A 111807-nucleotide genomic window follows, 5' to 3' on the forward strand; every position below is an offset into this window, starting at 1 on the left:
CATATGAGATTTTTCCGATGCCGCCTTTAAGGGAAACGCCGCCCAGAACACATGCTGAAATGACAATTAGCTCATAACCGATGGAGGTCATCGGCTGTCCGCTGGTCATGCGTGAGGCGAGGATAATCCCGGCGGCCGCAGAGACCAGACCAGAGAGCACAAAAATAATGATCTTGGTGCGCACCACCGGCACCCCTGCCAGACGCGCCGCTTCTTCGTTACCGCCAATCGCCAGCGTGTTGCGCCCGAAGGTCGTTTTGTTTAACAGCAAGCCAAAAATGATCAGGCAGCCCACTGTCAGCCAAATTGGCGCCGGCAAACCGAGCCAGTTCGCGTAGCCGAGGGTGAAAAAGCGCTCGTCTTCAATCCCCACCGCTTTACCGTCAGAAATGATATAGGCCAGGCCACGGACGATTTGCATCGTTGCCAGCGTGGTAATCAGGGCGTTGATTTTGAGCCGTGCAATCACGAAGCCGTTGACCAGCCCGCACAGAATCCCCAACAGCAGGCCTGCGCCTACGCCCATCCACAGGCTTTCGGTCATATTGATGACCACCGCCGTGGTTACCCCGGCACAGGCGATCACCGACGCGACGGAGAGGTCGAAATCCCCTGACGCCAGACAGAACAACATGCCGCAGGCCACCATCCCCGACATGGAGATGGCCAGCCCCAGCCCCTTCATATTGATAAAGGTAGCGAAGTTAGGCACAAATATCGCACAGGCCAGAAACAGGACGGCGAATACCACCAGCATGCCATACTGGTCCCAGATACGTCCGAGACTAAATGGCGATGGCGACTTCGGCGCGCCCGATCCAGAAGTAGTTACGGAAGACATCATTCTCTCCTTTCTCAGGCGACAGCCTGGCTGACTTTAGGCATAGCGAGGCTCAGCGCCTGGCGCTCATCCGCCTGCTCGTGAAGTAATTCCCCGGCAATCTCGCCTTCCCGCATGACCACAATGCGGTCAGCCACACCGAGGACTTCCGGCAGGTCACTGGAGGCGAACAGCACGGCAACACCGCGCGCGGCCAGGGCATAAATAACGTTATAAATCTCGTGCTTCGCGCCAACGTCAATGCCGCGCGTCGGTTCGTCGAGCAGAATCACCTTCATCTCTTCCGACAGCCAGCGACCGAGAATGGCTTTTTGCTGGTTTCCCCCGGAAAGATTCATGATCAACTGTTCGGCACCGGGTGTTTTGATGTTCAGGGAACGAATATGATGGTCGGCATTGCTCTCCTCCCATTCGTTGTTGATCACGCATCCACCCAACACATGCTTACGACGCGCGCTGATGTTGATGTTGTCGCGTACTGAATGCACCGGAATGATCCCCTCCGCTTTTCGGTCTTCCGGGCACAGCATCATTCCCGCCGCAATGGCGTTCGCCGGCTTGCGGATATCGATCGGCTTTTCGTCGATATACACCTGCCCTTCGCTGATACGGGTGCCACCAAATAAGCCTTTCATTAACTCACTGCGGCCCGCACCGACCAGGCCAAACAGCCCGACAATTTCACCGCTACGTACCGTGAGGCTAATCGGCGTGCGCACGCCCTGCGCTTTAACCTCATGCAAACGCAGGCGCTCTGCACCATAGGGGCGTGGCTGCCAGCCGTAGATATCCCCCAGATCGCGCCCCACCATCGCTTGTACCAGCGCATCGTGGTTGACCTGCTGCATATCGGTAAAGGTTTTCACGTAGCGACCATCTTTAAACACAGTAATCGCATCGCTAAGGGCGAAGATCTCCTCCATGCGGTGCGAGACATACAGAATGACGCGCCCCTCTTTACGCAGTTCGCGGATCACCCGAAACAGGTTCTCTATCTCCCGTGCGGAGAGCGAACTGGTGGGTTCGTCGAAGGCGATAATTTTGGCGTTGCGGGCCAGCGCTTTGGCAATTTCTACCATCTGCCACTGACCGATTGAGAGATACTTCAGGGGGGTCGCAGGGTCGATATCCATCCCCAGGTGTTTGAGTTGCAGACCCGCCTCATAATTGAGTAAAGAGCGGTTCACAATACCGCCTTTATGGGGAAGCTGACCGAGATAGATATTCTCGGCGACGGTCATCTCGGGCACGAGATGCAATTCCTGGTAAATAATGGCCACACCAGCGTTCAGCGCGGCGGTGGTATCCGCGAAGCTCATTTCCTGCTCGCGAATCGCCAAAGAGCCCGTGGTTGGCGCATAGTTACCGCTGAGAATTTTTAAGAGTGTTGATTTCCCGGCGCCATTTTCACCCATCAGCGCATGCACCTGACCGGCGTAACAGTCAAAACTGATATCCGTAAGCGCTTTAACGCCGGGGAAGGTTTTACCAATGCCGCGAAATGAGAGATACGGGGTAGACTGTTGCATAACGTCTCCGTGATTCAGTATCGTTCTAACCGGTTGCCGGATGGCAACATGAGCGATGCCATCCGGCCTTTCACTTGCTGTCGTACTACTTGCCGCCTAACCCTTTTTTCGCCAGCTCTTCTTTAAAGTTGTCACGGGTAATCAGTACCACATCGGTCACTTCGGTGAAGGCCGGTGGCTCAGCGCCTTTGGTCACCCAGTTGTAGAGCATTTCGCTCGATTTATAGCCATGAACATCCGGGCTTGGCAGCAGAGAGCCGTAGAAGCCGGTTGCCTGCGCTTTGGACAGTTCGCTCACCGCATCTACACCGTTAATGCCGATGCCGATCACGTCCGCGGCTTTGAAGCCCTGACCTTCAGTGGCACGTACGCCGCCCAGGACGGTGTTATCGTTCATACCGACAATCAGCCAGTGTTTCACTTCAGGATGTTGAACCAGCATAGAGTTGGCGGCATCAAATGCGCCGGGAATGTCATTAGATTTGGTGGGGACCTGGTAGATCTGTTTTTCCGGGAAGCCTGCGGCTTTCAGTGCATCCATCGAACCGCCGGTACGACGACGTGCGGTATCCAGTTCGTTGGCGGTAATCGCCATCACTGCGCTCTCTTTGACATCCCAGCCACGTTTCTGCATCTCTTTATACAGTTCCTGGCCCTGACGTTCGCCGATTTTAGTGGCCGCCATCATGACCAGTGGGACGGTATCCATCGGTTTACCTTTGGCATTGACGAACTGATCGTCCACCGCGATCACTTTCATGTCGTAGCCGCGCGCCTTAGCGACAATGGCGGAACCCAGTTTCGGATCCGGTGTACAAATCACAAACCCTTTCGCCCCGCTTGCTGCCAGGCTGTCGATCGCATTCAGCGTCTTCTCGCCATCCGGCACGGCGATTTTAATCACTTCAAAGCCCAGGTCTTTCCCGGCTTTATCGGCAAATTTCCACTCAGTCTGGAACCAGGGTTCTTCCGGCTGTTTCACCAGAAAACCTAACTTCATGGTTTCTGCGATAGCGGATTGTGACATAACGGCAGCCAGACCGATGGCTGCCAGCGCTTTAGTGAATTTGTGCATGGTTAACTCCAGCTTTAGCGTCATTTTATGTAGGGTAATATTCAACGACTTTATGTAATTCGGACAAAAAACAAGGCATTACCAAAAGAGCTCAAGATAAGTGCCAGTTCTGGAATAGTTGTAGCGGGAAATTGATTCTCCATAGGAGAGCGGCATCACACCGCAGAATTACAGTAATTGCGTACATAAATTCAGCGGAAAATGACATAAGAAATGGGTTAATTGTCCGACAAATGAAAAGTGGAGTAGCACATTAATCCATAAGGTCAGCTCACAAATCCTTGTTCCCGAATATGCCTGTATTCGGGAACAAACGAATTACCACGGATAATAGATATGCGCGGCGTGATCGCGCACCGGTTTGTCATCCCCTAATAAACGGGCTGACAGCGCCAGGGCAAAATCAAAAATATGGCCTAATCCTTTACCACTCAGGAGATTGCCATCCTCAACGACAGGCGCATCGACATACACCCCGTCGGTCACCGTTTCATAGAGATCGCCTGAGCAGACATAGCGACGCCCCTTCAGTAAGCCGCTACCGCCTAATACGCGTGCGGCGGCAGAGCAAATGGGGCAAATTAATTTCCCGGCGGCATCATGGCGCGTGATGAACGCGATAACCTGTGGATTCACCGCAAGATTCATGCTTCCCTGCGGTCCTCCCGGCAGCACCACCGCGTCATACAGACTCTCCTGTTGCCCTGTCAGGGTGTAATCAGTCACCATCGGGAGATTGTGGTAACTCACCACTGCACGAGACTCTGCACAGGCCAGCGTGTCAACGTCGATGTCCAGCCGACGCAAGATATCAATAGTGACGATGGCTTCCGCTTCCTCGAAACCCGATGCCAACAAAACTGCCACTCTTTTCATTCAACTTTCCTCATTTATTACAGGCTGATAACACTGAAAATAACGAAATAATCATTCGGTTATAATTGATAAGACGTCGCTGCCTGGTTTTCCGCAGGAGATAAAACGGCGTTATTTCCGCCCATACGGTTTCACTGGATTATTATCGCAACAGGGACAGGAAAATTATCAATAATCTGATATTACCCTATGAAACCATTCAAACCTGTGACTTGAAACAGCATTTCAAAAGAAAATAAATCATTCATCAGCCATTAAAATCAATAAGATATATAATTTCACATTATGTTTACCAAATACGACTTGATGTATTACCTTCAGTAATATGTAAAAAAACATAAACAATCGCACTTAAGGATTTTCTTATTTCATTTATGAAGGTATGCTTATTTTAGATAAGCAACGAAATTGACTCTTCGATCACATAATGGACTGGCAGAATGGACTTATTCTGCTAACAGTAAGTTGTGCGGATGCGTTCTGCACATCCCTTCTATCAGGAAATAAGGATATTGATATGGCTGCAGTTGGAATGGTAAACAAACTCAATAATCAAATGAATCTTGAGTTTTATGCTTCCAATCTCTACCTCCATCTGAGTGAGTGGTGTTCCGAGCACCGTCTGATGGGTACAGCGACTTTCTTACGTGCTCAGGCTCAGAGTAACGTCACCCAAATGATGCGCGTTTTTAACTTCATGAAAAATGCCGGGGCGAATCCGGTCGTTAAGGCCATTGATGTACCCGGCGAAGACTTACATTCGCTGGAAGAACTGTTTCAGAAAACAATGGAAGATTATGAGCAGCGCGCCAGCACGCTTTCACAGCTGACCAACGAAGCAGAAGCGCTGAATGATGCACCAACCCTCAATTTTCTCCACGATCTGGAAAAAGAACAGCAGCAAGATGGACTGCTGTTACAAACGATTCTTGATGAAGTGCGTAGCGCCAGGCGTGCAGGCCTTTGCCCGGAACAGACCGATCAGCATGTACTCAATGTGGTGAATTACCAACAGCATTAAGTGACCCCGTCATTGGCCTGCATTTCACTCCCCCGACAGGCCAATTCGCAAAGCCCTTTCTGTCCGATGCCTCCCACTTTGGGGAGGTATCGTAAAAAGCATTTCTAAAATTTAAAACAACGGTTTATTTTAGTGAGCTTCGCCCTGCGGTGTGAATTTCAGTTCAATCAGCGCGATCGCTTTCTGGATAGCGCGCCGAGTGATGGGGTCAGCAGCAGCGGGATGCGTTGAAAAATCAATATTTTTCAGCTGGCTGGTCATTTTTTCGCGAACCTCAACGGGAGCAATCACGTCGAGAACATCGAGAATTTGTTTGATGACGAGCTGACAGGCGACAACGTCAGAGACCAGTTCCTGATCGGCATTCAGCGGTTGGGACATAGTATGCGCTCCTGATTGTGATGAAGGCCGACATAGTACCGATTCACACGCCGAAACGATAGCCGCACCTGACGCAGTGAACGACGGGTATAAAAAAACCTGCCGGAGCAGGTTTTTTTATCAGCGGAACATATCGCCCGGCGGTACGTCTTTAAACGTTTTGCAATAGTTCTCAAACATGCTTTTCAGGATTTTGCGCAGTTTCATGGCATGACTCCGTCTATGTTGTTATGCAGGTGTTATCATCTACGCCCTTATAATATGATCACCGTCACAAAAATCAACATACATGTGATTTACATCACGATTTAAAATTAACAAATTCTTTGCATTTTATGTTATTCGGCTGATAAATCAATCAACTACAGAATTATCAGTTCCGGTAAAATTTTATAATTTTTTTTAACGGCAAGTCCAACATGCAAGAAGACCGGATTACAGAAAGCAAACGAGGCATCTCCCCTGCCGCTCTCCTCGTCGCCGGGGCGTTTTTCATGGAGTTTATTGACGGTACGGTGATCGCGACCGCCCTGCCCGATATGGCCAAAAGTTTCGGTGTGCAGGCGGTTGATTTGAACATTGGCATCAGCGCCTATCTGATTACTCTGGCGGTACTCATCCCGGCCAGCGGTTGGATAGCCGACCGCTTTGGCGCACGCAAAATCTTTATGCTTGCCCTTGCCATTTTCACTCTCGCCTCAGTGCTGTGCGGTCTTTCCACGACGCTGGAGTGTTTTCTGACAATGCGTATCCTGCAGGGTGTGGGTGGCGCGCTGATGGTTCCCGTGGGACGCTTAGCCGTATTGCGTACCACACCAAAGCATCAGTTAATTACGGCCATCGCCACCCTAACCTGGCCGGCACTGGTGGCGCCGATTATTGGTCCACCGCTCGGCGGCTTTATTACCAGCTACGCTAACTGGCGGTGGATATTCTTTATTAACGTGCCGCTGGGCCTGCTGGCGATCGCGCTGGCGCTGCGATGTATTCCCAATATCCGTGATAACGATCGGCGTCCTTTTGATCTTCCGGGCTTCGTCGCGACTGCTGTTGCGATGGTCAGCCTGGTCTATGCGATGGAGTTGCTGGGAGCTCAACATCCCGAAAGCGGATTGACGATAGCTCTGTTAGGGCTTGGCGTGGGGGCGTTTGCCTTCTCTTTGCGACATTTCCGGCGAACCGCCTGGCCGATGATTCGTCTCGACGCGATGCAAGTGCCAACATTTCGCGTCACCATGTACGGAGGGTCACTGTTTCGTGCCTCTATTAGCGCCGTGCCTTTTCTCCTGCCGCTCATGTTTCAGGTAGGGTTTGGTATGAATGCCTTTCAGGCCGGTTCGCTGGTACTGGCAGTATTTGTCGGTAATCTGACCATTAAGCCCGCAACCACGCCACTTATCCGCTGGCTCGGCTTTAAAAAGCTGCTGCTGATTAACGGGACGCTCAATGTGCTGGCGCTGCTCGCCTGCGCGCTGATCACCCCCGGCACGCCTGTCTGGATTATTTTGCTGGTGCTGTACCTCGGCGGCGTGTTTCGGTCGATTCAGTTTACCGGCATCAGCACCCTGGCTTTCGCCGACGTTCCTTCCGCCCAGATGAGTTACGCCAATACCTTGTTCAGCACGGCCACGCAGCTGGCCGTTGGACTGGGGATTTCACTGGGGGCGATCGGTATTCGCATTGGCGCGAACGTCAGTGAATGGCTGGGGTTGAGTGCAATACCAGGCATCAGTTTTCGCCTGGCGTTTGTGGCTATCGCGCTTATCTGCCTGATGGGTATGGTGGATACGTTGCGACTGACGAAAGATGCGGGAAGTGCGGTATCGACAAGGAAGTAATACCTGACGCCGGATGCGCATTGCCACATCCGGCTTTTGAGCAAAATTAGCTGAGGATTTCGCGAACAAACGCTTCGATCTCTTCGCTCTGGCTGTTTTCAAAGAAGCACTGCTGGAAACGCTGACCGGACACTGCCGTCTTCACCAGTTCTGGATCGATCGCACGCAGCGTATCAAGATAGTTTTCTTTAACGACTGCCGCTTTGACCTGGTTGAGAATACCGGCATTGCGTACCTGCGGTTCTTTACGCTCTGGCGGATAACCTTCGCCGTTACGACCTGTAAAGGCCTTTTCAAAGATAAAGCGCACGTTCAGTTCTGCTCCCCAGCCAAATCCTTTCGCAAATGGCAGAGACAGCGCATTTCCGTTATTAATTTGCGCAAACAGGAACGCATCCGCCGGATCAATGCAGTAACCGCACACAACACCTGGATGAATATTCAGCGACATCAGCGCGCCCTGACCCGTACCGCAGCCAGTCACGACAAAATCAACTGCTTTTGAATTCAGCAGAATGCTCGCCATGATACCAAGATGGATATAGGTCAGGTGGTGGTCATTCTCGTCGCTCATACCAACGTTGAATACCGGAAACCCCTTTTCATCCGCAACCGCTTTGAGTTCGCGGTGAATGATGGCGTTTTTGCCTGCCTGGCTGTTTTCCATCATCAGTGCAATTTTCATTCTGTTTTCTCCTGAATGCGATGCGGGAAAGCCCGCCTTGAGTCAATCACGATACCGCACAGTACTACTTCGCAAACTCACTTTCAAATTTTATGAAAGATGGTTTTAAAAATGATGAGTGGTTTCACAATTTCACCTGCGAACCGCAAAATGCCTTTCGTCGTGTGGATTAGTCGTGGCTGATCTATAAGTTATTCAGGCCATTGAAACGCCGATGCGTGAATTAGGATAGCGCATCACCGAACATTCAGAGCGATACCATGAAGACTCTTTTAATTGCCTTCTCACTCTTACTTTTGGCGGGGTGTACGATCAACAGACAGGCGCAGGTGAGTGATGTCAGTGCGACGACCGGTGTGGTGAGATTGAGTTACGATCAGGCTATGCTGCAAAACGCCCATACCGATAACTATATCGCCCAGGGCACCGCCACTCGTGCGTGTCAGCAATTAGGCTATGCCAGCGCCGTGTCGTTTGGTCAACCCGTCAGCACCTGTAGTGTTTACGCCGGCTCGCTGTGCCTGAACACAAAAATCACCCTTTCATGGCAGTGTCAGGGCGTCGCCATTTCACCCGCGATTCCTCATTATTATTAATTTACGGGCCAGTATTGACTGGCCCGAATTATCACACGCTAATTATCTTATAGCGGAAATGCGTTTTATTCCCATTCGTATTTTTAATAATTAAATTTATTATTTTACCTTTTGCAAATAATTAAATAACAAATTATAGTGACGCCACATCAACATATTTATGAATTTTGTGGAGCGAAATCATGCTGAAAACAGAAATGATCGACAAACTGAACGAGCAAATGAACCTGGAATTATATTCCTCCCTGCTCTATCAGCAGATGAGTGCCTGGTGCAGCTACCACAGCTTCGAAGGGGCCGCCGCGTTCCTGCGCCGCCACGCGCAGGAGGAGATGACTCACATGCAGCGTCTGTTCGACTATCTGACCGATACCGGCAGCCTGCCACGTATTAATACCGTCTCATCGCCTTTTGCAGAATATGCTTCGCTGGACGAATTATTCCGTGTCACCTATGAACATGAACAGTTGATTACCCAGAAAATTAACGAACTGGCGCATGCTGCAATGACCAGTCAGGATTACCCGACCTTTAATTTCCTGCAATGGTATGTTGCCGAACAGCATGAAGAAGAGAAATTATTCAAATCGGTAATTGATAAATTGACGCTGGCAGGGAAAAGCGGCGAAGGTTTGTATTTTATTGATAAAGAACTCTCTACGCTCGATACCGCAAATTAAGCATAAACGGTGAGGAAATTCCTCACCGGTTTCTTAATGACGGCAGATCTTGCTTTCGTGCGTAGAAAAACCGTCATCCTGAGCAATAAACTTCCCTTTCGCCGCCAGAAACGCCACCAGCTCTCCCGCCGTCATGTCCGACGCGGAACAGGTATGAAAACGTGTCGCTTCGCCAAATCGCGCTTTGATCGCGGCTTCCAGACTCGCAGTAGAATATTGCTTGCCTGACTCAATCATCATATTTAACACTTCGTGACCGTGAACAGAATCCATCATTCCTCCTCAATAAAATGCGTAGCCTACGCCGATACGACATCCACTGTTTTGCGTTAACGCAGGTTGGTCTCATTCAAGAGTGTAAATATTTTTATACATCCAATGTAACGGTCATTTGACGAAAATAGCGTTATGCCTTACCCTGCGCCGCAGATCTAACCGTTGTTTATCTCTGGGACAGTGTAAAGCGTGAAGAATAGAACTCTGGGAAGTGTTTTCATCGTGGCGGGCACCACGATTGGCGCAGGGATGCTGGCGATGCCGCTGGCTGCTGCCGGGGTCGGTTTTGGCGTCACTTTTGCGTTACTCATTGGGCTTTGGGCATTGATGTGCTACACCGCGCTGTTGCTGCTTGAGGTCTATCAACATGTCCCGGCCGATACCGGGCTAGGCACGCTGGCAAAACGCTACCTGGGACGCTATGGTCAGTGGGTCACAGGCTTCAGTATGATGTTCCTGATGTATGCGCTGACCGCAGCCTATATCAGCGGTGCAGGCGAGTTACTCGCCTCCAGTATCAGCGACTGGACCGGAAGCGAAATGTCTCCCAGCGCTGGAGTATTACTGTTCACCTTTGTTGCCGGCGGCGTCGTCTGCGTGGGTACCTCGCTGGTCGATTTGTTTAACCGCTTTCTGTTTAGCGCCAAGATTATTTTCCTGGTGGTGATGTTGGCGCTGCTGATGCCGCACATTCATAAAGTCAATCTCCTGACCCTGCCGCTAGAACAGGGGCTGGCGCTTTCGGCTATCCCGGTCATTTTTACCTCTTTCGGCTTTCATGGCAGCGTTCCCAGCATCGTGAGCTACATGGAAGGCAATATCCGCAAACTGCGGTGGGTGTTTATTACCGGCAGCGCGATTCCGTTAGTGGCCTATATTTTCTGGCAACTGGCGACGCTCGGTAGCATCAACTCCACAACGTTTATGGGATTGCTGGCAAATCATGCCGGGTTGAATGGTTTATTGCAGGCGTTACGGGAGGTCGTTGCCTCACCGCACGTTGAGCTGGCGGTACATTTGTTTGCTGACCTGGCGCTGGCGACTTCCTTCCTCGGCGTCGCACTGGGCCTGTTCGATTATCTGGCCGATCTGTTTCAGCGCCGCAATACAGCCTCTGGCCGGTTGCAAACGGGCGCGATTACCTTTCTGCCGCCGCTGGCCTTCGCCCTCTTCTATCCACGTGGTTTTGTCATGGCGCTGGGCTATGCCGGCGTCGCGCTGGCTGTACTGGCGCTGATCATCCCTTCGCTGCTGGCATGGCAGAGCCGCAAACAGAATTCGCAGGCGAGTTACCGCGTGCGGGGCGGGCTTCCCGCCCTGGCGTTGGTGTTTACCTGTGGCATTGTGGTGATTGGCGTACAATTTCTGATTGCCGCCGGGTTGCTGCCTGAAGTGGGATAAAGAAAAAGGGGCGTCAGCCCCTTTCTGATCAGTGCAGACAGCACTGCTTGTATTTTTTTCCGCTTCCGCACGGGCATGGATCGTTGCGGCCGACTTTCACTTCCGCTTTCACCGGCACCTGTACCGGTGCTTCCTGCGGGTGCGCCATCCAGTATGCATGGAGATCCAGCGCCGCAAGGCGAATTGCTTCAACGCTTTCTTCAAACGCTTCCGGGGTCAGTTTCTCAACGACCTCGAAATTCTCTTCCGTACCGTGCAGCGCAATGGCGTCCAGAGCGGGTTTAAGGGTATCGGGTAACGCAGACCAGTCGGAAAGCGCGACGCCGCGCATGTAGCCGAAGCACCACTCTTCTACAATGGTAATCTCACTCCCTTCAATTTCACGCAGACCAAACAGCGGCTCGAACTGCTCCGGGAAATTATTCAACCGCTCAGCGGTATCCTCCATATGCTGGAAAGCGAGATTCATGAAACGCGTCATCTCTTTTTCAGAGGACCAGCGCGGCACATATTGCGCCCCACCCCATACGGCAACCAACCACTGCTCTGGCTCAATTTCACGTGGTGAACTGAGTACAGCCGTCAGCAGCCCATCCAGTTCTGCTACGTCCAGAATGGCATGCTCGGTGTTGTACTTGGTTAATACATCATCCAGCCACTCCAGTTCACTTTCGTTTAACGGTCCCGTTTTCATCATACTTGTCCTCGGTAAACACTCTCGCCAGCGGCTATCTTACATGGCGAGCGAGGAAACGGATACTGATTGCCGCGTGGGAAACCGCATCTCTGGTACTCAGACTCCTTATCCTTTTTTTCTACAATACAGATAGGGCACATTGGCTTCTGAAAAAATATACGCTGAGTGATATTCATCCACAGTCAGCGTTAACTCACCTCCCTTCTTCAGATAAAATTGGGAGAGTATCGCTTCGAGTTTTTCATCATCAATGGTATCGGAAAAGGTTTTAACAATGCGTATCGTATGTAAAATTCGCGTTCTGAACTGCTGGGTATAGTTAAAATAGACCAGCCGATTCACATTCGTCTCTGTTTCTCCATCGACTTTCCCCGTAATCACAGCCAACCCCTCTTTCTTATGCATCTGGAAGGAAACCGTGCCGACGAAGCGCGCATCGTCAATATTCCAGTCGGCATCACCAATGCAATCCAGGTATGACGGCTTAAAAATCAGGTAAAACAAAAAAACGCTGGAAAAAAGCGTCGTACTGAAAAACGCGATCAGAAGCGATGCTGCCGTATTTTTACTCATTGGCTTAGATTCCAGAAAAAATGAGAAGAGCAGAATGCATCTGTGTCAGACCGGACATCTTTATTACAGACAAATGCCGCAACACGCCCCATTTTTGCGTAGCCAGAAAGAAAGAGATAATTACTGTCCTGACAAAAATTCGGATGCTTTTTAATTAATGAAGTATAATTATCTGTGTTCGGCTGCGTCACTTCGTAATAAACATGACAGTTCATGTCTGTCTTATTATTAATGGGTAGTGCCACAAAGTCCTGGAATGGCATTTTCAATCGATTTTGATACATGAAAATGCAGTTGATTAACGTCACAGCACAGAAAAAGACGCTCCCAATACCGAGCCAACGGGAGTTTTTCATTGGCGTATTTTCGGATAATTCTTTTTCGATGCTCACCGTTTTGATTGCTGCACTTTCAGATCCAGCCATATTCTGAAGAGGAATCGGCTCGACCACGATGGTTGATGACAGTGTTAATCCCTGACGGGAAATAGTTTTTACCATGTCTCTTGGTAAACCTATCTCTTCCAGTGCCTTACGCAATGTTAAAATGGTCTGATAAAACGTATTTGGCAGGGTCACAACATCACGCGCTTTCCAGCCTTCACCTACCAATTCTTTTTGCGCGACAACCCTCCCCTGATTCACAATAAGATAAAGGAAACATGCTGTAGCGGGTTGCTGTAAATAAACAACACCCCCAGTTAATTGATTTTTCAGGCTTCGGGTCTGCGGATTGAACTCTACTGTTCCATTAATTAAGTACAATATCATCGCCATGTCCTTTGGATAAATCCTGTTATCCCCCTAAAATAGTCCTTCATCACCGGTATCGTACACGCTATTACTGCGTCGTTTTTCAAGGCACGATTAGATTTGAGATATCAATGATGTTTTTCGCTTTTAAAGTGGCTTTTATTGCTGCCATCTTCAAGGGCTACCTGATTGATGACATAACATCACGCCTTTGTCACTTCTTTTCACTGGACAAAAGACGCTGTCATCGACGTATCGTCTCCGGGGTATTTTTCCTGATGGGTATCTGGCTATCAATGCAGGATAAGCAAACCTATGGCAGAAATGTGATACTGCGTTCACAGGAATATTTGGCCCTGAAAACGCACCAGTTGCGCATAACCTGCAGAAACAATGCAATATTTTTCATGTTCATTTTTCGCAACGCTCTTAACTGACTATTGCTGATAGCGCCCTCGCTGAGCAACATGTTTCGTGCAATGGCACGCTTTCCGAGTCCCGCCAGATAATATTCAATGATTATCCGTTCCCTGTTCGACAATGACCGGGTATGCATAGGAATGCGCTTATTCTGTTTTAGCTGATCAATTACGTAAAAGTACTCCGTTAAGGGCGCATTTCTGGTCAATGAATAGCATCGTAGTTGTGTAAAATGCGTAAGCGTATCCATTGTATCCGCACGAAGACATTCCATACTGTTTGTAATATAAACATTACCCCCTCCCGGATCAAAAACGACAATATCATGCGATTTAGCAAGATCAGTAAAGAACAGGATTTGCCGCAGACCAGAAGTAAAGTACTGATCATGTGAGAATATATACATTATTCATTAGCTCCACTCATAACAGCGATATTTCCAGGATTTAAAAGTGCATAGTAAATTCATCTATTACAACATTATTTTTTATCGTTTCCACAGCCATTGCCGATTCCTTTCGCCTGGTGATATTTTTCTGAAAATTAATTGAAAAAATCAAATAACCATACAATAAAGACAGCTACGTCTTTGTGATATTGATTATTGCTGTAAATATCTTAAATTGTCATTTTAAATAGCCTTAAACGACCTTAAATGAAATATATCAGTCATCTCAGGTGAAAGTGAGGCTTATAACCATATGATTTATATGGAGATATGGCAAAATATTAAGTTATCAGCACACAATGAAATGATATTAAGGGAATATTGATGCGTGATACAGTCCTGAGCTAGCCTGTCTCCGGCAATGACGCCGGGATAAGGATCCAACGTTTCTCACTAAGGATAAGAAGTTTAAATGCTTTGCTAATTCTTAACACAGAATGTTACTTGCTAAAAATAATATTAATCTATTAACAGAATCAAGAAGTACCCCCTCTGGCGAAAGGCAATGGCCACGACGGCGTATTTTGAAGACATAATAAAAATGTCTTTAAGGACATTTGACCTTTTTTATTTCTCATCCCTGAAATATCCCTTTATTACGTGAATGTCTGAAGCTAGTATGGTGACAGAAACGAATCCATGTACACTAAAGGATAATGACATACATTATGACGACGATAACAAGGTATGAAATAAATGAAGACTGGGCGCTTGCCGGAATGGTTGAGGCTGGCGATTTTGTCTTTGTGAGTTACTGTGTTGGAAACATCGGGCAACCCATTGAAGCACAAATTAATGGCGCGTTTGATGTTCTGAGTGAAAGGCTAAGCACTATCGGCCTGACACTGGAGTCAGTCGTGAAAATTGATGCGCTGTTCCGGGACGTATGGGATATTCCGGTGATGGAAAACGTCATGAAGCAGCGCTTCAAGGGTAAATTTCCGGCCAGAAAATCCATTCAGACTGAATTTGCTCATCGCGGCGGAGCAACAGGAATGCTATTTCAACTTGACGCTATTGCTTACCGATGATATCCCCATCATATTACAGAGCGTTCTTGCGGCGTTATGAATAAGCACACCGCAAGAACACTCTCAGGAATAAGCGGCATACAGAAATAGCAAGCCGTTGACATTACCCGGTATTACCCGCGCTGTGTTAAAAATAAATTCACTGCCAGACTTACAAAGCCACATGAAAACAGGAACCGTAATCCTGACAAAATCATCGGGTGGTTTAATACCTTCGTGCGCATGAAGGATGAAAACACGCCATAAAAGATGAACACAAGTAGCGTCATTATCATGAATATCGAACTCAATATCAGCATGTCGGTTGCGGGTGCGGTTGATGAGATTTGAATGAACTGAGGAAGGAAGGCCAAAAAGAACAATGACAACTTGGGATTTAACAAATTGATAAATATCGCGTGCAGGATCACTTTTACTCCTGACTGAGTAATGTCGCAATCATCCGGTTGTAATATCGATTTCTCTTTCATGATATTCCACGCCATATATAACAGCCACACGACACCCGCATATTTGATGAGAGTGAACGCAATTTCACTGGAGTAGAAAATGGCAGCCAATCCCGTTATAGTGGCTAACATGTGCGGAACAATCCCCAACGTACATCCCACGGCGGCCAGCAAACTCATCGCTGTACCCCGCGATAGCCCCATCGCGATGGTGTAGATAGCGCCGGTGCCCGGCGAAATAATCACTATTAAAGAGGTTAATAAGAACTCGATGTTGATTAGCATGGCATTATCTCTGGTAAATACATAACAGGAGAGTCAGTGTTTATCAGGAGAAGCCTGCAGATCTTGTAGAAAATTGCAGACGGTTACTCAACCACAGCGGTGCGATATTGCCCCGGTGTGATGCCCGTCTGCTTCTGAAACGCATGAGTGAGATGGCTCTGATCGGTAAAACCGGCCATTATTGCAACATCAACCGTTTTCTTGCCCTGCGATAACAGTTTTTTTGCCAGTCGGACCCGGGACTGTAGAAGATAGGCATGCGGCGTCATCCCCACCTCCCTGGAAAAACGGCGAATGAGCTGAAATCGGGAGATATCACACAGAGTCGCTAACCCTGTCAATGTCATGTTCTCCTCTGGAGCATCATCAATGAACTCTTTTACCCGCCGTACCGTCGACGAGTATGGGATACCCCGTGTGGCAGTCAGAGTGTGATGCTTTCCGGCCTGCATCAGACAGCGCAGGATCCTCTCTTCAAGCGCCATCGTATCCGACTCGTTGTTCGTCAACTGGCGAAAAAACTGCCGAATCATCAAACCGAGTACAGGATCATGAACCACCGGTTTCAGGATTAACGCATCTGTGGGTAAGTCGCTATTCCATTCATTTATAAAGACATCAGGATTGATATACAGCATATGCCAACCTCGCGGACCCGCTGGGATCCCGTCGTGAATTTCACCGGGATTGACCATGATGATATCCCCTGTCACCGCATTCACATTGCCGATATTGCTCCATGAGCGTTGACTGCCCTGAGCGAAAACCCCGATACCGAATTGATCATGCGAATGGCGCGGGAATGCGCGCGCTGAATATAGCGACAGTATTTCCACATCAGGCACCACACGTCGGTACAGCTTCACCTGATGAACGTCTTTTTTCATGGTCGTTTTCTCATGGTAACGATGGAGGTAAACATCGACTCTCTCAAGATACCCTCTGAAACGAAGACGGACGACCGATTTTTTGTGATTAGCTGGAACAGTCCCCATTCAGGCCCGAATGAAAAAGGAGCAGGTTTCCCCTGCTCCTCTCCCTTCTCATAAAATAACGGGCCCTTGTTTACCAGTTGTATTTCACGCCTACCATGCCCTGAGCATGACGATAATTGTCGTTCCCCACCTGCCCGGAGACATTTCCCCAGACGGTCAATCGAGGGGTGATTTGCCCTTCCACACCCACTTTCAATTCAGCCAGGTCTTTCACGCCATGAACATTATTTTGCAATTCGCCCATTGTCACTCGTGGACTGTGTGAGTTGTGGATCCAGTTCGCTTCAACAAATGGCTGGATGTCTGCCATTTTGTTCCCTTCGCCAGTGGGTTTACGGTTGATGTACGCTCTGGCGCCCAGACTGGTCATCAGATTGCCGGTGGTGTCCGCTTTCACTTGCGTACCATTGCGTTCCCGATGATCGTCCGCCTGCACATCCATCCAGACTGCCTGTGCTTTCGGTTGGATCCAGTAGGTTAATTTCTGGCTCTCGCCAACCTTCAGGCTGTAACCCGCCTCAATCGCGGCCGTAATCCCTTTGGATTTATACTCTTCACTTGCCTGATACTGACCATTGACGGCGTTATCAAACCAGTTATAGAGCATCCAGGTGTCCACATAGCTTCCGGATTTATCAGGTGCGTTGGCATACCAGGTGCCATATAGACCCACACTGTAACCGTCGACCGTACCACGGGAATGATGGTTGTTTAACGTTGACGTGGTGCGGCTACGGCTGTTGGCATAGCCCGCCATCAACCCAAGATGCCAGCGGTCAAGACCATCCGAACTCCACTGCGCCAGATCGCCGCCAAGTTGCAACACATAGCTATTGCTCTGGGTTTTCAACTGTTCGCTATCGTCGTTAAAGCGCGTATGACTCCCTATGTTACGTAACCACATGCTGGTGGTTTTACTCTCACCGGTTAGCGCATCGGTATACTGCGTTTCGCCCAGACGATCGTGCAAACGCGAGATGAACAGGGTATTGGCAGCCAGGTTATTCGCCAGATAACTGCCAAATTCCGGGCGAACCTGTGAAGGACCACCAGGGTGAACCGGTGCCTGCGGGATTTCTGGCGAAGCTGGCACCCCCGGATCAATGGGGTCAATCGGGTCGCTCAGATCAACAGTGCTGCTTAAAACCCAGTTGTTGCCGCGGCGGATCACATTGTAATCATATGCCCCGGCAACAATGCGGCTTTCTTTCTCAAAAGTCCCACTGGAGTTTCCTGCCACATTGACGATTTCAATCCCTTCGACCGTCTGCGCGCCCATGCCACCAATATTATTGATTGCTACCAGCGTGTGGCCGGAAGTATTTCCCTCTACGATGAGTTTGTCCGTCGCGGAGTTATCGCCAGCGAGTACCGTGTTCATCATCAGGGTGCCACCGCCGGTATAATCGCCTTCCACAGTCAAAGACTTAAACGCGCCAGTATTGCCCGGCGCCAGCATATTCACGCGCCCGCCCGACAGCGACAGGTTAGTGACATGCGAATTGCCGGTCATGTTCCATACCGCACCGTTAGTGATATTCATGTCTACGACGCCAGGGCTGGTCGACGTTGTTGTTGCGGTATAACTGGCCGCGGTTAACCAGGAGTTGGCATTATTGAGTGTCAGATTCAGCGTGCCGCCGTTTGTCGCACCAATATCGCCGTCAACCTGAACGGTTCCGGTTTCTGAGGTGTTCACATCAATCTGGCTGCCAGTGCCTGATGAGAATAGCGACCAGGTTATCGCCGGATTATCATTGATAAATAACCCTTTCTGAATGTCTGCTTTACCTCCGGCAAGAACTTCAATCCCGGAAATATACTCCGCCTGAGAACCTGAAGTGGAAACCGTCAGGTCGTCCTGAAATTCAGCGTAAGTCGTTTCTTCAGGACTGCCATAAAGATAGACACCCCGGGTTGTGTCCACGCCGTTCAATACGGAAACAGACGTTCTCCCTTTGAAGAGGGCCTGACTTTCCCACACGTAGAGTCCCGTGTTGTAATATCCCCCGTTGCTCTGGAGGCTGAAATCCGCATTGGCGATTAATGATGAGGTATCCATCAGCGCGACGCCTATAAGCCAGTGCCCATCTACCCATCCAAGATATTCGTGTTCATATCCGGCACTCGTGCCAAGTGGCGTCAGGTTTTCACCAATCAGGGTCGTGTCGCTGTTAAAGACAAAATCTGTCGAGTTAGCAGAAAGAATGTCCCCCCCAACATTGTCACCAAAAAGATTGTCTATACCTCCATGGACAATGGCCTCAATGAGCGTAGTGCCGGTGAAGGTGAAACGCGAGCGGGTGAGGGAATCGCTACCCACTCTGGATAAAATACCCTGGCTGCTTTTCAGATGGATGAAATTTGCTTCCAGATTTGCGCTGTTGACGACATTATTGGCCTGCGGATAATCACTCGATCCTGCTTTTCTCCCGACCATGATTGCAGATTCATTTGTATCAATCAGAATGTTATCCGCCCTGACGTTCAATGAACTGCCTCCGGATATCAGTATCCCGATGCGTCTGTCAATCGAGTAACTCCCCGGATCGCCATCAACATTGATGTAAAACTGCCCTCCGTCAAAATTGAGTTCCCCCTCATAAAGACCAATACCATGGCGGTGCGTAGAAACCTCATCTACAAGAGGCACGAGCACAGAGAGATTGATTTTATTTTCACCGTCGCTCTCAAAATTTAGTACCCCTCCAGGCCCGGCAAAGAGTCCATAGATATTGGAATAGCTGCCTGTAACCACATTGCTGACAACAACATTGCCTCCGGTGAAGGTCATCGTTCCGCTAAGTGCCCCTCTTTTCCAGGCATAAACCGCCGAACTGTTATCAACAGGGTTATCATTAAATCCTATAATGCTCAAAGTCTTGCCCTGAGCAATATCAATATTCATCCTCCCATTAGTTGTATTGAGTATAGAACGCTGGTAATAATACAGCCCGCTATATCCGCTGGCATCCAGCAACACATCACCCGCCGTTACGGTATGATCACCCGCAGAAATCTGGCTTATACCGGTGGTGTAATTCCGGCTGACTAATTCTTCCGTGTAGACAGGAAAAGCGACTATAACGGTACAACCTGAAGCTGCTAATAATATCTTTTTCAATATCCCTTGAATCATTTGTCTGTCCTCCTAATCCAGCGCATTCATTCCCGGCGCCACAGCAAAAATTTTCGCTAGCCAGAAAGAACATTTCCCCGCTAATGATTTTAAATCAAACAATAACATTACCTTTTCACCAGGATATATTTCATCATTACAGGTTCTTAATAACAGAGTGTCACTTTGCTAATTAAGATAATCAGCATCCAATTCCCATTATTCCGATTTATTAAAATCCCATTACTCCTGACAACAATCCTCTTTGTTTTTAAAAGAAATATTGTTTTTCGGGTGTCATGTAGAAACCGGTAGAATATAAAATTAGATGCACAGAAAGCCACCAAAACTGTACGTTTCAGAATAATGGCTTCATTTTGAATGATAAAATACTCTCGTGACATCAGATGATTTCATCTACTTAAAGTAGAAAAATAGAAATCACCCGTGTCAAATATAGTCAGAAAAATACCAAATGTATAGGATTATTTATTTGTAAAGATGTCATGTTATTTTTATCATTTACTTGTTAAATAGAGACTGGATTATTCCTGGTTTTCGCAGCCCCGATTATATCTCTGTTGCGCATTATATTAACGCGCCTTGTCAGGTATCTCATCTACACTGTTTCAAGCGGCTGAGAATGAATAAAAGAAGCAATTCGACGTATTGCGCTATTTGCTTCCGGTATCTTACCTGCGGATGACTGGAATACGTGCCATAAGCCGTTCCAGACTTCTATTTGAACGTTAACACCGACCTCTGTGGCTTGTTTTGCCAGGCGAACCGAGTCATCAAGAAGTAATTCCTCGCTTCCGGTTTGGATCAGAAGGGAGGGAAGCCCAGTCAGATCGCCATAAAGGGGTGATACCAGGGGATTCGCTATTTCCGCTTCAGAACAGTAATAAGCAACGGTTTGTCGCAGATCCTCAATACAAATCACCGGGTCCTTCGCTGCACAAGAGGAAATACTGGCACCCGATAAGGTGTAATCAAGCATAGGAGATAGCAAAAAACCTGCCCGCGGCAATGGAGAATTTTCGCTTTTGAGTAGCAGGAGCAGAGATAAAACCAATCCACCGCCGCTTGAGTCACCACCAGGAATGATCTCATCAGGGCGATACCCCTGCGCTAATAGCCATTGCCAGGCATATTTGGCATCCATCAAACCGGCGGGAAAGGGATTTTCAGGCGCTAATGAGTAGTTGAGCGTGAGAGCATTTACTTTTGCACAATGGACAATATGTGCAACCAGTTTCCGGTGTGTGATGCTTGATCCCTGACTGTTACCGCCGCCATGAAGATACAGGATGACTTTACGGCTTTCGGCCTGCGAATGTCGCACCCACTCCGCTGAAATTCCCTCTTCATCGATTATTTCTGTGCTGATATTTTCGGGTAACGGCGCATTCATTGCCCCTTCTTCCCATATTCGTCTTTGCTCATGAAGCGGCGTGTTAAGCACAAAATCTATATTGCTCGCATAATTCCTGATGAGTTCTTCCCTTTTACACAGAGCTTCGTTGCTTAACATGATTTCGCCTCACTGCGAATCGGCAGACAGGAGATCAGTATACGGAAAAATCAAAATTGTTCCGGTTGTTTGCGGTCAAGATAACGTTTTCTGTCAGGAAGGATTTCAGGAAATGGAATTTCAGACACAAAAAAACCACCCGTAGGTGGTTTCACGACACTGCTTATTGCTTTGATTATTCTGCTTTTTCCCATGGTACCCGGAGCGGGACTTGAACCCGCACAGCGCGAACGCCGAGGGATTTTAAATCCCTTGTGTCTACCGATTCCACCATCCGGGCTCGGGAAGAAAGTGGAGGCGCGTTCCGGAGTCGAACCGGACTAGACGGATTTGCAATCCGCTACATAACCGCTTTGCTAACGCGCCTTAAATCTTTGTCTTGCGACGGACACCCGCAAATGCCGATGTCTTAAACTGGAGCGGGAAACGAGACTCGAACTCGCGACCCCGACCTTGGCAAGGTCGTGCTCTACCAACTGAGCTATTCCCGCATCATCAAGTAAATCGTTAATCACTTGATTTTACTGTCGTCTGGCAATCTGAGCTGCCGTTCGATGCGTTGCATTCTACTTACCTGACGCAATGAGTCAACGATATTTTTCGCCACTGACGCTCGTTTGCTGAAATTTACGGCGAAACGATCACTGATCAAGCAAATCTCCGCGTGCGGCGTTCAGATACTGAAACATCGACCATAGCGTCAGCACGGCAGCGACGAAGAACAGCGCTATACCCGCGTACTCTACCCAGATGTTTGGACGCCACAGCAGCCAGGCCAGCGCCGCCATTTGCGAGGTGGTTTTGACTTTGCCTATCCAGGAGACCGCTACACTGCTACGCTTGCCCAGTTCCGCCATCCATTCACGCAAAGCAGAGATGATGATTTCCCGTGCGATCATCGTGGCCGCAGGCAGTGTCACCCACCAACTGTGATAGTGCTCGGTCACCAGCACCATCGCAATCGCCACCAGAACTTTATCTGCAACCGGGTCGAGAAACGCGCCAAAACGCGTACTCTGATTCCAGCGACGCGCCAGAAAGCCGTCAAACCAGTCGGTCACCGCAGCGATACAGAAGATCAGCGCGGCAACGAATGGTGCCCAGGTGAATGGCAGATAAAACACCACGACAAAGAATGGGATAAGTATGACGCGAAACAGCGTAAGCAACGTTGGAATATTAAATTGCATAGTGACGGGTAACTATCTGTTGTCAGAGAATTTACCCCTATGTTGCTACAGCAGACTCAATGTTTCAACGACCAGAAGATCTTTTCTGCCAGACCTTGCGAAATACCCGGCACTTTTGCAATTTCTTCAACGCTGGCGTTACGTAATCCTTGCAAACCCCCCATATATTTCAACAACATTTGGCGACGTTTCGGCCCTACGCCTTCAATAGTCTCCAGCGTACTGGTGTTTTTCACCTTCGCCCTTTTTTTACGGTGACCGCCAATAGCATGATCGTGTGACTCATCGCGGATATGTTGGATGACATGCAGCGCCGGCGAATCCGGCGGGAGACTGAACCCCTCGCCTTCGGGTTCAAAGAACAGCGTTTCCAGACCAGCTTTACGGTCAGCGCCTTTCGCAACGCCCAGCAGCAGAGGGTGATTTTTATCCCAGGGCACATCCAGCTCAGCAAAAACGGCCTTTGCCTGCCCCAGTTGCCCCTTTCCGCCATCGATCAGGATCACATCCGGAATCTTACTTTCTTCAATGGCCTTGCCATAACGACGACGCAGAACCTGGTTCATTGCCGCATAGTCGTCACCCGGCGTGATGCCGGTGATATTGTAGCGCCGGTATTCCGCTCGCAGCGGCCCGTTCGCATCAAAGACTACGCAGGATGCCACCGTCTGCTCGCCCATCGTGTGGCTGATATCGAAACATTCCATCCGTTTGACCGCTGGCAATTTCAGCACGGACGCCAGCGCCGTCAGACGTTGGGTAATCGTCGACTGTTGCAACAGTTTCGTCGTCAGTGCCGTGGCGGCATTGGTCCGCGCCAGCTTGAGGTAACGTGCGCGATCGCCGCGGGGTTTTGTCTGCACATTGATTCGGCGCCCGGCCAGTTCAGAAAGTGAATCTGCCAGTAGCGTTTTGTCATCCAGAGTGAAATCCAGCAGGATCTCACCAGGCAATGTGCGCATCTGGCTGCCCTGGAGGTAGAATTGCCCGACGAAGGTTTCCACCACTTCGCCCAGTTCAGTCCCTCCCGGCACTTTCGGGAAATAACTGCGGCTTCCCAGCACTTTCCCCTGGCGGATAAAGAGCACGTGTACACAGGCCATACCGGCATCGAACGCCACGCCGATCACGTCCAGGTCGTCACCCGCATTGGAAACAAACTGTTTCTCCGTCACCCGACGCACGGCCTGGATCTGATCGCGTATCCGCGCGGCCTCTTCGAACGCCAGATTTTGACTGGCCTTCTCCATCCGCGCGATCAGTTGGGTCAGGACCTGGTCGTCTTTACCGGATAAAAACAGCCGGACGTAGTCTACCTGCTGCGTATACTCTTCTTCACTTACCAGTCCCTCGACGCAGGGCCCCAGGCAACGGCCAATCTGATACTGCAGACACGGTCGTGAGCGATTGCGATAAACGCTGTTTTCACACTGGCGGATCGGGAAAATCTTCTGTAACAGCGCCAGCGTTTCACGCACGGCATAGCCGTTGGGAAACGGCCCAAAGTATTCGCCACGAGTATGTTTCGCCCCACGGTGCATCGCCAGTCGGGGATGCGTGTCCGCGCTGAGAAAGATAAAGGGGTAAGATTTGTCGTCGCGCAGCAGCACGTTGTAGCGAGGTTGATAAAGCTTGATGTAGTTGTGCTCAAGCAGCAACGCTTCTGTTTCGGTGTGCGTCACCGTCACATCGATTTGCTGAATGAGCGCCACCAGCGCTTCGGTCTTACGCGAAGCCAGGTTGCTGCGGAAATAACTGGAAAGCCGTTTTTTCAGGTCTTTCGCTTTACCCACATAGATGACCGTACCACCGGCATCATACATACGATAAACGCCGGGTTGACTGGTTACGGTTTTTAGAAACGCTTTCGCGTCAAACTGATTACTCACTGGCTTGTTAACGTCTCCGCATTACACAGGCCATGGCGAATTGCCAGGTGAGTCAGCTCAACATCACCATGAATGTTTAGTTTACTGAACATACGATAGCGATAGCTGTTCACCGTTTTAGGACTGAGATTCAACTGCTCCGAAATCTCATTAACCTTCTGACCTTTGGTGATCATCAGCATAATCTGCAATTCACGCTCAGACAAACTAGCAAACGGGGTTTCCGTTTTTTCGGGTTCAATCTGGCTTAATGCCATTTGCTGGGCGATGTCAGAAGCAATGTATCTCTGCCCGGAATAAACCAGGCGGATGGCATTTACCACGTCCTGGGGCGCAGCGCCCTTACTCAGGTAACCTGCAGCTCCGGCCTGCATCACTTTTGCAGGCAGTGGGTTTTCCGTGTGGACGGTTAACATAATCACTTTAATATCGGCAGTTGAACGCGCAATTTTGCGCGTGGCCTCAAGGCCACCGATACCGGGCATGTTCATGTCCATCAACACAACGTCGACGGTGTTGGCGCGACACCATTTTACGGCATCCTCACCGCAACCGACTTCACCGACAACTTTTATACCCTTTATATCTTCAAGAATGCGTCGTATCCCTGCGCGCACCAGTTCGTGGTCATCAACAAGAAGAACGTTGATCAAAGGAATATCTCCAGAATAGGGATAACGCTACTGATAGTGGATCGCCACTATATTAGCGGGTTTTATCTCAACTTTAAAACGTAAAAAACGTCCGGTAACCGATTTTGCTCTCGTTTTCGGAAATTAGTCTGTACGCTTTGTGGAAACTTACGCTAAGAACAGCCAGTTACACGCGCTATTTCAGAAACAAGGTTTCACAATAGTGACAAAAACTCGCTTTCTCTCGCTTAAATGCTAAATAGACAGGTAAGTTTGTAACAATAATTAACGAGTAAAATACTCGGAATAAACAATAAATGAGGAAAATATAGACTTCTTATGTTGTTGTTTAATTTAACTCCGCTGGTGTGATTTCCGATCGAAAAACAACCACTGCTATTTTTCCCTCAGCTTATGGTATACTCCGCGGCCTTAACATTTACCATCGCACATTTTTACTGAAACATTACGAGGAAAATAAATGAGTACGCCTGATTTTTCCACTGCCGAGAATAATCAAGAACTGGCTAATGAAGTCACCTGCCTGAAGGCGCTGTTAACGCTGATGCTACAAGCTATGGGCCAGGCCGATGCAGGCCGCGTGATTCTTAAAATGGAAAAACAGATAGCGCTGGTCGAAGACGACGCGCAGGCTGCAGTATTTTCCAGCACTGTTAAGCAAATTAAACAAGCTTATCGTCAGTAAAGAAAAACCGGCTGAGAGCAGTGCTTTCAGCCGGTTTATTGTCTGCCACGCAGAACGTTTATTGTTTCAGATAAGACCGGTCGCCGCGGCATAGCATGCAATCTGTGTCTTATTCGGTGCGTTGAATTTCTTCTGCATATTCTTCTGATGAAAGTTAACGGTGTTTTCTGATATCGACAGAATCATCGCAATTTCAGAAGAAGTCTTTCCTTCCGCCGTCCATTTCAGAATCTCTTTTTCCCGTTTGCTAAACCGCATTTCCGGCGCCATCACCATCTCATCTTCGAGTCGGGAGAGCACGGTTAAGCTTTCGCGAACCAGCAGTTGCAGTTTCAATTCCACTTCATCACCTGCAAAAGGCGTATTACGCAGACTCGACCGCGAGACCGAGAGAAAGCCCAATGCACGGTTCGGCAACATAAGACACTGCGTGACCCCTTTGCGTAATCCGTGCGAACGGGCAGCATCCCACATCGTCTGCGCATCACTGAATAATGCGTCATTCCAGGGAAGATGTCCCTGAATGAAGTTTTCTGGCTTTAACACCGGATCGATGGCGAAATAATTTTCCGCCTGATATTGCGAAACCCACGCATCGGGATAGGTGGTATGAAGGGAAATTTTAGGGCGGGTAAACGGAACCGGATGTCTGACACACAGCGCGTAATAATCAAATTCCAGCAATTGTGTCTGCTGCTGTAATTCGCTGTAGACGTCCTCTGCGCTGGTCATTTCGTGAAAGCGTAGCAACATCGTCCGTCGCCAGGTAAAGAAATCTAAATCCTGCATACTCAGTATTCGCGCCTTGAGAGTGATAATCATTTTTAATGTAAGAAATAACCTATCACATAAACCTACGATAGATATATAAAATATCGGTCAGGGATCCAATTACTTGAGTCTTGTTTCAACAGGCGTATTTCGCCCGCAGAAATGTGTTCATAGTCATGCGTTTGATATTACTATTTATGCATCTCCACTCGCCCGAAATGTGATAATCCCGGGCGAGTGGAGAAAAACCGATTATTGAAGCAGAAACTTCTCAAGGAACTGACGCGTTCTCGGTTGCTGTGGATTGGCAAATAGCGCTTTGGCCGGGCCCTGTTCCACAATTCGCCCCTGGTCCATAAATATCGCCCGATCCGCAACATCGCGGGCAAAGCTCATTTCATGCGTCACAATCACCATGGTGCGTTTTTCCTGCGCCAGTTGGCGGATAGTGCTCAGCACCTCCCCCACCAGCTCAGGGTCAAGCGCCGAGGTCGGTTCATCGAACAAAATCACCTCCGGGCGCATCGCCAGCGCGCGGGCGATCGCCACACGCTGCTGCTGCCCGCCGGATAATCGCCGGGGGTAACTGGTCTCTTTCCCGGCCAGCCCGACTTTCGCCAACAGTTCGCGCGCCCGAGCCATGGCCTCTTCTTTCCCCTCCCCCTTAACGATAACCGGACCTTCAATGATGTTCTCCAGCACCGTTCTGTGGGGAAAGAGATTAAAGCTCTGGAATACAAAGCCGACATGCTGACGCAACTGGCGAATAAGCGTTCGTTGCTGACTCAGCGATCGCGCCGTATCAATGGTGATATCACCGACGGTGATCGTACCCGCTTCCGGCTGTTCCAGCAGATTAATACTGCGCAGTAGCGTCGTTTTTCCTGACCCGCTGGGGCCGATAATCGCGACCACCTCGCCCGTCTGCACTTGCAGATCGATGCCGTGCAGCACCGTCTGACCATGGAATTTTTTTACCAGGTTTTTTACGTCGATCGCACTCATTTCGGCTCTCTCTCCTGGCGGTTCAGTTGATTTTCAAAATAGTTCTGCAACGAAGACAAGACGGTTGCCATGATCCAGTAGATCAGTGAGGCCGCCAGATACATGGTGAAGACCTCCAGCGTGCGCGAGGTGATCAACTGCGCCTGACGGAACAGTTCTGGCACCTGAATGGTGGCCGCCAGCGACGTGTCTTTCACCAGGCTGATAAAACTGTTGCTCAGCGGCGGCAGCGCTACTCTGGCGGCCTGCGGTAAAATGGCGCGACGCATCGTCTGCCACGGCGTCATCCCGATACTCGCAGCCGCTTCCCACTGCCCTTTGTCAATCGATGAAATCGCCGCGCGCAGCGTCTCTGCGGCATAGGCTGCCGTATTGAGCGACAGGCCAATCATTGCGGACGGCACCGGATCCAGCTCAATACCAAACTGCGGCAGACCGTAGTAGATCATAAACAGTTGTGCGATAAGCGGCGTACCGCGAAAAATAGAGATATAGAAACGCGCCAGCCAGCGCAGAGGCAGCAGCGGCGACAGGCGCATCAGCGCGAGGATAAACCCCAGCAGCAGGCCGAAGAACATTCCGCCAATACTTAACTGCAACGTAAATACCGCCCCTTTGAGCAGATACGGCAGGGAATCAATGACCAGTTGGATACTTTCTTGCATGAGCTTATCCGAAATTACACGTGAGGATGGTAGGCAAACAGCGCAGGCGCTCCACCGGTATGGATGAAGAGAACCGGGCCCTCGTCTTTAAAGCGTTTCTGACTGATTCCGTCAATCAGTCCGGCCATCGCTTTTCCGGTGTATACCGGGTCGAGAAGGATCCCTTCCAGACGCGCCAACAGCTTCACGGCTTCCATCCCCTCTTCATTTGGCGTGCCGTAACCGGGCGCATAGTAGTCATCCCACAGCAAAATCTCCGCCGACGCCGTCAGTTCCAGTTCGCGGGCGATAGCCTGCTGTAGCGCCACCACTTTTGGCTTTTGTTCGGCGACCTTACGAGAGACCGTTACGCCAATCAGCTCGACATCTGGCATCAGTTGTTCAAGGCCAATCGCCAGCCCGGCGTGCGTTCCTGCACTGCCAGATGCTACCACCACCGAAGAGAGCTGCACCGCGCCTTCGCACTGTTGCGCAATCTCCAGCGCGCTTTCGACATAACCTAACGCCCCCAGGACATTTGAACCGCCGACCGGAATAATGTAAGGACGAAAGCCCTGCGCTTCGATTCGGGTGGCCAGTTCTTGCAATTGGGGATCCGGTTCATTTAGCGCATCGCACATCTCAATCTGTACGTTGAACAGATCCAGCAGCAGTCGGTTGCCGTTGGTGAGATAGTTTTCCTCCGTGGTGCCAATGGGGTTTTCCAGCAGCGCCACGCAATGCAGACCCAGCTTCGCCGCGACCGCCGCCGTCTGACGCACGTGGTTAGACTGAATCGCGCCTGCCGTGATCAGCGTATCAGCGCCTTCGCGCAGCGCCTCTGCGGCCAGGAACTCAAGCTTGCGCAGCTTATTGCCGCCCATCGCCATCGGTGTCACATCATCGCGTTTGATGAAAATATCCCGTCCCAGGTAGTCCGAAAAACGCGGCAGGTATTCCAGCGGCGTCGGCGCGCCGATAAATTCCAGACGCGGAAAGCGTGTCAGGTTGTGCAGTGGCATAAAGCCTCCGGTTATTCGTTGTTGTGATGTTCTTTTTTATTATGCACGTTCAAACGCATGAAATAAAAAAGGCGCTGATGAAAGCGCCTTTTTTTCTCACTGTTCGGACTATTTAGTGACATCCGCGCCAAACCACTTCTCAGAAAGCGCCTTCAGCGAACCGTCTTTCTGCATTTCGGCAATCGCTGCATCCACGGCTTTGAGCAGATCGTCGTTGCCTTTACGCAGCGCAACGCCGGACTCCTGACGGGAGAAAGCTTCACCAGTCACCGCCAGCGTATCTTTGGTCTTTTTAACCAGATCCAGCGCTGCCAGACGATCCACCAGAATGGCGTCGATACGGCCTACGCGCAGATCCTGATATTTGGTCGGATCATCGTCATAAGTGCGAATGTCAACGCCCTGTACGTTCTGGCGCAACCACTCTTCATAGTTGGTACCCAGACCCACGCCCACTTTCTTATCTTTCAGATCGGCGGCGGTTTTAATTGCGCCTTCATTGCCTTTTTTCACCAGTGCCTGGATACCGGAAACGGTATAAGGGGTAGAGAAATCATATTTCTTTTTGCGCTCATCGGAGATAGTCACCTGGTTGATCACCACATCGATGCGTTTAGAGTCCAGTGAGGCCAGCATCCCGTCCCATTTGGTCGGTTTCAGCGTCGCTTTCACGCCCAGATGCTTTGCCAGTTCTTCGGCAAACTCCACTTCGAAACCGGTCAATTTACCGTCATCCCCCTGGAAACTGAATGGCGGATAAGTGCCTTCCAGTCCCACCAGCAGCGTGCCGCGATCTTTAACCTTCTTCAGCAGACCTTCATCTGCAAACGTTTTTGCGCTCATTCCTGCGACAAGCGCCACAGCCATCACGCCCATCAGCGCCTGACGCCCCAGAAGTGCTAATTTCATATTTACCCCGAATGTTGTTATGAATGCCCGTAGTGTAAAGCGTTTATGGGTAACGACATAAACCACTCCGCTACATCTTATTCATTTTTAATATATATCAGAAGTCATCCGGAGGGAGGAATTCTGTTGCGGATCGGGGCGGATATGCGCTTTATATTGCGCGTATTTGCGCAGCGCGATGCGATAGTTGTTGGTGCTGGTCTCCGGCAGCCACGGCGCCAGGTTTTCATCAAGGTAACCGTCCTGGAGCAGATCGTGAGAAATTTTCTGCTCGCTGAGATGATTACCGAGACGACGCAAACGGACGACATACTCGCGTACGGTCCCGTGGCTCATTTCGGTCTGTTCAAACAGGAATTGTTTAAAACCAATGATATCGAAGAAGTCACTCTGGGTTTTGCAGTGTAAATCGCCGCAGAAACGGCAGAGTGCGACCCACTCTTTCTGCTCCTGCTGCCAGGCCGCTTCATCCATGAGGGTATCCAGTCGGGAAATGGCGATTTTGTTGACGATCTGCCCTTTGCGCACCAGCGTGATCCGATCCAGTAACTTGTGGCAATGGGCGCAATGCGTCTGGCTGTGTTTAAAGTCTTTGAGGTAGCGGCTTAGAGGCCGTCTTTTTGATTGCTGCACCGTCATGAGAACTCCTGGTAGTCAATACGTTGTGCGGCATTTTTCAGCATCGACAACGTCGTTCGCTATAACTTACCCAGCTTCGTGCGTAACCGTTTTATGGCCTGACTGTGCAACTGGCTGACCCGTGACTCCCCGACTTCCAGAACCGCGCCAATCTCTTTGAGATTGAGTTCTTCCTGGTAATAGAGCGTGAGCACCAGTTGTTCACGTTCCGGAAGTGCTTCAATGGCATCCATCACGCGCTGGCGCAAATTGCTCTCAAGGAGCTGTTGTAACGGGTTTTCCTGCTGGTGTTCTTCTGTCACCAGCTCGATACTATCGCCATGCTCTTCCCGCCACTCGTCATAGGAGAAGAGTTGGCTGTTGTTGGTATCAAGCAACATCTGACGATATTCTTCTACAGGAATCGCCAGCCGCTCCGCCACCTCAGTTTCCGTCGCGTTGCGCCCTAATTCCTGTTCCAGTTGCCCCATCGCCTGTGCCACTTCGCGGGCATTACGCCGGACACTACGCGGCACCCAGTCGCGGCTGCGTAGTTCATCCAGCATCGCCCCACGAATACGCTGCACTGCGTAAGTGGTAAATGCCGTTCCTTGCAGAGCGTCATATCGGTCAACTGCATTCAATAACCCGATACCGCCCGCCTGTAGCAGATCGTCCAGTTCTACGCTCGCGGGCAAACGCACCTGCAGGCGCAATGCTTCGTGACGCACCAGCGGTACATAACGCTGCCACAGCGAGTGTTTATCCATTACACCTTCAGCGGTATACAGTGAATTCACGATAAACAGCCCTGCGTTAAATGAGTTATCGGCATGATTATCCGTTTCTGCAGGGGTTTTAATCGGGTGAATAGTGGGTGAAATGAGGGGTTATTTAGGGGTTACCGGTAAAGCCAGAACGAAAAAACCCCGCCGGAGCGGGGTTTGCGCAAGAAGCGTAAATTAACGCAGCAGAGACAGGACGTTCTGCGGAACCTGGTTGGCCTGTGCCAGTACAGAGGTACCCGCTTGTTGCAGGATCTGTGCTTTGGACATGTTGGACACTTCGGTCGCGTAGTCAGCATCTTCGATACGGCTACGTGCAGAAGTCAGGTTGTTAACGGTGTTGCCCAGGTTAGTGATGGTAGAATCGAAACGGTTCTGTACCGCACCCAGGTCAGAACGCAGGGCGTCAACCTGTGCCAGCGCAGCGTCGATCACAGCCAGCGGGTCTTCAGTGCTGGTGCTGGCTTTCGCCACGTCTTCGTTAACCAGTTTAGCGCTACCGTTTTTGTCGGTAGTCAGGTACATGACTTTATCGTCAGCATCGTTAGTCACAACGCCGTCAACGTCAACGTTATAGGTTGCACCGCTTGACTTCAGCGTGCTACCTGTTTTGGTTGCACTAACATTCTGCAGGTCAGTCAGCGTAGCGGCTTTGTTGGCGGTTGTTGCGTTAGTGGTCAAGGTTCCACTTTGAGAAGCATACAGTGCTACGTCAGTCTTAACTGTCGCTTTATCTCCAGTAACTTCTTCATCAGCAACAGTGAAGGTGACGGTTTTTCCATCGACTTTCGCCGTATAGATACCATTACCAAACTCATCAGAGTCAGCTTTTGCGGTGAATTCCATGCCGTCATAAGTGAATTTATCACCCGCTTTTGCACCAGCACCTAATTTTGCCAGGCCCTCAGCACTATCATTTTGGTCTGCAGTGGTTGTATAAATGGTGGAAGCTGTATTACCAACTGTGGCCGTATCAATTAAGCTGCCATCTTTCGCACTAACATACAGTGCCTTACCATCGTTCATTACCGTCTGCGATTTAACATCAACAGTAATTTTGGTTGATTCAGCAGAATAACCAGCATCCCCAGGATTTTTAGTACCATCGCTAACCATAGCGGTGTAATTATCAGTACCGGTCGCGCCGAACTTAGAGATCAGATCGCTGGCAGTAGCTTTCTGCGCGCCATTCACGCGGAAGTCAGACACGCCCAGGCTCTGGGTGTCGATTTTTTTCAGGTCGATGGAGATGGTTTCGCCGTCGTTAGCGCCAACCTGGATTTTCAGGGTGTTGTCCTGAGCCAGAACTTTCACGCCGTTGAACTGAGTCTGACCGGATACGCGGTCGATTTCGCTCAGGCGCTGGGTGATTTCGTTCTGGATAGAGGTCAGGTCGCTATCGGAGTTCGTTCCGTTAGTTGCCTGAACAGTCAGTTCACGCACACGCTGCAGGTTGTTGTTGATTTCGTTCAGTGCGCCTTCAGTCGTCTGCGCAATGGAGATACCGTCGTTAGCGTTACGAGAAGCCTGAGTCAAGCCCTTAATGTTAGAGGTGAAACGGTTAGCAATCGCCTGACCCGCAGCGTCATCTTTCGCGCTGTTGATACGCAGACCGGAAGACAGACGCTCAATAGCAGAGCTCAGGGTAGACTGAGATTTGTTCAGGTTGTTCTGGGTCAACAGCGACAGGCTGTTTGTATTAATGACTTGTGCCATGATCTTTTCCTTATCAATTACAACTTGATGTTATTGGGCTGTTGCCCACGGTTTCTCACCGTAACCCTTGTATCGGCACCTGAATTTCGAACTTTAGAGAATTTTGAGTTTCCCAATCATTTTTTCTTAGCCATTGAAATACCCTCTTTATACGCCATTATTCCGGGCATTATTTTTCGAAAACTATTATTAAACTTTGCCCCGGGATTGCCGATAACGCGTTTAACTACTGTTTGCAATCAAAAGGAATAAGGCATGGCTTCGTTTACATCATTGGGCGTAGGCTCAAACTTACCACTGGACACATTGCTGACGAACCTGACCACTGCAGAAAAAAAACGCTTAACGCCTATTACACAGCAACAGAGCGCAAATACCGCGCGCTTAACGGCTTATGGCACGCTTAAAAGCGCACTGGAAAAGTTTCAGACCGCCAACACCACGCTGAACAGTGCCGATCTTTTTAAGAGCACAACCATTACCAGCAGCACGGAAGATTTAACCGCAACGACGACTGCGGGCGCAGCAGCAGGAACTTACACCATCAGCGTCACGAAGTTGGCGCAAGCACAGTCACTCAGTACCACAGTAGACATCAGTTCCACGAAAGATGCGTTGGGTGATACCTCTTCTGACACTCGCACCATCAAAATTGAACAAGCCGGGCGTAAAGAACCGCTGGAAATTAAACTGTCGAAAGACCAGACGTCTCTGGAAGGTATTCGTGATGCAATTAACGATGCCGATAGTGGTATTTCGGCCAGTATCGTCAAAGTAAAAGAAGGTGATTATCAGTTAGTTCTCACTGCCGACTCTGGCACTGAAAACAAGATGACAATTTCGGTTGAAGGCGACAGCAAACTTAACGATTTATTAGCCTATGACAGCACCGCTGGCAGTGGGAATATGAAACAGCTGGTTAGTGCGCAAAATGCGCAGCTTACCGTTAATGGTATCGAGATTGAACGTCCCAGTAATACGATTACCGATGCGCCGCAGGGCGTCACGCTGAATCTGACCAAAGAAGTCACCGACGCACGCCTGACGGTCACCAAAGACAATAGCAAAGCGACAGATGCGATTAAAGGCTGGGTGGATGCATACAATTCCTTGCTTGATACCTTCTCGTCACTGACCAAGTACACTGAAGTGGATCCAGGCGCAGAAGAACAGGATCAAAATAACGGTGCACTGCTCGGCGATAGCGTTGTACGTACGATTCAGACGGGTATTCGCGCTCAGTTTTCTAATGCCGGCAGCACTGGAGCCTTTAAAACCCTGAGCGAAATTGGCATCACATCCGACGGCACGACCGGTAAATTAAAAATCGACGATGCCAAACTGAAAAAAGCGCTGGATGAAAATACCGCTGGCACACGCGAATTGTTGGTTGGTGACGGTAAAGAAACCGGCATCACCAGCAAAATTGCAGAGCAAATTAAAGATTATCTGGCCGATGACGGCATTATTGATAGCGCACAAGATAATATTAACGCCACACTGAAAAAGCTGACCAAGCAATATCTGGCCGTCAGCAGCAGTATTGACGATACCATCGCGCGATACAAAGCTCAGTTCACGCAACTGGATACCATGATGAGTAAACTCAACAGTACCAGCAGCTACTTAAGCCAGCAATTTACGGCGATGACCAGTTCCTGATAACCAGAGGTAAACATGTATACCGCGAGCGGTACCAAAGCTTATGCGCAAGTCAGCGTGGAAAGCGGCGTAATGAGTGCGAGTCCGCACCAGTTGATCGAAATGTTGTTTGATGGCGCAAACAGTGCCCTGGTACGTGCTCGTCTGTTTTTAGAGCAAGGGGATATTGTCGCCAAAGGGGAAGCGCTCAGTAAGGCTATCAACATCATTGATAACGGTCTGAAAGCGGGACTGGATCAGGAGAATGGCGGCGAACTCGCCAGCCATCTCTCCTCACTGTATGACTATATGATCCGCCGTTTATTACTCGCGAATTTGCGCAATGACAGTCAAGCCATTGAAGAAGTGGAAGGGTTACTCGGCAACATTGCAGAAGCCTGGAAGCAGATTTCACCAAAAGCATCTTCCCAGGAGTCTCGTTAATGACCTCAGCCGTGGAGTTTATCAACCGTTGGCAGCGCATCGCGCTGCTCAGTCAGTCGCTGCTCGAACTTGCGCAGCGGGGTGAATGGGACCTTTTACTGGAACAGGAAGTCACCTATCTGCAAAGTATTGAAGCGGTCGTTGAAACGCAAACTCCACCGGGTATGACACGCAGTATTCAGGATCTCGTTGCCAGCCATATCAAACAGACGCTGGATAACGAAGAGCTTCTAAAAGTTTTACTGCGCCAACGGCTCGATGAACTCAGTGGTCTGATCGGTCAATCGACGCGTCAGCAGTCACTCAACAATGCTTATGGCCGGCTTTCTGGCATGCTGCTGGTACCCGACGCACCCACAGCCCCGCAATAAATTCCCGCTACGTTGGCAAAAATCTTCCATACTCCAGAGGTCGTTTACCTGACTTCTGGAGCACGGAAGATGAAAAACCCCACGTTACTGCAGTTCTTCCACTGGTATTACCCTGAAGGCGGCAAACTCTGGCAGGAAGTGACAGAGCGCGCGGACAGCCTCAATGATATCGGTATCAACATGGTCTGGCTGCCGCCTGCCTATAAAGGCGCATCTGGCGGTTATTCCGTCGGCTATGACTCTTACGATCTGTTTGATCTCGGCGAGTTTGACCAAAAGGGTTCCGTCGCTACCAAATATGGTGACAAAGCACAGTTGCTGACGGCCATCGACGCACTGAAGAAAAACGATATCGCGGTGCTGCTCGACGTCGTCGTTAATCACAAAATGGGGGCAGACGAAAAAGAGGCCATCCGCGTACAGCGGGTTAACGAAGACGATCGTACGCAGATTGCCGATGAGATCATCGAATGCGAAGGCTGGACGCGTTACACCTTTCCGGCGCGAGGCGGTCAGTACTCGCAGTTTATCTGGGATTTCAAATGTTTTAGCGGCATCGACCACATCGAAAACCCTGACGAAGACGGCATCTTTAAAATCGTCAACGACTATACCGGCGAGGGCTGGAACGACCAGGTCGATGATGAAATGGGCAATTTCGATTACCTGATGGGTGAAAACATTGACTTTCGTAATCACGCCGTCACCGAGGAGATTAAATACTGGGCGCGCTGGGTGATGGAACAAACGCAGTGTGACGGCTTTCGCCTGGATGCGGTCAAGCACATTCCGGCCTGGTTCTATAAAGAGTGGATCGAGCATGTTCAGGAGGTGGCGCCGAAGCCGCTGTTTATCGTCGCCGAATACTGGTCGCACGAAGTGGATAAGCTGCAAACCTATATCGACCAGGTGGAAGGCAAAACGATGCTGTTCGACGCCCCGCTACAGCTCAATTTTCATGAAGCATCGCGTCAGGGACGTGACTACGACATGAGCCAGATCTTCAGCGGTACGCTGGTAGAAGCCGATCCGTTTCACGCCGTGACGCTGGTTGCTAATCACGACACTCAGCCGTTACAGGCGCTGGAAGCCCCCGTTGAAGCATGGTTCAAACCGCTGGCCTACGCGCTCATCCTGCTGCGGGAAAATGGCGTACCGTCGATATTCTATCCCGATCTCTATGGCGCGCATTATGAGGATACCGGAGGCGACGGGGAAACCTATACCATCGACATGCCGATCATTGAACAACTCGATTTACTCATTCTTGCCCGTCAGCGTTTCGCCCACGGCATTCAGACGCTCTGGTTTGATCATCCCAATTGCATCGCTTTCAGCCGCAGCGGAACGGACGACGATCCCGGTTGCGTGGTGGTGCTATCCAATGGCGACGACGGCGAAAAAACGCTTACGCTGGGTGAAAATTACGGCAATAAAACCTGGCGAGACTATCTGGGAAACCGCGAGGAAAGCGTCATCACTGACGAAAATGGCGAGGCCACGTTTTACTGCAATGGCGGCAGCGTCAGCGTATGGGTCATTGAAGAGGTGATCTGATGAAGCGCCCCGACAGAGAGGACTGTCGGGGGCAGCTCATTACGGTAATGGCGTTGGCAGCGGGGATTTCTCCAGCGCGGCGGCACATTCCACCGTTGGGCGATCCACGCGTTGCAGGGTCATCCCGTCATATTCCAGGGTATTCCCTTCCCGCTCGATCTCGTAGAGTTCGCGTTTGACCGTCACGTTGGTTAAGTCACCGGACAGCATGGTCAGCTTACCCGGTAGCGCAATCACCCTCTGCCACTGGCGACAATCGAGAGTATCCCCCTCTTTGGTCACCACCAGGCTGGCGATCGCTTCCGGACTCACCAGTTTGCGCTGCGGTCCGTTCGTCTGCCAGTACCCTTCCAGCCCGGCGGGCGCAGGCGTTTTGACCACGTCATTGTAATTTTCCACTTCGGCGCATCCTGCTAGCATCAGTAACGCCCCGACGATTGCACATTTTTTCATCATTCATCCTGCATGCGAAGAAAAGAGGATTGTGGCATTAAAGCCCTGCTGCCGCCAGCCTTTCGCGGTGCCAGCAGAACTTTGATCCAGTCGGGATTACAGCTTAATAGTACCAGGCAAAATGACCGCCGTGGTGTACTATCCGCTTTCTTGTTTCACACCTTCTGAGTTCAGAGGCAAAACACATGTCATGGCAACACTTCAAACAAGCCTGGTTAATTAAATTCTGGGCGCCCATCCCTGCGGTCATCGCGGCGGGTATTCTCTCTACTTACTATTTTGGCATCACCGGCACCTTCTGGGCCGTCACGGGTGAATTTACCCGTTGGGGCGGACAAATCCTGCAACTGTTTGGCGTCCATGCGGAAGAATGGGGCTACTACAAGCTGATCCACCTGGAAGGCACCCCGCTCACGCGCATCGACGGGATGATGATCCTCGGTATGTTCGGCGGCTGCTTCGCGGCAGCGTTGTGGGCCAATAACGTCAAACTACGCATGCCGCGCAGTCGCATCCGCATCATGCAGGCGGTGCTGGGTGGGATCATCGCCGGGTTCGGCGCGCGTATGGCGATGGGCTGCAATCTGGCGGCATTCTTTACCGGTATTCCTCAGTTCTCTCTGCACGCCTGGTTCTTTGCCGTGGCTACCGCCATCGGCTCCTGGTTTGGCGCCCGCTTCACTCTGCTGCCGATATTCCGCATTCCGGTCAAAATGCAGAAAGTCTCCGCTGCGTCGCCGTTGACGCAGAAGCCGGATCAGGCGCGCCGTCGTTTCCGCCTCGGCATGCTGGTGTTTATCGGCATGATCGGCTGGGCGCTACTGACCGCCATGAACCAGCCGAAGCTGGGCCTGGCGATGCTGTTTGGCGTTGGTTTTGGCCTGCTGATCGAACGCGCGCAAATCTGCTTCACCTCCGCCTTCCGCGATCTGTGGATCACCGGGCGCACCCACATGGCAAAGGCGATCATCTTCGGGATGGGCGTCAGCGCAATCGGTATTTTCAGCTACGTACAATTGGGTGTGGAAGCCAAAATCATGTGGGCCGGCCCGAACGCGGTGATCGGCGGGTTGCTGTTTGGTTTTGGTATCGTGCTGGCGGGCGGGTGTGAAACCGGCTGGATGTACCGTGCGGTGGAAGGCCAGGTCCACTACTGGTGGGTGGGTCTTGGTAACGTCATCGGCTCAACGATTCTGGCCTATTACTGGGATGACTTCGCCCCTGCGCTGGCCACCAACTGGGATAAAATTAACCTGCTCAACACCTTCGGTCCGCTCGGCGGCCTGCTGGTGACCTATCTGCTGTTGTTTGCCGCCCTGATGTTCATCATCGGCTGGGAAAAACGTTTCTTCCGTCGTGCTGGGCTGACCCCCGCTAAGGAATCCGCATGAAAAATATCGTTCCCCATTATCGCCTGGATATGGTCGGCGAGCCCTGCCCTTACCCGGCTGTGGCAACGCTGGAAGCGATGCCGCAACTGAAGAAAGGAGAAATTCTGGAAGTGGTCAGCGATTGTCCGCAGTCGATCAATAACATTCCGCTGGATGCGCGCAACCACGGTTACACCGTGCTCGATATTCAGCAGGATGGACCGACGATCCGTTATTTGATTCAGAAGTAACGGTTTGCCGGATGGCATCGACACCTTATTCGGTCTACAGGATGTGTGAATTGTAGGCCGGATAAGCGCCAGCGCCATCCGGCACTCAAACCTACACCTGCATCGACATCACTTCCTGATAGGCCGACACCAGTTTGTTGCGCACCTGGATGCCCATTTGCATAGAGACTGAGGCTTTTTGCATATCGGTCATCACATCATTAAGCGCAATTCCCGGTTCACCCAGTGTGAATTTTTCCGCCTGTATGCGGGCAGCGGTTTGCGTATCGCTGATGCGGTCCAGCGCCGCGTGCAATTGACCGGCAAAACTCACGGTCGGTTGCGGCAGCGCCTCCTGCGCCCTGGCGCTCATCGCCGTCGCCTGGAGCTGGCTGATAACCCCTTCAATCCCCTGTATCGCTGACATGATAATCCTCTGGATGGTTTTCTACGCAGCAGAGATTACCAGTTTGTCAATAAGATAAAGGCGTTAAATAACGATAAAAAACCCCGGTTTTTACCGCATAGAAAAAAACGAAACCGCAAATAATGAGACCGTCAATTTTTCGATTTTGCTGACCCGGGAGTGAGTCTTGTTCCACTTTGCATATAAAGCCGTCCACGAACAGTCACGAGGTGCGAGATGAACGCGACTGCATCGGCTGCAACCCCATCTAAACCTCTCGAGTGGCTTAATCGCCTGCGTGCGAATCCCAAAATTCCTCTGATTATGGCGGGCTCTGCGGCCGTCGCCATTATTGTGGCGATGGTGCTGTGGGCCAAAGCGCCTGATTATCGTACGTTATTCAGCAATTTATCCGATCAGGATGGCGGCGCGATCGTCACTCAACTGACCCAGATGAATATTCCGTACCGCTTCTCGGAAGGCAGCGGCGCGATTGAAGTTCCGGCAGAAAAAGTCCATGAACTGCGTCTGCGTCTGGCGCAACAGGGGCTGCCGAAAGGCGGCGCGGTAGGTTTTGAACTGTTGGATCAGGAAAAGTTCGGCATCAGCCAGTTTAGCGAGCAGGTAAACTACCAGCGTGCGCTGGAAGGTGAACTTGCGCGCACCATCGAAACCCTTGGCCCGGTCAAGCGCGCCCGCGTACATCTGGCAATGCCCAAGCCGTCTTTGTTCGTGCGTGAACAGAAATCCCCTTCAGCCTCGGTGACCGTTAATCTGGAACCGGGACGTGCGCTGGATGAAGGTCAAATCACAGCGGTTGTACATCTGGTTTCCAGCGCGGTAGCCGGTCTGCCGCCGGGCAATGTGACGCTGGTCGATCAGGCCGGTCATCTGCTCACCCAGTCAAACACCAGCAGTCGCGATCTGAATGACGCGCAGTTGAAATACGCCAGCGACGTGGAAGGCCGTATCCAGCGCCGCATCGAATCGATCCTGTCACCGATTGTCGGTAACGGGAATGTCCACGCGCAGGTCACCGCGCAGCTGGATTTCGCCAATAAAGAGCAGACAGAAGAACAGTATCGGCCAAACGGCGATGCATCTCAGGCCGTGCTGCGTTCGCGTCAACTGAATGAAAGCGAGCAGATTGGCTCGGGTCTGCCAGGTGGCGTGCCGGGCGCGTTGTCCAACCAACCTGCACCTGCGAACACGGCGCCCATCACCACACCGCCGGCGAATCAGCAAAATGCGCAGAATGCGCAAAACGGACAGAACGCCCAGCAACAGACGGCCACCAGCGCCAGTGCCGGTCCGCGCAATACCCAGCGCAACGAGACCAGCAACTATGAAGTTGATCGCACCATTCGCCACACAAAAATGAACGTTGGCGACGTACAGCGACTCTCCGTCGCCGTGGTCGTGAACTACAAAACGTTACCGGATGGCAAACCGCTGCCGCTCACTGCCGATCAAATGAAGCAGATTGAAGATCTGACCCGCGAGGCAATGGGCTTCTCGGACAAGCGCGGTGACACCCTGAACGTGGTCAACTCCCCGTTCACCGCCACTGATGACAACGCAGGTGAACTGCCGTTCTGGAAACAGCCGCTGTTTATCGAACAGTTAATCGCAGCCGGTCGCTGGTTGCTGGTGCTGTTGGTGGCGTGGATCCTGTGGCGTAAGGCGATTCGTCCGCAACTGACGCGTCGCGCTGAAGAAGCGAAAGCTCAGCAGGAACGCGAGCAGATCCGTCAGGAGACCGAAGAAGCCGTTGAGGTTCGCCTGAGTAAAGATGAACAGACTCAGCAGCGTCGGGCAAATCAGCGTCTGGGCGCAGAAGTGATGAGCCAGCGCATTCGCGAAATGTCAGATAACGATCCGCGCGTGGTAGCGCTGGTCATTCGCCAGTGGATGAATAACGATCATGAGTAATGCTCTTTCCGGTACCGATAAAAGCGTCATCCTGCTGATGACTATTGGCGAAGATCGTGCGGCGGAGGTGTTCAAACACCTCTCCCAGCGCGAAGTGCAGACCCTGAGCGCGGCGATGGCGAACGTCCGCCAGATCTCCAACAAACAGCTGACCGACGTGCTGGCGGAGTTTGAGCAGGAAGCCGAGCAGTTCGCCGCCCTGAACATTAATGCCAACGAATATCTGCGTTCGGTACTGGTGAAGGCGCTGGGCGAAGAGCGGGCCTCCAGCCTGCTGGAAGATATTCTTGAAACCCGTGATACCGCCAGCGGCATTGAAACGCTCAACTTTATGGAGCCGCAAAGCGCCGCCGACCTTATCCGCGACGAACACCCGCAGATTATCGCCACCATCCTCGTGCACCTCAAACGCGGTCAGGCGGCGGATATTCTGGCGCTGTTCGACGAGCGTCTGCGTCACGATGTCATGCTGCGTATCGCCACCTTCGGCGGCGTACAGCCTGCCGCGCTGGCGGAACTGACCGAAGTGCTCAACGGCCTGCTCGATGGTCAGAACCTCAAGCGCAGCAAAATGGGCGGCGTGAGAACGGCGGCAGAAATTATCAACCTGATGAAAACACAGCAGGAAGAAGCGGTTATCAGCGCCGTGCGCGAATTCGATGGCGAGCTGGCGCAAAAAATTATCGACGAGATGTTCCTGTTCGAAAACCTGGTGGATGTGGACGATCGCAGCATCCAGCGTTTGCTGCAGGAAGTGGATTCCGAGTCGCTGTTGATCGCCCTGAAAGGCGCGGAACAGCCGCTGCGCGAGAAGTTCCTGCGCAATATGTCGCAACGTGCGGCAGATATCCTGCGCGACGACCTCGCCAACCGTGGCCCGGTGCGTTTGTCGCAGGTGGAAAACGAACAGAAGGCCATTCTGTTGATTGTGCGTCGTCTGGCCGAGACCGGCGAGATGATGATTGGTAGCGGCGAGGATACCTATGTCTAACGAGCTGCCGTGGAAAATCTGGACCCCGGACGATCTCGCGCCGCCGCTGGCTGAGTTTGTGCCCATGGCGCACAACGATGACCCCGTGTCTGAAGAGGACGAACCCGAAATCAGCGCGGAACAACAGCTTGAGCAGCAGTTAGCCCAGTTGAAAATTCAGGCTCACGAGCAAGGTTACAATGCGGGCCTCGCGGAAGGACGCAAAGCCGGTCACGAGCAGGGTTATCAGGAAGGGCTGGCGCAAGGGCTGGAACAGGGCCAGGCGCAGGCTCGCTCCCAGCAGGCCCCGCTTCATGCGCGGATGCAACAACTGGTCAGCGAATTCCAGCACACGCTGGACGCGCTGGATAGCGTGATCGCCTCGCGCCTGATGCAAATGGCGCTGGAAGCGGCTCGTCAGGTGATTGGTCAGACGCCCGCGGTGGACAATTCCGCCTTGATTAAGCAGATCCAGCAGCTCTTACAGCAGGAACCCTTGTTCAGTGGCAAACCGCAACTGCGCGTCCATCCGGATGATTTACAGCGTGTCGAAGAGATGCTTGGCGCCACCCTTAGCCTGCACGGCTGGCGCTTGCGTGGCGATCCGACCCTGCATCACGGCGGCTGCAAAGTCTCTGCGGATGAAGGCGACCTCGACGCCAGCGTGGCGACCCGCTGGCAAGAACTGTGTCGTCTGGCCGCGCCGGGAGTAATCTGATGACCTCACGCCTGACCCGCTGGTTGACGACGCTGGATAACTTCGAAGCCAAAATGGTGCAGCTTCCTGCGGTTCGCCGCTATGGGCGACTGACCCGCGCCACCGGTCTGGTGCTCGAGGCCACGGGTCTGCAGTTGCCGCTCGGCGCCACCTGCGTGATTGAACGTCAGGAAGGTACGGAAACCCGCGAAGTGGAAAGTGAAGTCGTGGGCTTTAACGGTCAGCGTCTGTTTTTGATGCCGCTGGAAGAGGTGGAAGGCATTCTGCCCGGCGCACGCGTCTACGCCAAAAATATCGCTGGCGAAGGGCTGCAAAGCAGTAAGCAGCTACCGCTGGGTCCAGCCCTCTTAGGCCGTGTACTCGACGGCAGCGGCAAACCGCTCGACGGCCTGCCCTCCCCTGATACCACGGAAACCGGCGCGCTGATTACCCAGCCGTTTAACCCGTTGCAGCGTACGCCGATTGAGCATGTGCTGGATACTGGCGTGCGCCCGATCAACGCCCTGTTAACCGTGGGTCGCGGCCAGCGTATGGGGCTGTTCGCCGGTTCCGGCGTCGGGAAAAGCGTGCTGCTCGGCATGATGGCGCGCTATACCCGCGCCGATGTGATCGTCGTCGGACTGATTGGCGAACGTGGCCGCGAAGTGAAGGATTTCATCGAGAACATTCTCGGTGCCGACGGACGCGCGCGTTCGGTCGTGATCGCCGCCCCGGCGGACGTCTCGCCCTTACTGCGCATGCAGGGTGCCGCTTATGCCACCCGCATCGCCGAAGATTTCCGCGATCGCGGTCAGCACGTGCTGCTGATCATGGATTCCCTGACCCGTTATGCGATGGCCCAGCGAGAGATCGCGCTGGCGATCGGTGAACCACCGGCCACCAAAGGCTATCCGCCGTCGGTGTTCGCCAAGCTTCCGGCGCTGGTTGAACGCGCGGGTAACGGGATCCACGGCGGCGGCTCCATTACCGCCTTTTACACGGTACTGACCGAAGGCGACGATCAGCAGGACCCGATTGCCGACTCGGCGCGAGCCATTCTCGACGGTCACATTGTACTCTCGCGACGTCTGGCGGAAGCCGGGCATTACCCTGCTATCGACATCGAAGCGTCTATCAGTCGTGCGATGACGGCGCTGATTACGGAACAACACTACGCCAAAGTGCGTCACTTTAAGCAGTTGCTGTCGAGCTTCCAGCGCAACCGCGATCTCGTCAGCGTCGGCGCTTATGCCAAAGGCAGCGATCCGATGCTCGATAAAGCTATCGCGCTGTGGCCACAACTGGAGGCGTTTTTGCAGCAAGGTATTTTCGAACGCGCTGACTGGGAGGATTCTCTGTCGGCGCTCGATCTGATTTTCCCGACGGTGTGATGAAGCAGGAGGGTAACGGTCATGGCTGAACAGGGTGCACTGGCAACACTGAAAGATCTCGCCGAAAAAGAGGTAGATGACGCTGCGCTGCTGTTAGGTGAAATGCGCCGCGGTTTTCAACAGGCCGAAGAACAGCTCACGATGCTGCTCGACTACCAGAATGAATACCGCAATAACCTCAACAGCGATATGAGCGAGGGGATTGCCAGCAATCGCTGGATTAACTACCAGCAGTTTATTCAGACCCTGGAAAAAGCGGTAGAACAGCATCGCCAGCAGTTAACGCAGTGGACGCAAAAGGTGGATGTGGCGCTGAACAGCTGGCGTGAAAAAAAACAACGGCTTCAGGCCTGGCAGACTTTACAAGACAGACAGAACGCGGCGGCCTTACTGGCTGAAAACCGCCTGGATCAGAAAAAAATGGATGAATTTGCTCAGCGTGCAGCAATGAGGAAACCCGAATGATCACCTTGCCACAACAGGTCACCACTGACATGGACCTTATCACCGGCTTGCCGTCCGGGAAATCTGCGGATTCAAGCGGCGATTTTCTCGCGCTTCTGGCTGGCGCACTGGGCGCAGGCGACGCGCCGGGCAAAGACGCCCCGCTGACCCTCGCCGATTTGCAGGCCGCCAGCAGCAAGCTGCAAAAAGGGCTGCTGACGCAGGATGGCGAAACATCACAGGCCGTGAAGCTGGCCGACTTGCTTGCCGCCAAAGACGTGCAATCTGACGAGATGCTAAAAGGCCTGAGCGATGCGCAGACTCTGCTGTCCACGCTGACCCCTACGCAGAAGAACAGTGCGCTGGCGGCTCTGCGCCAGTCCGCGCAAGCGGAGAAAGACAGCTCTGCACTCAGCGATGACGATCTCGCCAGCCTGAGCGCCCTTTTCGCGGTGCTGCCGGGTCAACCGGGAATGACGACACCGTCGGTCACCACCGGAGAAAAAGTGAGTGCGCTGAGCACCGATCCCCGTTCGCTCGCGCAGGACGCGACCCGTCCTTTGACCCGTGACGAGGCGAAAAAAAGTAAAACGGACAATGCCACGCCGGTGATCGCTGCGGAAAGCGCTAAAGGTCAGCCAGTCACTACGCCTGTTGTCGCTACTGCTGCCGCCAACGCGGAAATAGACAGTACGCCTTCACCTGTGACGCCAGGCATCGCGATGACCACAACCACACATTCCGCCTCACAGCCGCTGCCCACCAGCGCCGCACCGGTTCTGAGTGCACCATTGGGTAGCCATGAGTGGCAGCAATCCCTGAGCCAGCACATCACGCTGTTTACCCGTCAGGGTCAACAGAGCGCGGAACTGCGTCTGCATCCGGAGGATCTCGGTCAGGTGCAGATCTCGCTCAAGCTTGATGATAACCAGGCGCAACTGCAGATGGTCTCAGCCCATAGCCACGTTCGTGCGGCGCTGGAAGCCGCCTTGCCGACGCTGCGCACCCAACTGGCGGAAAGCGGCATTCAACTGGGACAAAGCAGTATCAGCAGCGAAAGTTTCGCCGGCCAGCAGCACTCCTCTTCCCAACAGCAGCAGACGGCTCGCATGCAGGGACAGGATCGGCTCATGGCCGACGATGAGAGTGAACTGGTGGTTCCCGCTTCGCTCCAGTCCGCCGCACGCGGTAACGGCGCCGTCGATATCTTCGCCTAACGCCAGAGGTAGCACGATTATCCGCGTCTTTTCCACGCTTTGCCGTGGTCAGGACACGGGATAATCAGCCGATAAGCTGTACCGAAACAGGAAGCCCGTATCAGATGACTGATTCCGCGATAAGCAAAAAGAGCAAACGCTCAATTTGGATCCCGCTGCTGGTAATCATTACCCTTGCCGCCTGCGCAACCGCAGGCTATAGCTACTGGCGTATGCAGCAGCATCCCACTCCGGTGGCCAATGAGCCACCACCGCCGCCTGCGCCGGTGTTCTTCGCCCTGGATACGTTTACCGTCAATCTGGGCGATGCGGATCGCGTACTCTATATCGGCGTGACGCTGCGTCTGAAGGATGAAGCCACGCGCACGCGCCTGAATGAATATTTGCCAGAAGTCCGTAGCCGTCTGCTGCTGCTGTTCTCTCGTCAGGACGCCAACGCACTGTCTACCGAAGACGGTAAGCAAAAATTGATCGCGGCGATTAAAGAGACGCTTTCCCCTCCGCTCGTTGCCGGACAACCTAAGCAGGACGTGACCGACGTGCTGTATACAGCTTTCATTCTGCGGTAAAGACATGGGCGACAGTATTCTCTCTCAGGCTGAAATCGATGCGCTGTTGAATGGCGACAGCGAAACGAAAGACGAGCCGACTCCGGGTATCGCGGGCGAAAGCGAAATTCGCCCGTACGACCCCAATACCCAGCGTCGCGTAGTGCGCGAGCGTCTGCAGGCGCTGGAGATTATCAACGAGCGTTTTGCCCGTCAGTTCCGGATGGGGCTGTTTAACCTGCTGCGTCGTAGTCCGGATATCACCGTAGGTGCGATCCGCATTCAGCCGTATCACGAGTTTGCCCGTAACCTGCCGGTACCGACCAACCTGAACCTGATCCACCTGAAGCCGCTACGCGGTACGGGTCTGGTGGTGTTCTCACCGAGCCTGGTGTTTATCGCCGTCGACAACTTGTTTGGCGGCGACGGGCGCTTCCCGACAAAAGTGGAAGGCCGCGAGTTTACCCACACTGAACAGCGTGTGATCAACCGCATGCTGAAACTGGCGCTGGAAGGCTATAGCGACGCGTGGAAGGCGATCAATCCGCTGGAAGTGGAGTACGTGCGCTCTGAAATGCAGGTGAAGTTTACCAATATCACCACGTCGCCGAACGATATCGTGGTCAACACGCCTTTCCACGTCGAGATTGGCAACCTGACCGGTGAGTTCAACATCTGTTTGCCGTTCAGCATGATTGAACCGCTGCGCGAACTGCTCGTGAACCCACCGCTGGAAAACTCCCGCAATGAAGATCAGAACTGGCGCGACAATCTGGTGCGTCAGGTTCAACATTCCGAACTGGAGCTGGTGGCGAACTTTGCCGATATTCCGCTGCGCCTTTCTCAGATATTAAAACTGCAACCCGGCGATGTGCTGCCGATAGAAAAACCAGACCGCATTATTGCTCATGTGGACGGCGTGCCTGTACTGACCAGCCAATACGGCACGGTTAACGGCCAGTATGCGTTACGCGTGGAACATTTGATTAACCCGATTTTGAATTCGCTGAATGAGGAACAGCCCAAATGAGTGACATGAATAATCCGTCTGATGAGAACACTGGCGCATTGGACGATCTGTGGGCTGACGCGTTGAACGAGCAAAAAACCACGACCAGCAAAAGTGCTGCCGATGCCGTTTTCCAGCAGCTTGGTGGTGGCGATGTCAGCGGCACGCTGCAGGATATCGACCTGATCATGGATATTCCGGTCAAGCTGACCGTTGAATTGGGCCGCACGCGGATGACCATTAAAGAGCTGTTACGTCTGACGCAGGGTTCCGTGGTAGCGCTGGACGGCCTGGCGGGGGAACCGCTGGATATCCTGATCAACGGCTATCTTATTGCGCAGGGTGAAGTGGTGGTCGTGGCCGATAAATACGGGGTACGCATTACCGACATCATTACCCCGTCCGAGCGTATGCGTCGTCTGAGTCGTTAATCATGAAAACCCAGACCACCGTTCAACAGCCATCTGCCGTTCCGGGATCGCCTCTGATGCAGGTCAGCGGCGCGCTGTTGGGGATCATTCTGTTGATTCTGGCGGCGGCCTGGATAATTAAACGTCTGGGTTTCGCGCCGAAAGGAAGTCATGCACGCGGACTGAACGTCTCTGCCAGTACCTCGCTGGGGCCGCGTGAACGCGTGGTGATTGTTGACGTTGAAGATGCGCGGCTGGTGCTTGGCGTCACCGCGTCAAACATTAATGTCCTGCATACCCTCCCACCCGCCTCTGTGGTGCCAGAAGAGACGCCGCCTGCTCCTGCCGATTTTCAGGACATGATGAAGCGTTTGCTTAAGCGTTCCGGGAGATCCTGATGCGCCGTTTGTTATCCCTTACGCTGACCGGTTTATGGCTTATCAGCCCCGCCGCGCTGGCGCAACTTCCCGGCCTGGTGAGCCAACCGCTGCCCGGCGGCGGACAGAGCTGGTCGCTTCCCGTACAGACGCTGGTCTTCATCACCTCGCTGACCTTTATTCCGGCCATTTTGCTGATGATGACCAGTTTTACCCGCATCATCATTGTCTTCGGCCTGCTGCGTAACGCGCTTGGCACGCCATCCGCGCCGCCAAACCAGGTGCTGCTGGGGCTGGCGTTGTTTCTGACCTTTTTCATTATGTCACCGGTCATCGACAAGATTTATGCCGAGGCGTATCAGCCGTTCAGCGAAGAAAAAATCTCAATGCAGGAAGCGCTGGAAAAAGGTGCGCAACCGCTGCGTGAATTTATGTTACGCCAGACCCGCGAAGCCGATCTGGCCCTGTTCGCCCGTCTGGCAAACAGCGGCCCGCTTCAGGGGCCCGAAGCGGTACCGATGCGCATTCTGCTGCCCGCCTATGTCACCAGCGAGCTGAAAACCGCGTTCCAGATAGGTTTTACGATTTTCATCCCGTTCCTGATTATTGACCTGGTGATCGCCAGCGTACTGATGGCGCTGGGGATGATGATGGTTCCCCCGGCAACGATTGCGCTACCGTTTAAACTCATGCTGTTTGTGTTGGTTGATGGCTGGCAACTGCTGGTGGGTTCACTTGCGCAAAGTTTTTACAGTTAGAGGCGAGAAATGACACCCGAATCGGTCATGATGATTGGCACTGAGGCCATGAAAGTTGCTCTCGCCCTTGCCGCTCCCCTGCTGCTGGTTGCGCTGGTGACGGGGCTTATCATCAGTATTTTGCAGGCCGCTACCCAGATTAACGAAATGACGCTGTCGTTTATCCCGAAAATCGTGGCGGTGTTTACGGCGATTATCGTGGCCGGGCCGTGGATGCTGAATTTGCTGCTGGATTACGTGCGCACGCTGTTTACCAATCTGCCGTATATCATCGGATAAGACGACAGATGTTACAGGTCACCAGCGATCAATGGCTTCAGTGGCTGGGCCTCTATTTCTGGCCGCTGTTGCGCGTACTGGCGCTGATCTCCACCGCCCCAATACTCAGTGAACGCACAGTCCCGAAACGGGTAAAACTGGGGCTGGGGGTCATGATCACTTTTGTCATCGCCCCTTCCCTGCCGCCTGCTGATGTGCCGATATTTTCGTTTAACGCGTTATGGCTGGCGATGCAGCAAATCCTGATCGGCATCGCGCTGGGCTTTACCATGCAGTTTGCTTTTGCGGCAGTGCGTACGGCGGGTGAGATTATCGGTCTGCAGATGGGCCTCTCCTTCGCCACATTTGTCGATCCGGCCAGCCACCTGAATATGCCGGTGCTCGCCCGAATTATTGATATGCTGGCGATGCTGCTGTTCCTGACCTTTGACGGCCATTTGTGGTTGATTTCGCTGCTGGTCGACACCTTCCACACCCTGCCTGTTGGCGGCAATCCAGTGAACAGCAATGCGTTCCTGGCGTTAGCCAGAGCGGGAAGTCTTATCTTTCTCAATGGACTGATGCTGGCGCTGCCGGTTATCACAATGCTGTTGACGCTCAATCTGGCACTAGGATTATTGAATCGTATGGCTCCCCAGCTATCGGTATTTGTTATTGGTTTCCCGTTAACGTTGACCGTCGGCATATCGTTAATTGCGGCATTAATGCCGTTAATTGCTCCTTTCTGCGAACATTTATTTAGCGAAATTTTCAATTTATTAGCTGATATTGTTAGTGAATTACCCGTTAATAATAATCCATAATATTTATCCAGTCTTTCTAAGGATTATCCTAAATTCAAACATGGCGAACATCTACCAGGATAACGCTCACCTGCTTTATATGTTTTTATCTCACTCACATAACGCAACATTTACTTTACTTTAAGACAAATCCAGGCAAATTATACGTAACTTTACGGGATAGTTAGTCCGCCTGAAAAACCGCAAACGCGTCTCATTAGGTGAAGCATTCGGTTCCGTTTAGTTGTGATGAGATATTCAGGTAAGGGGAATTATCGTTACGCATTGAGTGAGGGTAAGCCATGTCAACGATTATTATGGATTTATGCAGTTACACCCGGCTAGGTTTGACCGGGTATCTGGTAAGCAGAGGGGTGAAAAAAAGGGAAATCAACGACATCGAAACCGTTGACGAACTCGACATCGCTTGTGACACACACCAACCTTCTGTGGTGTTTATTAATGAAGACTGTTTTATCCATGATCCAGCCAACAGTCAGCATATAAAGCACATCATTAATCAGCATCCCAATACGTTATTTATTGTTTTTATGGCTATTGCCAATGTTCATTTTGATGAATATCTGTTAGTCAGAAAAAACTTATTGATAAGTTCAAAATCAATAAAGCCAGAATCACTGGACGATCTCCTTGGCGATATTCTGAAAAAAGAAACGGACACCGCCGGGGTAATAAATTTACCGACGTTATCATTAAGTCGTACTGAGTCCAGCATGCTACGCATGTGGATGGAAGGTCAGGGGACAATTCAGATTTCAGATCAAATGAATATCAAGGCAAAAACGGTCTCGTCCCATAAGGGGAATATAAAACGAAAGATAAAGACGCATAACAAACAGGTTATCTATCATGTCGTCAGACTGACCGATAACGTGACCAACGGCATCTTTGTGAATATGCGATGAGACGTCCCGACTGGTGGATGTCCCACCAGCCGGGTTCACATCGGCCATCGCACCCTATTCTGCCTTCTCCACAAAGATACCATCCTGATGCCCTGACTCGTTAAAGAACCAGATGCCGAGCGGGTAGTCTTCCAGCGAAACCAGGTACATTGTGCCTTCACTAAACTCTTCCACTGCCAGTACCACGCCAGGGCGACGAGAACCGCCGTCCGTTTTGACTGTGACCCGATCATTCACCTTCATCATTATCCTCCTGTGGCTTTGTGCCAGTGTAGAACAAAATCCGCTGCCTGGCAGCGTCTGACCTGCTTGATTGCGGGTTTTCTCAACGGTCTATACTTAGTCTGTGGCACGGTTAATGACGAGGTTGAAATGAAGACCGCGAAAGAGTACAGCGATACCGCTAAACGTGAAGTCAGCGTCGACGTTGACGCGTTGCTGGCGGCGATTAATGAAATCAGCGAAAGCGAGATTCATCGCAGCGGAAACGACCCTGACAAAGTCAGCGTGGATGGTCGTGAGTACCATACATGGCATGAATTGGCTGAGGCGTTTGAGCTGGACATCCATGATTTTAGCGTGACGGAGATTAATCGCTGACGGCAGCGAAAAAAATCCCGACCCTGGCGGGTCGGGATGAAACTTGCTTATGCAAGAAGCACTTGAAAATTCGTTACACCAGGAAATCTGATGTACGCTAAACCTTATCCGCAATTTTTTTGTATGACAAGCAAATATTTTTTTGACGAATGATTAATGCCGTTAATTAATCCTGTCAGGCGTTCAGCGGGACAGGCTATCTGCGCTCGCGAGCGCGGAATCGATCCCATTCCCGTTGGCTGACTACTTGATGGGTTTTAGGATTTTTCTGGGACTGAATGTTTTACCTTATGGGATTCCACCATGCTTTCACTCAATGATTCATTGCTGATTTTTACCGATCTGGATGGCACGCTGTTGGACAGCCATACCTATGACTGGCAACCTGCGGCGTCCTGGCTGATGCGTCTGCGGGAGAAAAATATTCCGGTGATCCTGTGCAGCAGCAAAACCGCTGCCGAAATGCTGCAAATCCAGAAGTCGCTCGGTTTACAGGGATTGCCGCTGATTGCGGAGAATGGTGCCGTGGTTGAACTGGATAGCCATTGGCAGACGCATCCCGACTTTCCCCGCCAGATCAATGGAGTATCGCATGATGAAATTAGCGCAGTGCTGAACAAACTGCGCAATAAAACGGGCTTTAAATTTACTGCCTTTGATGATGTCGATGAGACCACGATCGCCGAATGGACGGGCCTGAGCCACGCGCAGGCCACCCTGACACGCCTGCATGAAGCTTCCGTCACGCTGATATGGCGCGACAGTGACGAGCGCATGGAAGCGTTCGCCCAACAGCTAAACGACCTGGGTTTACAGTTTGTTCAGGGCGCGAGATTCTGGCACGTCCTGGATGCCAGCTCCGGAAAAGATCAGGCGGCAAACTGGCTGATAGCGCAGTATCAGCGACAGTGGAAACGACGTCCGGTTACCGTCGGGCTGGGTGATGGCCCGAATGACGCGCCACTGCTGGAGGCGATGGATTACGCCGTTATCGTGAAAGGGTTAAGTCGCGAAGGGGTGATGTTACGCCCCGATGCTGCGCCGCAGGTTTATCGCACGCAGCATGAAGGGCCAGAGGGCTGGGATGAAGGCATGAGCCATTTTTTCGCCACGCCTTAGCCTTTATCCGTAACACAGACCCGGTTACGGCCTGCCTGTTTTGCCAGATAAAGCCGGCGGTCCGCCAGTGACTGGAGTTGCTCAAAATCGTAGTCTCCGGTTTCCTGGGTGCTACTCACGCCCAGTGAGGCGCTAATCCACAACGTGGCGCTTTTCGCCACCAGAATCTCTTTCTCATTCAACCGCAGGCGGATACGTTCGGCTATCTGCTCCGCCTGCGCCAGAGAGGTTTCCGGCAGAACCACACAGAACTCCTCCCCACCCACGCGACCAGCAACATCATAAGCGCGCAATGTACCGCTGATTAAGCCTGCGGCATGCGTCAGCACCCGATCCCCGGCCTGATGACCAAAGCGGTCGTTAATGCTTTTAAAATGGTCCAGATCGATCTGAATAACCGACAGCGGTTGCTTTTGCGTTCGACAACGCTGGGTCAGCTGTTTGGCTTTTTCAAACAGCGCGCCGCGGTTATATAAGCGGGTCAGCGTATCGTGCCAGGCCTGCCACTGGAGTGAACTCTGCAACACAAACATATTGCTAACCATATGGCGGATGACCACCCAGGAGATGATCAGCATGGCGGTGAACAGCGCCCACAGCAGCGCCAGCGCTATGCTGATGCTACCAAAATCACCGTGTAACCCTTCGCTTAAGGAATGTACCCGTACCAGTACGCCATCGAAATGATCCAGCCGTTCCCAGCTAACGTAACGGCTTCCCATACGCAAGCCGCCTACCGTATCCTGCTCGATATCATGCGCAAGCATCGCCAGTTCGCGCTCATCAAAGGTATTCGCGTTTCTCAGTTCCGGCGTGGAACCCGCCAGCAGCGCCAGTTTATTGTCGTAGAGCTGATACTCCCCTTCCAGGTCCTTATCGATAGCTTCATCCATAAAGTGTTCTACCGCAGAAACGGGGATGGTCATCGCCAGCACACCGAGCCAGTAATGGTCGTTATCCAGCGGGACGCTAACGGTCACGCGTTGCTGATCGTCGCGGAGTTCGGGTGACAGCGTGGTGAACCAGCGTACGCCGCGCATCCGGTTTTTTCGCTGCGACTGTTCGGTAAACCAGGGTTGAATCACGTAGTCGTAATAGCGAGTGGTAATGTCGCTGGACAATGGTGCCGAGAGCGTGGAGACGTAAAACCCGGCTCGCGAAACGTACATTATCTGTTGTGACAGAGAGGTTCGCCTGTGCGCCAGGCGCATCAAATACCCGACCTCCAGCGCTGCGGACAGTTCGTTATCCAGCGATTCGTTGTCACGCGAGAGAATCAACGTCTGGTTCACGAACGCGTCCGAAACCCCACTCAACGTCAAGGTTCTGTGCTTATCGAGTTCTAGTTGCCATACGCGCGAATGACGTAGTTGCTCAAACTGGCTGACCGCCTCTTTTAAGGCAGAAAACGCCAGAGGGGTGACAAGCGCCTCATGCATTCCGTTACGCAGGAAAAGTAATTTATCAACATTGAATTGCAGCTGTTTATCCAGAGCGTTGGCGACATTTTCCAGATGGTTGCGCTGGCTGGAGATATAGGCGTCTTCCAGGACAACCACTTCACGCCAGGTCAGCAGGGTCGAAAAGAACATGACTATCAGAAAGCAGAGATTCACGACGTGGCCAGGGCCGAGTCGCCGCGCCAACATTTTCAGCCAGCCCCAGTTTTCCATCGTTGCTTCGTGCGGCACTCTGACCACTCCCTACACGCTATTACTTTCCTAATCCTGGCATAATTCAGTGCGTTACGTATTGTTGCCATCACGTATTTTTGAATTTAAGAAAACGCCCGACTGTAAGTCGGGCGTTCAGGCATCAGGCTTCTTCACACGGTTGCCTGGCATCAACGGTAACAAGTTCATTCTCATGGAATGCTTCTCGCTTGACGCCAAACCCATCATACCACCGACACTCCACCATACCGCTGGAATAGCCAGTGACAATCATGCGCGGACCGCCCTCTTTCACAGTCACTTCCTCACAGACCGAAAAAACCATGTTACCTCCTGTATACAGTGAACGTTTTCACCTTAGTCGAGGATGTCTGGTTTTGCCTCATTCAGGGGATGACTTTTAGTGCGCAACCCCACGCACTCTGGAGACGGCCTTCACCAACAGCACGACAATCGCGCCAATGATAAAGCCCAGCACCAGATTCAGTAGCGTCGGCAGAATCAATGCCACCACGGCACTTTGCTGCTGAGCAAACGCCTCAATGGCATGATGTAACGGCGCAACGCCGTGCACCACAATCCCGCCGCCCACAAGGAACATCGCCAGCGTGCCAACCACCGACAGTGATTTCATCAGCCATGGCGCGACAACCAGCAATCCTTTCCCTAAGGCCTTCGCCAGCACGCTGGTTTTGTCTGCCAGCCAGTACCCCATGTCATCAAGCTTAACGATGAGCCCGACCAGTCCATACACGCCTATCGTGACCACCAGCGCAATTCCTGACAGGACCAGCACCTGGTTGAGCAACGGTGCCTCGGCCACAATCCCCAGCGTGATCGCCACTATCTCTGCCGAAAGAATAAAATCGGTTCGCACTGCGCCTTTGATTTTATCCTTTTCAAACGCCAGCGGGTCCTGAGCCGCCAGCGCTTCCAACCGCCGTTGTCGCTCAGCCGGATCTACTTTGTGTTTTCGCGATTCGAGGGTGTGCAGGACTTTCTCTACGCCTTCAAAACAGAGAAAAGCGCCGCCAATCATTAACAGCGGTGTGATAGCCCAGGGAATAAAGGCACTGATGAGCAGCGCCAGCGGCACCAGGATCACTTTGTTAACGAGCGAGCCTTTCGCAACGCTCCAGACCACGGGCAACTCACGATTCGCTCTTACCCCCGTGACCTGCTGCGCGTTAAGCGACAGGTCATCCCCCAATACGCCAGCCGTTTTCTTCGCGGCCAGTTTCCCCATCATCGAGATGTCATCCAACAACGTGGCGATATCATCCAGCAAGGTCAGTAAGCTACTTCCTGCCAAAATTATTCCCTCATTTTTTTCTTATTGAAGCGTTAAGTATGGAGTAAAACACACGAAGCTGAAACCGGCGTTATTCGTCAACATTTTTCTAACAAGAGAGATGAATTATATTACTCGCCAGCCCGATAGTTTTCGCGTTTACTATGTCGCTGGTTAGCATTTCTCACGTGAGGGATTATGCGTTTCAGGCAGTTGTTACCGCTTTTCAGCGCGCTGTTCGCGCTGTATATCATCTGGGGTTCCACCTATTTCGTTATCCGTATCGGCGTGGAAAGCTGGCCACCGCTGATGATGGCAGGCGTGCGCTTTCTCGCGGCAGGGATTCTGTTAATCTCCTTTTTGCTGCTGCGCGGGCATCAACTCCCGCCGCTTCGCCCGCTGCTGAATGCGGCGCTGATTGGTGTTTTGCTGCTGGCCGTAGGTAACGGGTTGGTTACGGTAGCGGAACATCAGGACGTCCCTTCCGGCATCGCGGCGGTTGTGGTGGCGACGGTTCCGCTGTTTACCTTGTGTTTCAGCCATTTCTTTGGCATCAAAACCCGTAAGCTGGAGTGGATGGGAATTGCCATTGGCCTGGCGGGCATCGTGATGCTCAACAGCGGCGGCAACCTGAGCGGCAATCCGTGGGGGGCGATATTCATTCTGATTGGTTCGATCAGTTGGGCGTTTGGCTCAGTCTACGGTTCTCGCATTACGCTGCCGGTAGGGATGATGGCCGGCGCAATTGAGATGCTCGCTGCCGGGATCGTGTTGATGTGCGCCTCGCTGGTGAGCGGTGAAAAGTTGACCACGCTGCCGTCGCTGTCAGGCTTCCTGGCGGTGGGTTATCTGGCGGTATTTGGATCTATTATTGCCATCAACGCCTATATGTATTTGATCCGTAACGTCAGCCCTGCTCTGGCAACCAGTTATGCTTATGTGAATCCGGTTGTTGCGGTGTTACTGGGGACGAGTCTGGGCGGTGAACGTCTGGCACCGATTGAATGGCTGGCGCTTGGCGTCATCGTCTTCGCGGTGGTTCTGGTGACTCTGGGGAAATATCTTTTTCCGGCGAAACCGACGCTAAAACCTGCGGAAAACGATAAAACGTTACAGTAAATGCACTCCCTGAGTGTCGATCTGCGCGGGCGCGCCACCGCCGCAGATCCACTCTTCAAGACGCTCCGACAGCGCGGCGTCGCTGAGCCTTTCCCGCCCACGTAGCGCACATTCCCAGACGATCAGCACCCGCCAGCCCATTTCCTTTAAACGCTGGATATCGCGGCGATCGCGCGCCACGTTTTTACCAATCTTATCCAGCCAGAAATCGGTACGCGTCGCGGGCACCTTGAACAGGTAACAGTGATGGTGATGCCAGAAACAGCCGTGGGTAAAAATGACGCAGCGATACTCATCCACTACAAAATCAGGGCGACCGGGTAGCGAAGCATCCTGAACGCGATAGTCCAGCCCCTGCTCCGCCAGCAGACCTGCAAGCCGTTTTTCGATGGCGGTATCGCGCGTCGCGATGGCTCGCATGTTTTTACTGCGCGTCGCCTTATCGTGAACATCCGCCATGCACAATCTCTTGCTGACGTAACGCGACAGCCGCTTTAATTTTCTCTTCCAGCAACGTCGCCACAGCGGCGAACGCGGGTACCACCACGGAGTTACCAAACTGGCGATAGGCCTGAGTATCAGAAACGGGGATGCGGAACTGGTATCCCTGCGGCGACTCAAACCCCATCAGTCGCGCGCACTCTCTTGGCGTTAAGCGGCGTGGACGATGCTGCTGATTCTGCGGATCGTCAAAATTCACTTCTCCGACGGCAAAATCCCAGCCGCGGTCGATCAGAATTTCAGCGCCATCTTTGTAATAGCGCGCGGAAAGCGTACGCGTCACGCAATTCGGATTTGCGGGATAGACCATACCGTAGCCAAAACCGTTGCCCTTCGCCTGATGCTTTTTCGCGTAGCGGTAGAGGTACTTCCACAGCACGGGCGTCAGTATATATCTGGCTTCCACTACCGGTTCCAGTAATTCCGCCAGGGTAATGCGCCGCTGCGGATAGCGCGTACTGATGTCGCGCAGGGTAAAGTCGCGCTTCAGATTCAGATCGCGACGAAATCCGACCAGCACAATGCGTTCCCGATGCTGCGGTAAGAAATGTTTGCCATCAATGATTTTCGGATCGTCCGGGCCATTATCCTCTGCATCGGCGACGTCGTAACCCAGAGAGTCCAGCGTTTGCATAATAATGCGGAACGTTTTGCCCTGATCGTGACTCTTCAGGTTTTTCACGTTTTCCAGAACAAAAATCGGCGGACGGCGGGCGTCAATAATACGGACAACGTCAAAGAACAATGTCCCCTGAGTATCGCAGGCAAAACCGTGAGCGCGTCCCAGCGCATTTTTCTTCGACACTCCGGCAAGTGAAAACGGCTGGCAAGGGAAGCCTGCCAGCAGGACATCGTGTTGCGGCACGTGCTGGCGAATATGCTCTGCCGCCTGATTGTCGCTGACACCTTCGCGATGGCTGAGCGTGATATCGCGAATGTCTTCATTAAAGTGGTGGCTGGCCGGGTCGCAGTAATAGTTAGCTTTATAGGTGCGCACCGCATGTTTGTTCCACTCGCTGGTAAACACGCACTGCCCGCCTATCGCCTCAAATCCACGACGAATACCGCCAATACCCGCAAAGAGATCGATAAACCGGAAAGCATAGTGCGGATGGTGTGCTGGCGGCGTGGGTAACAGAGTGCGCAAAAACGCCAACTCCCGCTCGCTTAATCGATGCCATGCCGAAGCATTCGCCACCACGCGCTTTAAAATGGCCGGACTCCAGTGGTTCTCACCCATTCCATTCAGGCAAGCCACCAACGTTTTAACATCATAAATTTCCAACAATTTCGCCAATAGCCCCTGCGCAACGTCTGCATTGCTGTCCGTTGCGGGAACCAATGAACCTGTTACTGAAAGATTTTGTTGCATATCGTTAACCGACCAAAAAAGAGTAGCGTCAGGTTAACATAAAATTTGCCTCACGAGTGGCTGGGGCGAAATGCGCGGATCACTGCCGGATCGACAGATTCGTACTCACCTTTTAGTTCCGCGCTTAACTTTGCCATGTAGTTCACCAGGAACTCAGCGTTATACCGGGCAAGTTCACGTCCACGCGCGGTTTGCATGGTATCGGGCAACGCCAGTAATTTGGTCTGGAAGTGATCGAGGGCAAACTGTTTATCGTTGAGCGCTCGCCGCTCAGCGAAAGGGTCTTCACCATCAAACAGCGCTACTCCTAAGGCGCCAGAAACCGCAAAGACCCGCGCCAGTCCTATCGCCCCGAGCGCCTCAAGCCGGTCGGCATCCTGAACGATTTTTGCTTCAAGCGTTAAAGGGGCAATATTTGCGCTAAAACTGTGGGCTTCAATCGCATGGCAAACCGCCGCCAGTTGCGAGTCGGGGAAAGCGGGAAAATCACGGATGAGGATACGACGGGTTTCAGCGGCAGCCAGTACAGACGAGCGATGACGGTCCGGATGGTTTTTGGCGAGGCTGACAATGTCATGAAAATAACAGGCGGTCAGCACGACCAGCCCATCGACCTCCTGCCCTTCCATCAGTTGCCGCGATGTCGCCCAGACACGGCGGAAGTGAAAAATATCATGCGCGGCATCCTGCCGGGTGTGATGGTTGCATAACCAGGCTTCAAATTGCGATTGCCAGTGCTGAAGATCCACATTGCCTCCCGTAGGTTAAGAAACGCTACAGTAACAAGTTTTTCTGCCGTCTTCACCCAGGCTGACGGCGTGGGCGCGTATACCAGGCGATACTACCGAGGATCAATCCCACCAGTCCGAGCACCAGAAACCCCAGCAGCGCGCCTATCCATTTTCCGCTGGTTGAGCCAAGCGAACTTTCAAATCCGGCAACCGGAATCGACTGAATGTGGCTGATCACCCAGGCGTAGCGCAGCATGGCCCAGATGAAATAGACGCAGAAAGCGTAAAATACCCATAATGCCAGTTTGCCGCCCAGACTCCGTGTTGCTCTTTCTTCCATACTGTTCAAAGGAAACTCCATTTCTGGGATGTCAATCTAAAAACTCACTGTACTTTTTGTGATTATAATCACACTTTTTTGTTATGTATGTCACAACCAGCCCGACAGTCATTGATTTTGCATATGTATTGATCCAGGGCAATTTTAGCTATGTCACAAAAACCCCGGTTAACGCCCTAAATTTTATGAATACACCCTTCTCACGTTTACTTATACATATCACAAGCCAATAAAACATACGTCACGTAAATCCCGTTTCTGTTTTATTTTATATATGTCATTATGATCGCGTCATTAGCCTTTTTATCATTTATTTTCCTTTTTTATAACCGGCATTTATGCCGGTTTTTTTTATTATTTACCTCCTGTGACGGGTTTTGTTTACCCGGCCAATCATTCAAATCATGAATCTTTTCATGAAAAACATAACATATTGATATTAAATCATAATAAATGTGTATGGTTTTTAAATAAACCATATAACCTGAATTATAAAAAGGCAAAAAGAAACATTTAGAAATATTTAAAATATAATTGTTACATGTTATTTTTAAAATAAAATGAACTCTATAGAATAGTATCCAAACGTGCTCTTTTGGAAAGTAGCATTTATTCACGATAATTATTACCCTAAGGGAAGACATAATGAACAGAAAAGTATTGGCAATGCTTGTTCCAGCATTACTTATTGCTGGCGCGGCACATGCAGCTGAAGTCTATAATAAAGACGGTAATAAACTGGACCTGTACGGAAAAGTAGATGGTCTGCACTACTTCTCTGACGACACGGGCAGCGATGGCGACATGACCTATGCACGTCTTGGCTTCAAGGGTGAAACCCAGATCATGGATCAACTGACCGGCTACGGCCAGTGGGAATACAATATCCAGGCAAATACAACCGAAAGCGACCACGGTAACTCCTGGACGCGTCTGGGCTTTGCCGGTTTAGGTTTTGGCCAGAACGGCACCTTTGATTATGGTCGCAACTACGGCGTCGTTTACGACGTTGAAGCGTGGACCGATATGCTGCCAGAATTTGGCGGTGATACCTACACCCAGACCGACGTCTATATGCTGGGTCGTACTAACGGCGTTGCCACCTACCGTAACAAAGGCTTCTTCGGTCAGGTTGATGGTCTGAACTTCGCGCTGCAGTACCAGGGCAACAATGAAGGCGCAGGTTTTGGTCAGGAAGGCTCGGGTAATAGCAGAAGCCGTAAACTGGCTCAGGAAAACGGCGACGGTTTCGGTATGTCCACCTCCTATGACTTTGACTTCGGTCTGAGCCTGGGTGCGGCCTATTCTTCATCTGACCGTACGAACGCTCAGGTCACTCGTGGTTATGGCGATCGTTCCCGTGCCAACAACTACGCCGGTGGCGAAACGGCTGAAGCCTGGACCATTGGCGCGAAATATGACGCGAACAATATCTATCTGGCCACAATGTATGCCGAAACCCGCAACATGACCTATTACGGTGGCGGTAAAGGCGAAACAAACGGCGGTATTGCCAACCAGACCAAAAACTTTGAAGCGGTTGCACAGTACCAGTTCGATTTCGGTCTGCGCCCATCCATCGCTTACCTGGTATCTAAAGGGAAGGAACTGGGTGGTCAGGATCACGATGGTGATGGTAACCCACGCTACACCGACAAAGATCTGGTGAAATATGTTGATGTCGGCATGACATACTACTTCAACAAAAACATGTCCACCTACGTTGATTACAAAATCAACCTGCTGGACAACGATGATCACTTCTATGCAGACAACGGCATCGCGACCGATGACATCGTTGCTGTGGGCTTAGTGTATCAGTTCTAATCGCCAGAATAATTTCAGGCCCGCTTCCGGCGGGCTTTTTTGTGCTTGAAATATCACTCAGTATTGAGCTTGTCGCCATTTTCCCGCATCCAGTCAGCCAGAGGCGCCAATGCGCCATGCAGAGTCAACCCCAGGGGCGTTATCTGATATTCAACGCGCGGTGGAATTTCCGGATAAATCGTTCGTGACACCAGCCCGCGTAGCTCAAACAAGCGCAACTGCTTTGTTAGCTCTTTTTGCGTGATGGGTGCCGCTGCCCGCAGCAACTCACCAAACCGCACCGGGGCATTGAGAACGATCAGACGATACAATATCGGGATAGCCCACTTCCCGGAGACCAGACTGACAAAGCGAGTCATCGGACAGGGTTGATGCTGAAAATTTTTCTCAGTTACGCAGTCGGCTGATTCCGCCATAGCACACCTCTTGCCTCTTTAGTATCCATTTGGTACCTGGTTTCTTTTAGATACTAACGTTTCTATAGTGCATTCTCCAGAGACAATTCAGGAGAAGAAAAAATGGGTCGCTTAACAGGTAAATACACGCTTATCACGGGCGGGACCAGTGGTATTGGTCTGGCCACTGCGCAGGAATTTCTTGCCGAGGGCGCGCATGTCGCCGTTACGGGGCGCAATCCTGACACACTCGCGCAAGCCCAACGCATTCTGGGAGACGGCGCGTGGGTGATTGCCACCGATGCCGGGGATATCCAGGCACAAAAAGCGCTGTCTGCCACTCTCGCAGCACGTTGGCCGGGGCTTGATGCCGTTTTTGTCAACGCCGGTGACGTCACTCACGGATTGATAGAGGAGTGGGATGAAGCAGCGTGGGATCGCCTGATGCAAATCAATCTGAAGGGACCTTTCTTTTTACTCCAGGCGCTACTACCGCTTCTGAACAATCCCTCTTCCGTTATTCTTTGCGGCTCGGTCAGCGCACGTATTGGTCTGCCAACCAGTAGCGTATACGCAGCCAGTAAAGCCGGATTGTTATCGCTCGCACGTACCCTGTCCGCAGAACTCTTACCGCGCAGCATACGCGTTAATGGCTTAAGCCCTGGCCCGGTTGCCACCCCCGCGCTCCATAAACTCGGGCTCAGCGAAGAAGCACAACGCATGCTGCAAAATGATATTGCCAGCCTGGTGCCTCTGGGGCGTGTGGGCACTCCGACTGAGCTGGCAAAAGCCGCACTCTATCTGGCATCAGATGAGTCGGGCTACACCGTAGGTACGGAGTTACTGGTGGATGGCGGAACCGGTAATCTGTGATTCCAGCCTCTTGTCTGTTCGTGACAGGCATTGAAAATGTGACGAAAATAATGGCGCTGGAGGGAACTTCGGCGTTATATCTCTATTCGTTTTTCTCAACGGGACGTGGGTCACTGACAACAGGAAGGGTAAGTGCTTGAATAGTGGCGGAGAGAGGGGGATTTGAACCCCCGGTAGAGTTGCCCCTACTCCGGTTTTCGAGACCGGTCCGTTCAGCCGCTCCGGCATCTCTCCGTTTTGATGGTTGCCATCATGCCAGGTAATTTGGCATTTTAACAGACCCTGTCCCTTCAATTTTGTTCAAGTGACGAGTTTGCGAGCAAAACGATGATTAAGTGGCCCTGGAAAGCACAAGACACTGCACAACATGAGTCTGCTCAGTGGGAGGAAGCTCTTGCGATCCCTCTGCTTGTGACCTTAACCGCGCAAGAACAAGCCAGACTCATTGCACTGGCAGAACGATTTCTGCAGCAAAAAAGGCTGGTCGCCCTTCAGGGTTTCGAACTCGACTCGCTGAAAAGCGCGCGCATCGCCCTGCTTTTTTGTCTGCCTGTTCTGGAACTGGGCATCGAATGGCTGGATGGCTTCCATGAGGTGCTGATCTACCCTGCGCCCTTTGTCGTCGATGATGAATGGGAAGACGATATTGGTCTGGTCCATAACCAACGCGTAGTGCAGTCCGGGCAAAGCTGGCAACAAGGGCCAATCATTCTGAACTGGCTGGATATTCAGGACTCTTTCGACGCCTCCGGATTTAACCTCATTATTCATGAAGTGGCCCACAAACTGGATATGCGAAATGGCGATCGCGCCAGCGGTATCCCGCTGATCCCCCTGCGGGAGGTTGCCAGTTGGGAACATGACCTGCACGCCGCAATGAACAACATTCAGGATGAAATTGATCTGGTGGGTGAGACCGCGTCGAGCATTGATGCCTATGCGGCAAGCGATCCGGCGGAATGTTTTGCCGTTTTATCGGAATACTTTTTCAGCGCCCCAGAGCTTTTCGCGCCCAGGTTCCCCGCGTTGTGGCAACGTTTCTGTCATTTCTATCAGCAGGATCCTCTACAACGCCTTCGTGATGGTGAAGACGATGAGCCAAATAACGCCGTACAGGTCCACTAATCCCTCATATTGAGGATTAATTAACCACTTGAAAAAGCGTGCTAATTTTACTGTTGACACGCCGTAATGAGGTCAGTATTATGCGCCTCGTTCACACGATTCCTCTGTAGTTCAGTCGGTAGAACGGCGGACTGTTAATCCGTATGTCACTGGTTCGAGTCCAGTCAGAGGAGCCAAATTTAAAGAAGCCCGCTTTTTAGCGGGCTTTTTGCTTTATATCTGATAGTCAATCGCGACGTCCCCAGATTCCATTACCTGCCGCTTGATATCCTCCACGGACAATCCCGCATTGCAGAGTTCGATAAATCGCCAGACATAATTACGCTGGAGTTGCCCACGCTTCAGCCCCAGCCAGACGGTATTGGCATCAAACAGGTGTCGGGTATCCAGACGCGTTAACGTCCCCTCTTCCTGTTCACCGCTGGACTGCTCCGCCACCAGGCCAATTCCCAGTCCTAACGCGACATAAGTTTTAATTACATCGGAATCCTGCGCACTGAGAACAATGTCAGGCAGCAGGCCTTTACGGGCAAAGGCTTCATCAATGCGGGAACGCCCGGTGATCCCTTGTCGATAGGTGATAATCGGCCAATGGGCAATCGACTCCAGCGTCACCGGCGAAACCTGCGTTAACGGATGGTCATGCGGCACTAACAGGCTGTGATGCCAACGGAACCAGGGGAAAGCGACCAACAGAGGATCGTTGCTCAGGCGCTCACTGGCGATACCAATATCCGCCCCACCATTTTGCAGTAACGCCTCTATTTCTTGCGGTGTCCCCTGGATCAATTCCAGACGTACTTCCGGAAACAATTCGCGGAAGGCTTTGATCACTCCCGGCAGGCTGTAGCGCGCCTGCGTGTGCGTCGTGGCAATGGTTAACACCCCAGAGGTGTCGTTGGTAAACAAATCCGCCAGTCGGCGTACGTTACTGGCCTCATTTAAAATGCGCTCAGCAATCACCAGCAACGCTTTACCTGGCTCGGTCATTCCAAGCAGACGCTTACCCCGACGGATAAAAATCTCGATCCCAAGCTCATCTTCTAACTCGCGAATATGCCGGCTGACCCCTGACTGCGAGGTAAAGAGCATATTGGCGACTTCCGTCAGGTTATAATCCTGACGGGCTGCCTCACGGATAATTTTTAGCTGCTGGAAATTCACTCGTTGCTCCGGATACATCAGACATGTTGCTATTGTTAAAGTCTGATGTCCGGCTTAACAAATAATAAAAACCCGCATCTTATTCCTTCATGGAATAACGCTTAACTGACTAACTGCAACTCGCGGTTATCCAGTGCCGGACTGCTCACCAGCGACATCAGGATCTCTTTCACCGCCTGCGCCTGAGGCGACAAACTTCCTCTTGCCGACATATTCAGTGACAGCGATAAACTCATCGACGGCGTAGTAATTCGCGCCATCCAGCCGTTGGCCGCACCACACAGAGAGCGCGCAGCGGATTCAGGCAGCACCGTCACGCCCATGCCGCTGGCAATTGCCGCAGTCAGTGTGGCTATCGACTCAATCTCGCCGATGACTTTCGCCGTTAAACGACGCAGTGAGAAGGCTTCATCAACACGTAAACGAACGGCGGTGTAGTCGCGAGGGAGAAAAAGATTCATCTGCGCAACAGCGGTAAGATCGACACTCTGTCCAGGGCAGTCGCGGGTACCGACAAGGAAGAGGTCTTCTTTTAACAAAGGTTGACTGGTAATGCCTGCCAGCGGAGAACGCTCATAAAGCACCGCCATATCCAGGTGACCATTCAACAGTTTATCATTCAGCACAGCACCGCTGTTTTCATGCAGATAAACCAGCACTTCGGGCAATTCTGCGCGCACCGCCTGCAACAGCGGCATGGTGACCGACGACGCGGCGGTCCCTGGCGCAAGACCGATCGACACCTGCCCCGTTAAGGTTTTCCCAACGTTACAGACAGCTAACTGCGCCTGTTCACACTGACGAAGGATCGTCCGCGCATGGGTGTAGAGAATTTTTCCCGCTTCAGTGGGCGTTACCCCCCGTTTGGTGCGAATTAACAGTTGCTGATTGAGCTCACCTTCCAGAGTGGCAACCTGCTGGCTCAGCGCGGGTTGTGCGATGTGCAATACTTCAGCGGCCTGCGTCAGGCTACCAATATCGACAATTTTCACGAAATATTTCAATCGTCTGAAGTTCATTTTGCCTCCTGTCCGGAATGCCAGAACCTATGCTGGCAGAGATGTCAGGAGTGAATTGCAAGATGCTTGCCAGTTTCAGATAAAGGGAGAAACTGGACTTAACCTTCCGTAAAATAAGCAGTTATGATTGCTATCGTTTTTTTCCAATCCTGTCAGCGTTTTCCGATCTGCCCCATCCGGGGTAGCCTGCACCAACATGGGGCAAAATACGCAGCAGATCGAAAGTTCACCGCTTTGCTGATTTTGTCAGCAAACAGACGCACAATCTTATTTCCCCCTTTGACAACCCCAATCGTCGTCGCTAATATGCGCCTCGTTCACACGATTCCTCTGTAGTTCAGTCGGTAGAACGGCGGACTGTTAATCCGTATGTCACTGGTTCGAGTCCAGTCAGAGGAGCCAAATTTTGAAGAGCCCGCTTTTTAGCGGGCTTTTTGCTTTTCCGCACGCCATATCCGCTCAATTTTCCTGTTCTGCCCTCTGCGGATTAAAAATCGTTTTCTCTTCCGGTCTGTCGCGGTAGTCTCATAACAGCCACTTATAGGTTGGCCGCAATGTGTGTGACTCTTATTCCCATACTAATAATAAAATCAGTACAGACAGGATTACTATGGATTCCAGCCTCATCTCCACCCCCTCCGCAGAGGATAATACTCCACCGCTTAACCGCGCCCGACGTGCTGCGCTGGGCAGCTTTGCCGGTGCTGTCGTCGACTGGTACGATTTTCTGCTTTATGGCATTACCGCTGCACTGGTCTTTAACCGTGAATTTTTCCCGCAGGTCAGTCCGGCAATGGGCACGCTGGCCGCGTTTGCCACTTTTGGCGTCGGTTTCCTGTTCCGTCCGTTGGGAGGCGTGATCTTCGGTCACTTCGGCGATCGTTTAGGCCGTAAACGGATGCTAATGCTCACCGTCTGGATGATGGGCATTGCCACAGCATTGATTGGCATTCTTCCTTCATTTGCCGCTATTGGTTGGTGGGCGCCGGTACTGCTGGTCTTCCTGCGTGCAATTCAGGGATTTGCCGTCGGTGGTGAATGGGGTGGTGCTGCGTTACTCTCCGTAGAAAGCGCGCCGGAAAACAAGAAAGCATTCTACAGCAGCGGCGTCCAGGTGGGCTATGGCGTTGGCCTGCTGCTTTCCACGGGGCTCGTGTCATTGATCAGTTATCTGACAACCGACGAGCAGTTTCTGAGCTGGGGCTGGCGTATTCCGTTTCTGTTCAGCATCGTCCTGGTGCTCGGCGCGTTGTGGGTGAGAAACGGGATGGAGGAGTCCGCAGAATTTGAACAACTGAAACAGCAGGCGCCTGAAGAGAAAAAGCGCCTGCCCGTGATGGAAGCGCTCGCACGCCATCCGGGAGCGTTTTTAAAGATTATTGCACTCCGTCTGTGCGAACTGCTGACCATGTACATCGTGACCGCTTTCGCCCTGAACTATTCGACGCAAAACCTCGGCCTGCCGCGTGAACTATTTCTGAATATTGGCCTGCTGGTCGGAGGGATCAGCTGTCTGACGATTCCTTGTTTTGCCTGGCTCGCAGACCGTTTTGGCCGTCGCCGCATTTATATTACTGGTGCGTTGATTGGCACGCTGAGCGCATTTCCGTTCTTTATGGCTCTTGATTCACAGTCGATTTTCTGGATTGTGTTCTTCTCGATCATGCTTGCTAACATCGCTCATGACATGGTGGTCTGCGTGCAGCAACCGATGTTCACCGGTATGTTCGGTGCAGGATATCGCTACAGCGGAGCTGGCGTAGGCTATCAGGTCGCAAGCGTAGTGGGCGGAGGATTCACCCCCTTCATCGCGGCTGCACTGGTCACCTTCTCTGGCGGCGACTGGCACAACGTGGCCATCTACCTGCTGGCCGGTTGCCTGATTTCGGCCGGCACCGCATTGCTGATGAAAGATAAGCAACATGCCTGAGTTCTCTGCGAGGGCCATTCGGCTCTCGCCTCTTCTCTAAAACTCTGTCTTTTGTTTCACATTCTGGTGACATACTATCGGTTGAGCAGTACACCTGTAGAACAAGGAGACACAAATGAAGAGTAAGGGCTCCAGCCTGACGCCTGCACAAGCGCTGGAAAAACTTGACGCACTCTACGAGCGGTCGGTTCAGGCGCTACGCAGTGCCATTGGCAAGTATATTGAAACGGGGGAGCTTCCCGATCTCACCGCCCGGAGTAAAGGTCTTTTTGTTTATCCATCGCTTTCTGTCAGCTGGGATGGCAATGCCACCAATCCCCCCAAAACCCGTGCTTATGGGCGCTTTACCCATGCGGGTTGCTACACCACGACGATCACCCGTCCCGGACTGTTCCGCCCCTATCTGGAAGAACAGCTCACGCTGTTGTATCAGGATTACGATGCACAAATCACCGTAGAACCTTCGCAACATGAAATCCCCTACCCCTATGTGATTGACGGCTCTGAACTCACCCTTGATCGCTCCATGAGCGCCGGGCTAACCCGCCACTTCCCAACCACTGAGCTGGCGCAAATTGGCGATGAAACCGCAGATGGCATCTATCATCCCGTCGAATATTCTCCTCTGTCGCACTTTGACGCTCGTCGGGTCGATTTCTCACTCGCCCGGTTACGTCACTATACCGGCACGCCGGTGGAACATTTTCAGCCGTTCGTGTTGTTCACCAACTACACCCGTTATGTTGATGAGTTTGTACGTTGGGGATGCAGTCAAATTCTCGATCCTGAGAGCCCGTATATCGCGCTCTCCTGCGCTGGAGGGATCTGGATCACGGCTGAAACAGAAGCGCCCGAAGAAGCGATTTCAGATCTGGCCTGGAAGAAACACCAGATGCCGGCCTGGCATCTCATCACAGCAGACGGTCAGGGGATCACGCTGGTGAATATCGGCGTAGGCCCGTCTAACGCTAAAACGATTTGCGACCACCTGGCGGTCCTGCGCCCTGATGTCTGGCTGATGATTGGTCACTGCGGCGGCCTGCGTGAAAGCCAGACGATTGGTGATTACGTGCTTGCCCATGCCTATCTGCGTGACGATCAGGTACTGGATGCGGTGCTGCCGCCGGATATCCCGATTCCGAGCATTGCAGAAGTGCAGCGCGCCCTGTATGACGCAACGAAGATGGTCAGTGGCATGCCTGGAGAAGAAGTCAAACAGCGTCTGCGTACCGGAACGGTGGTGACCACCTCCGATCGCAACTGGGAACTGCGCTACTCCGCCTCAGCGTTACGTTTTAACCTGAGTCGCGCCGTGGCGATTGATATGGAAAGCGCCACCATCGCCGCACAGGGTTACCGTTTCCGTGTGCCTTATGGCACCTTGTTGTGCGTTTCTGATAAACCTTTACACGGCGAGATCAAACTGCCCGGACAGGCAAACCGTTTTTATGAAGGGGCCATTTCCGAACACCTGCAGATTGGTATTCGCGCCATTGACCTGCTGCGTGCTGAAGGCGACCGTCTGCACTCCCGCAAACTGCGCACCTTCAACGAGCCACCGTTCCGTTAATTAGAACCAGAGTCAGAAAAGCAAGAAGCCCGCTAAAAAGCGGGCTTCTTAAATTTGGCTCCTCTGACTGGACTCGAACCAGTGACATACGGATTAACAGTCCGCCGTTCTACCGACTGAACTACAGAGGAATCGTTGTGGAGGCTTATCTTAGCGGCGAAAAATCTTTTGTCAAACCCCATTTCCGACATTCACGGTTAATTGGCGCTTCTCTCAACAATTTGTTGCAATTGCAGAGATTTAATCGGGAAAAAACTTTGCAGCTTTTCCGTTTCTCCCTCATCATTTGAAATGAGGTTTCAACTTTCTTCTCTAAGGTCCATTTTGAACGTCTCCGCAGCCCTACGCCAGGTCGTCTCCCGCACGCCCTGGTATGCCAAACGCAAGAGCTATAAGGTACTTTTCTGGCGCGAAATTACCCCGCTTGCTGTGCCAATTTTTCTTGAGAATACCTGTGTTTTGCTGATGGGCGTCCTCAGTACGTTTCTGGTCAGTTGGTTGGGCAAGGAGGCAATGGCGGGCGTTGGTCTGGCCGACAGCTTCAACATGGTGATTATGGCTTTTTTTGCCGCCATTGATTTGGGGACGACGGTTGTTGTGGCCTTTAGCCTCGGTAAGCGTGATCGCCGACGCGCTCGCGCAGCGGCCCGGCAATCGCTGGTGATTATGACGCTCTTTGCCGTGATTCTGGCGGCGGTGATTCACTACTTTGGCGCACAGATTATTAATGTTGTGGCGGGAGAAGCGACAGCGGAAGTGAAGGCTTTAGCGCTAACCTATCTGGAATTAACGGTCCTTAGTTATCCTGCCGCCGCGATTGCTCTGATTGGTAGCGGAGCGTTGCGCGGCGCGGGCAATACGAAAATTCCGCTGCTGATAAATGGTGGGATGAATATCCTTAATATCATTATTAGTAGCATCCTGATTTACGGGATCTTTTCTTGGCAAGGGCTCGGCTTTGTCGGCGCCGGACTGGGTCTGACTATTTCGCGCTATATCGGCGCGGTTGCCATTATCTGGGTGCTGATGATTGGCTTTAACCCGGCGCTGCGCATTCCGCTGAAAAGTTATTTTAAACCGCTGAACTTCGCCATTATCTGGGAAGTGATGGGGATTGGCATCCCGGCCAGCATTGAATCGGTACTGTTCAACGGCGGCAAGTTATTAACGCAGATGTTTGTCGCCGGAATGGGCACCAGCGTCATTGCCGGTAATTTCATCGCATTCTCCATTGCCGCGCTGATTAACCTGCCGGGGAACGCGCTGGGGTCGGCATCCACCATTATTACCGGAAGACGTCTGGGAAACGGACAGATTGCCCAGGCGGAGATTCAATTGCGCCACGTGTTCTGGCTTTCTACGATTGGCCTGACCGCTATCGCCTGGCTGAGCGCGCCGTTTGCCGGGCTGATGGCATCGTTTTACACCCGCGATCAGGAGGTGAAAGACGTGGTTGTCATCCTGATTTGGCTCAACGCAGCGTTTATGCCTATCTGGGCTGCTTCCTGGGTTTTACCTTCAGGGTTTAAAGGCGCACGCGATGCACGTTTCGCTATGTGGGTATCGATGCTGGGAATGTGGGGCTGTCGGGTAGTCGCTGGCTATACGCTGGGGATTGTTCTTGGCTGGGGTGTTGTCGGGGTCTGGATGGGAATGTTCTTCGACTGGGCGGTACGTGCAGCGCTATTTTACTGGCGTATGGTTAGCGGACGTTGGCTGTGGAAATACCCGCGCCCGGAACATGAAAAGCTGACAAAATCACCCGTTGCGTCCGAATAAACAACGAAATGAGGAATATTTCGGCAAACAGTCGCGAAGTCGCATTCAGGCTTTGACAATGGCAGTGGGCGTCGCTAATATGCGCCCCGTTCACACGATTCCTCTGTAGTTCAGTCGGTAGAACGGCGGACTGTTAATCCGTATGTCACTGGTTCGAGTCCAGTCAGAGGAGCCAAATTTAAGAAGCCCGCTTTTTAGCGGGCTTTTTGCTTTTCAGAACACCATTCCGGCGCCATTAAATGCTGGTTTGTCCGTGGCTGATATTTACCGGCATTCCTGAGCGGCGCTCAAGCGCTTCGCTGACGCGATTCACATCCACACCCTCACCGCTCATGAAGCTACGCATTACGGGCGTTATGGGCAACGGGACTTTTCTGTCAGATTCATATTCCGCACGGTTACGCGACAGCGGTTCATGCACTTCTACCCAACGGCTGCCGTCCGGCTCCAGGGTGGTTTTCACTGGCTGATCGATAATCTGCACGCGGGTGCCGACTGGCACGTTCTGGAACAGATGCTCGATATCATCGTTGCGTAAACGAATGCAGCCCTGGCTCACGCGCAGACCAATGCCGAAATTCGCGTTGGTGCCATGAATAGCGTACAGCTTGCCGATATAGATGGCGTACAGCCCCATCGGGTTATCCGGCCCCGCAGGAACGAAGGCGGGCAGGCTTTCTCCCCTGCTTGCGTATTCACGGCGGGTATTCGCCGTCGGCGTCCAGCTCGGCGCTTCCTGCTTACGCTCAACTCTCGTCACCCAGTTACGCGGCGTTTCTCGTCCTGCCTGGCCAATACCAATCGGGAAAATCTCAACCGTGTCGCTGCCGTTTGGATAGTAATAGAGACGCATCTCCGCCACGTTCACGACAATACCCTGACGAACGGTAGCAGGCAGAATGATTTGCTGCGGCACAATCAGCGTTGAACCCGACTTCGGCAGGAACACATCCACATCCGGATTCGCTTCCAGCATATTGCTCAGCCCCTGCCCGTACTGAGCGGCAAATGCTTCAAGCGGTTGTGTATTCTTGTCGGGAACGGTAATCGTCAACGGATTTCCGACCAGGCGACTGCCTTCAGGTGGCAGTGGATAGCTGACAGCCAGCGCGCTCTGGCTTGCAAACAGCATGAATAATGAACAAAACAATTTTACACGAGGCAACATTTCCCTTTCCTCATTCGCGGCAGATGTGGGCAAATTATAGCGTTTTTAAAGGCGATTAACCTCTTCCCTCACGCTGGCCAGCAAACTGCGCGGTTTACCGGCCAGGCAAGGTCGCCTTATCACGCTTCTTTGCCATCCGGCAGCACGATATTGCTGGCAGCCAGTTGCCCCATGTTGCTGTACATCGCGCAGGCCGCTTCTACAATCGGCATCGCCAGCGCGGCGCCGCTCCCCTCTCCCAGGCGCATCCCCATATTGAGATAAGGCTCAAGCTCCAGATGCTCCAGCGCAATCCGTGCGCCTTTTTCGGCTGAGAAGTGCGAAGGGATCAGATACGGTTTGATCTCCGGCGCAATCTGACAGGCGGCCAGCGCAGCGGAATAGGATAGAAAGCCATCCAGAAGCACCGGTAAACCGCAGGTCGCTGCGCCCAGAATTACCCCTGCCATACCCACCAGGTCAAAACCACCGACTTTCGCCAGCACGTCCACCCCATCATGCGGATTGGGTTGGTTGACGGCAATCGCCCGGCGAACCACTTCCACTTTATTGCCAACACGGGAAAGCGGCAGGTTTGCGCCAATCCCTACCACCGCTTCCGCCTCGCTGCCTGTCAGAACGCTGACAATCGCCGCGGCAGGTGTGGTATTCGCCATCCCTAACTCGCCAACGCCAAACAGCGTCACGCCGCGCTGTGCCTGTTCGCGTGTGTAGCGAATAACTTCCAGCAATAGCTCTTCCGCCTGCGTACGTCGCATTGCCGGACCGGTGGCGATATTTCCGCAACCACGCGCTACGCGCATGTTCACTACGCCGGGGATGAGTTCAGCATCAATCCCCACATCAATCACATGTACCTTCGCGCCCGCATGGGCCGCCAGCACGCAAACGCCCGTCGTGCCGCGCGTCATATTTGCCGCCTGAATGGCAGTCACCACCTTAGGCGAAACGGCAACCCCTTCATCCCAGACACCGTGATCGGCACACATCACCAGTATCGCTTTCTCACCAACATGCGGGACACCGTTCAAACCCGGCATCCCGGCCAGTTGCACCGCCAGCGCCTCCAGCCGTCCCAGGCTACCGGGCGGCTTAAGCAAGCCATCAATGTGCTGTTGTGCGCGTGTCATCGCGCCACGGTCTGGCGGCGGAATTTCGCGGAGTAAAGAGGTTAACGTTTGCATAAGTGTTCTCATTGTGTTGGCTGACTCAAAGCAGAGCCAGCAGGAAGATCAACTCGCCAAGTTCTATTGCCGCACCCAGCGTATCGCCGGTTTGCCCACCCAACGTCCGTTTTAACAGTTGCCCCAGCAGGAAAATCGCCACCATTGTCACCACCAGCGCCGCGACGCCCTGCATTCCGGGCAGCAGGACCGCCGCCAGAATCGCCGCCAGGCCCAGGGTAAAGCAGGTTTGCTTCCCGGTGACATGGCCGATAAAGACATTGCCTAGCCCCTCTTCACGGGCGTAGCGATGGCGATACATCAGCAGCACGGCGGTTCCGCGCCCCACTGCACAGGCCGCCGCCAGCGCGGCCAGCATGGGTGTGCCGCGTAGCGCCAGTTCACTGATGACCAGTACTTTCGCCAGTAGAACAAAAATCAGCGCCAGACCGCCGTGCGTTCCCAGCCGGCTGTCGCGCATAATCTCCAGCATGCGCTCCCGGCTGCGGGCGGAGAAAACGCCGTCACAGGTATCGGCGAGACCATCGAGGTGAAAGCCTCCGGTCATCAGCGCCAGCGCTAACACGGTGAAAAGCGCCGCCAGCGGTATGCCGCACCAGACCTGGATGAGCATAAACACCAGCCCACTCAACGCGCCGAGCAGCAGGCCAATGAGCGGGAAAGTCACAATACCGCGTGAATACTGATCAAATTCCAGCCCCTGCGACCAGCGACCCGGAACGGGCAAACGCGTAATAAAAGAGAGCATTGCCCAGAACAACTTACTCATTTAATTTTGACTCCAATACCGGATACCACCAGCCACACCGCATCCGCAGCCGCCGCCAGGCGTTGATTGACCCGCCCGGCGATATCCCGAAAGTGCCGCGCCAGACGGTTTTCCGGGACGATCCCCATTCCGACTTCGTTAGTGACCAGCACCACCGTTGCCGGGCATCGCTGACAGGCCGCGATCAGCGTCTGGATCTCCGCCTCAATCGCCGTTTCCAGCGCCGCGTAATCCCAGCTATCCGGGTCACCGTCACCACCAAAAGCAAACAGCAGGTTAGTGACCATGGTGGTGATGCACTCCAGCAGAATGGCTTCATCCGCCGCGTTATCCGCAGTGATCAGCGCATCAAGATGCTGCCAGCACTCGGCGGTACGCCAGTGCGCCGGACGCCCCTTGCGATGATGCTGTATGCGCGCTGCCATCTCGTCATCGAAAATCTGCGATGTCGCGATGTAGAGCACCTGTGGGAAATCAGCGATCAGGGCTTCGGCATGACGACTCTTACCACTGCGCGCGCCGCCTGTGACCAGAATCATCATACGGACTCCCGGTGTTGTTGCATGATGGTATAAATTTTCTCAATATCGATGTGTTGCCGCATCGCATCCGCCAGCAGATCAAACTGCTGCGATTTATATTGCGCGTATTGGAACTCAGGATCCAGGGGAGCCAGCCCCTTACGTATGCGCAGACCGTTGATCAGCGCCCGCGTGAAATCATCGCTGTCGAATAACCCATGCAGATAGGTGCCAAACGCCAGTCCATCGGCGGTGACCGCGCCGTCCGCAACATTGTCGCCGTGCTTGTGAATCTGCATCACGGTTTGGCAATCTCCATTGAGCGACGTTTCGCCCATGTGAATTTCATAGCCGCGCACCGGCAACCCGGACGCCGCCGACAGCCAGTCCGGCAGTGATGGGCTCATCGTTGCCGTCACTTGCGTCGTGGTTTTATGCCGGGCAAAATGCGTCACCGTATCAAGCAGCCCTAGGCCCGGCAGCGTTCCCAGCCCAGACTCAACCTCATCAATAATGGTCTCGCCAAGCATCTGGTAGCCACCACAGATCCCTACGACGGGAATGTTTTGTTGGTGCGCCTGCAACACCGCGTGGGCCATGCCGCTTTCACGCAGCCATACCAGATCGCCAAGTGTGTTTTTGCTGCCCGGCAAAATCACCAGATCCGCGTCCACCAGTTCTTGCGGATCGCGGACATAACGCACACGTACGTCTGGTTGCGCCGCGAGGGCGTTAAAATCGGTGAAGTTAGAGATATGCGGGATCTGCACCACGGCGATATTGATATCGCGTTTTTCCGTGCGCAGGTATTTCCCCTTTTGAAGCGCCACGCCGTCCTCGTCTTCGAGATCGACATCCAGCCACGGCATTACGCCCAGCACGGGCACGCCGGTCAGGTTTTCAATCTGTTCGATCCCGGAGTAAAGCAGCGCCACGTCACCGCGAAACTTATTGATGATCACCCCTTTCACCCGAGCACGTTCGTGCTCATGCAGCAGCGCGAGCGTGCCGTAGATCGACGCGAACACCCCGCCGCGATCAATATCAGCCACCAGGATCACCGGACACTGCGCCATTTCGGCCATCCCCATATTGACGATATCGCGGTCACGCAGATTAATTTCCGCCGGACTGCCCGCCCCCTCAAGCACCAGCACGTCAAAATCCTGCGCCAGACTGGTGTAAACAGAAAGGATCTGCTCGCGCAGACGCGGTTTGTACTCGTGATAGCTGACGGCATCCATATCGGTCGCAACCTGTCCCATCAGCACCACCTGCGCTTTGCGATCGCTGGTCGGTTTCAACAGCACTGGATTCATACGGACATCCGGCACAATACCCGCGGCTTCAGCCTGGAAAATCTGCGCCCGTCCCATCTCTTTGCCTTCCGGTGTGATACCGGAATTGAGCGCCATATTCTGCGACTTGAACGGCGCGGTGCGCAGACCGTCCTGATAAAAAATGCGGCACAACCCCGCCACCAGAACGCTCTTACCGACGTCAGACGCCGTTCCCTGCAACATAATGGCCTGCGTCATGACGCCTCCTTGATTGCGCGTTGTCGCATGCAACTGAAAAATTCATCTTCGGTTTTACACAGCGGCATGCCTAACTGCGCATGCAGTTTTACCAGCCAGGGTTGCGTTAACCCGGCCTCTTCAATCAGCGCCGTGCGGGCAAAAACCTCACCCGGTTCGCCGTGCGCCAGCACTTCGCCATGACGTAACACGTAGACGGCATTGCTGACTTCATAAATCAGATCAATATCATGGCTGGAGATCACCACGTGATTTCCCTGCGCCACAATCCGTTTGATGATGTCGATCATCTGGCTGCGTCCTGAAGGATCAAGCCCGGCCGTGGGTTCATCAAGTAATAAATATTTTGCCCGCAGCACCAGCGCCCCGGCGATAGCCACCCGTTTTTTCTGTCCGTGGCTTAAACACTGAATCGGCTGCTGGCGAAAATGTTGCGCATCCACCAGGGTGAGCGCCTCGTCGACTCGTCGGGCAATTTCTCCCTCCTCCACGCCAAGATTGCGCAGGCTGAAGGCGATATCGCTGTCAATATCGGTATAGAAAATTTGCTGATCGGGATCCTGAAATACCGTTGCCACCTGCTGGCGCAAGGCCAGCAGGCCGCGCTTGCTGTAGTCCAGCGGTTTTCCCTGCCACAATACCGCGCCCTGTTGCGGTCGCAGTAATCCGCTCAGATTCATAAATAGGGTGGATTTCCCACAGCCGTTGGCTCCCACCAGTCCGGTGACAGCATGCTGAGAAAAATCCAGCGTCAGCCCTTTAAGTACCTGCGCATCCTGATAACGAAACCAGAGTTCGGTGGTGGCAAGCATGCTATTCCTTACAGGTGAAAATCACCCTGATACAATTTGATATCTAACGTCGCCGCCATTTGCTGATAGCGAATCAGCACCCGGGTAAACAAAACGCCCACCAGCATCGCCAGCGAGCGATAGCCAATCGGCAGACTACGATAGCCAAAACGCAGTGTCTGCGCGCGATGAATGGCCATCGCTTCATCTAACAGAATAAAAATAAAGCGCCAGGTCAGCAGGATCTGTTCTGTCAGCAGACGCGGTATCCGCGCCCGTTTAAGCAGTAAAATCAGCTGCGGAAACGGCAGGTTAAGCACCAGCCAGAACGTGGCGGCCAGCGCCGCCAGACTGCGCCAGAACGTCTCATTTGCAGTATGCAGCCCCGACGACGTCACGCCCAGCCAGTAACTGCCAACCGGAAAACTGACCAGCAGCGTTTGCGAGTCACGGCTGATGCTGAACAGAATCGTCACCACCCCTACCACCAGAAAGCCAAACGGCAGCGCCATCCAGCGGCACCAGCGGCGCAGGGAGATACGCAGCAGCCAGCAGGTCAGCCCGGCAATTAGCGCCAGCTCAATACCCTGTCCCCAGGCGGGCAGGGTAAAGGCCAGAATCATCAGCAACAGCCAGAACAGGAACTTACGCTCTGGCGCGACGTGAAACCAGCGGCTCTGATAACTGAGTCGATCAAGCCCGGTCATCACGGCGTTGTCTGCCTTTGGTGTAACCCAGGATATAGAAAATCACCGCCGCGCCAAGCGAGCCCTGCAAGGTAAACAACAGGCTTTCAATTTCCCCGCTCGCCGGTTCATATAGCGGCTGGAACCACGGCTCATAATGCGGCGCCACCACCTGAATCTGGCTTTCCGCTTCACCATCCGAACCACCGTATTCTCCACCGTGGTTGATGAAGAACGGCAATACGACCAAAGCAATCACGATGGCTAACAATATCAGCGTCTTTTTCATCTTAATGTCCTTGCGCGGTAATCAGTTGCCGTTTCGTCAGCTGGTCGTAGATCATCACGGTCAGCAAGCCTTCGGCGATAGCAATCGGGATCTGCGTCAGGCAGAAAATCCCCATAAACTTGACGACAGACCCCGTCGCACCCGCTTCGGGATCCGGGAAGGCCACACCTAGCTGCACCGACGTGACAAAGTAGGTCACCAGATCCGCCAGCATGGCGCAGAGGAAAACGCCGACATCACGACGGAGCCCCGCACGGCAGGCCATCTTCCACACCATATAGCCGACAACCGGGCCAATGACTGCCATCGACATGCCGTTCGCGCCGAGTGTGGTTAACCCGCCGTGCGCCAGCAGCAGCGCCTGGAACAACAGTACAATAGCGCCGAGAACCGCCACCACGCCCGGTCCAAACAGGATCACTGCCAGCCCGACGCCTGTCGGATGTGAGCAGCTACCGGTAACCGACGGGATCTTCAGTGCCGACAGCACAAAAATAAATGCCCCGCACAGCGCCAACAGGACCTTCTGGTGGCTATCCTCCATGACGATATGGCGTAAACGCACCAGTCCGTACCACAGGCACGGTAAAAACAGCAGCCACCACGCCAGCGCCCACATCGGCGGTAAAAACCCTTCCATGATGTGCATGGCGAACGCCTGCTCCGGCACAATCATCAGTAATAGCGCCGCAGCCAGACCACTGAATGACAGCTGTTTCAGCTGTTGTTCGAGTTTCATTCTGCATACTCCCACTGTTTGTTAACCAGGATGGTCGAGAAATAAGGCAACGGCCGATCGTCGCTGACCTCGTTGAGATGCCGCCAGCATTGCTCTCCAGGGAGCGTCGCTTCGGCCATCATCAGTGCGCAGTTCAGTAATCCGGCCTGCTCCAGCAGCGCTTTAATACGCGCAAAGCGACCATAGACCTTCATCAGCACCAGACTGTCGTGTTGGCGAAGCGCGTGGGCAATTTCCGCTTCCGGCGCGGTACAGGAGATCACCGCCAGCGACTGTTGTTCCATCGCCAGCGGCGTTTTGGATCGGGCGGCAATGGCGGCAAACGATGTCACGCCAGGCACGATCTCCAGCCAGTCAGCGCACCCGATGCGCTGTAGCAAAAAGACCCAGGTGCTGAACAGCATGGCATCGCCGAGGGTGATAAATCCCACTTGTTTACCCGCCTCAACTTCCTTGACCAGCGCCGCGGCCACTTCATCCCAGACCGCCTCTTTTTCCGCGCTGTCTGCGCTCATCGGGAAATGGCAGCAGCGAATTTCTGTGTTCGCGCCGATATATTCCCGCACGATGGAAAGCGCCAGGCTGTCGCCGCCCTTTCGCCCCGCCGGCGCATAGAGGATATCCAGCGAACCGAGAATGCGGGAGGCGCGCACAGTGATCAGATCGGCCGCTCCCGGACCGGTGCTCAGGGCATACAGTTTGCCGCTCATGCCGCTTCCTCCATCGCCACGTTCAATGCCTGTTGCAGATGCGCGACGAACATCGCCCGTACCGCCGGGTTTTCACCAAGACCACTCAACCACGGCGTGGCGGGTATGCCCGCAGCATTAAACCGAGTTTTCCAGGAGTCCTCTTCATCAGAAGCCATATCGTTAATCGCATGATCGCCGGCGACAAGCATTAGCGGCATAAGATGGACGGCTTTGACCCCCTCTTTGCTCAGGCTCTCAATCAGAATATCGACTTCCGGATAGCTCTCCACCGCACCGACACGCGCCGGAAAGCGTTGCGCCGTCATCATATGGTCGAGACAGGCATAAGCGGCAAACGCGTGGTGGCTGGCGCCGTGGCCCATGAACACCACTTTTTCTTGCTCACCCAGCGCGGGCATCTGCTGTTGTAATGCCCGCATCAACTGCGCGTAATCGTCGTGGCTGCTCAACAGTGGCACGCCGAGCGTCAGACGAGCGAACAGCGGGCGCATGCTCTGCACTTCACGGACAATTTTTTCGTATTCGTCGCCGTTAATAATGTGCAGTGACTGAATCGCCACATCCTGATATCCCTGCTCCGCGAGCTTTTGTAACGCCTGAAGCGGGGTATCGATGTCGATCCCGTCACGCTGCTTGAGCTTGCGGATAATCATCCCGGAGGTAAAGGCGCGAAACAGGGTACGGTCGGGACAACTGGCGGCCAGATCGCGCTCACAGGCCACAATGTTTTTCTCACAAGTCTCGTGATAGCTGGTGCCGAAGCTAATCACCAGAAGCGCTTTTTTCATTTTTGGACTCCTTTAGCGGCGACCAGCCAGCGCGTTAAACGCTGAGCAAAGGCGGCCTGACTTTCCAGTAACTCATCTCCCGTCACCAGCGGTGCCGGGCGGGTAATCACGATGCAGGGAATGCCTGCATCCAGACAGGGCTGGACCTTTTCCTGATAGCCGCCTTCCGCACCGGAAGCTTTGGTTATCACGACATCAGCCCGACACTGACGATAAAAGACGGCGTTAAATTCGGCGCTGAACGGCCCGCACAGGGCGAATATCTCGCCGACGCCAAAGCCAAGATCGACGCACTGCTGAATGACTTCGGGTACAGGCAGCACGCGGGCAAGCAGCGTTTTTTCCGGTAACCCCGCGCGCCACAGCGCCAGATCTTTGCTTCCGGTGGTCAATAACACGCGATCGCCGAAGCGCCGGGCTAACTGACAGGCATCATCAATGTTCTGCACGGCGAAAAGCAGCGGATGCGTCAGGTCATCAAGCTGTTCCGGACGCTGATAGCGGCTCAGTAGCACGCCAGCCCGTTCGCAGGCGCGCAGGATGTTGCGGCTTACCACTTCGGCATAGGGATGCGAGGCATCAATCACCCAGCGCGTGCCGTTTTCCTTCAGCCAGTTCACCATTTCATCCTGCTCCAGGCGCCCACAGCGCACCTCGCCCTTAATATCACCCGCCAGCTGTTTTCCGGTTGGCGTCGCCACCGACAGGGTGTACGCCACGTTGGCGGCATCCAGTTGCTGGCACAGCGCGCGGGCATCGCTGGTGCCGCCCATGACCAGAACCTCACCAAAATTCACAGCACGTAGCCTCGTGGCGTGATCATCAGGCCGTCCTGCACATAGGTCGCTTTGTTGCCGACAATCACCAGACTGGTCATGTCCACCGGTTCGAAATCCATCTCACCCAGGGTGGTTAGCCATTTTTCCTGCTTCTTACGCCCGGCGGATTTCACCACCCCCACCGGTGTCTGCCCGCTCTTGCTGGCGGAAAGCAGTTCAAATGCACGCGCCAGATGACCTTCACGACCCCGGCTGCGCGGGTTGTAGAAGCAGATCACAAAGTCGGCTTCCCCGGCGGCGATAATGCGTTTTTCAATCACCGGCCAGGGCGTCAGGAGGTCACTCAAACTGATGTGGCAAAAGTCATGCATCAGCGGTGCGCCGAGCAGCGAAGCCGCGGCAATACTGGCGGTCATCCCTGGGATCAAACGGACTTCAACGTCCAATTTCTGTTTGCTGACCAGTTCCAGCACCAGTCCCGCCATACCGTAAATACCGGCGTCACCGCTACTGATCAGCGCCACATTGTGCCCGGCCTGCGCCAGTTCAATCGCCGCATGGCAGCGCTCGATCTCTTTGCACATCCCGGTCTTGATCACCTGCTTGTCACCGGTAAACGCTTTGACGAGATGGGTGTAGGTTTTGTAACCCACAATAATTTCTGCCGCCTGTAGGGCCTCAACGGCTTCCATGGTCATCATGGCCTGTGAGCCGGGTCCGATTCCGATTACGGTTAACATCAGTGTGAAACTCCCAAAGTGATAGTGACGCCCTGCTCGCGCAGGGTCTCGCCTGTCAGTTGCCCATGACTCAGCAGCCACGCTGCCGGACCCGAGACGCTTCCGACACCAACCGTTTGACGCACAAACGGTGAGGACGGAAAGTGATGTTCATGCTCACGCAGCGCGTCAGCGGTAAAGGTTTCAAACGGCACGCGCCAGCAGGAGGCCAACTGAATCAGCCCCTCTTCGTCTTTCTTGAGCGACACGCTGCCGATGGCTTTCAGCGCCAGCGGATCGAAGCGCTGCGCTTCAAGCTGACGGGCCAGCAGCGCTGCCAACAGCGGGAACGGCGTATCGCGACGGCAGCCAATGCCAGCGACCACCCGCTGTGGCACCAGTTTCCAGTGTTGAACCGGGATAGTCGGCAGTTCATTACGCAACGTAACGCACACCAGCGCATCCAGTTCAGGCAGTTGCTGGAGAGAGGACACGGTGATAAACCCCCGGCGATCGCAGTGGCGGACGTCTTCATCCAGTTCTTCATCCCACCACAGCCCCACGCGCTGGTTGCTCACCAGCATCTGATTGACGATTTTCACCGCGGCACGGAAGTCAGTCATCCGGGCATTGAGTTGAAATGCAAGAGTGTCCAGCGCCGCCATCTCATTAACGTCGGTCGCCGTGGTAATCACCGGATCGGCGCCCAGCATGCCGGCGAGATAACGGGTCAGCGCGTTCGCGCCTCCCGCGTGACCGGAAAGCAGGCTGATCACATGCTGGCCGCGCTCGTCGATCACCACCACCGCCGGATCGCTGAACTTGTCGTTGACCAGCGGAGCCAGTACGCGCACGGCAATGCCTGTCGCACCGATAAAAATCAACGCGGAATACGTAGAAAACGCGTCACGTGCGGCCTGAGCAAACCCGCCGTCGAAGGGTAAAAATCCCTCTTCCAGCAGTTTTTCACTGGTAAAACAGGTCAGCGGCAACATCGCGGCCAGTCGTTTCGCCAATGTGACCCCACCGGGCGTCAGGCAAAACAGCGCGATTGATTCAGGCTTTACGGTATTCATGGCTAAAGTCCGCTGCATAGAGTCTGGAGTAGTGATACTCATCCCCGAGGAAATTTCCGACCAGAATGAGCGCCGTTTTGCGTATCCCGGCATCGCGCACTTTATCGGCGATATCTGCCAGCGTACCGCGTACGGTCTGACTTTCCGGCCAGGTCGCTTTGTAGATGACCGCGACCGGCGTGGTTGCCGGATAACCGCCCTCAATCAAGCGTTCAGCCACCCGATTAATGCGCTGGACGGAGAGATAAATCGCCATTGAGGTCTGGTGGCTGGCGAAGGATTCCAGTTGTTCACGCTCCGGCACCGGCGTGCGGCCTTCGAGTCGGGTGATAATCAGGCTCTGCGAAACTTCCGGTACGGTATATTCGACACCCAGTTCCGCTGCCGCGCCGAGGAAAGCGCTGACGCCCGGCACTACCTGCCAGGGGATGCCGCGTTTGGTGAGCTCTTCGCCCTGTTCGCGCACCGAACCGTACAGCGACACGTCGCCGGTTTGCAGGCGCACCACCGTTTTCCCGGCCTTCACGCCGGTTTCCATCAGTTCGAGGATCTGTTCAAGATGCAGTTCTGCACTGTCGTGGCACTCTGCGTCCTCCGGGCAATACTCCAGCAACTCGGTATTAATCAGCGATCCGGCGTAAATCACCACCTGCGCCTGTTGCAGCAACCGGTAACCCTTGAGGGTAATCAACTCCCGGTCACCCGGACCTGCGCCAACAAACCACACACAACGGGGATCAAATGTCTCAGACATGGCGTTCTTCCTTCTGACAGGCGATGACAAAAACGGGATTGTTCGGTTTGAAATAGTGACCCACGCCCAGCGTGGTCAGCGACGAAATCTGCATTTGCAGGCAGTCCACCTCCTCTACCCCGAGCTGTTGCAGATGGGCCAGCGCGGTGTTGAGGTTTTCCTGTAGGATGAAGGTCATCACCAGACGTCCACCAACGTGTAACTGGCGCATCGACCAGTCGATGAGCTCCGTCAGATGACCGCCGCTGCCGCCCATAAAGACAGCATCGGCTTTCTCGGTCATCATCATCGGCGCTTCCCCAGGCAAAATATCGATATTCGCGCAGGCAAAATGCTGACGATTTTCGTCCAGCAAACGCAGCGCCGCCGGATTGCGCTCGATAGCCGTGATATGCAGCGACGGAAACTGCAGCGCAGCTTCGATGGACACACTGCCGGTTCCGGCCCCGATATCAATCAGGTGGCTGGCCCGGTGCAGTTCAAGTTTTGCGAGAGCGAGCGCACGTACCGCTTCTTTGGTCATCGGCACCTTCTCACCACGCAGGAAAAGCTCATCTTTCATCAAGGATCACCACTGCATTCATCTCATATTCGGCATGGACCTCGCTGACGCGCAGCCAGTGGATCCGTTCGTTTTCCATCGCCAGGTTTTCGCCAATCACCATCCAGCAATCCCCCTTTCCCCGTGCAACCAGCTGCGCGGCAATTTCACGCGGCCCGCACTGACCGTCGGTGACCATCGCCACTTTGCGCTGCTGCGCCAGCGTGTCGAAGCAGACTCGACGCCCGTGACTACTGGTGAGCCACATGTCATTCATGTCGATTCCCGACTGCGCGCACAGATACTGCACCGCGCTGATACCTGGAATGATGCGGACCTGGGTAATGCCAAAATGCGCCACCATCCGCGTACCGATGCCGTAAAACAGCGGATCGCCGGAAGCCAGGATCACCACCTTTCTGTCCTGATGTGTCTCAATCCATGCCAGCAGTTCGGGAATGTTGGCGCCGAGCGCAAACTGCTCGCCGCGAAAGTCCGGGAACTGCTGCAAATGGCGCTTACCGCCGACCAGCACATCGGCCTCTTCAACCGCCGCGCGCGCCGCCGGCGTCATCAGGTGCAGACCGGCAGGCCCCATTCCGACCACCGTCAGCATTGCATCTCCTGAGCGATCGCTTCGATCGGCCTGTTGCTACCCAACACCTCGTTATCAAAAGAAAACATGATCGCGTCGCAGGTCGGCGGATTTTTGGTAAAACGCAGCATCTGCATCACGCGCTGGCAGATACGCCCGGCAAGGTGGTTGTAGATATGCTGGAAGCCGTAAGCCTCGATATGTTCCATTGCCGCTTCGGTGGTATCGCAATCACTCACCAGCGTCAGCAATTCCATCGGTGCGCCAAGCAGCGCCAGATGCGCCACCAGTGTTTCCATCCGCGCATCAGCAATATGGCTGTGGGTATGGAAGATCCCGGCGGCAATTTTGATGAGCTTGCCTGGGTGGCCGACTAACACAATTTGACGAAATCCCAGCCGCACTGCCTCTTCAATCATGTAACCGACAAAGTTGCTCATGGTGACCACCACGTTGCTGTCGATGCCCATCTGCTCGCGAACGAAACGTTCACCGTGGTTACCCGGCACCAGAACCACCCGCTCCAGCCCGGCGGCACGCTTAATTTCCAGCTCCAGCGATAGCGACCGCTTCCAGCTCTCTTCAGACATCGGCGTCACAATGCCGGTGGTGCCGATAATGGAAATCCCACCGAGAATACCGAGGCGCGAGTTGTAGGTTTTTTGCGCCCGCGTTTCGCCTTCAGGGGCAAAAATCTCGATCTCCGCCCCGCGCGCCGGACCAATCGCCTCACGTACGGCGGACTCAATGGTCTGTCGCGGCGTGCGATTAATCGCTGCGCTACCGACAGGCAGACCAATCCCCTTACGCGTGACGGTGCCGACGCCTTCACCGCCCTGCAGTGTGATTTCCCCACTGTCGTTCAGCGTGACGCGGGCGAAAATCAACATCCCGTGGGTGGCATCAACATCATCGCCACCGTCCTTGCGAATCGCAGCAATGGCCTGCTGTCCTTCAATGTGTGGAGATTCCACGTTCAGGCAAAGCGTGACGCCGGAGGGTGTGACAATCGAAACCTGATGGATCAGATGCTGGCGCAGAACCATCAGCGCGGCGACTTTTGCCGCCGCCGTGGCGCACGATCCAGTGGTGTAACCTTTGCGCAGCGCTTTGCCGTTATGCCAGACGGGCGCGTCGAAAGTCTGATCGCTCATCGCGCCCCCTGCATGTGATAGAGCATGGCGTTAATAATCGCTGCTGCGACGTTGCTGCCGCCTTTGCGTCCGAGAGCGGCAATGGCGGGCAACGAGCTGTGCGTCAGCGCCTCTTTAGATTCCGCCGCTCCGACGAACCCTACCGGCACGCCGACGACGCCACTCACCGCCACATCATGTTCCAGCAGGCGAAACAGCGCGGTAGGCGCGTTGCCAAAGACAAACACTTTCTCGCTCTCTTCGGTTACGGCAATGTCCACTGCCGCCATAGAGCGCGTGATCTCCTGCGCCTTCGCCTGCGCCACGACGCGTGGATCGCTGATATAGCAGCGGCACTGCGCGCCCGACTTCGCCAGCAGGGTTTTATTGATTCCCGAAAGCGCCATCGTGGTGTCGGTATAGATAACCGATGGGCGACTTAGTGCTGCGCAGAGTTGCTCCAGCGCATCGTCCGAAAACCACAGAATATCCAGCCAGTCAAAGTCAGCGGTGGTATGAATCACCCGTTTGATGATCGCTTCATGCAGCGGGCTGGCAAACCGATACTCCGGGCGCGTTTCAGAAATTATCTCGCCAATGATGTCGAAACTTTTGGCTTCAATCGTCTGGGGTTGCTGGATGTATTGCATAGTCATTTATCCTCAGGCCACACCCACCACCAGCCAGCGCGTCACAAGGAACAGCGCCAGAGCCAGCGTTGAGGCAACCCACATCAGTCGAATCGTTTGGGAAATATCGTCTACGGAAATGTCGCGCTGCGCGTCACCGATCCACGGTTTATCTACGCGCTCGCCAAAGTAATCGTTCGGACCACCTAACCGAATGCCCAGCGCCCCGGCAACGGAGGCTTCTGCCCAGGCGCAGTTGGGGCTGCTGTGGTTATAACGATCCCGCCAGCCCACACGCAGTGCGCGCGAGCCATCGAGACGGCAAAGAACGGCGGCGGCGCTCAACAACAGCCAGCTCAGACGTGCAGGAATGAAGTTCGCGACGTCATCGAGTCGCGCACTGACCATACCAATCGCCCGGTATTTTTCGTGCTTGTAGCCCACCATGGAATCCAGGGTATTGACCGCTTTGTAAGCCATCGCCAGCGGCGCCCCGCCAATGAAGAGGAAAAACAGCGGCGCGATAATGCCATCAACCGTATTCTCCGCGACGGTTTCCACGACCGCCCGGTTAATCTGCGCCGGCTTAAGTTGCGACGTGTCGCGACCCACAATCCACGAGAGTTTTTCCCGGCTTTGCGCAAGATTCTCTGCGCGCAGCGGACGTTCAACGTCCTGCGCCGCATTCGCCAGGCAACGCCCGGCCAGCACAGTGAAGATCATCCAGACTTCGACGACCCAACCCAGCCACGGGTGAATCATCCACGCCAGCAGCAAAACGCCCCAGGCAACTGCCCACGTCAGCCCCACAACCACCAGCCACATCACCCCACCGCCGATACGCAGCGCCCGGTCGCTATGACAGTAGCGGCGAATAATCCGCTGCACGGCATTGATCAGATTGCCAATCCAGCGAACCGGATGCGGCCAGTTTTGCGGATCGCCAAGCAGCACATCGAGAATCCAGGCCACACACCATGCCAGCAGCGTCATAACGACTCCCGCGCGGCATTGAGCCAGTGATTAAGCATTGATGGACGTTGAGCAAAGTGAACGTGCAGATAGCTGGCAAAAGTGTTGCCGTTTTGCCAGCCGCCGGACCACGCCTGCAATGTCTGCCCGTCACGGACTTTGCGACAGGCCAGCACGGCGGGCGTTTCAGGAAAGAAATCAGAATAATGAAATTCATGACCGCGCAGCACATCACCTTCGGCGGCCAGCAGCGTGGGCTGAAGGGCCTGCGCTTCGCAGTAACCAAAGCGGGTCAGTCGTTTACCCATTTTGCTGCGACCAGGAATAATATCGGCCATGTGATGCTCGACCCCGTCGACATCTTCCAGCAAACTGCCGAGGTACATTAACCCGCCGCATTCGGCGTAAATGGCAACACCGCGCTGGTGCGCCTCGCGCAGGCTTGCCAGCATTGTCGTATTCGCCGCCAGCGCCGCTGCGTGCAGTTCGGGATAACCGCCGCCCAGCCAGACCATCTGGCATTCGGGTAACTGGCTGTCATGAAGTGGGCTGAAGCGGATAATTCTGACGCCGGCACGCGTCAGCAGCGCGACGTTATCGGGATAGTAAAAATTAAAGGCTTCGTCATCGGCCATCGCCAGCGTAAGCCCTTCACCGGCGTTGGGTGCAAGACTTTCTGGCCATTCGCCTTGCGGCAGTGTCTGAAGGTGGCTTAACGCCAGCAACCGATCGATATCCAGCGTGCGCTCAAGCGTGGCGGCGAAATCCTGCCATGGCTGCTGACTGACCACTGACTCACGCGCGGTAACCAGCCCAAGATGCCGTTCAGGCAGTGCAACGCCATCAACACGCGGGACATAACCCAGCACAGGAATGGCGCAATAGCGCTCGATGGCCGTTTTCAGCAACTGGAAGTGAGACTCGCTATTGACGCGATTCGCGATAACACCGGCAATGTTCAGCGTCGGGTCAAAATGCCGGAAGCCCATCACCGTGGCGGCAATGGAAGTCGACACGGCTTTTCCGTCCACCAACAGAATAACCGGACAGCCCAACTGCTTTGCCATTGCGGCGGTGCTGCAATAGTTGGGGTCAGTGCCGTAACCGTCATACAGTCCCATCACCCCCTCGATCACCGCAATATCTGCCTGCTGCATCTGTTCGCAGAAAAGCGCATTAAGAATCGGTTCGGAGAGCATGAAACTGTCGAGATTACGGGAAGCCGTGCCGCTAATGGCCGTGTGCCAGGCGGTATCGAGATAGTCAGGGCCGACTTTGCAGGGCTGGACGCGTAAGCCACGTTGTTTCAACACGTTCAGCAAGCCCAGCGTCACCGTGGTTTTACCACAGCCACTACCGGTTCCTGCCAGAACAAACGCGTACTGCTTTGCCGCCATGACCCTGATCCTGTTCAGGGTGGTAGGGATGTACTGACACCCAGTCTTCCGACTGTACGTGTCTGAGCAACCCACTTCCCACCGAAGTTGTTGGTAGTATCCGACAGGTAGGTCTTCTGGCTTAGCGTCTTCCTCGCCCGTCCTTCCCAATCTTGCGATCAGTGGTCTTTACGGGGTTGTCAGCATCACAGCAGCGGGGGCTGCGGGGGATTTTCACCCCCTTCCCTGACACAAATGTGTCAAACCTGTCGGCTTTAACGATGTGCAGATTAATTTCTGCTCATCACATCAATAGTTATTCACTGCGCATTTCTTTCATCACAAAGAATGCCGCAATAAGACGATTCTTAATGAAATGTCATGTCAAAGAATAATGAAACAACTCAACAATGACACTGTATCTCATCACATAAATAAAAACTGGTGAAGTTTATTGCGTAAAGAGCGATATTTTATTGCGCTATGACAATTTATTGCTGTACTAAAAACATTTAACCATTATAAATGGCCGTCCTGCACGGGAATAACAAAAATCGGCAATAGCAAAATATTGCTATTTATGCCGATTCAGCAGGCAAGTTTTCATTAATTTTTTGCCGGTAGGCCTGTGGCGTAATCTGATATGTCTGACGGAACACTTTGCAAAAATAGCTGGTTTGCGAAAAACCTAAATTGCGGGCAATACTGGCAATGCTCCAGTCACTGTGGCAAAGCAGCTCTCTGGCACTGGCCATGCGCTGCTGATTGACCCACGCGTTAAAACCAATGCCCTGATATTTTTTGAACAGTTTACTGAAGTAGTAAGGGCTCAGGTAAACGTGCGAGGCCACATCTTCAAGACGAAGATCGTCAGACAGATGTGCATCAATATAACGCAACGCCTTTTTCATTTTGCTGTCATGCGGGCTGGCGGCACGGGCCGGGCGTGCCGGTTCCGCAGGTTGTGTACTGTCTTTGATCACCACAAAATTCAGTTGTTTTTTGAGGCAGTTTTCAACAATGAGTTTGAGCAGATCCGCAGAAGCCATGACGCGAGAATAGTCCATCTCCGGGACATTGCTGAATTCGCTGAGCAGTTGAGGATCGGCCTGCCAGCGATCATCAACGTTAAGGATATCAACCAGATCGACACCGTCATCGTTACGCAAGCGCACCTGACCGCACAAGACGAACCCAACAAGATGGCCTGCGATCACAAGAGGAATAGAGAAATCGGTTAACCCGGCATGACAGCGATAAATACAGGGTTGATCCGATTTTGACGCTTCCAGTCCACCACAGCGGTCGCTCATCCGACACCGGGTACTGTGTTGCGGATGCTGACGCATCAACTGACAAAACGGTGTAAAGTTAAAGAGTTCAGAAATTTCATCACCGTGAATATTGACAACCACAACTGCCAGGCTGGTTGCTTGCGCAAAATCCTGTGCGATTTTATTAATGAGTTCTGAGTCCAGGGTGCTCGCAGAAATCATGATAAAATCCCTCAGTTAATCCATTGTTATAAATAGAACATAAATTTCACATTTACTTTTTATCATCCCTATCCCTGTAAATGACAGAAAGTAGAAGGGACAATAACAAAAGTCTCCCGGAGTGGGGAGACTTTTTAGTCAGTTCGTGAAAGCAGATCACGAAATAAAAATTAAAGACGTGATAATAGCCCGGCGCGTTGGAATTACGCGTCCGACTCTTCAATTTTACAGGTATTGCAGGGCAAATTTTTGCCAATGAGATACTTATAGACAGCGGCCCCAGCACAAGCGCCAATCACTGGCGCAATGATCGGCACAATAAAGTACGGAATATCACGTCCGCCTGTCATTGCGATATCGCCCCAGCCCGCCATCCACGCGAACAGTTTAGGGCCAAAATCACGTGCCGGGTTCATGGCAAACCCTGTTAATGGGCCAGTGGAAGCCCCAATCACCGCCACCAGAATACCGATCAGCAGCGGCGCCAGCGGCCCTTTAGGCACACCGTTGCCATCGTCGGTCAGCGCCATAATCAACCCCATCAGGATAGAGGTGATGACGATTTCGACCCCTGCCGCCTGCCACACGCTCAGCGCGGCCGCCGGATAGGTACTGAAAATACTGGCCAGATAGAGGCTATCTGCGCTGCCGCGAACCATATTGTGGGCAGTTTCATACTCGATGAATAAATTGCCGTAAAGCAGATAAGCCAGCACCGCACCGCCAAACGCCCCCGCAACCTGCGCGATGGTGTAAGGCAGGACTTTACGTCCCGGGAAGCAGGCAAACAACCAGAGTGCAACCGTGATTGCCGGGTTCAGGTGCGCTCCGGAAATCCCGGCAGTCAGATAAACCGCAAGCGAAATTCCCAGACCCCAAATGATACAAATTTCCCAGAGACCCAGACTGGCGCCTGCGACTTTCAGTGCGCTAAGGCAGCCGATACCAAAAAACAAAAATAACCCGGTACCCAAAAACTCGGCAATGCATTGCGCTTTCAGTGAATCATTCATTGTGACACCTTCTTAGAAGCGTTCGTGTCCTTACCAGCGGACCCTTGCTGGTCGTAGAGTACAACGCTACCTACTATAGAAAGAGGTCGCTGAAAATTGTTGGCAAACTGAACAGGTTAAGGCCTGGAAAAATCGTGTTGTTATAGCAATTTCTTGCCATTCATTTATTCAGAGGCAGCGCACAGAGTGCCTGAATGTAATTAACCAGGACGATTCAGAATAATAAAATTTCGTTATTTGCAGATTCTTCTTTTCCAATCAATGTCACAAATCGATTTTCTCGCATAACAAATTAAATTAATACTGTCACCCTCAAAAATGTAAATATGGAATAGCAAAAACCAAAATATCACATCCGTTAAAATTATCAAAACCAATAAAAACAGCAAGATAAAATACAACAAGGCAAGTTTGTCACATTCGCAGCCCACTAATTTTTCGCCCTGACTGATAAGTCAGCCATTCTTTTTCCTCGCTTCTTTTTATAGTCATGAGTATCGGGACAAACCCAGGCGAGGTCTTTATGCAACAAGAAGCATTAGGAATGGTAGAAACCAGGGGCTTAACTGCCGCCATAGAGGCCGCAGATGCCATGGTGAAGTCAGCCAATGTCATGTTGGTCGGCTACGAAAAAATTGGCTCAGGGCTGGTAACCGTCATCGTTCGCGGTGATGTCGGTGCCGTAAAAGCGGCGACCGATGCTGGCGCTGCTGCTGCGCGCAACGTGGGGGAAGTGAAAGCCGTACACGTGATTCCACGCCCTCATACCGATGTTGAAAAAATCTTACCGAAGGGAATTAACCCATGAGCAGCAATGAACTGGTTGAACAGATCATGGCGCAGGTCATTGCCCGTGTGGCAAAGCCTGATCAAGCGGGTATCCCTGATAAAACCCATCCAAAACGAGAGACGGCTATGGCAGAGAAGAGCTGCAGTTTAACGGAATTTGTTGGCACGGCGATTGGCGACACCGTAGGTCTGGTGATTGCAAACGTGGACAGTGCCCTGTTGGAAGCAATGAAGCTTGAGAAGCGCTATCGCTCCATTGGCATCCTGGGCGCGCGTACCGGCGCGGGTCCGCACATTATGGCGGCTGACGAAGCGGTCAAAGCCACCAATACCGAAGTGGTGAGTATTGAACTCCCACGCGATACCAAAGGTGGCGCGGGCCACGGTTCGCTCATCATTATCGGCGGTAACGACGTTTCTGACGTCAAACGCGGAATTGAAGTAGCGCTGAAAGAACTCGATCGCACCTTTGGTGATGTGTATGGCAACGAAGCCGGACACATCGAACTGCAGTACACCGCGCGCGCCAGTTACGCGCTGGAAAAAGCCTTTGGTGCGCCGGTTGGCCGTGCCTGCGGCGTAATTGTCGGCGCGCCGGCTTCCGTCGGCGTGTTGATGGCAGATACCGCCCTGAAAGCCGCAAACGTTGAAGTTGTGGCTTATAGCTCTCCGGCGCATGGTACCAGCTTCAGTAACGAAGCGATCCTGGTGATCTCCGGTGACTCTGGCGCAGTGCGTCAGGCGGTTATCTCAGCGCGAGAAATCGGTAAAACCGTTCTTGCGACCCTCGGTGCTGAACCGAAAAACGATCGCCCGTCCTACATCTGAACTCCGTGAGGCTCATTCATGAGATCGAAAAGATTTGAAGCACTGGCGAAACGCCCTGTCAATCAGGACGGATTCGTTAAGGAGTGGATCGAAGAAGGCTTCATTGCGATGGAAAGCCCGAACGATCCTAAGCCGTCGATAAAAATCGTTAACGGCGCCGTCACCGAACTCGATGGCAAATCGGTCAGCCAGTTTGACCTGATTGATCACTTCATCGCCCGCTACGGTATTAACCTGGCACGTGCGGAAGAAGTGATGGCGATGGACTCTGTTAAGCTCGCCAACATGCTGTGCGATCCGAATGTAAAACGCAGCGATATCGTACCGTTGACCACGGCAATGACGCCGGCAAAAATCGTCGAAGTGGTTTCGCACATGAACGTGGTTGAGATGATGATGGCGATGCAAAAGATGCGCGCGCGTCGCACGCCGTCTCAACAAGCCCACGTCACCAACGTCAAAGATAACCCGGTGCAGATTGCTGCCGATGCCGCAGAAGGCGCATGGCGCGGGTTTGACGAGCAAGAGACCACCGTGGCCGTGGCGCGCTATGCCCCATTCAACGCCATTGCGCTACTCGTCGGTTCCCAGGTGGGTCGCCCCGGCGTGTTAACCCAGTGTTCACTGGAAGAAGCGACCGAACTGAAGCTCGGTATGCTGGGACACACCTGCTACGCTGAAACCATTTCCGTCTACGGTACCGAACCCGTCTTTACTGACGGCGATGATACGCCGTGGTCAAAAGGTTTCCTCGCCTCTTCTTATGCCTCCCGTGGTTTGAAAATGCGCTTCACTTCCGGTTCAGGTTCCGAAGTGCAGATGGGCTATGCCGAAGGCAAATCCATGCTCTATCTGGAAGCGCGCTGCATTTACATCACCAAAGCGGCAGGCGTACAGGGTTTGCAAAATGGCTCCGTAAGCTGCATCGGCGTTCCGTCCGCAGTGCCGTCAGGGATCCGTGCGGTACTGGCAGAAAACCTGATCTGTTCATCACTGGATCTGGAATGCGCTTCCAGTAACGACCAGACCTTCACCCACTCCGACATGCGTCGTACCGCGCGTCTGCTGATGCAGTTCCTGCCGGGTACCGACTTTATCTCTTCCGGTTATTCCGCCGTGCCGAACTACGACAACATGTTCGCAGGCTCTAACGAAGATGCGGAAGACTTCGATGACTACAACGTCATCCAGCGTGACCTGAAAGTGGACGGTGGTCTGCGTCCAGTACGTGAAGAGGACGTTATCGCCATCCGTAACAAAGCTGCACGCGCGCTGCAGGCGGTTTTCGCTGGCATGGGCCTGCCGCCGATTACGGATGAAGAAGTCGAAGCCGCAACCTACGCACACGGCTCAAAAGATATGCCTGAACGTAACATCGTTGAAGACATCAAGTTTGCGCAGGAAATCATCAACAAAAACCGTAACGGCCTGGAAGTGGTGAAAGCGCTGGCTCAGGGTGGCTTTACCGATGTCGCGCAGGACATGCTCAACATCCAGAAAGCCAAGTTAACCGGGGACTATCTGCATACCTCCGCCATTATCGTCGGCGACGGACAAGTGCTCTCGGCGGTCAATGACGTCAACGATTATGCCGGTCCGGCAACAGGTTATCGCCTGCAAGGCGAACGCTGGGAAGAAATTAAAAACATCCCTGGCGCACTTGATCCCAACGAGCTTGGCTAAGGGGTGAACAATGGAAATTAATGAAAAATTGCTGCGCCAGATTATCGAAGACGTGCTGTCCGAAATGCAGACCAGCGATAAGCCCGTCTCGTTTCGCGCGCCAGGAACGCCAGCCGCGCCTGCAGCACAGGTCGGTGAAAGTTTTCTGACAGAAATTGGCGAGGCGAAACAGGGCACGCAACAGGATGAAGTGATCATTGCTGTCGGCCCGGCATTTGGCCTCTCTCAGACCGTGAACATCGTCGGTCTGCCGCATAAAAACATTCTGCGCGAAGTGATTGCCGGGATTGAAGAGGAAGGTATTAAAGCGCGTGTGATTCGCTGCTTTAAATCCTCCGATGTGGCGTTCGTGGCCGTTGAAGGCAACCGTCTGAGCGGCTCCGGCATCTCTATCGGTATTCAGTCAAAAGGCACGACGGTCATCCACCAACAGGGACTGCCGCCGCTCTCCAACCTGGAGCTGTTTCCGCAGGCCCCGCTGCTGACGCTGGAAACCTATCGCCAGATTGGGAAAAACGCTGCGCGTTATGCCAAGCGTGAGTCACCGCAGCCGGTTCCTACATTGAACGATCAGATGGCACGTCCGAAATATCAGGCTAAATCCGCCATCTTGCACATTAAAGAGACGAAGTACGTCGTGACGGGCAAAAACCCGCAGGAACTGCGCGTGGCGCTTTAATAAGGATCCCTTTATGAATACCGATGCAATCGAATCGATGGTACGGGATGTGTTGAGCCGCATGAACAGTCTGCAGGGCGACACATCAGCCCCGGCAGCAGCTTCGGGCAGTACGACCCAGACCGCAAAAGTGACCGACTATCCGCTCGCCAGTAAGCACCCTGAGTGGGTCAAAACGGCCACCAACAAAACGCTGGATGAGTTCACCCTCGAAAACGTTCTGAGCAACAAAGTGACCGCGCAGGATATGCGCATCACGCCGGAAACGCTGCGCATTCAGGCGGCTATCGCCAAAGATGCCGGCCGTGATCGCCTGGCCATGAACTTTGAACGTGCCGCGGAACTGACGGCAGTACCGGACGATCGCATTCTTGAGATCTATAACGCCCTGCGACCTTACCGTTCTACGAAAGAAGAACTGCTCGCAATTGCGGACGATCTTGAAAATCGCTATCAGGCCAAAATCTGCGCCGCGTTTGTTCGTGAAGCTGCGGTGTTGTACGTCGAGCGTAAGAAACTGAAAGGCGACGACTAAGGAAGGGTCATGAGATATATAGCTGGCATTGATATCGGCAACTCATCCACAGAAGTCGCGCTGGCGACGCTGGATGACGCTGGCGCGCTCACCATTACCGGTAGCGCGCTGGCGGAAACCACCGGGATAAAAGGCACATTGCGTAATGTGTTTGGGATTCAGGAGGCGCTCACGCTTGCGGCTAACAACGCAGGCATCAATGTCAGCGATATCTCGCTTATCCGTATCAACGAAGCCACCCCGGTGATTGGTGATGTCGCGATGGAAACCATCACGGAAACCATCATCACCGAATCCACCATGATCGGTCATAACCCGAAAACACCGGGCGGCGTCGGTCTGGGGGTGGGGATCACTATCACGCCGGAAGAGTTACTCACCCGACCGGCGGATACCCCTTTCATCCTGGTGGTGTCATCAGCTTTCGATTTCGCTGATGTCGCCACCATGATTAACGCCTCTGTTCGTGCCGGTTATCAGTTAACCGGTGTCATTTTGCAACAGGACGATGGCGTACTGGTCAGCAACCGACTGGAAAAGCCACTGCCTATTGTTGACGAAGTGCTGTACATCGATCGCATACCGTTGGGCATGTTAGCCGCCATTGAAGTTGCCGTGCCAGGCAAAGTGATTGAAACACTCTCTAACCCATATGGCATTGCAACCGTGTTTAATCTCAATGCGGACGAGACCAAAAACATTGTTCCGATGGCGCGGGCGCTGATTGGCAACCGTTCCGCCGTGGTGGTGAAAACCCCGTCTGGCGATGTTAAAGCACGCGCCATTCCTGCCGGAAACATTGAACTGCAGTCACAGGGACGAACGCTACGCGTCGATGTCGCCGCGGGTGCCGATGCCATTATGAAAGCGGTCGGCGAGTGCCCGAAACTGGACAACGTCATCGGTGAAGCGGGCACCAATATTGGCGGCATGTTGGAACATGTACGCCAGACGATGGCGGAACTGACCAATAAGCCAAGTAACGAAATTTTTATCCAGGATTTGCTGGCCGTGGATACCTCCGTTCCGGTCAGCGTCACCGGCGGACTGGCCGGTGAGTTTTCTCTGGAACAGGCCGTCGGCATCGCCTCAATGGTGAAGTCAGACCGTCTGCAGATGGCGATGATCGCCAGCGAAATCAAAGAAAAGCTGAGCGTGGACGTTCAGGTCGGCGGCGCAGAAGCTGAAGCGGCGATTCTGGGCGCGCTCACCACGCCAGGCACCACGCGCCCACTGGCGATTCTGGACTTAGGCGCGGGCTCGACTGACGCCTCCATTATCAATCCCAAAGGCGAAATTATTGCCACACACCTCGCCGGGGCTGGTGACATGGTCACCATGATCATCGCCCGGGAGCTGGGACTTGATGACCGCTATCTGGCGGAAGAGATCAAAAAATATCCGTTAGCCAAGGTCGAAAGCCTGTTCCATCTGCGTCACGAAGACGGCAGCGTTCAGTTCTTCCCGACAGCCCTTCCCCCTGCGGTGTTTGCCCGCGTCTGCGTGGTAAAACCGGATGAACTGGTGCCCCTGCCCGGCGATCTCGCGCTGGAGAAAGTTCGCGCCATTCGCCGTAGCGCCAAAGAGCGCGTATTTGTCACCAACGCCCTGCGCGCACTGCGGCAGGTCAGCCCGACGGGCAATATCCGCGATATTCCGTTTGTCGTTCTGGTCGGCGGCTCCTCGCTGGACTTTGAAGTCCCGCAACTAGTGACGGACGCCCTCGCGCATTATCGCCTGGTGGCCGGACGCGGAAACATTCGCGGCACCGAAGGCCCACGAAACGCGGTGGCGACAGGTCTCATCCTTTCCTGGCACAAGGAGTTTGCCCATGGACAGTAGCGTCACCACGCCTGCCATTGTCATTTCGACTATCGGCGACTGCCTTTCGGTCTGGAAAGAGGTGCTGCTCGGTATTGAAGAGGAAGGCATTCCGTTTGTGATCCAACACCAGGCGACGGGAGAAGTCGTTCAGAGCGCATGGCAGGCTGCCCGCCAGTCTCCGCTGCTGGTCGGCATCGCCTGCAACGAAGCAACCCTGGTCGTGCACTACAAGAATTTACCCACTTCAGCGCCGCTTTTTACGCTGACGTATCGCCAAAACAGCCTTGACCGGCGAAGTACTGGAAACAACGCGGCAAGGTTAGTCAAAGGGATCCCCTTCCGGGATCTCAATGCTTAATCCACAGGAGAATTGCAGTATGAATAACGCACTGGGTCTGGTTGAAACAAAAGGGTTGGTCGGCGCGATTGAAGCCGCAGATGCCATGGTGAAATCCGCCAACGTGCAACTGGTCGGTTACGAAAAAATCGGCTCCGGCCTGGTTACTGTCATGGTTCGCGGTGACGTCGGCGCCGTTAAGGCCGCCGTCGATGCTGGCTGCGCGGCAGCAAGCGTCGTAGGTGAGGTGAAATCCAGCCACGTTATCCCGCGTCCGCACAGCGACGTTGAGGCTATTTTACCGAAATCGGCCTGAGCATTATCGAAAAGGAGCACAGCGTGAAGCAATCACTGGGATTACTCGAAGTTAGTGGTCTGGCATTAGCCATCTGTTGCGCAGATGCCATGGCGAAAGCGGCTTCCATCACGCTGGTTGGCCTTGAAAAAACCAACGGTTCAGGCTGGACGGTGATCAAGATCGCCGGTGATGTGGCATCAGTACAGTCGGCCATCATCACCGGTGCTCATCTCGCCGAACAGCAAGATGGCCTGGTCGCGCATAAAGTGATCGCCAGACCCGGCGAGGGCATTCTCTCTCGTGCGATGGCTGCCACTCCGGCGCCTGTACCGACCCCCGTAACGGTGTCTGTACCTGAGCCCGTGCCCGCCCCCATTGAAGAACCTGAAACTGAAGTCGTTGTAGAAGAGTCTGCACCGGAAGCGGCGCCTGAAGACGGGATTATCAGCTGCAATTTATGTCTGGATCCGGCCTGTAAGCGCCAGAAAGGCGAACCCCGGTCGCTCTGCCTGCATTCAGGTAAACGAGGTTAAGCGTAATGGATAAGCAACTTCTGGAAACGACGGTCAGCAAAGTGCTGAATGCCTTGCGGGATCGCCCTATTCCACTGGGCGTTTCCAACCGTCATATCCACCTTAGCGCTGAGGATTATGCCCGGCTTTTCCCGGGTCATCCGATTAGTGAAAAAAAAGGGCTTCTGCAACCGGGGCAGTATGCGGCTGAGCAAACTGTCACGTTAGCGGGGCCAAAAGGTCAACTGAAAAATGTCCGCCTGCTGGGGCCGCTGCGTAGCACCAGCCAGGTGGAGATTTCGCGCACGGATGCCAGGACGCTGGGCATCGCCGCACCGTTGCGAATGTCCGGTAATCTCAACGGTACGCCGGGGATTCGCCTGGTGAGCCCCTTTGCTGAAATCGAACTGCCTTCCGGGGTGATCGTCGCCCAGCGCCACATTCATATGTCGCCGCTGGACGCGCTGATCCTGCGCGTTGCTCACGGCGATAGCGTCAGTGTCGCCATTGAGGGCACCGAACGTCGGCTGATCTTCGATAACGTTGCGGTACGCGTCTCCCCCGACATGCGTCTGGAGATGCATATTGATACCGACGAGGCCAATGCCGCCGGGGCAGATGATCCCAATGCTTTCGTCACACTGGTAACGCCGCGATGAACGGCGATCGGTTGCAGCGAATCGTCGAGGAGGTGGTCTCCCGCCTGCAGCGTCGTGCGCAAAGCACCGTCACGCTGAGCGTCGCGCAACTGCGGGAAACACCGCCCCGCGCCCTGTTTTCTCAGTATGCCTCTGTGCATGTTTTACAGGTCGATCTGCCCCTGCTGGAGCAGATCGCCAACAACGATTCGTCACATGCCGACGCCGTCATGATCCATGAGGCGCTGGCATTTGGCCTACGGGTCCAACTCACACTGCAACGTCGGTTACTGCCCGCCGTACCGGTGAAAAAACTGGCCCGACTGCCGCTGATTCTCTGCGACGAACAGGGGCAGCCGATCATGCTGCACCCCACCCGACTGTTAAGTTATGCCGATGTTGCCCGGTTACCCGCAGGGTGGCTGGTGCTGCGTCGCAAATGTGTTGTTACCGCGCTGGCTCGCGAGACCGCGAGTGCACGCCACATTCAATTCATTAAGCAGGAGTGAACCATGCATCTGGCACGTGTTACAGGCGCGGTGGTATCCACGCAAAAATCGCCCTCGTTGGTTGGTAAAAAACTTCTGCTGGTGCGCCGGGTCAGTGCCGACGGTGAGCTGCCGGCGAACCCAACGGCAGGCGATGAAGTCGCCGTTGACTCCGTTGGCGCAGGTATCGGTGAGCTGGTGCTCCTGAGTAGCGGCTCCAGCGCCAGACATGTTTTTTCCGGGCCGAATGAGGCCATCGACCTGGCCGTTGTCGGCATTGTCGACACGCTTTCTCGCTAAGGAGGCGTTATGGCGATTTATACCCGCACCGGCGACGCAGGCACCACGGCGCTCTTTACCGGACAGCGCGTCAGTAAAACACACCCCCGCGTGGAAGCATATGGCACGCTCGATGAACTCAACGCCGCGCTGAGTCTGTGCGGCTGTGCCACCCGTAACGCGCAGCATCGCGCGCTGCTGGAGGCCATACAACTGCAAATTTTCTGGTTCAGTGCCGAGCTTGCCAGCGAAAGCGAACAGCCGTCGCCGGATCAGCGCTACATCAGCTCTGAGGAAATTGCCGCGCTGGAAGCGGCTATCGACACCGCGATGGGACGTGTCGCACCTTTGCGAAGTTTCATTCTGCCTGGCCGCTGCGAAGCCGCAAGCCGCCTGCATTTTGCCCGTACGCTGGCACGCCGGGCTGAACGCCGTCTGGTTGAGCTCTCGGCCGAGGTTTCCGTCAGGCATGTACTGATGCGCTATATCAACCGCCTGTCAGATTGCCTGTACGCACTGGCGCGCGCGGAAGATCACGACGCTCATCAGGACACGATTATCCGGGAAGTGACGAAGCGCTATCTGGCAGCGAGTCACGCCCCTGTCAAAAAGGAATCCGCAATGTCGCTCTCCTTTGGCGATCTTCATCAGCTAACCCGCGCCGCCGTCGAGCGGGCGCAAGCCTTAAACGTCCCGGTAGTCGTCAGCATTGTTGATGCCCACGGCACAGAAGCCGTCACCTGGCGGATGCCGGACGCTTTGCTGGTCAGTAGCGAACTGGCGCCGAAAAAAGCCTGGACCGCCGTGGCGATGAAAACCGCGACCCATGAACTGGCGTCGGTGGTTCAACCCGGTGCGCCGTTGTACGGGCTGGAAAGTCATATGCAGGGAAAAGTCGTCACCTTTGGTGGTGGCTACGCGCTATGGCGTGATGGACTGCTTATTGGGGGTCTTGGTATCAGCGGCGGAAGCGTTGAACAGGACATGGACATTGCACAGACCGCCATTGCGGCAATAAACGTGAGAACACATCAATGAATACGACTGAACTGGAAACCCTCATCCGCACAATTTTAAGTGAACAACTGTCTCCTGCGAAAACTGAGATCAAAGGAAACGGAATCTTTCAGTCTGTTGGTGAAGCAGTTGAGGCTGCCCACCAGGCGTTCTTGCGTTATCAGCAATCACCGCTGAAAACGCGCAGCGCCATAATCAGCGCCATTCGTGAAGAGCTCACGCCACAGCTGGCTGCGCTGGCGGCAGAGAGTGCCGCTGAAACCGGAATGGGTAACAAAGAGGACAAATTCCTCAAAAACAAAGCGGCGCTGGACAATACCCCTGGCATCGAAGACCTGACCACCACCGCGCTCACCGGTGATGGCGGCATGGTGCTGTTTGAATATTCTCCGTTTGGCGTGATTGGTTCCGTCGCCCCCAGTACTAACCCGACAGAGACCATTATCAACAATAGCATCAGCATGCTGGCGGCGGGCAACAGCGTCTATTTCAGCCCGCATCCGGGTGCGAAGGCGGTATCACTGAAGCTTATCGCCATGATTGAAGATATCGCGTTTCGCAGCTGCGGTATTCGCAATCTGGTGGTAACCGTTGCCGAACCGACGTTTGAAGCCACTCAGCAAATGATGGCGCATCCGAAAATTGCCGTACTGGCGATTACCGGCGGCCCTGGCATTGTGGCAATGGGCATGAAGAGCGGGAAAAAAGTGATTGGTGCAGGCGCGGGAAACCCTCCCTGCATCGTTGATGAGACGGCAGACATTGTAAAGGCGGCGGAAGATATTATTAATGGTGCTTCTTTCGACTACAACCTGCCGTGCATCGCGGAAAAAAGCCTGATTGTGGTGGAATCCGTCGCTGAACAACTGATCCAGCAGATGCAAAGTTTCGGCGCGCTGCTGCTGAATCCGACAGATATCGAAAAATTGCGCGCGGCCTGCCTGCCAGAGGGTGTAGCCAATAAGAAACTGGTCGGTAAAAGTCCTTGCGCCATGCTTGAAGCCGCCGGCATTCCGGTTCCGGCAAAAGCACCGCGCCTGCTGACGGGCGTCGTCAGCGCAGACGACAGTTGGGTAACCAGCGAGCAGTTAATGCCGATGCTGCCTGTGGTGAAGGTGAAAGATTTTGACGCTGCGCTGTCGCTGGCGCTGAAAGTGGAAGAAGGATTACACCACACCGCCATCATGCATTCGCAGAATGTGTCTCGTCTGAACCTGGCCGCACGAACTCTGCAGACCTCTATTTTCGTTAAAAACGGCCCCTCCTATGCGGGAATCGGCGTCGGCGGCGAAGGATTTACCACCTTCACTATCGCTACACCGACCGGTGAAGGGACAACGTCGGCGCGCACGTTTGCCCGCTCACGCCGCTGTGTGCTGACTAATGGTTTCTCAATCCGCTAATGAGGTTGTGATGAATACCTTTTCACTGCAAACCCGTTTGTACAGCGGCCCTGGAAGCCTGAAGGTACTTGGCCGTTTTACGAATAAGCATATCTGGATTATCTGCGATGGTTTTCTCGCCCGTTCGCCGCTGATTGATACGCTGCGCGAGGCGATACCGGAGAATAACCGGGTCAGCGTCTTCAGCGAGATCACCCCAGACCCGACCATTGGAACCGTGGTTCAGGGGATTGCACAAATGCAGTCCCTGCGCCCCGACGTGGTGATCGGTTTCGGCGGCGGCTCCGCGCTGGATGCGGCGAAGGCCATCGTCTGGTTCAGCCGTCAGTTTGATACTGATATTGAAACCTGTGTGGCGATCCCGACCACCAGCGGAACCGGGTCGGAAGTGACCAGCGCCTGCGTGATAAGCGATCCGGAGAAAGGCATTAAATATCCGCTGTTCAATAACGCGCTCTACCCGGACATGGCGATCCTTGATCCGATGCTGGTCGTCAGCGTCCCACCCGCCATTACCGCCAATACCGGAATGGATGTGTTAACGCACGCGCTGGAAGCCTACGTGTCCACACGCGCCAATGACTTTACCGACGCGCTCGCGGAGAAAGCCGCTCAGATTGTCTTCCAGTATCTGCCTGTTGCCGTCCGTAAAGGTGACTGTCTCGCTACACGCGGCAAAATGCACAACGCTTCTACGCTGGCGGGGATGGCATTCAGCCAGGCAGGACTGGGATTAAACCACGCTATCGCTCATCAGTTAGGCGGCCAGTTCCATCTGCCCCACGGTCTGGCGAATGCCCTGCTACTGGCGTCGGTGATCCGCTTCAACGCGCACGATCCGCGGGCAGTTAAACGCTACGCCCGGTTCGCGAAAGCCTGTCATTTATGTGCTGACAACGCCAATGATACGGCGAGCGTGAATGCGCTGGTGCAGCACATCGAGCAACTGAAAAAAGCGTGCGCTATTCCAACCCTCACCGTTGCGCTTAAGGAACAGAAACAGGACTGGTCAATACGCATTCCGGCAATGGCTCAGGCGGCGCTGGCGGACGTGACGCTAAAAACCAACCCCAGAGCAGCAGATGCCGGAGCCATTCAGGAACTGCTTGAGGAGTTGTTATGAATACCGCCCTGAATGATGCGCTCACTCCCCTTGATGCGCAGACTATCGTTGATCACGTTCGCGAAGCGGGCATCGTCGGCGCTGGCGGCGCCGGCTTTCCGACGTATGTCAAACTGCAGGCTCAGGTAGAGATTTTCCTGGTTAATGCTGCCGAATGTGAGCCGATGCTGAAAGTCGATCAGCAACTCATGGCGCAGCAGGCAGCGCGTCTGATTCGCGGCGTCCAGTACGCGATGAAGGCCACCGGTGCTCGCGAAGGGATCATCGCCCTGAAAGAAAAGTATCAACCTGCGATTGCAGCGTTAACGCCGCTTTTGCCTCCGGCGATCAGACTGCACATTCTGCCTGACGTCTATCCGGCGGGCGATGAAGTGCTGACAATCTGGATGGCGACCGGTCGCCGCGTGCCCCCCGCTGCCCTGCCGGTCAGCGTGGGCGTGGTGGTCAACAACGTACAGACCGTACTGAATATCGCCCGTGCGGTCGAACAGCACTATCCCGTGACGCGTCGCACGCTCACTATCAACGGCGCCGTTGCTCGTCCACAGACCGTCACCGTCCCCGTCGGTATGTCCCTGCGCGAGGTGCTGGAAATGGCGGGCGGCGCAACCATCGACGATCCCGGGTTTATCAACGGCGGACCGATGATGGGAAGCCTGGTGACGTCACTGGACGCGCCGGTCACGAAAACCACTGGCGGGCTGCTGGTTCTGCCGAAATCACATCCGTTAATTCAGCGGCGTATGCAAGATGAACGTACCGTGCTGTCGGTGGCGAGAACGGTTTGCGAACAGTGTCGCCTGTGTACCGATCTCTGCCCGAGGCATCTCATTGGTCACGAACTCTCTCCGCACCTGCTGGTGCGTGCGGTCAATTTCCATCAGGCTGCCACGCCACAGTTGCTGCTCAGCGCCCTCACCTGTTCTGAATGTAACGTCTGTGAAAGTGTGGCCTGTCCGGTAGGGATTTCGCCGATGCGGATTAACCGCATGCTGAAGCGCGAGTTGCGCGCACAGAATCAGCGCTACGAAGGGCCGCTCAATCCGGCCGATGAGATGGCGAAATACCGTCTGGTGCCGGTAAAACGACTCATCGCCAAACTGGGATTAACGCCGTGGTATCGGGAAGCGCCGCTAGTCGACAGCGAGCCCGTTGTTGAGAAAACGACGCTGCTGCTGCGCCAGCACATCGGTGCCAGCGCGGTGCCTTGCGTTCAGAAAGGCGAGCGCGTCACGCGTGGTCAGTGTGTTGCTGAAATTCCGCAAGGTGCGCTCGGCGCGCCTGTTCACGCCAGTATTGACGGCATTGTCTGTGAGGTTACAGATCAGGCCATCATCGTTGTAAGAGGTTAACCATGTCTCAGGCCATAGGTATTTTAGAACTCACCAGCATTGCCAAAGGGATGGAAGCGGGCGATGCCATGCTGAAAAGCGCCAATGTGGATCTGCTGGTCAGCAAAACCATTTGTCCGGGTAAATTCCTGCTCATGCTGGGCGGCGACGTCGGCGCAGTACAACAGGCGATCGAAACCGGAAATGCGCTCGCTGGCGAGATGCTGGTCGACAGTCTGGTGTTACCCAATATTCACGCCAGCGTCCTTCCGGCAATCAGCGGCCTGAACAGCGTGGATAAACGCCAGGCGGTAGGCATTGTTGAAACCTGGAGCGTTGCCGCGTGCATCAGCGCGGCTGACCGGGCAGTGAAGGCGTCCAACGTTACGCTCGTTCGCGTTCATATGGCGTTCGGCATTGGTGGCAAATGTTACATGGTGGTCGCGGGTGATGTCTCCGACGTCAACAACGCAGTCACAGTTGCCAGTGAAAGCGCAGGTGAAAAAGGTCTGCTGGTTTATCGTTCAGTGATCCCACGCCCGCACGAAGCGATGTGGCGTCAGATGGTGGAGGGATGATGGAAAGACAACCGACTACGGATCGCATGATCCAGGAGTACGTACCGGGAAAACAGGTGACGCTGGCGCATCTGATTGCGAACCCTGGCAAAGATTTGTTCAGGAAACTGGGATTACAGGACAGCGTCTCGGCGATTGGCATTCTCACCATCACGCCAAGTGAAGCGTCCATTATTGCCTGTGACATCGCGACAAAATCTGGCGCGGTCGAGATTGGCTTTCTTGACCGCTTCACCGGTGCGGTGGTGTTGACCGGCGACGTCTCGGCGGTGGAATACGCCCTGAAACAGGTCACACGCACGCTTGGCGAAATGATGCGTTTTACAACCTGTTCCATCACGCGGACGTAATGTGATGCAACGCATGATGTTAATTGGCCCCAGCCAGTGCGGCAAGACCTCGCTGACCCAGTGTCTGCGCGGCGAGGCTCTCGATTATCAGAAAACACAGGCAATCGTCTGGTCTGCCGAAACCATCGACACGCCGGGCGAATATCTGGAAAACCGCTGCCTGTACAGCGCACTGCTGGCAAGCGCCTGCGAGGCGGATGTCATTGCACTGGTGCTCAATAGCGATGCGCAGTGGTCACCTTTCTCCCCCGGTTTTACAGCACCAATGAACAGACCGGCGTTCGGCGTTGTGACCAAATCAGATTTAGCGGACCCGCAGAAAATTGCGCAGGTCAGCGGTTGGCTGGAACAGGCTGGCGCACAACGTGTGTTCGTAACCAGCGCCGTCAACGCGTCCGGACTCGATGAACTGTTTGCCTTTCTGAATAAAAAGGAACCTTCATGTCTCACAAAATAATGGCGATCAACGCGGGCAGCTCGTCCCTTAAATTTCAGTTACTCGACATGCCTCAGGGCGATTTGCTGTGCCAGGGGCTGATTGAACGCATCGGCCTGCCGGATGCCGGGATCACCCTGAAAGCGCAGGATCAAAAATGGCAGCAAACCACGCCGGTTGCCGATCACCGCGAGGCGGTGACCCTGCTTCTCGAAATGCTGATCAGCCACGGTATTATCACCAGCCTGCAGGATATCGAGGGTGTCGGCCATCGTGTGGCGCATGGCGGGGAAGCATTTAAAGATTCTGTACGCGTGACCGATGAATCGCTGGCGGAAATTGAGCGTCTTGCCGAACTGGCGCCCTTGCATAACCCGGTAAACCTGCTCGGCATCAACGTGTTTCGCCAGATGCTACCCGATGTGCCCTCGGTTGCCGTGTTCGATACCGCGTTTCATCAAACGCTGGAAGAACCTGCCTATATCTATCCACTTCCGTGGCGGTATTACGCTGAGTTTGGTATCCGCCGCTATGGTTTTCACGGCACCAGCCATAAGTACGTCAGCGCGACGCTCGCCGAAAAGCTTGGCGTACCGCTCAGCGCATTGCGGGTGGTGTGTTGCCATCTGGGCAACGGCAGCAGTATTTGCGCAATTAAAGGCGGCAAGTCGGTTAATACCTCAATGGGCTTCACCCCGCAGTCTGGCGTGATGATGGGTACCCGCAGCGGGGATATCGACCCGTCCATATTGCCGTGGGTTGCTCAGCGTGAAGGCAAAACACCGCAGCAACTCAACCATCTGCTGAACAATGAATCCGGGCTGCTTGGCGTTTCAGGCGTCTCGCATGATTATCGTGACGTTGAGCAGGCCGCCGACAACGGAAATCCTCGCGCAACGCTCGCTCTGTCGCTGTTTGCGGAGCGTATACGCGCCACGATTGGCAGCTATATCATGCAGATGGGGGGGCTGGATGCGCTGGTGTTTACCGGGGGAATCGGAGAAAACTCGGCCCGCGCCAGAGCGGCTATCTGCCAGAATCTGCACTTCCTCGGGCTTATCGTAGACGAAGAGAAAAACCAACGGAATGCAACTTTTATTCAGGCGGAAAACGCACTCGTTAAAGTAGCGGTGATCAATACCAACGAAGAGTTGATGATAGCCCAGGACGTGATGCGGATTGCTCTCGCAGAATCAGAAACTTTAGCCGTGTCGGCCTGAGTTCGCACCGCGCAAATTGCGGCAAATCATGGTAATAGCGCAATCGCCATGACACTATGCGCCCAGGATTGCTGAGCAGAAAGGTGATAACGTGGCTGTTGCGCAGTGCCCCGCATCGTGCGGAGAACTTATTCAGGGCTGGATTATGGGCAGCGAGAAACTGGTCTCCTGCCCGGTTGACTGGTACAGCACCGTTGAGGTCAGTACCGGTTCCCCTTTAGCCGATGAGCGCCCTCTTTCACGGGCGATGGTTAACCAACTTCTTGCACACTGGGACTACCCCGCTCACCTGAGCCAGGATATCCGTGTTTCGATCCATTCAACCATTCCTATTGCCAAAGGCATGGCCAGCAGTACAGCGGATATCGCCGCGACCGCCGTCGCCACCGCGCATCATCTGGGCCATGAACTGGATGAAACTACGCTCGCGCAGCTTTGCGTCTCGCTGGAACCCACTGACAGCACCGTTTTTCAGCAACTGACGCTGTTTGACCACAACGACGCGTCAACGCAAATTCCCTGTCATTCTCAACCAGCGCTTGATCTCCTCGTGCTGGAAAGCCCGCAAACCTTACGCACCGCAGATTATCACCGCATTCCCCGGCAAGCCGGTTTGCAGGCTGGCGCGCCTGCGCTGAAGCGAGCATGGGAAAAAGTGCAGGAAGCCTGTGCGCAGCAGAATCCTTATCGGATGGGAGAAGCCGCGACGCTGAGCGCCATCGCCAGCCAGATGCTGTTGCCGAAACCGGATTTCGACGCGCTATTGTCGCTGGTTGAAGAGTGTGATTTATACGGCGTGAACGTGGCGCACAGCGGCAGCGTCGTCGGACTGATGCTCGACAGGCAGCGACACGATGTGGAGTACGTTAAGTGGCTACTGACGAGAAACCAACTGACCGAACACTGGCCGGAACAGCACTTATTGCGGATGGTCAGCGGTGGCGTACAACCTCAGTGAGGATCGCATAACGGATCCTCACTGCGGGCAAAACGTTACTCTGCTTTCGCGTCGCCGTTTTTCATTTCGCCCATCGCTTTCAGCTTTTTGGAGATGTCGCGACGTTCTTTGGAGATCTCCGCATTTTTGATGATGTAGTCATCCACGCGATCTTCATAGTCGCTTTTCATGCTGGCGATGATGCCCTGAATAGCTTCAACGCTCATGCCCGGCTTAATATAATCGCTCAGGTTGTCCAGCAGCAGAACACGTTTCTGGTTATCACGGATCTTTTTCTCAACGTCCTGGATTTCACGCTGCAGTTTGTTTTTACGACGGAACAGACGGACAAATTCCAGCACGTCCTGGAAAGATGGCTTGGTAGTTTCCATTTTTACACCCCTAATAATGTGAGAGTCGGATTCGTTTAAACGATAGGGCTAACATTACTTTTCGTAGCCACAAATGACAATGGCTTCATTCTTATCGCCATCATACCCTTATTCCTTGCTGAATCGAAGCAACCCCGTCGTATTCTCCTTATCCGCTTTTTATTTGCGCAGTGCGCGGCAGATAAGATGCGACAGCAGCTCCAGTTGACGGGCGGTTTCCAGGCTTAGCCAGACATAGCCATGAATCGGCGTTTCAGCCACATTGTGCTCATCGTGCTGACGGATCAGCGTGCGCAGCTCGTTAACGGTCTCGTTCAGTTTTTCGCTGTTCGCGAGAATCGGCTGCGGATTACCTTCAAACAGCGCATGGGCAATCGTCAGGAGCGCCTGCTGGGTTATTTGCTGTGTTTCCCGCAGCGTATGGGCGTTGAGCATGACGAAATGGCTTTCACGGGTCGCCCACAGCGCATTGATCTGCAATTCGAGCATGCAGACCAGATTGCGATTGATGGTCTGAATGGCTTCGAAAATGGATTTTTGGATACGTGTCTCTTTGCTCGCCGGCGTAATAAGGCCACGCATTTTCACCACGTCGCTCAGCAACTGTTGCAGATGTTTTTCCAGACGCGGGCGTTCGAGTAAATTGGGCGATAGCGCAGCCTGATACACCCGGTTATAGGCCGTCACGCAGTGTGCCAGTTGGATGCGCCAGTGAATGAAGGCGCGCTGCGGCCAGATGCCGGTGAACAGCATCGCGAGGAGCGAACCCAGAATGACATCGCCACCGCGCCAGAGTGCGGTCTCCATATCGCCAGCGGGCGCGCCCACCACAACGGCCAGCGTGATGCCAATCAAGAGCGCCTGATACGGTTTTTTCCCTAACGCGAGCCATCCGCACAGAAACATGGCCACCGCACACCAGAGCAGCATCAGCGGCAATGAGAATAGCTCAAGACGCAGCGCCACCAGACCCAGAACAGACCCGAGGATCGTACCGCCAATCCGCTCATACGCACGGGGAACCACGTTCCCCCAGAACGAAATGGGCCCCATGATCACCACCAGAGTAATCAAGGGCCATGTCCCTTCCGGAATGTCAAACAGGCGAACAAGTAAAAAGGTCAGGATGAACGCCAGCGCGATGCGAATACCATGCACAACGCGGTAATGGCGATACAGGCGGATCTCAAATGGACTCAGTGACTTGTCGGCACGCACTTATGCACTCCGTCAGGCAAAGACAAAAGCAGATTGTACCTGTTTTTCCGCACAGAAGATCACTGTGGCGGACAGGCCATCTCGCTAAGCGTAGTCGCTCATCGCCGGTCCGCCTGGTTTTATGCTTACTTCATGGCAGGTTGCACTGCAATATACATCTCGATATCCCAGTAACCGTCCTCGCAACCGTTATTCAGATAGACTTCAAAGCAGGGTTTGCACGCCATTTCATATGACTTGTCCTGCATCAGGCTATTGAAAAACAGATTCCACGGCGTCGCAAAATCATTATTGTCGACGCGCGCAACCGCCGTCGCATATTGACCGCCTTCGATTTCGCTGAGCGTCACGCCTTCGCTGTTTTCCGGTATGACAAAATCAGCGGGCACAGAAACGACCGTACTACAGCGCAATTTTTCGGCGGGCACTTCATCCGGATTGTCGAAGTAAACGGCGATCCACTCCTGCGCCACAACCTGTTTGCCATCCACCCACATCATCAGCTGATCGAAGCCTTGTTTCACCGTTTGCTCCCACGGGCCCACCAGGTGGAAACCTGCAACGGTGCGCTTCTCTGCGTTTCTGATCTCGTAGTTCATGTTGCCTCCATTGTTA

At 53.4% G+C, this 111807-nt stretch carries 125 protein-coding genes, 8 tRNA genes and 1 riboswitch (1 of these 134 cut by a window edge); of the genes, 62 read left to right on the forward strand and 71 right to left on the reverse strand.

Annotated elements, in window-relative coordinates; all coding sequences use genetic code 11:
* The 4 genes from araH to QNN88_RS02305 all read right to left on the reverse strand — a co-directional run.
* On the reverse strand, positions 1–841 hold the 5' portion of the coding sequence (araH, locus tag QNN88_RS02290; protein WP_414238796.1) for an arabinose ABC transporter permease AraH. 152 nt of this gene lie to the left of the window's left edge; 841 of the gene's 993 nt are visible here — the first part of the coding sequence; the start codon lies at positions 839–841; its stop codon lies off the left edge, out of view.
* Positions 842–855: 14 nt separating this feature from the next.
* A complete protein-coding gene (gene araG / locus QNN88_RS02295) occupies positions 856–2370 on the reverse strand; it encodes an arabinose ABC transporter ATP-binding protein AraG (RefSeq protein ID WP_414238797.1) in 1515 nt (504 codons plus the stop codon).
* Between the two features lie 85 nt (positions 2371–2455).
* Entirely contained in the window at positions 2456–3445 is a 990-nt protein-coding gene (araF, locus tag QNN88_RS02300) for an arabinose ABC transporter substrate-binding protein AraF (protein WP_414238798.1), read from the reverse strand.
* 318 nt (positions 3446–3763) lie between these two features.
* Positions 3764–4321 (reverse strand): DJ-1/PfpI family protein, encoded by a 558-nt coding sequence (locus QNN88_RS02305; RefSeq protein WP_414238799.1) that lies wholly within the window; start codon positions 4319–4321, stop codon positions 3764–3766.
* Between the two features lie 517 nt (positions 4322–4838).
* Between QNN88_RS02305 and QNN88_RS02310 the strand changes: the two genes are divergently transcribed.
* The gene (locus QNN88_RS02310; RefSeq protein WP_414238800.1) at positions 4839–5342 is read left to right on the forward strand and encodes a non-heme ferritin-like protein; all 504 of its coding nucleotides are present in this window, start codon (positions 4839–4841) and stop codon (positions 5340–5342) included.
* 129 nt (positions 5343–5471) lie between these two features.
* Here QNN88_RS02310 and QNN88_RS02315 read toward each other — a convergent pair whose 3' ends face one another.
* Both QNN88_RS02315 and azuC read right to left on the reverse strand, forming a co-directional pair.
* On the reverse strand, positions 5472–5723 hold the full coding sequence (locus tag QNN88_RS02315) for a DUF2766 family protein (RefSeq protein WP_414238801.1): 252 nt from the start codon (positions 5721–5723) through the stop codon (positions 5472–5474).
* A 120-nt stretch (positions 5724–5843) separates the two neighbouring features.
* The gene (gene azuC, locus QNN88_RS02320; protein WP_086513008.1) at positions 5844–5930 is read right to left on the reverse strand and encodes a stress response protein AzuC; all 87 of its coding nucleotides are present in this window, start codon (positions 5928–5930) and stop codon (positions 5844–5846) included.
* 212 nt (positions 5931–6142) lie between these two features.
* On the opposite strand from azuC, the gene QNN88_RS02325 reads away from it, so the two are divergent.
* Positions 6143–7561, forward strand: coding sequence for an MFS transporter (locus QNN88_RS02325; RefSeq protein WP_414238802.1), 1419 nt, complete (start codon positions 6143–6145; stop codon positions 7559–7561).
* A 46-nt stretch (positions 7562–7607) separates the two neighbouring features.
* Here QNN88_RS02325 and QNN88_RS02330 read toward each other — a convergent pair whose 3' ends face one another.
* A complete protein-coding gene (locus tag QNN88_RS02330) occupies positions 7608–8246 on the reverse strand; it encodes an RpiB/LacA/LacB family sugar-phosphate isomerase (protein ID WP_414238803.1) in 639 nt (212 codons plus the stop codon).
* A 260-nt stretch (positions 8247–8506) separates the two neighbouring features.
* Between QNN88_RS02330 and yecR the strand changes: the two genes are divergently transcribed.
* Both yecR and ftnA read left to right on the forward strand, forming a co-directional pair.
* Positions 8507–8842, forward strand: a complete 336-nt coding sequence (gene yecR, locus QNN88_RS02335) for a YecR family lipoprotein (protein ID WP_414238804.1) — start codon at positions 8507–8509, stop codon at positions 8840–8842.
* Between the two features lie 182 nt (positions 8843–9024).
* Complete coding sequence (gene ftnA / locus QNN88_RS02340) at positions 9025–9522, forward strand: non-heme ferritin (protein WP_042318344.1); 498 nt, start codon at positions 9025–9027, stop codon at positions 9520–9522.
* Positions 9523–9555: 33 nt separating this feature from the next.
* On the opposite strand, the gene QNN88_RS02345 is transcribed toward ftnA, so the two are convergent.
* A complete protein-coding gene (locus QNN88_RS02345; RefSeq protein ID WP_414239338.1) occupies positions 9556–9795 on the reverse strand; it encodes a YecH family metal-binding protein in 240 nt (79 codons plus the stop codon).
* A gap of 252 nt (positions 9796–10047) precedes the next feature.
* On the opposite strand from QNN88_RS02345, the gene tyrP reads away from it, so the two are divergent.
* The gene (tyrP, locus tag QNN88_RS02350; protein WP_414238805.1) at positions 10048–11199 is read left to right on the forward strand and encodes a tyrosine transporter TyrP; all 1152 of its coding nucleotides are present in this window, start codon (positions 10048–10050) and stop codon (positions 11197–11199) included.
* Positions 11200–11227: 28 nt separating this feature from the next.
* On the opposite strand, the gene QNN88_RS02355 is transcribed toward tyrP, so the two are convergent.
* From QNN88_RS02355 to QNN88_RS02370, 4 genes are all read right to left on the reverse strand, one after another.
* Positions 11228–11893 (reverse strand): YecA family protein, encoded by a 666-nt coding sequence (locus QNN88_RS02355; protein ID WP_414239339.1) that lies wholly within the window; start codon positions 11891–11893, stop codon positions 11228–11230.
* Positions 11894–12001: 108 nt separating this feature from the next.
* Positions 12002–12469: a hypothetical protein gene (locus tag QNN88_RS02360; RefSeq protein WP_414238806.1), complete on the reverse strand. Its 468-nt coding sequence runs from the start codon at positions 12467–12469 to the stop codon at positions 12002–12004.
* On the reverse strand, positions 12466–13239 hold the full coding sequence (locus QNN88_RS02365; protein WP_414238807.1) for a winged helix-turn-helix domain-containing protein: 774 nt from the start codon (positions 13237–13239) through the stop codon (positions 12466–12468). Before QNN88_RS02365 ends, QNN88_RS02360 begins: the two co-directional genes overlap by 4 nt.
* A gap of 295 nt (positions 13240–13534) precedes the next feature.
* Positions 13535–14047 (reverse strand): LuxR C-terminal-related transcriptional regulator, encoded by a 513-nt coding sequence (locus QNN88_RS02370; RefSeq protein WP_414238808.1) that lies wholly within the window; start codon positions 14045–14047, stop codon positions 13535–13537.
* A 710-nt stretch (positions 14048–14757) separates the two neighbouring features.
* Between QNN88_RS02370 and QNN88_RS02375 the strand changes: the two genes are divergently transcribed.
* Entirely contained in the window at positions 14758–15120 is a 363-nt protein-coding gene (locus QNN88_RS02375; RefSeq protein WP_414238809.1) for a RidA family protein, read from the forward strand.
* A 113-nt stretch (positions 15121–15233) separates the two neighbouring features.
* Here the strand turns inward: QNN88_RS02375 and QNN88_RS02380 are convergent, their stop codons facing one another.
* From QNN88_RS02380 to uvrY, 10 genes are all read right to left on the reverse strand, one after another.
* On the reverse strand, positions 15234–15854 hold the full coding sequence (locus QNN88_RS02380) for a LysE family translocator (RefSeq protein WP_414238810.1): 621 nt from the start codon (positions 15852–15854) through the stop codon (positions 15234–15236).
* Between the two features lie 83 nt (positions 15855–15937).
* Entirely contained in the window at positions 15938–16741 is an 804-nt protein-coding gene (locus QNN88_RS02385; protein ID WP_414238811.1) for an AraC family ligand binding domain-containing protein, read from the reverse strand.
* 178 nt (positions 16742–16919) lie between these two features.
* Positions 16920–19727, reverse strand: a complete 2808-nt coding sequence (locus QNN88_RS02390) for an autotransporter outer membrane beta-barrel domain-containing protein (RefSeq protein WP_414238812.1) — start codon at positions 19725–19727, stop codon at positions 16920–16922.
* Positions 19728–20586: 859 nt separating this feature from the next.
* A complete protein-coding gene (locus tag QNN88_RS02395) occupies positions 20587–21501 on the reverse strand; it encodes an alpha/beta hydrolase fold domain-containing protein (RefSeq protein WP_414238813.1) in 915 nt (304 codons plus the stop codon).
* A 193-nt stretch (positions 21502–21694) separates the two neighbouring features.
* A tRNA-Leu gene (locus tag QNN88_RS02400) sits at positions 21695–21781 on the reverse strand.
* A 12-nt stretch (positions 21782–21793) separates the two neighbouring features.
* Positions 21794–21867, reverse strand: a tRNA-Cys gene (locus QNN88_RS02405).
* 49 nt (positions 21868–21916) lie between these two features.
* Positions 21917–21992: transfer RNA gene (locus QNN88_RS02410), tRNA-Gly, on the reverse strand.
* 150 nt (positions 21993–22142) lie between these two features.
* Positions 22143–22691: a CDP-diacylglycerol--glycerol-3-phosphate 3-phosphatidyltransferase gene (gene pgsA, locus QNN88_RS02415; RefSeq protein WP_042318323.1), complete on the reverse strand. Its 549-nt coding sequence runs from the start codon at positions 22689–22691 to the stop codon at positions 22143–22145.
* A 56-nt stretch (positions 22692–22747) separates the two neighbouring features.
* Positions 22748–24580: an excinuclease ABC subunit UvrC gene (gene uvrC, locus QNN88_RS02420; RefSeq protein ID WP_414238814.1), complete on the reverse strand. Its 1833-nt coding sequence runs from the start codon at positions 24578–24580 to the stop codon at positions 22748–22750.
* Positions 24577–25233, reverse strand: coding sequence for a UvrY/SirA/GacA family response regulator transcription factor (gene uvrY / locus QNN88_RS02425; protein ID WP_414238815.1), 657 nt, complete (start codon positions 25231–25233; stop codon positions 24577–24579). Before uvrY ends, uvrC begins: the two co-directional genes overlap by 4 nt.
* A gap of 347 nt (positions 25234–25580) precedes the next feature.
* Here uvrY and QNN88_RS02430 point away from each other — a divergent pair, with 347 nt between their 5' ends.
* Positions 25581–25697: a hypothetical protein gene (locus QNN88_RS02430; RefSeq protein ID WP_414238816.1), complete on the forward strand. Its 117-nt coding sequence runs from the start codon at positions 25581–25583 to the stop codon at positions 25695–25697.
* Positions 25694–25918, forward strand: coding sequence for a DUF2594 family protein (locus QNN88_RS02435; protein ID WP_042318315.1), 225 nt, complete (start codon positions 25694–25696; stop codon positions 25916–25918). Before QNN88_RS02430 ends, QNN88_RS02435 begins: the two co-directional genes overlap by 4 nt.
* Positions 25919–25984: 66 nt before the next feature.
* On the opposite strand, the gene sdiA is transcribed toward QNN88_RS02435, so the two are convergent.
* The 8 genes from sdiA to QNN88_RS02475 all read right to left on the reverse strand — a co-directional run bounded on the left by sdiA (position 25985) and on the right by QNN88_RS02475 (position 33388).
* Positions 25985–26707: a transcriptional regulator SdiA gene (sdiA, locus tag QNN88_RS02440; RefSeq protein WP_414238817.1), complete on the reverse strand. Its 723-nt coding sequence runs from the start codon at positions 26705–26707 to the stop codon at positions 25985–25987.
* A 234-nt stretch (positions 26708–26941) separates the two neighbouring features.
* Positions 26942–27694: an L-cystine ABC transporter ATP-binding protein TcyN gene (gene tcyN, locus QNN88_RS02445; protein WP_414238818.1), complete on the reverse strand. Its 753-nt coding sequence runs from the start codon at positions 27692–27694 to the stop codon at positions 26942–26944.
* Complete coding sequence (gene tcyL, locus QNN88_RS02450; protein ID WP_042318310.1) at positions 27691–28359, reverse strand: cystine ABC transporter permease; 669 nt, start codon at positions 28357–28359, stop codon at positions 27691–27693. Before tcyL ends, tcyN begins: the two co-directional genes overlap by 4 nt.
* A gap of 14 nt (positions 28360–28373) precedes the next feature.
* Entirely contained in the window at positions 28374–29360 is a 987-nt protein-coding gene (gene dcyD / locus QNN88_RS02455; RefSeq protein ID WP_414238819.1) for a D-cysteine desulfhydrase, read from the reverse strand.
* A gap of 108 nt (positions 29361–29468) precedes the next feature.
* Entirely contained in the window at positions 29469–30269 is an 801-nt protein-coding gene (gene tcyJ, locus QNN88_RS02460) for a cystine ABC transporter substrate-binding protein (protein ID WP_152403981.1), read from the reverse strand.
* An 87-nt stretch (positions 30270–30356) separates the two neighbouring features.
* On the reverse strand, positions 30357–30908 hold the full coding sequence (gene fliZ / locus QNN88_RS02465; RefSeq protein ID WP_414238820.1) for a flagella biosynthesis regulatory protein FliZ: 552 nt from the start codon (positions 30906–30908) through the stop codon (positions 30357–30359).
* A 59-nt stretch (positions 30909–30967) separates the two neighbouring features.
* Positions 30968–31687 (reverse strand): RNA polymerase sigma factor FliA, encoded by a 720-nt coding sequence (fliA, locus tag QNN88_RS02470; protein WP_044257600.1) that lies wholly within the window; start codon positions 31685–31687, stop codon positions 30968–30970.
* Positions 31688–31849: 162 nt separating this feature from the next.
* Entirely contained in the window at positions 31850–33388 is a 1539-nt protein-coding gene (locus QNN88_RS02475) for a flagellin (protein ID WP_414238821.1), read from the reverse strand.
* A 255-nt stretch (positions 33389–33643) separates the two neighbouring features.
* Here QNN88_RS02475 and fliD point away from each other — a divergent pair, with 255 nt between their 5' ends.
* From fliD to amyA, 4 genes are all read left to right on the forward strand, one after another.
* Positions 33644–35050, forward strand: a complete 1407-nt coding sequence (gene fliD, locus QNN88_RS02480) for a flagellar filament capping protein FliD (protein WP_414238822.1) — start codon at positions 33644–33646, stop codon at positions 35048–35050.
* Positions 35051–35065: 15 nt separating this feature from the next.
* Entirely contained in the window at positions 35066–35473 is a 408-nt protein-coding gene (gene fliS / locus QNN88_RS02485; protein WP_414238823.1) for a flagellar export chaperone FliS, read from the forward strand.
* The gene (gene fliT / locus QNN88_RS02490; protein WP_414238824.1) at positions 35473–35844 is read left to right on the forward strand and encodes a flagella biosynthesis regulatory protein FliT; all 372 of its coding nucleotides are present in this window, start codon (positions 35473–35475) and stop codon (positions 35842–35844) included. Before fliS ends, fliT begins: the two co-directional genes overlap by 1 nt.
* A gap of 69 nt (positions 35845–35913) precedes the next feature.
* Positions 35914–37401: an alpha-amylase gene (amyA, locus tag QNN88_RS02495; protein ID WP_414238825.1), complete on the forward strand. Its 1488-nt coding sequence runs from the start codon at positions 35914–35916 to the stop codon at positions 37399–37401.
* A 39-nt stretch (positions 37402–37440) separates the two neighbouring features.
* Here the strand turns inward: amyA and yedD are convergent, their stop codons facing one another.
* Positions 37441–37854, reverse strand: coding sequence for a lipoprotein YedD (gene yedD, locus QNN88_RS02500; protein ID WP_043000294.1), 414 nt, complete (start codon positions 37852–37854; stop codon positions 37441–37443).
* A 185-nt stretch (positions 37855–38039) separates the two neighbouring features.
* Between yedD and yedE the strand changes: the two genes are divergently transcribed.
* On the forward strand, positions 38040–39245 hold the full coding sequence (gene yedE / locus QNN88_RS02505; protein WP_414238826.1) for a selenium metabolism membrane protein YedE/FdhT: 1206 nt from the start codon (positions 38040–38042) through the stop codon (positions 39243–39245).
* Positions 39242–39475, forward strand: a complete 234-nt coding sequence (yedF, locus tag QNN88_RS02510; protein ID WP_414238827.1) for a sulfurtransferase-like selenium metabolism protein YedF — start codon at positions 39242–39244, stop codon at positions 39473–39475. The genes yedE and yedF overlap by 4 nt, the downstream gene beginning before the upstream one ends.
* 91 nt (positions 39476–39566) lie before the next feature.
* Here yedF and fliE read toward each other — a convergent pair whose 3' ends face one another.
* Complete coding sequence (gene fliE / locus QNN88_RS02515) at positions 39567–39881, reverse strand: flagellar hook-basal body complex protein FliE (protein WP_414238828.1); 315 nt, start codon at positions 39879–39881, stop codon at positions 39567–39569.
* Between the two features lie 216 nt (positions 39882–40097).
* Here fliE and fliF point away from each other — a divergent pair, with 216 nt between their 5' ends.
* The 14 genes from fliF (at position 40098) to rcsA (ending at position 51600) form a co-directional block, all read left to right on the forward strand.
* Entirely contained in the window at positions 40098–41792 is a 1695-nt protein-coding gene (gene fliF, locus QNN88_RS02520) for a flagellar basal-body MS-ring/collar protein FliF (protein WP_414238829.1), read from the forward strand.
* Positions 41785–42783: a flagellar motor switch protein FliG gene (gene fliG / locus QNN88_RS02525; protein WP_152403965.1), complete on the forward strand. Its 999-nt coding sequence runs from the start codon at positions 41785–41787 to the stop codon at positions 42781–42783. The genes fliF and fliG overlap by 8 nt, the downstream gene beginning before the upstream one ends.
* Positions 42776–43480, forward strand: coding sequence for a flagellar assembly protein FliH (gene fliH, locus QNN88_RS02530; protein WP_414238830.1), 705 nt, complete (start codon positions 42776–42778; stop codon positions 43478–43480). The genes fliG and fliH overlap by 8 nt, the downstream gene beginning before the upstream one ends.
* Positions 43480–44850 carry a flagellar protein export ATPase FliI gene (fliI, locus tag QNN88_RS02535; RefSeq protein ID WP_414238831.1) on the forward strand — a complete coding sequence of 457 codons (1371 nt, stop codon included), beginning with the start codon at positions 43480–43482 and terminating at the stop codon, positions 44848–44850. The genes fliH and fliI overlap by 1 nt, the downstream gene beginning before the upstream one ends.
* Positions 44851–44871: 21 nt before the next feature.
* Positions 44872–45315, forward strand: coding sequence for a flagellar export protein FliJ (fliJ, locus tag QNN88_RS02540; RefSeq protein ID WP_414238832.1), 444 nt, complete (start codon positions 44872–44874; stop codon positions 45313–45315).
* The gene (gene fliK / locus QNN88_RS02545) at positions 45312–46511 is read left to right on the forward strand and encodes a flagellar hook length control protein FliK (RefSeq protein WP_414238833.1); all 1200 of its coding nucleotides are present in this window, start codon (positions 45312–45314) and stop codon (positions 46509–46511) included. The genes fliJ and fliK overlap by 4 nt, the downstream gene beginning before the upstream one ends.
* Before the next feature lie 104 nt (positions 46512–46615).
* Positions 46616–47080 (forward strand): flagellar basal body-associated protein FliL, encoded by a 465-nt coding sequence (gene fliL / locus QNN88_RS02550; RefSeq protein ID WP_414238834.1) that lies wholly within the window; start codon positions 46616–46618, stop codon positions 47078–47080.
* A gap of 4 nt (positions 47081–47084) precedes the next feature.
* A complete protein-coding gene (gene fliM / locus QNN88_RS02555) occupies positions 47085–48089 on the forward strand; it encodes a flagellar motor switch protein FliM (RefSeq protein WP_206163263.1) in 1005 nt (334 codons plus the stop codon).
* On the forward strand, positions 48086–48499 hold the full coding sequence (gene fliN / locus QNN88_RS02560) for a flagellar motor switch protein FliN (protein WP_042318274.1): 414 nt from the start codon (positions 48086–48088) through the stop codon (positions 48497–48499). Before fliM ends, fliN begins: the two co-directional genes overlap by 4 nt.
* Positions 48499–48876 carry a flagellar biosynthetic protein FliO gene (fliO, locus tag QNN88_RS02565; RefSeq protein ID WP_414239340.1) on the forward strand — a complete coding sequence of 126 codons (378 nt, stop codon included), beginning with the start codon at positions 48499–48501 and terminating at the stop codon, positions 48874–48876. Before fliN ends, fliO begins: the two co-directional genes overlap by 1 nt.
* The gene (fliP, locus tag QNN88_RS02570) at positions 48876–49613 is read left to right on the forward strand and encodes a flagellar type III secretion system pore protein FliP (RefSeq protein WP_414238835.1); all 738 of its coding nucleotides are present in this window, start codon (positions 48876–48878) and stop codon (positions 49611–49613) included. Before fliO ends, fliP begins: the two co-directional genes overlap by 1 nt.
* Positions 49614–49622: 9 nt before the next feature.
* Positions 49623–49892, forward strand: a complete 270-nt coding sequence (fliQ, locus tag QNN88_RS02575) for a flagellar biosynthesis protein FliQ (RefSeq protein ID WP_044257593.1) — start codon at positions 49623–49625, stop codon at positions 49890–49892.
* Positions 49893–49900: 8 nt separating this feature from the next.
* Positions 49901–50695, forward strand: a complete 795-nt coding sequence (gene fliR / locus QNN88_RS02580; RefSeq protein ID WP_414238836.1) for a flagellar biosynthetic protein FliR — start codon at positions 49901–49903, stop codon at positions 50693–50695.
* 281 nt (positions 50696–50976) lie between these two features.
* Positions 50977–51600, forward strand: a complete 624-nt coding sequence (rcsA, locus tag QNN88_RS02585) for a transcriptional regulator RcsA (RefSeq protein ID WP_414238837.1) — start codon at positions 50977–50979, stop codon at positions 51598–51600.
* Positions 51601–51654: 54 nt separating this feature from the next.
* Here rcsA and dsrB read toward each other — a convergent pair whose 3' ends face one another.
* Complete coding sequence (dsrB, locus tag QNN88_RS02590; protein ID WP_042318262.1) at positions 51655–51843, reverse strand: protein DsrB; 189 nt, start codon at positions 51841–51843, stop codon at positions 51655–51657.
* 129 nt (positions 51844–51972) lie between these two features.
* Here dsrB and yodD point away from each other — a divergent pair, with 129 nt between their 5' ends.
* Together yodD and QNN88_RS02600 are read left to right on the forward strand one after the other, a co-directional pair.
* A complete protein-coding gene (yodD, locus tag QNN88_RS02595; RefSeq protein ID WP_414238838.1) occupies positions 51973–52200 on the forward strand; it encodes a YodD family peroxide/acid resistance protein in 228 nt (75 codons plus the stop codon).
* Positions 52201–52503: 303 nt separating this feature from the next.
* Positions 52504–53319, forward strand: a complete 816-nt coding sequence (locus QNN88_RS02600; RefSeq protein WP_414238839.1) for a mannosyl-3-phosphoglycerate phosphatase-related protein — start codon at positions 52504–52506, stop codon at positions 53317–53319.
* On the opposite strand, the gene dgcQ is transcribed toward QNN88_RS02600, so the two are convergent.
* The 3 genes from dgcQ to QNN88_RS02615 form a co-directional block, all read right to left on the reverse strand.
* The gene (dgcQ, locus tag QNN88_RS02605; protein WP_414238840.1) at positions 53316–55010 is read right to left on the reverse strand and encodes a cellulose biosynthesis regulator diguanylate cyclase DgcQ; all 1695 of its coding nucleotides are present in this window, start codon (positions 55008–55010) and stop codon (positions 53316–53318) included. The genes QNN88_RS02600 and dgcQ overlap by 4 nt on opposite strands.
* Positions 55011–55134: 124 nt before the next feature.
* On the reverse strand, positions 55135–55317 hold the full coding sequence (locus QNN88_RS02610) for a YodC family protein (protein ID WP_414238841.1): 183 nt from the start codon (positions 55315–55317) through the stop codon (positions 55135–55137).
* A gap of 75 nt (positions 55318–55392) precedes the next feature.
* Entirely contained in the window at positions 55393–56310 is a 918-nt protein-coding gene (locus QNN88_RS02615) for a DUF808 family protein (protein ID WP_414239341.1), read from the reverse strand.
* Between the two features lie 171 nt (positions 56311–56481).
* Here QNN88_RS02615 and yedA point away from each other — a divergent pair, with 171 nt between their 5' ends.
* Entirely contained in the window at positions 56482–57402 is a 921-nt protein-coding gene (yedA, locus tag QNN88_RS02620; protein WP_414238842.1) for a drug/metabolite exporter YedA, read from the forward strand.
* On the opposite strand, the gene QNN88_RS02625 is transcribed toward yedA, so the two are convergent.
* The 4 genes from QNN88_RS02625 to drpB are packed head-to-tail and all read right to left on the reverse strand — an operon-like array spanning position 57394 to position 60346.
* Positions 57394–57861: a very short patch repair endonuclease gene (locus QNN88_RS02625; RefSeq protein ID WP_414238843.1), complete on the reverse strand. Its 468-nt coding sequence runs from the start codon at positions 57859–57861 to the stop codon at positions 57394–57396. The genes yedA and QNN88_RS02625 overlap by 9 nt on opposite strands.
* Entirely contained in the window at positions 57842–59275 is a 1434-nt protein-coding gene (locus QNN88_RS02630) for a DNA cytosine methyltransferase (RefSeq protein ID WP_414238844.1), read from the reverse strand. The genes QNN88_RS02625 and QNN88_RS02630 overlap by 20 nt, the downstream gene beginning before the upstream one ends.
* 50 nt (positions 59276–59325) lie before the next feature.
* Positions 59326–60024 (reverse strand): phosphohydrolase, encoded by a 699-nt coding sequence (locus QNN88_RS02635; RefSeq protein WP_414238845.1) that lies wholly within the window; start codon positions 60022–60024, stop codon positions 59326–59328.
* Between the two features lie 52 nt (positions 60025–60076).
* Positions 60077–60346: a cell division protein DrpB gene (gene drpB, locus QNN88_RS02640; RefSeq protein ID WP_414239342.1), complete on the reverse strand. Its 270-nt coding sequence runs from the start codon at positions 60344–60346 to the stop codon at positions 60077–60079.
* A gap of 645 nt (positions 60347–60991) precedes the next feature.
* Between drpB and ompC the strand changes: the two genes are divergently transcribed.
* Positions 60992–62173: a porin OmpC gene (gene ompC / locus QNN88_RS02645; protein ID WP_414238846.1), complete on the forward strand. Its 1182-nt coding sequence runs from the start codon at positions 60992–60994 to the stop codon at positions 62171–62173.
* A 53-nt stretch (positions 62174–62226) separates the two neighbouring features.
* Here the strand turns inward: ompC and QNN88_RS02650 are convergent, their stop codons facing one another.
* A complete protein-coding gene (locus QNN88_RS02650; protein ID WP_414238847.1) occupies positions 62227–62589 on the reverse strand; it encodes a winged helix-turn-helix transcriptional regulator in 363 nt (120 codons plus the stop codon).
* Between the two features lie 102 nt (positions 62590–62691).
* Here QNN88_RS02650 and QNN88_RS02655 point away from each other — a divergent pair, with 102 nt between their 5' ends.
* Complete coding sequence (locus QNN88_RS02655; RefSeq protein ID WP_414238848.1) at positions 62692–63441, forward strand: SDR family oxidoreductase; 750 nt, start codon at positions 62692–62694, stop codon at positions 63439–63441.
* A 144-nt stretch (positions 63442–63585) separates the two neighbouring features.
* Here the strand turns inward: QNN88_RS02655 and QNN88_RS02660 are convergent.
* A tRNA-Ser gene (locus QNN88_RS02660) sits at positions 63586–63675 on the reverse strand.
* Between the two features lie 93 nt (positions 63676–63768).
* Here QNN88_RS02660 and mtfA point away from each other — a divergent pair.
* Positions 63769–64566, forward strand: coding sequence for a DgsA anti-repressor MtfA (gene mtfA / locus QNN88_RS02665; protein ID WP_414238849.1), 798 nt, complete (start codon positions 63769–63771; stop codon positions 64564–64566).
* A gap of 100 nt (positions 64567–64666) precedes the next feature.
* Positions 64667–64742 (forward strand) — tRNA-Asn (locus QNN88_RS02670).
* A gap of 37 nt (positions 64743–64779) precedes the next feature.
* On the opposite strand, the gene cbl is transcribed toward QNN88_RS02670, so the two are convergent.
* Together cbl and nac are read right to left on the reverse strand one after the other, a co-directional pair.
* Positions 64780–65730, reverse strand: a complete 951-nt coding sequence (cbl, locus tag QNN88_RS02675) for an HTH-type transcriptional regulator Cbl (protein ID WP_414238850.1) — start codon at positions 65728–65730, stop codon at positions 64780–64782.
* 101 nt (positions 65731–65831) lie between these two features.
* Complete coding sequence (nac, locus tag QNN88_RS02680; protein ID WP_414238851.1) at positions 65832–66749, reverse strand: nitrogen assimilation transcriptional regulator NAC; 918 nt, start codon at positions 66747–66749, stop codon at positions 65832–65834.
* 326 nt (positions 66750–67075) lie between these two features.
* Between nac and QNN88_RS02685 the strand changes: the two genes are divergently transcribed.
* The 3 genes from QNN88_RS02685 to QNN88_RS02695 all read left to right on the forward strand — a co-directional run bounded on the left by QNN88_RS02685 (position 67076) and on the right by QNN88_RS02695 (position 70249).
* A tRNA-Asn gene (locus QNN88_RS02685) sits at positions 67076–67151 on the forward strand.
* 208 nt (positions 67152–67359) lie between these two features.
* A complete protein-coding gene (gene shiA / locus QNN88_RS02690) occupies positions 67360–68679 on the forward strand; it encodes a shikimate transporter (RefSeq protein WP_414238852.1) in 1320 nt (439 codons plus the stop codon).
* 115 nt (positions 68680–68794) lie between these two features.
* The gene (locus QNN88_RS02695) at positions 68795–70249 is read left to right on the forward strand and encodes an AMP nucleosidase (protein WP_414238853.1); all 1455 of its coding nucleotides are present in this window, start codon (positions 68795–68797) and stop codon (positions 70247–70249) included.
* A 55-nt stretch (positions 70250–70304) separates the two neighbouring features.
* Here the strand turns inward: QNN88_RS02695 and QNN88_RS02700 are convergent.
* Positions 70305–70380: transfer RNA gene (locus tag QNN88_RS02700), tRNA-Asn, on the reverse strand.
* A gap of 6 nt (positions 70381–70386) precedes the next feature.
* On the opposite strand from QNN88_RS02700, the gene QNN88_RS02705 reads away from it, so the two are divergent.
* The 3 genes from QNN88_RS02705 to QNN88_RS02715 all read left to right on the forward strand — a co-directional run bounded on the left by QNN88_RS02705 (position 70387) and on the right by QNN88_RS02715 (position 72203).
* On the forward strand, positions 70387–70539 hold the full coding sequence (locus QNN88_RS02705) for a DUF5951 family protein (RefSeq protein WP_225851869.1): 153 nt from the start codon (positions 70387–70389) through the stop codon (positions 70537–70539).
* A gap of 1 nt (position 70540) precedes the next feature.
* Positions 70541–72028, forward strand: a complete 1488-nt coding sequence (locus QNN88_RS02710) for an EmmdR/YeeO family multidrug/toxin efflux MATE transporter (protein WP_414238854.1) — start codon at positions 70541–70543, stop codon at positions 72026–72028.
* 99 nt (positions 72029–72127) lie between these two features.
* Positions 72128–72203 (forward strand) — tRNA-Asn (locus tag QNN88_RS02715).
* A 60-nt stretch (positions 72204–72263) separates the two neighbouring features.
* On the opposite strand, the gene ldtA is transcribed toward QNN88_RS02715, so the two are convergent.
* The 23 genes from ldtA to pduF all read right to left on the reverse strand — a co-directional run bounded on the left by ldtA (position 72264) and on the right by pduF (position 92297).
* On the reverse strand, positions 72264–73196 hold the full coding sequence (gene ldtA / locus QNN88_RS02720; protein WP_414238855.1) for a L,D-transpeptidase: 933 nt from the start codon (positions 73194–73196) through the stop codon (positions 72264–72266).
* A 119-nt stretch (positions 73197–73315) separates the two neighbouring features.
* Positions 73316–74380, reverse strand: coding sequence for a nicotinate-nucleotide--dimethylbenzimidazole phosphoribosyltransferase (cobT, locus tag QNN88_RS02725; RefSeq protein ID WP_414238856.1), 1065 nt, complete (start codon positions 74378–74380; stop codon positions 73316–73318).
* A gap of 25 nt (positions 74381–74405) precedes the next feature.
* Complete coding sequence (cobS, locus tag QNN88_RS02730) at positions 74406–75149, reverse strand: adenosylcobinamide-GDP ribazoletransferase (protein WP_414238857.1); 744 nt, start codon at positions 75147–75149, stop codon at positions 74406–74408.
* Positions 75146–75691, reverse strand: a complete 546-nt coding sequence (gene cobU, locus QNN88_RS02735; protein WP_414238858.1) for a bifunctional adenosylcobinamide kinase/adenosylcobinamide-phosphate guanylyltransferase — start codon at positions 75689–75691, stop codon at positions 75146–75148. Before cobU ends, cobS begins: the two co-directional genes overlap by 4 nt.
* Positions 75688–77208 carry a cobyric acid synthase gene (locus QNN88_RS02740; RefSeq protein ID WP_414238859.1) on the reverse strand — a complete coding sequence of 507 codons (1521 nt, stop codon included), beginning with the start codon at positions 77206–77208 and terminating at the stop codon, positions 75688–75690. The genes cobU and QNN88_RS02740 overlap by 4 nt, the downstream gene beginning before the upstream one ends.
* On the reverse strand, positions 77205–78020 hold the full coding sequence (locus tag QNN88_RS02745; RefSeq protein WP_130097215.1) for an energy-coupling factor ABC transporter ATP-binding protein: 816 nt from the start codon (positions 78018–78020) through the stop codon (positions 77205–77207). Before QNN88_RS02745 ends, QNN88_RS02740 begins: the two co-directional genes overlap by 4 nt.
* 8 nt (positions 78021–78028) lie before the next feature.
* A complete protein-coding gene (locus tag QNN88_RS02750) occupies positions 78029–78706 on the reverse strand; it encodes an energy-coupling factor ABC transporter transmembrane protein (RefSeq protein ID WP_414239343.1) in 678 nt (225 codons plus the stop codon).
* Entirely contained in the window at positions 78693–78974 is a 282-nt protein-coding gene (locus QNN88_RS02755; RefSeq protein ID WP_414238860.1) for an energy-coupling factor ABC transporter substrate-binding protein, read from the reverse strand. Before QNN88_RS02755 ends, QNN88_RS02750 begins: the two co-directional genes overlap by 14 nt.
* A 1-nt stretch (position 78975) precedes the next feature.
* Positions 78976–79713, reverse strand: coding sequence for a cobalt ECF transporter S component CbiM (gene cbiM / locus QNN88_RS02760; protein ID WP_414238861.1), 738 nt, complete (start codon positions 79711–79713; stop codon positions 78976–78978).
* The gene (locus tag QNN88_RS02765; protein WP_414238862.1) at positions 79710–80423 is read right to left on the reverse strand and encodes a cobalt-factor II C(20)-methyltransferase; all 714 of its coding nucleotides are present in this window, start codon (positions 80421–80423) and stop codon (positions 79710–79712) included. The genes cbiM and QNN88_RS02765 overlap by 4 nt, the downstream gene beginning before the upstream one ends.
* Positions 80420–81214: a sirohydrochlorin cobaltochelatase gene (cbiK, locus tag QNN88_RS02770; RefSeq protein ID WP_414238863.1), complete on the reverse strand. Its 795-nt coding sequence runs from the start codon at positions 81212–81214 to the stop codon at positions 80420–80422. Before cbiK ends, QNN88_RS02765 begins: the two co-directional genes overlap by 4 nt.
* Entirely contained in the window at positions 81211–82011 is an 801-nt protein-coding gene (locus tag QNN88_RS02775) for a cobalt-precorrin-6A reductase (protein ID WP_414238864.1), read from the reverse strand. The genes cbiK and QNN88_RS02775 overlap by 4 nt, the downstream gene beginning before the upstream one ends.
* On the reverse strand, positions 82008–82733 hold the full coding sequence (locus QNN88_RS02780) for a precorrin-3B C(17)-methyltransferase (protein WP_042318211.1): 726 nt from the start codon (positions 82731–82733) through the stop codon (positions 82008–82010). Before QNN88_RS02780 ends, QNN88_RS02775 begins: the two co-directional genes overlap by 4 nt.
* Positions 82733–83788 (reverse strand): cobalt-precorrin 5A hydrolase, encoded by a 1056-nt coding sequence (cbiG, locus tag QNN88_RS02785; protein ID WP_414238865.1) that lies wholly within the window; start codon positions 83786–83788, stop codon positions 82733–82735. The genes QNN88_RS02780 and cbiG overlap by 1 nt, the downstream gene beginning before the upstream one ends.
* Positions 83769–84542: a cobalt-precorrin-4 methyltransferase gene (locus tag QNN88_RS02790; protein WP_414238866.1), complete on the reverse strand. Its 774-nt coding sequence runs from the start codon at positions 84540–84542 to the stop codon at positions 83769–83771. Before QNN88_RS02790 ends, cbiG begins: the two co-directional genes overlap by 20 nt.
* Positions 84535–85104: a decarboxylating cobalt-precorrin-6B (C(15))-methyltransferase gene (locus QNN88_RS02795; RefSeq protein ID WP_414238867.1), complete on the reverse strand. Its 570-nt coding sequence runs from the start codon at positions 85102–85104 to the stop codon at positions 84535–84537. The genes QNN88_RS02790 and QNN88_RS02795 overlap by 8 nt, the downstream gene beginning before the upstream one ends.
* Positions 85094–85699: a cobalt-precorrin-7 (C(5))-methyltransferase gene (locus QNN88_RS02800; RefSeq protein WP_414238868.1), complete on the reverse strand. Its 606-nt coding sequence runs from the start codon at positions 85697–85699 to the stop codon at positions 85094–85096. The genes QNN88_RS02795 and QNN88_RS02800 overlap by 11 nt, the downstream gene beginning before the upstream one ends.
* Complete coding sequence (gene cbiD / locus QNN88_RS02805; RefSeq protein ID WP_414238869.1) at positions 85693–86832, reverse strand: cobalt-precorrin-5B (C(1))-methyltransferase CbiD; 1140 nt, start codon at positions 86830–86832, stop codon at positions 85693–85695. Before cbiD ends, QNN88_RS02800 begins: the two co-directional genes overlap by 7 nt.
* Positions 86829–87461: a cobalt-precorrin-8 methylmutase gene (locus QNN88_RS02810; RefSeq protein WP_414238870.1), complete on the reverse strand. Its 633-nt coding sequence runs from the start codon at positions 87459–87461 to the stop codon at positions 86829–86831. The genes cbiD and QNN88_RS02810 overlap by 4 nt, the downstream gene beginning before the upstream one ends.
* Before the next feature lie 12 nt (positions 87462–87473).
* The gene (gene cbiB, locus QNN88_RS02815) at positions 87474–88433 is read right to left on the reverse strand and encodes an adenosylcobinamide-phosphate synthase CbiB (protein WP_414238871.1); all 960 of its coding nucleotides are present in this window, start codon (positions 88431–88433) and stop codon (positions 87474–87476) included.
* Entirely contained in the window at positions 88430–89809 is a 1380-nt protein-coding gene (locus QNN88_RS02820; protein ID WP_414238872.1) for a cobyrinate a,c-diamide synthase, read from the reverse strand. The genes cbiB and QNN88_RS02820 overlap by 4 nt, the downstream gene beginning before the upstream one ends.
* An 88-nt stretch (positions 89810–89897) precedes the next feature.
* A riboswitch (cobalamin riboswitch) is annotated at positions 89898–90073 on the reverse strand.
* 293 nt (positions 90074–90366) lie between these two features.
* Positions 90367–91284 carry a transcriptional regulator PocR gene (pocR, locus tag QNN88_RS02825; RefSeq protein WP_414238873.1) on the reverse strand — a complete coding sequence of 306 codons (918 nt, stop codon included), beginning with the start codon at positions 91282–91284 and terminating at the stop codon, positions 90367–90369.
* A 203-nt stretch (positions 91285–91487) separates the two neighbouring features.
* Complete coding sequence (gene pduF / locus QNN88_RS02830) at positions 91488–92297, reverse strand: propanediol diffusion facilitator PduF (RefSeq protein WP_414238874.1); 810 nt, start codon at positions 92295–92297, stop codon at positions 91488–91490.
* Between the two features lie 523 nt (positions 92298–92820).
* On the opposite strand from pduF, the gene pduA reads away from it, so the two are divergent.
* The 21 genes from pduA to QNN88_RS02935 all read left to right on the forward strand — a co-directional run bounded on the left by pduA (position 92821) and on the right by QNN88_RS02935 (position 109603).
* Positions 92821–93105 carry a propanediol utilization microcompartment protein PduA gene (gene pduA, locus QNN88_RS02835; RefSeq protein ID WP_414238875.1) on the forward strand — a complete coding sequence of 95 codons (285 nt, stop codon included), beginning with the start codon at positions 92821–92823 and terminating at the stop codon, positions 93103–93105.
* Entirely contained in the window at positions 93102–93914 is an 813-nt protein-coding gene (gene pduB, locus QNN88_RS02840; protein ID WP_414238876.1) for a propanediol utilization microcompartment protein PduB, read from the forward strand. Before pduA ends, pduB begins: the two co-directional genes overlap by 4 nt.
* Before the next feature lie 18 nt (positions 93915–93932).
* On the forward strand, positions 93933–95597 hold the full coding sequence (gene pduC / locus QNN88_RS02845) for a propanediol dehydratase large subunit PduC (protein WP_414238877.1): 1665 nt from the start codon (positions 93933–93935) through the stop codon (positions 95595–95597).
* A 10-nt stretch (positions 95598–95607) separates the two neighbouring features.
* Complete coding sequence (pduD, locus tag QNN88_RS02850; RefSeq protein WP_414238878.1) at positions 95608–96276, forward strand: propanediol dehydratase medium subunit PduD; 669 nt, start codon at positions 95608–95610, stop codon at positions 96274–96276.
* 13 nt (positions 96277–96289) lie between these two features.
* Positions 96290–96811 carry a propanediol dehydratase small subunit PduE gene (pduE, locus tag QNN88_RS02855; protein WP_414238879.1) on the forward strand — a complete coding sequence of 174 codons (522 nt, stop codon included), beginning with the start codon at positions 96290–96292 and terminating at the stop codon, positions 96809–96811.
* A gap of 9 nt (positions 96812–96820) precedes the next feature.
* Entirely contained in the window at positions 96821–98653 is a 1833-nt protein-coding gene (locus QNN88_RS02860; RefSeq protein ID WP_414238880.1) for a diol dehydratase reactivase subunit alpha, read from the forward strand.
* The gene (locus QNN88_RS02865; RefSeq protein WP_414238881.1) at positions 98643–98993 is read left to right on the forward strand and encodes a glycerol dehydratase reactivase beta/small subunit family protein; all 351 of its coding nucleotides are present in this window, start codon (positions 98643–98645) and stop codon (positions 98991–98993) included. Before QNN88_RS02860 ends, QNN88_RS02865 begins: the two co-directional genes overlap by 11 nt.
* A 19-nt stretch (positions 98994–99012) precedes the next feature.
* On the forward strand, positions 99013–99288 hold the full coding sequence (gene pduJ, locus QNN88_RS02870) for a propanediol utilization microcompartment protein PduJ (RefSeq protein WP_042318188.1): 276 nt from the start codon (positions 99013–99015) through the stop codon (positions 99286–99288).
* Positions 99289–99311: 23 nt separating this feature from the next.
* The gene (locus tag QNN88_RS02875; protein ID WP_414238882.1) at positions 99312–99803 is read left to right on the forward strand and encodes a BMC domain-containing protein; all 492 of its coding nucleotides are present in this window, start codon (positions 99312–99314) and stop codon (positions 99801–99803) included.
* Between the two features lie 5 nt (positions 99804–99808).
* Positions 99809–100441 carry a phosphate propanoyltransferase gene (locus tag QNN88_RS02880; protein ID WP_414238883.1) on the forward strand — a complete coding sequence of 211 codons (633 nt, stop codon included), beginning with the start codon at positions 99809–99811 and terminating at the stop codon, positions 100439–100441.
* Positions 100438–100929: a microcompartment protein PduM gene (gene pduM / locus QNN88_RS02885; protein WP_414238884.1), complete on the forward strand. Its 492-nt coding sequence runs from the start codon at positions 100438–100440 to the stop codon at positions 100927–100929. The genes QNN88_RS02880 and pduM overlap by 4 nt, the downstream gene beginning before the upstream one ends.
* Before the next feature lie 3 nt (positions 100930–100932).
* The gene (pduN, locus tag QNN88_RS02890) at positions 100933–101208 is read left to right on the forward strand and encodes a propanediol utilization microcompartment protein PduN (RefSeq protein WP_414238885.1); all 276 of its coding nucleotides are present in this window, start codon (positions 100933–100935) and stop codon (positions 101206–101208) included.
* A 9-nt stretch (positions 101209–101217) separates the two neighbouring features.
* Complete coding sequence (gene pduO, locus QNN88_RS02895) at positions 101218–102225, forward strand: two-domain cob(I)yrinic acid a,c-diamide adenosyltransferase PduO (protein ID WP_414238886.1); 1008 nt, start codon at positions 101218–101220, stop codon at positions 102223–102225.
* Complete coding sequence (gene pduP / locus QNN88_RS02900; RefSeq protein WP_414238887.1) at positions 102222–103607, forward strand: CoA-acylating propionaldehyde dehydrogenase PduP; 1386 nt, start codon at positions 102222–102224, stop codon at positions 103605–103607. The genes pduO and pduP overlap by 4 nt, the downstream gene beginning before the upstream one ends.
* Before the next feature lie 10 nt (positions 103608–103617).
* Positions 103618–104730 (forward strand): 1-propanol dehydrogenase PduQ, encoded by a 1113-nt coding sequence (locus QNN88_RS02905; RefSeq protein WP_414238888.1) that lies wholly within the window; start codon positions 103618–103620, stop codon positions 104728–104730.
* Complete coding sequence (locus QNN88_RS02910) at positions 104727–106082, forward strand: 4Fe-4S dicluster domain-containing protein (RefSeq protein WP_414238889.1); 1356 nt, start codon at positions 104727–104729, stop codon at positions 106080–106082. Before QNN88_RS02905 ends, QNN88_RS02910 begins: the two co-directional genes overlap by 4 nt.
* 2 nt (positions 106083–106084) lie before the next feature.
* Entirely contained in the window at positions 106085–106639 is a 555-nt protein-coding gene (gene pduT, locus QNN88_RS02915) for a propanediol utilization microcompartment protein PduT (RefSeq protein ID WP_042318180.1), read from the forward strand.
* On the forward strand, positions 106639–106989 hold the full coding sequence (gene pduU, locus QNN88_RS02920; RefSeq protein WP_414239344.1) for a propanediol utilization microcompartment protein PduU: 351 nt from the start codon (positions 106639–106641) through the stop codon (positions 106987–106989). The genes pduT and pduU overlap by 1 nt, the downstream gene beginning before the upstream one ends.
* Before the next feature lie 4 nt (positions 106990–106993).
* Entirely contained in the window at positions 106994–107446 is a 453-nt protein-coding gene (gene pduV, locus QNN88_RS02925; RefSeq protein WP_414238890.1) for a propanediol utilization protein PduV, read from the forward strand.
* Positions 107431–108645, forward strand: a complete 1215-nt coding sequence (locus QNN88_RS02930) for an acetate/propionate family kinase (RefSeq protein ID WP_414238891.1) — start codon at positions 107431–107433, stop codon at positions 108643–108645. Before pduV ends, QNN88_RS02930 begins: the two co-directional genes overlap by 16 nt.
* Before the next feature lie 91 nt (positions 108646–108736).
* Positions 108737–109603: an L-threonine kinase gene (locus tag QNN88_RS02935; protein WP_414238892.1), complete on the forward strand. Its 867-nt coding sequence runs from the start codon at positions 108737–108739 to the stop codon at positions 109601–109603.
* A 35-nt stretch (positions 109604–109638) separates the two neighbouring features.
* On the opposite strand, the gene QNN88_RS02940 is transcribed toward QNN88_RS02935, so the two are convergent.
* The 3 genes from QNN88_RS02940 to sbmC all read right to left on the reverse strand — a co-directional run bounded on the left by QNN88_RS02940 (position 109639) and on the right by sbmC (position 111791).
* Entirely contained in the window at positions 109639–109974 is a 336-nt protein-coding gene (locus QNN88_RS02940) for a DUF496 family protein (protein ID WP_042318175.1), read from the reverse strand.
* A gap of 159 nt (positions 109975–110133) precedes the next feature.
* Entirely contained in the window at positions 110134–111192 is a 1059-nt protein-coding gene (locus QNN88_RS02945) for an FUSC family protein (RefSeq protein ID WP_414238893.1), read from the reverse strand.
* A gap of 125 nt (positions 111193–111317) precedes the next feature.
* Complete coding sequence (gene sbmC / locus QNN88_RS02950; protein ID WP_414238894.1) at positions 111318–111791, reverse strand: DNA gyrase inhibitor SbmC; 474 nt, start codon at positions 111789–111791, stop codon at positions 111318–111320.
* Positions 111792–111807: the final 16 nt, after the last annotated feature.

Source organism: Citrobacter sp. ANG330, from assembly GCF_047467925.1.
Lineage (GTDB): Bacteria > Pseudomonadota > Gammaproteobacteria > Enterobacterales > Enterobacteriaceae > Citrobacter_A > Citrobacter_A amalonaticus_G.

Coding starts and splice junctions, on each gene's coding strand:
- fliR (WP_414238836.1), top strand. CDS start 49,901: ATGTTACAGGTCACCAGCGATCAATGGCTTCAGTGGCTGGGCCTCTAT.
- fliT (WP_414238824.1), top strand. CDS start 35,473: ATGACCTCAGCCGTGGAGTTTATCAACCGTTGGCAGCGCATCGCGCTG.
- yodD (WP_414238838.1), top strand. CDS start 51,973: ATGAAGACCGCGAAAGAGTACAGCGATACCGCTAAACGTGAAGTCAGC.
- QNN88_RS02600 (WP_414238839.1), top strand. CDS start 52,504: ATGCTTTCACTCAATGATTCATTGCTGATTTTTACCGATCTGGATGGC.
- fliS (WP_414238823.1), top strand. CDS start 35,066: ATGTATACCGCGAGCGGTACCAAAGCTTATGCGCAAGTCAGCGTGGAA.
- pduV (WP_414238890.1), top strand. CDS start 106,994: ATGCAACGCATGATGTTAATTGGCCCCAGCCAGTGCGGCAAGACCTCG.
- fliP (WP_414238835.1), top strand. CDS start 48,876: ATGCGCCGTTTGTTATCCCTTACGCTGACCGGTTTATGGCTTATCAGC.
- drpB (WP_414239342.1), bottom strand. CDS start 60,346: ATGGAAGAAAGAGCAACACGGAGTCTGGGCGGCAAACTGGCATTATGG.
- QNN88_RS02365 (WP_414238807.1), bottom strand. CDS start 13,239: ATGATATTGTACTTAATTAATGGAACAGTAGAGTTCAATCCGCAGACC.
- QNN88_RS02695 (WP_414238853.1), top strand. CDS start 68,795: ATGAAGAGTAAGGGCTCCAGCCTGACGCCTGCACAAGCGCTGGAAAAA.
- QNN88_RS02435 (WP_042318315.1), top strand. CDS start 25,694: ATGAGTACGCCTGATTTTTCCACTGCCGAGAATAATCAAGAACTGGCT.
- QNN88_RS02810 (WP_414238870.1), bottom strand. CDS start 87,461: ATGCAATACATCCAGCAACCCCAGACGATTGAAGCCAAAAGTTTCGAC.
- cbiG (WP_414238865.1), bottom strand. CDS start 83,788: ATGAATACCGTAAAGCCTGAATCAATCGCGCTGTTTTGCCTGACGCCC.
- cbiD (WP_414238869.1), bottom strand. CDS start 86,832: ATGAGCGATCAGACTTTCGACGCGCCCGTCTGGCATAACGGCAAAGCG.
- QNN88_RS02790 (WP_414238866.1), bottom strand. CDS start 84,542: ATGTCTGAGACATTTGATCCCCGTTGTGTGTGGTTTGTTGGCGCAGGT.
- fliM (WP_206163263.1), top strand. CDS start 47,085: ATGGGCGACAGTATTCTCTCTCAGGCTGAAATCGATGCGCTGTTGAAT.
- ftnA (WP_042318344.1), top strand. CDS start 9,025: ATGCTGAAAACAGAAATGATCGACAAACTGAACGAGCAAATGAACCTG.
- pduE (WP_414238879.1), top strand. CDS start 96,290: ATGAATACCGATGCAATCGAATCGATGGTACGGGATGTGTTGAGCCGC.
- QNN88_RS02740 (WP_414238859.1), bottom strand. CDS start 77,208: ATGACGCAGGCCATTATGTTGCAGGGAACGGCGTCTGACGTCGGTAAG.
- yedF (WP_414238827.1), top strand. CDS start 39,242: ATGAAAAATATCGTTCCCCATTATCGCCTGGATATGGTCGGCGAGCCC.
- tcyN (WP_414238818.1), bottom strand. CDS start 27,694: ATGAGTGCGATCGACGTAAAAAACCTGGTAAAAAAATTCCATGGTCAG.
- QNN88_RS02910 (WP_414238889.1), top strand. CDS start 104,727: ATGAATACCGCCCTGAATGATGCGCTCACTCCCCTTGATGCGCAGACT.
- dcyD (WP_414238819.1), bottom strand. CDS start 29,360: ATGCCACTGCACAACCTGACACGCTTTCCGCGTCTGGAATTTATCGGC.
- QNN88_RS02325 (WP_414238802.1), top strand. CDS start 6,143: ATGCAAGAAGACCGGATTACAGAAAGCAAACGAGGCATCTCCCCTGCC.
- yedE (WP_414238826.1), top strand. CDS start 38,040: ATGTCATGGCAACACTTCAAACAAGCCTGGTTAATTAAATTCTGGGCG.
- pduM (WP_414238884.1), top strand. CDS start 100,438: ATGAACGGCGATCGGTTGCAGCGAATCGTCGAGGAGGTGGTCTCCCGC.
- pduU (WP_414239344.1), top strand. CDS start 106,639: ATGGAAAGACAACCGACTACGGATCGCATGATCCAGGAGTACGTACCG.
- fliK (WP_414238833.1), top strand. CDS start 45,312: ATGATCACCTTGCCACAACAGGTCACCACTGACATGGACCTTATCACC.
- QNN88_RS02905 (WP_414238888.1), top strand. CDS start 103,618: ATGAATACCTTTTCACTGCAAACCCGTTTGTACAGCGGCCCTGGAAGC.
- QNN88_RS02860 (WP_414238880.1), top strand. CDS start 96,821: ATGAGATATATAGCTGGCATTGATATCGGCAACTCATCCACAGAAGTC.
- QNN88_RS02385 (WP_414238811.1), bottom strand. CDS start 16,741: ATGAAAAAAGACGTTCATCAGGTGAAGCTGTACCGACGTGTGGTGCCT.
- ompC (WP_414238846.1), top strand. CDS start 60,992: ATGAACAGAAAAGTATTGGCAATGCTTGTTCCAGCATTACTTATTGCT.
- fliF (WP_414238829.1), top strand. CDS start 40,098: ATGAACGCGACTGCATCGGCTGCAACCCCATCTAAACCTCTCGAGTGG.
- QNN88_RS02375 (WP_414238809.1), top strand. CDS start 14,758: ATGACGACGATAACAAGGTATGAAATAAATGAAGACTGGGCGCTTGCC.
- cobU (WP_414238858.1), bottom strand. CDS start 75,691: ATGATGATTCTGGTCACAGGCGGCGCGCGCAGTGGTAAGAGTCGTCAT.
- pduT (WP_042318180.1), top strand. CDS start 106,085: ATGTCTCAGGCCATAGGTATTTTAGAACTCACCAGCATTGCCAAAGGG.
- araG (WP_414238797.1), bottom strand. CDS start 2,370: ATGCAACAGTCTACCCCGTATCTCTCATTTCGCGGCATTGGTAAAACC.
- amyA (WP_414238825.1), top strand. CDS start 35,914: ATGAAAAACCCCACGTTACTGCAGTTCTTCCACTGGTATTACCCTGAA.
- QNN88_RS02345 (WP_414239338.1), bottom strand. CDS start 9,795: ATGGATTCTGTTCACGGTCACGAAGTGTTAAATATGATGATTGAGTCA.
- fliZ (WP_414238820.1), bottom strand. CDS start 30,908: ATGACGGTGCAGCAATCAAAAAGACGGCCTCTAAGCCGCTACCTCAAA.
- QNN88_RS02930 (WP_414238891.1), top strand. CDS start 107,431: ATGTCTCACAAAATAATGGCGATCAACGCGGGCAGCTCGTCCCTTAAA.
- QNN88_RS02820 (WP_414238872.1), bottom strand. CDS start 89,809: ATGGCGGCAAAGCAGTACGCGTTTGTTCTGGCAGGAACCGGTAGTGGC.
- QNN88_RS02795 (WP_414238867.1), bottom strand. CDS start 85,104: ATGAAAGATGAGCTTTTCCTGCGTGGTGAGAAGGTGCCGATGACCAAA.
- QNN88_RS02880 (WP_414238883.1), top strand. CDS start 99,809: ATGGATAAGCAACTTCTGGAAACGACGGTCAGCAAAGTGCTGAATGCC.
- QNN88_RS02625 (WP_414238843.1), bottom strand. CDS start 57,861: ATGGCGGATGTTCACGATAAGGCGACGCGCAGTAAAAACATGCGAGCC.
- pduA (WP_414238875.1), top strand. CDS start 92,821: ATGCAACAAGAAGCATTAGGAATGGTAGAAACCAGGGGCTTAACTGCC.
- cbiM (WP_414238861.1), bottom strand. CDS start 79,713: ATGAAACTCGAACAACAGCTGAAACAGCTGTCATTCAGTGGTCTGGCT.
- QNN88_RS02360 (WP_414238806.1), bottom strand. CDS start 12,469: ATGAGTAAAAATACGGCAGCATCGCTTCTGATCGCGTTTTTCAGTACG.
- cbiB (WP_414238871.1), bottom strand. CDS start 88,433: ATGACGCTGCTGGCATGGTGTGTGGCCTGGATTCTCGATGTGCTGCTT.
- QNN88_RS02610 (WP_414238841.1), bottom strand. CDS start 55,317: ATGGTTTTTTCGGTCTGTGAGGAAGTGACTGTGAAAGAGGGCGGTCCG.
- ldtA (WP_414238855.1), bottom strand. CDS start 73,196: ATGTTGCCTCGTGTAAAATTGTTTTGTTCATTATTCATGCTGTTTGCA.
- nac (WP_414238851.1), bottom strand. CDS start 66,749: ATGAACTTCAGACGATTGAAATATTTCGTGAAAATTGTCGATATTGGT.
- fliD (WP_414238822.1), top strand. CDS start 33,644: ATGGCTTCGTTTACATCATTGGGCGTAGGCTCAAACTTACCACTGGAC.
- QNN88_RS02710 (WP_414238854.1), top strand. CDS start 70,541: ATGAGGTTTCAACTTTCTTCTCTAAGGTCCATTTTGAACGTCTCCGCA.
- fliQ (WP_044257593.1), top strand. CDS start 49,623: ATGACACCCGAATCGGTCATGATGATTGGCACTGAGGCCATGAAAGTT.
- yecR (WP_414238804.1), top strand. CDS start 8,507: ATGAAGACTCTTTTAATTGCCTTCTCACTCTTACTTTTGGCGGGGTGT.
- QNN88_RS02370 (WP_414238808.1), bottom strand. CDS start 14,047: ATGTATATATTCTCACATGATCAGTACTTTACTTCTGGTCTGCGGCAA.
- QNN88_RS02765 (WP_414238862.1), bottom strand. CDS start 80,423: ATGAGCGGCAAACTGTATGCCCTGAGCACCGGTCCGGGAGCGGCCGAT.
- sbmC (WP_414238894.1), bottom strand. CDS start 111,791: ATGAACTACGAGATCAGAAACGCAGAGAAGCGCACCGTTGCAGGTTTC.
- cobT (WP_414238856.1), bottom strand. CDS start 74,380: ATGCAAACGTTAACCTCTTTACTCCGCGAAATTCCGCCGCCAGACCGT.
- fliI (WP_414238831.1), top strand. CDS start 43,480: ATGACCTCACGCCTGACCCGCTGGTTGACGACGCTGGATAACTTCGAA.
- QNN88_RS02395 (WP_414238813.1), bottom strand. CDS start 21,501: ATGTTAAGCAACGAAGCTCTGTGTAAAAGGGAAGAACTCATCAGGAAT.
- fliG (WP_152403965.1), top strand. CDS start 41,785: ATGAGTAATGCTCTTTCCGGTACCGATAAAAGCGTCATCCTGCTGATG.
- QNN88_RS02355 (WP_414239339.1), bottom strand. CDS start 11,893: ATGAAAACGGGACCGTTAAACGAAAGTGAACTGGAGTGGCTGGATGAT.
- cobS (WP_414238857.1), bottom strand. CDS start 75,149: ATGAGTAAGTTGTTCTGGGCAATGCTCTCTTTTATTACGCGTTTGCCC.
- pduP (WP_414238887.1), top strand. CDS start 102,222: ATGAATACGACTGAACTGGAAACCCTCATCCGCACAATTTTAAGTGAA.
- QNN88_RS02750 (WP_414239343.1), bottom strand. CDS start 78,706: ATGACCGGGCTTGATCGACTCAGTTATCAGAGCCGCTGGTTTCACGTC.
- sdiA (WP_414238817.1), bottom strand. CDS start 26,707: ATGCAGGATTTAGATTTCTTTACCTGGCGACGGACGATGTTGCTACGC.
- yedD (WP_043000294.1), bottom strand. CDS start 37,854: ATGAAAAAATGTGCAATCGTCGGGGCGTTACTGATGCTAGCAGGATGC.
- pduN (WP_414238885.1), top strand. CDS start 100,933: ATGCATCTGGCACGTGTTACAGGCGCGGTGGTATCCACGCAAAAATCG.
- QNN88_RS02380 (WP_414238810.1), bottom strand. CDS start 15,854: ATGCTAATCAACATCGAGTTCTTATTAACCTCTTTAATAGTGATTATT.
- QNN88_RS02315 (WP_414238801.1), bottom strand. CDS start 5,723: ATGTCCCAACCGCTGAATGCCGATCAGGAACTGGTCTCTGACGTTGTC.
- QNN88_RS02655 (WP_414238848.1), top strand. CDS start 62,692: ATGGGTCGCTTAACAGGTAAATACACGCTTATCACGGGCGGGACCAGT.
- QNN88_RS02755 (WP_414238860.1), bottom strand. CDS start 78,974: ATGAAAAAGACGCTGATATTGTTAGCCATCGTGATTGCTTTGGTCGTA.
- azuC (WP_086513008.1), bottom strand. CDS start 5,930: ATGAAACTGCGCAAAATCCTGAAAAGCATGTTTGAGAACTATTGCAAA.
- QNN88_RS02865 (WP_414238881.1), top strand. CDS start 98,643: ATGGACAGTAGCGTCACCACGCCTGCCATTGTCATTTCGACTATCGGC.
- fliE (WP_414238828.1), bottom strand. CDS start 39,881: ATGTCAGCGATACAGGGGATTGAAGGGGTTATCAGCCAGCTCCAGGCG.
- QNN88_RS02630 (WP_414238844.1), bottom strand. CDS start 59,275: ATGCAACAAAATCTTTCAGTAACAGGTTCATTGGTTCCCGCAACGGAC.
- tcyL (WP_042318310.1), bottom strand. CDS start 28,359: ATGCAAGAAAGTATCCAACTGGTCATTGATTCCCTGCCGTATCTGCTC.
- tyrP (WP_414238805.1), top strand. CDS start 10,048: ATGCTGGCGATGCCGCTGGCTGCTGCCGGGGTCGGTTTTGGCGTCACT.
- dsrB (WP_042318262.1), bottom strand. CDS start 51,843: ATGAAGGTGAATGATCGGGTCACAGTCAAAACGGACGGCGGTTCTCGT.
- QNN88_RS02650 (WP_414238847.1), bottom strand. CDS start 62,589: ATGGCGGAATCAGCCGACTGCGTAACTGAGAAAAATTTTCAGCATCAA.
- shiA (WP_414238852.1), top strand. CDS start 67,360: ATGGATTCCAGCCTCATCTCCACCCCCTCCGCAGAGGATAATACTCCA.
- QNN88_RS02940 (WP_042318175.1), bottom strand. CDS start 109,974: ATGGAAACTACCAAGCCATCTTTCCAGGACGTGCTGGAATTTGTCCGT.
- pduB (WP_414238876.1), top strand. CDS start 93,102: ATGAGCAGCAATGAACTGGTTGAACAGATCATGGCGCAGGTCATTGCC.
- fliH (WP_414238830.1), top strand. CDS start 42,776: ATGTCTAACGAGCTGCCGTGGAAAATCTGGACCCCGGACGATCTCGCG.
- araF (WP_414238798.1), bottom strand. CDS start 3,445: ATGCACAAATTCACTAAAGCGCTGGCAGCCATCGGTCTGGCTGCCGTT.
- pgsA (WP_042318323.1), bottom strand. CDS start 22,691: ATGCAATTTAATATTCCAACGTTGCTTACGCTGTTTCGCGTCATACTT.
- pocR (WP_414238873.1), bottom strand. CDS start 91,284: ATGATTTCTGCGAGCACCCTGGACTCAGAACTCATTAATAAAATCGCA.
- fliJ (WP_414238832.1), top strand. CDS start 44,872: ATGGCTGAACAGGGTGCACTGGCAACACTGAAAGATCTCGCCGAAAAA.
- rcsA (WP_414238837.1), top strand. CDS start 50,977: ATGTCAACGATTATTATGGATTTATGCAGTTACACCCGGCTAGGTTTG.
- QNN88_RS02800 (WP_414238868.1), bottom strand. CDS start 85,699: ATGCTGACGGTGGTCGGAATGGGGCCTGCCGGTCTGCACCTGATGACG.
- cbiK (WP_414238863.1), bottom strand. CDS start 81,214: ATGAAAAAAGCGCTTCTGGTGATTAGCTTCGGCACCAGCTATCACGAG.
- fliL (WP_414238834.1), top strand. CDS start 46,616: ATGACTGATTCCGCGATAAGCAAAAAGAGCAAACGCTCAATTTGGATC.
- pduC (WP_414238877.1), top strand. CDS start 93,933: ATGAGATCGAAAAGATTTGAAGCACTGGCGAAACGCCCTGTCAATCAG.
- mtfA (WP_414238849.1), top strand. CDS start 63,769: ATGATTAAGTGGCCCTGGAAAGCACAAGACACTGCACAACATGAGTCT.
- pduF (WP_414238874.1), bottom strand. CDS start 92,297: ATGAATGATTCACTGAAAGCGCAATGCATTGCCGAGTTTTTGGGTACC.
- pduD (WP_414238878.1), top strand. CDS start 95,608: ATGGAAATTAATGAAAAATTGCTGCGCCAGATTATCGAAGACGTGCTG.
- pduO (WP_414238886.1), top strand. CDS start 101,218: ATGGCGATTTATACCCGCACCGGCGACGCAGGCACCACGGCGCTCTTT.
- QNN88_RS02780 (WP_042318211.1), bottom strand. CDS start 82,733: ATGTTAACCGTAATCGGAATCGGACCCGGCTCACAGGCCATGATGACC.
- fliN (WP_042318274.1), top strand. CDS start 48,086: ATGAGTGACATGAATAATCCGTCTGATGAGAACACTGGCGCATTGGAC.
- QNN88_RS02330 (WP_414238803.1), bottom strand. CDS start 8,246: ATGAAAATTGCACTGATGATGGAAAACAGCCAGGCAGGCAAAAACGCC.
- yedA (WP_414238842.1), top strand. CDS start 56,482: ATGCGTTTCAGGCAGTTGTTACCGCTTTTCAGCGCGCTGTTCGCGCTG.
- QNN88_RS02305 (WP_414238799.1), bottom strand. CDS start 4,321: ATGAAAAGAGTGGCAGTTTTGTTGGCATCGGGTTTCGAGGAAGCGGAA.
- tcyJ (WP_152403981.1), bottom strand. CDS start 30,269: ATGAAATTAGCACTTCTGGGGCGTCAGGCGCTGATGGGCGTGATGGCT.
- QNN88_RS02745 (WP_130097215.1), bottom strand. CDS start 78,020: ATGCTTGCCACCACCGAACTCTGGTTTCGTTATCAGGATGCGCAGGTA.
- pduJ (WP_042318188.1), top strand. CDS start 99,013: ATGAATAACGCACTGGGTCTGGTTGAAACAAAAGGGTTGGTCGGCGCG.
- QNN88_RS02475 (WP_414238821.1), bottom strand. CDS start 33,388: ATGGCACAAGTCATTAATACAAACAGCCTGTCGCTGTTGACCCAGAAC.
- QNN88_RS02310 (WP_414238800.1), top strand. CDS start 4,839: ATGGCTGCAGTTGGAATGGTAAACAAACTCAATAATCAAATGAATCTT.